88 protein-coding genes (1 of these 88 only partly in view) are annotated in these 115,343 nt (G+C 33.5%); 76 read left to right on the top strand and 12 right to left on the bottom strand.

Annotated elements, in window-relative coordinates:
• Positions 1-169 precede the first annotated feature (169 nt).
• The 6 genes from EKH84_RS00845 to EKH84_RS00820 all read left to right on the top strand — a co-directional run bounded on the left by EKH84_RS00845 (position 170) and on the right by EKH84_RS00820 (position 9,692).
• On the top strand, positions 170-1,657 hold the full coding sequence (locus tag EKH84_RS00845; protein WP_127064731.1) for a L,D-transpeptidase family protein: 1,488 nt from the start codon (positions 170-172) through the stop codon (positions 1,655-1,657).
• 171 nt (positions 1,658-1,828) lie between these two features.
• Positions 1,829-5,008, top strand: coding sequence for a hypothetical protein (locus EKH84_RS21780; RefSeq protein WP_190283443.1), 3,180 nt, complete (start codon positions 1,829-1,831; stop codon positions 5,006-5,008).
• Between the two features lie 729 nt (positions 5,009-5,737).
• On the top strand, positions 5,738-7,918 hold the full coding sequence (locus EKH84_RS00835; protein ID WP_127064730.1) for an endonuclease MutS2: 2,181 nt from the start codon (positions 5,738-5,740) through the stop codon (positions 7,916-7,918).
• Positions 7,919-8,015: 97 nt separating this feature from the next.
• Entirely contained in the window at positions 8,016-8,162 is a 147-nt protein-coding gene (locus tag EKH84_RS22415; protein WP_270049179.1) for an ATP-binding cassette domain-containing protein, read from the top strand.
• 260 nt (positions 8,163-8,422) lie between these two features.
• A complete protein-coding gene (locus tag EKH84_RS00825) occupies positions 8,423-8,752 on the top strand; it encodes a PadR family transcriptional regulator (protein WP_013658852.1) in 330 nt (109 codons plus the stop codon).
• A 1-nt stretch (position 8,753) separates the two neighbouring features.
• Entirely contained in the window at positions 8,754-9,692 is a 939-nt protein-coding gene (locus EKH84_RS00820; protein WP_127064729.1) for a DUF2812 domain-containing protein, read from the top strand.
• A 245-nt stretch (positions 9,693-9,937) separates the two neighbouring features.
• Here the strand turns inward: EKH84_RS00820 and EKH84_RS00815 are convergent, their stop codons facing one another.
• Positions 9,938-10,498: a GNAT family N-acetyltransferase gene (locus EKH84_RS00815; protein WP_127064728.1), complete on the bottom strand. Its 561-nt coding sequence runs from the start codon at positions 10,496-10,498 to the stop codon at positions 9,938-9,940.
• Positions 10,499-10,702: 204 nt separating this feature from the next.
• Between EKH84_RS00815 and EKH84_RS00810 the strand changes: the two genes are divergently transcribed.
• The 11 genes from EKH84_RS00810 to EKH84_RS00760 all read left to right on the top strand — a co-directional run bounded on the left by EKH84_RS00810 (position 10,703) and on the right by EKH84_RS00760 (position 19,531).
• The gene (locus EKH84_RS00810; protein ID WP_127064727.1) at positions 10,703-11,542 is read left to right on the top strand and encodes a hypothetical protein; all 840 of its coding nucleotides are present in this window, start codon (positions 10,703-10,705) and stop codon (positions 11,540-11,542) included.
• Positions 11,539-12,495 carry a peptidase U32 family protein gene (locus tag EKH84_RS00805; RefSeq protein WP_127064726.1) on the top strand — a complete coding sequence of 319 codons (957 nt, stop codon included), beginning with the start codon at positions 11,539-11,541 and terminating at the stop codon, positions 12,493-12,495. The genes EKH84_RS00810 and EKH84_RS00805 overlap by 4 nt, the downstream gene beginning before the upstream one ends.
• Positions 12,496-12,929: 434 nt before the next feature.
• On the top strand, positions 12,930-14,342 hold the full coding sequence (locus tag EKH84_RS00800; RefSeq protein ID WP_127064725.1) for an MATE family efflux transporter: 1,413 nt from the start codon (positions 12,930-12,932) through the stop codon (positions 14,340-14,342).
• Positions 14,343-14,605: 263 nt separating this feature from the next.
• Positions 14,606-15,187 (top strand): sigma-70 family RNA polymerase sigma factor, encoded by a 582-nt coding sequence (locus EKH84_RS00795; RefSeq protein ID WP_127064724.1) that lies wholly within the window; start codon positions 14,606-14,608, stop codon positions 15,185-15,187.
• Positions 15,156-16,061 carry a DUF4367 domain-containing protein gene (locus tag EKH84_RS00790; protein WP_190283442.1) on the top strand — a complete coding sequence of 302 codons (906 nt, stop codon included), beginning with the start codon at positions 15,156-15,158 and terminating at the stop codon, positions 16,059-16,061. The genes EKH84_RS00795 and EKH84_RS00790 overlap by 32 nt, the downstream gene beginning before the upstream one ends.
• Before the next feature lie 331 nt (positions 16,062-16,392).
• Complete coding sequence (locus EKH84_RS00785) at positions 16,393-16,674, top strand: hypothetical protein (RefSeq protein ID WP_127064722.1); 282 nt, start codon at positions 16,393-16,395, stop codon at positions 16,672-16,674.
• A 317-nt stretch (positions 16,675-16,991) separates the two neighbouring features.
• The gene (locus EKH84_RS00780; RefSeq protein WP_127064721.1) at positions 16,992-17,822 is read left to right on the top strand and encodes a helix-turn-helix transcriptional regulator; all 831 of its coding nucleotides are present in this window, start codon (positions 16,992-16,994) and stop codon (positions 17,820-17,822) included.
• Positions 17,823-17,943: 121 nt separating this feature from the next.
• Positions 17,944-18,201 (top strand): DUF3795 domain-containing protein, encoded by a 258-nt coding sequence (locus tag EKH84_RS00775; RefSeq protein ID WP_127064720.1) that lies wholly within the window; start codon positions 17,944-17,946, stop codon positions 18,199-18,201.
• A 40-nt stretch (positions 18,202-18,241) separates the two neighbouring features.
• On the top strand, positions 18,242-18,697 hold the full coding sequence (locus EKH84_RS00770) for a pyridoxamine 5'-phosphate oxidase family protein (RefSeq protein ID WP_190283441.1): 456 nt from the start codon (positions 18,242-18,244) through the stop codon (positions 18,695-18,697).
• A 39-nt stretch (positions 18,698-18,736) separates the two neighbouring features.
• On the top strand, positions 18,737-19,096 hold the full coding sequence (locus EKH84_RS00765; RefSeq protein WP_127064718.1) for a VOC family protein: 360 nt from the start codon (positions 18,737-18,739) through the stop codon (positions 19,094-19,096).
• Positions 19,097-19,111: 15 nt separating this feature from the next.
• Positions 19,112-19,531, top strand: coding sequence for a pyridoxamine 5'-phosphate oxidase family protein (locus EKH84_RS00760; protein WP_127064717.1), 420 nt, complete (start codon positions 19,112-19,114; stop codon positions 19,529-19,531).
• 805 nt (positions 19,532-20,336) lie between these two features.
• Here EKH84_RS00760 and EKH84_RS00755 read toward each other — a convergent pair.
• On the bottom strand, positions 20,337-21,689 hold the full coding sequence (locus tag EKH84_RS00755; protein ID WP_127064716.1) for an MATE family efflux transporter: 1,353 nt from the start codon (positions 21,687-21,689) through the stop codon (positions 20,337-20,339).
• Positions 21,690-21,958: 269 nt separating this feature from the next.
• Between EKH84_RS00755 and EKH84_RS00750 the strand changes: the two genes are divergently transcribed.
• Positions 21,959-22,363, top strand: coding sequence for a DUF2871 domain-containing protein (locus tag EKH84_RS00750; RefSeq protein ID WP_127064715.1), 405 nt, complete (start codon positions 21,959-21,961; stop codon positions 22,361-22,363).
• A 158-nt stretch (positions 22,364-22,521) separates the two neighbouring features.
• Here the strand turns inward: EKH84_RS00750 and EKH84_RS00745 are convergent, their stop codons facing one another.
• Positions 22,522-23,799, bottom strand: a complete 1,278-nt coding sequence (locus EKH84_RS00745; protein WP_190283440.1) for a bifunctional folylpolyglutamate synthase/dihydrofolate synthase — start codon at positions 23,797-23,799, stop codon at positions 22,522-22,524.
• Positions 23,800-23,966: 167 nt separating this feature from the next.
• Here EKH84_RS00745 and EKH84_RS00740 point away from each other — a divergent pair, with 167 nt between their 5' ends.
• The 4 genes from EKH84_RS00740 to EKH84_RS00725 all read left to right on the top strand — a co-directional run bounded on the left by EKH84_RS00740 (position 23,967) and on the right by EKH84_RS00725 (position 29,830).
• The gene (locus EKH84_RS00740) at positions 23,967-24,893 is read left to right on the top strand and encodes an AAA family ATPase (RefSeq protein WP_127064713.1); all 927 of its coding nucleotides are present in this window, start codon (positions 23,967-23,969) and stop codon (positions 24,891-24,893) included.
• Between the two features lie 2 nt (positions 24,894-24,895).
• Complete coding sequence (locus EKH84_RS00735) at positions 24,896-26,080, top strand: DUF58 domain-containing protein (RefSeq protein ID WP_127064712.1); 1,185 nt, start codon at positions 24,896-24,898, stop codon at positions 26,078-26,080.
• Positions 26,073-28,205, top strand: a complete 2,133-nt coding sequence (locus EKH84_RS00730; protein ID WP_127064711.1) for a transglutaminase family protein — start codon at positions 26,073-26,075, stop codon at positions 28,203-28,205. The genes EKH84_RS00735 and EKH84_RS00730 overlap by 8 nt, the downstream gene beginning before the upstream one ends.
• 146 nt (positions 28,206-28,351) lie before the next feature.
• Positions 28,352-29,830, top strand: a complete 1,479-nt coding sequence (locus EKH84_RS00725) for a methyl-accepting chemotaxis protein (RefSeq protein WP_127064710.1) — start codon at positions 28,352-28,354, stop codon at positions 29,828-29,830.
• Positions 29,831-29,909: 79 nt separating this feature from the next.
• Here EKH84_RS00725 and adhE read toward each other — a convergent pair whose 3' ends face one another.
• Positions 29,910-32,525, bottom strand: coding sequence for a bifunctional acetaldehyde-CoA/alcohol dehydrogenase (adhE, locus tag EKH84_RS00720; protein ID WP_127064709.1), 2,616 nt, complete (start codon positions 32,523-32,525; stop codon positions 29,910-29,912).
• A 409-nt stretch (positions 32,526-32,934) separates the two neighbouring features.
• Here adhE and EKH84_RS00715 point away from each other — a divergent pair, with 409 nt between their 5' ends.
• The 8 genes from EKH84_RS00715 to EKH84_RS00680 all read left to right on the top strand — a co-directional run bounded on the left by EKH84_RS00715 (position 32,935) and on the right by EKH84_RS00680 (position 43,600).
• Positions 32,935-34,059: a GGDEF domain-containing protein gene (locus EKH84_RS00715; RefSeq protein WP_127064708.1), complete on the top strand. Its 1,125-nt coding sequence runs from the start codon at positions 32,935-32,937 to the stop codon at positions 34,057-34,059.
• A gap of 101 nt (positions 34,060-34,160) precedes the next feature.
• The gene (locus EKH84_RS00710) at positions 34,161-35,684 is read left to right on the top strand and encodes an alkaline phosphatase (protein WP_127064707.1); all 1,524 of its coding nucleotides are present in this window, start codon (positions 34,161-34,163) and stop codon (positions 35,682-35,684) included.
• 108 nt (positions 35,685-35,792) lie between these two features.
• Complete coding sequence (locus EKH84_RS00705; RefSeq protein WP_127064706.1) at positions 35,793-36,917, top strand: YibE/F family protein; 1,125 nt, start codon at positions 35,793-35,795, stop codon at positions 36,915-36,917.
• A 316-nt stretch (positions 36,918-37,233) separates the two neighbouring features.
• A complete protein-coding gene (locus EKH84_RS00700) occupies positions 37,234-37,593 on the top strand; it encodes a hypothetical protein (RefSeq protein ID WP_127064705.1) in 360 nt (119 codons plus the stop codon).
• A 204-nt stretch (positions 37,594-37,797) separates the two neighbouring features.
• Entirely contained in the window at positions 37,798-39,372 is a 1,575-nt protein-coding gene (gene pelA / locus EKH84_RS00695; RefSeq protein ID WP_127064704.1) for a pectate lyase, read from the top strand.
• A gap of 513 nt (positions 39,373-39,885) precedes the next feature.
• The gene (locus tag EKH84_RS00690) at positions 39,886-40,584 is read left to right on the top strand and encodes a response regulator transcription factor (protein ID WP_013658815.1); all 699 of its coding nucleotides are present in this window, start codon (positions 39,886-39,888) and stop codon (positions 40,582-40,584) included.
• Entirely contained in the window at positions 40,553-42,730 is a 2,178-nt protein-coding gene (locus tag EKH84_RS00685; protein ID WP_127064703.1) for a HAMP domain-containing sensor histidine kinase, read from the top strand. The genes EKH84_RS00690 and EKH84_RS00685 overlap by 32 nt, the downstream gene beginning before the upstream one ends.
• 342 nt (positions 42,731-43,072) lie before the next feature.
• The gene (locus EKH84_RS00680; RefSeq protein ID WP_127064702.1) at positions 43,073-43,600 is read left to right on the top strand and encodes an NUDIX domain-containing protein; all 528 of its coding nucleotides are present in this window, start codon (positions 43,073-43,075) and stop codon (positions 43,598-43,600) included.
• Between the two features lie 74 nt (positions 43,601-43,674).
• Here the strand turns inward: EKH84_RS00680 and EKH84_RS00675 are convergent, their stop codons facing one another.
• A complete protein-coding gene (locus tag EKH84_RS00675) occupies positions 43,675-44,328 on the bottom strand; it encodes a helix-turn-helix transcriptional regulator (protein WP_127064701.1) in 654 nt (217 codons plus the stop codon).
• A gap of 365 nt (positions 44,329-44,693) precedes the next feature.
• On the opposite strand from EKH84_RS00675, the gene EKH84_RS00670 reads away from it, so the two are divergent.
• From EKH84_RS00670 to EKH84_RS00650, 5 genes are all read left to right on the top strand, one after another.
• A complete protein-coding gene (locus tag EKH84_RS00670; protein WP_127064700.1) occupies positions 44,694-45,656 on the top strand; it encodes a bifunctional 4-hydroxy-2-oxoglutarate aldolase/2-dehydro-3-deoxy-phosphogluconate aldolase in 963 nt (320 codons plus the stop codon).
• 269 nt (positions 45,657-45,925) lie between these two features.
• Positions 45,926-46,951: a sugar kinase gene (locus EKH84_RS00665; protein ID WP_127064699.1), complete on the top strand. Its 1,026-nt coding sequence runs from the start codon at positions 45,926-45,928 to the stop codon at positions 46,949-46,951.
• A gap of 354 nt (positions 46,952-47,305) precedes the next feature.
• A complete protein-coding gene (locus EKH84_RS00660; protein ID WP_127064698.1) occupies positions 47,306-48,250 on the top strand; it encodes a sugar kinase in 945 nt (314 codons plus the stop codon).
• A gap of 259 nt (positions 48,251-48,509) precedes the next feature.
• Positions 48,510-48,791, top strand: coding sequence for a DUF1294 domain-containing protein (locus EKH84_RS00655; RefSeq protein ID WP_127064697.1), 282 nt, complete (start codon positions 48,510-48,512; stop codon positions 48,789-48,791).
• Between the two features lie 115 nt (positions 48,792-48,906).
• Positions 48,907-49,170, top strand: a complete 264-nt coding sequence (locus EKH84_RS00650) for a hypothetical protein (protein ID WP_127064696.1) — start codon at positions 48,907-48,909, stop codon at positions 49,168-49,170.
• A 185-nt stretch (positions 49,171-49,355) separates the two neighbouring features.
• Here EKH84_RS00650 and EKH84_RS00645 read toward each other — a convergent pair whose 3' ends face one another.
• Entirely contained in the window at positions 49,356-50,027 is a 672-nt protein-coding gene (locus EKH84_RS00645) for an AraC family transcriptional regulator (RefSeq protein ID WP_127064695.1), read from the bottom strand.
• 198 nt (positions 50,028-50,225) lie between these two features.
• Between EKH84_RS00645 and EKH84_RS00640 the strand changes: the two genes are divergently transcribed.
• On the top strand, positions 50,226-51,950 hold the full coding sequence (locus EKH84_RS00640; protein ID WP_127064694.1) for a glycoside hydrolase family 13 protein: 1,725 nt from the start codon (positions 50,226-50,228) through the stop codon (positions 51,948-51,950).
• Positions 51,951-52,087: 137 nt separating this feature from the next.
• Here the strand turns inward: EKH84_RS00640 and argC are convergent, their stop codons facing one another.
• Positions 52,088-53,059, bottom strand: coding sequence for an N-acetyl-gamma-glutamyl-phosphate reductase (gene argC, locus EKH84_RS00635; RefSeq protein ID WP_013658804.1), 972 nt, complete (start codon positions 53,057-53,059; stop codon positions 52,088-52,090).
• 182 nt (positions 53,060-53,241) lie between these two features.
• Between argC and EKH84_RS00630 the strand changes: the two genes are divergently transcribed.
• From EKH84_RS00630 to EKH84_RS00615, 4 genes are all read left to right on the top strand, one after another.
• Complete coding sequence (locus tag EKH84_RS00630) at positions 53,242-54,231, top strand: S8 family peptidase (protein ID WP_013658803.1); 990 nt, start codon at positions 53,242-53,244, stop codon at positions 54,229-54,231.
• An 86-nt stretch (positions 54,232-54,317) separates the two neighbouring features.
• Positions 54,318-55,139, top strand: coding sequence for an alpha/beta hydrolase (locus EKH84_RS00625; protein ID WP_013658802.1), 822 nt, complete (start codon positions 54,318-54,320; stop codon positions 55,137-55,139).
• Positions 55,140-55,158: 19 nt separating this feature from the next.
• Entirely contained in the window at positions 55,159-56,694 is a 1,536-nt protein-coding gene (cls, locus tag EKH84_RS00620) for a cardiolipin synthase (protein ID WP_127064693.1), read from the top strand.
• Positions 56,695-57,224: 530 nt separating this feature from the next.
• Positions 57,225-58,175, top strand: a complete 951-nt coding sequence (locus EKH84_RS00615; protein ID WP_127064692.1) for an alpha/beta hydrolase — start codon at positions 57,225-57,227, stop codon at positions 58,173-58,175.
• 549 nt (positions 58,176-58,724) lie between these two features.
• Here the strand turns inward: EKH84_RS00615 and EKH84_RS00610 are convergent.
• The 3 genes from EKH84_RS00610 to pfkB form a co-directional block, all read right to left on the bottom strand.
• The gene (locus EKH84_RS00610) at positions 58,725-60,782 is read right to left on the bottom strand and encodes a methyl-accepting chemotaxis protein (RefSeq protein WP_190283439.1); all 2,058 of its coding nucleotides are present in this window, start codon (positions 60,780-60,782) and stop codon (positions 58,725-58,727) included.
• A gap of 295 nt (positions 60,783-61,077) precedes the next feature.
• On the bottom strand, positions 61,078-62,985 hold the full coding sequence (locus EKH84_RS00605; protein ID WP_127064690.1) for a PTS fructose transporter subunit IIABC: 1,908 nt from the start codon (positions 62,983-62,985) through the stop codon (positions 61,078-61,080).
• Positions 62,986-63,006: 21 nt separating this feature from the next.
• A complete protein-coding gene (pfkB, locus tag EKH84_RS00600) occupies positions 63,007-63,909 on the bottom strand; it encodes a 1-phosphofructokinase (protein ID WP_127064689.1) in 903 nt (300 codons plus the stop codon).
• Between the two features lie 489 nt (positions 63,910-64,398).
• Between pfkB and EKH84_RS00595 the strand changes: the two genes are divergently transcribed.
• The 18 genes from EKH84_RS00595 to EKH84_RS00510 all read left to right on the top strand — a co-directional run bounded on the left by EKH84_RS00595 (position 64,399) and on the right by EKH84_RS00510 (position 86,443).
• Positions 64,399-65,403 carry a LacI family DNA-binding transcriptional regulator gene (locus EKH84_RS00595; RefSeq protein WP_127064688.1) on the top strand — a complete coding sequence of 335 codons (1,005 nt, stop codon included), beginning with the start codon at positions 64,399-64,401 and terminating at the stop codon, positions 65,401-65,403.
• 44 nt (positions 65,404-65,447) lie between these two features.
• Positions 65,448-66,845, top strand: coding sequence for an ABC transporter substrate-binding protein (locus EKH84_RS00590; RefSeq protein WP_190283438.1), 1,398 nt, complete (start codon positions 65,448-65,450; stop codon positions 66,843-66,845).
• Positions 66,846-67,113: 268 nt separating this feature from the next.
• A complete protein-coding gene (locus EKH84_RS00585) occupies positions 67,114-67,968 on the top strand; it encodes a carbohydrate ABC transporter permease (protein ID WP_127064686.1) in 855 nt (284 codons plus the stop codon).
• A 28-nt stretch (positions 67,969-67,996) separates the two neighbouring features.
• Positions 67,997-68,827 carry a carbohydrate ABC transporter permease gene (locus EKH84_RS00580; protein ID WP_127064685.1) on the top strand — a complete coding sequence of 277 codons (831 nt, stop codon included), beginning with the start codon at positions 67,997-67,999 and terminating at the stop codon, positions 68,825-68,827.
• A 247-nt stretch (positions 68,828-69,074) separates the two neighbouring features.
• On the top strand, positions 69,075-70,571 hold the full coding sequence (malQ, locus tag EKH84_RS00575; RefSeq protein ID WP_127064684.1) for a 4-alpha-glucanotransferase: 1,497 nt from the start codon (positions 69,075-69,077) through the stop codon (positions 70,569-70,571).
• A complete protein-coding gene (locus EKH84_RS00570; protein WP_127064683.1) occupies positions 70,564-72,924 on the top strand; it encodes a glycogen/starch/alpha-glucan phosphorylase in 2,361 nt (786 codons plus the stop codon). The genes malQ and EKH84_RS00570 overlap by 8 nt, the downstream gene beginning before the upstream one ends.
• Before the next feature lie 211 nt (positions 72,925-73,135).
• Entirely contained in the window at positions 73,136-74,152 is a 1,017-nt protein-coding gene (locus tag EKH84_RS00565) for a LacI family DNA-binding transcriptional regulator (RefSeq protein ID WP_330547580.1), read from the top strand.
• A gap of 136 nt (positions 74,153-74,288) precedes the next feature.
• Positions 74,289-74,483, top strand: a complete 195-nt coding sequence (locus tag EKH84_RS00560) for a CLC_0170 family protein (RefSeq protein ID WP_013658789.1) — start codon at positions 74,289-74,291, stop codon at positions 74,481-74,483.
• Positions 74,484-74,503: 20 nt separating this feature from the next.
• Positions 74,504-76,162: a spore germination protein gene (locus EKH84_RS00555; RefSeq protein WP_127064682.1), complete on the top strand. Its 1,659-nt coding sequence runs from the start codon at positions 74,504-74,506 to the stop codon at positions 76,160-76,162.
• Positions 76,163-77,260 carry a GerAB/ArcD/ProY family transporter gene (locus tag EKH84_RS00550; RefSeq protein ID WP_127064681.1) on the top strand — a complete coding sequence of 366 codons (1,098 nt, stop codon included), beginning with the start codon at positions 76,163-76,165 and terminating at the stop codon, positions 77,258-77,260.
• Positions 77,250-78,404, top strand: a complete 1,155-nt coding sequence (locus EKH84_RS00545; protein ID WP_127064680.1) for a Ger(x)C family spore germination protein — start codon at positions 77,250-77,252, stop codon at positions 78,402-78,404. The genes EKH84_RS00550 and EKH84_RS00545 overlap by 11 nt, the downstream gene beginning before the upstream one ends.
• A gap of 88 nt (positions 78,405-78,492) precedes the next feature.
• A complete protein-coding gene (locus tag EKH84_RS00540; protein ID WP_190283437.1) occupies positions 78,493-79,380 on the top strand; it encodes a transposase in 888 nt (295 codons plus the stop codon).
• Between the two features lie 97 nt (positions 79,381-79,477).
• Positions 79,478-80,191 (top strand): stage II sporulation protein R, encoded by a 714-nt coding sequence (spoIIR, locus tag EKH84_RS00535; protein WP_127064678.1) that lies wholly within the window; start codon positions 79,478-79,480, stop codon positions 80,189-80,191.
• A gap of 206 nt (positions 80,192-80,397) precedes the next feature.
• Positions 80,398-81,450, top strand: coding sequence for a D-alanine--D-alanine ligase family protein (locus EKH84_RS00530; RefSeq protein WP_127064677.1), 1,053 nt, complete (start codon positions 80,398-80,400; stop codon positions 81,448-81,450).
• Positions 81,451-81,598: 148 nt separating this feature from the next.
• A complete protein-coding gene (locus EKH84_RS00525) occupies positions 81,599-81,997 on the top strand; it encodes a DUF1934 domain-containing protein (protein WP_127064676.1) in 399 nt (132 codons plus the stop codon).
• 67 nt (positions 81,998-82,064) lie between these two features.
• A complete protein-coding gene (galU, locus tag EKH84_RS00520; protein WP_013658781.1) occupies positions 82,065-82,937 on the top strand; it encodes a UTP--glucose-1-phosphate uridylyltransferase GalU in 873 nt (290 codons plus the stop codon).
• A gap of 227 nt (positions 82,938-83,164) precedes the next feature.
• A complete protein-coding gene (locus tag EKH84_RS00515) occupies positions 83,165-84,910 on the top strand; it encodes a hypothetical protein (protein WP_127064675.1) in 1,746 nt (581 codons plus the stop codon).
• A 9-nt stretch (positions 84,911-84,919) separates the two neighbouring features.
• Entirely contained in the window at positions 84,920-86,443 is a 1,524-nt protein-coding gene (locus EKH84_RS00510; RefSeq protein ID WP_127064674.1) for an S-layer homology domain-containing protein, read from the top strand.
• Between the two features lie 92 nt (positions 86,444-86,535).
• Here the strand turns inward: EKH84_RS00510 and EKH84_RS00505 are convergent, their stop codons facing one another.
• On the bottom strand, positions 86,536-88,458 hold the full coding sequence (locus EKH84_RS00505) for a polysaccharide deacetylase family protein (protein ID WP_190283436.1): 1,923 nt from the start codon (positions 88,456-88,458) through the stop codon (positions 86,536-86,538).
• A 464-nt stretch (positions 88,459-88,922) separates the two neighbouring features.
• On the opposite strand from EKH84_RS00505, the gene EKH84_RS00500 reads away from it, so the two are divergent.
• The 3 genes from EKH84_RS00500 (at position 88,923) to EKH84_RS00490 (ending at position 95,665) form a co-directional block, all read left to right on the top strand.
• On the top strand, positions 88,923-91,025 hold the full coding sequence (locus EKH84_RS00500) for a stalk domain-containing protein (protein WP_127064672.1): 2,103 nt from the start codon (positions 88,923-88,925) through the stop codon (positions 91,023-91,025).
• 392 nt (positions 91,026-91,417) lie between these two features.
• On the top strand, positions 91,418-93,547 hold the full coding sequence (locus EKH84_RS00495) for a stalk domain-containing protein (RefSeq protein ID WP_127064671.1): 2,130 nt from the start codon (positions 91,418-91,420) through the stop codon (positions 93,545-93,547).
• Between the two features lie 210 nt (positions 93,548-93,757).
• Positions 93,758-95,665: an O-antigen ligase family protein gene (locus tag EKH84_RS00490; protein WP_127064670.1), complete on the top strand. Its 1,908-nt coding sequence runs from the start codon at positions 93,758-93,760 to the stop codon at positions 95,663-95,665.
• A gap of 119 nt (positions 95,666-95,784) precedes the next feature.
• On the opposite strand, the gene EKH84_RS00485 is transcribed toward EKH84_RS00490, so the two are convergent.
• Positions 95,785-97,182, bottom strand: a complete 1,398-nt coding sequence (locus EKH84_RS00485) for an undecaprenyl-phosphate glucose phosphotransferase (protein ID WP_127064669.1) — start codon at positions 97,180-97,182, stop codon at positions 95,785-95,787.
• Between the two features lie 236 nt (positions 97,183-97,418).
• Here EKH84_RS00485 and EKH84_RS00480 point away from each other — a divergent pair, with 236 nt between their 5' ends.
• The 15 genes from EKH84_RS00480 to EKH84_RS00410 all read left to right on the top strand — a co-directional run.
• Entirely contained in the window at positions 97,419-98,492 is a 1,074-nt protein-coding gene (locus EKH84_RS00480; RefSeq protein WP_127064668.1) for a mannose-1-phosphate guanylyltransferase, read from the top strand.
• A 72-nt stretch (positions 98,493-98,564) separates the two neighbouring features.
• Positions 98,565-99,596, top strand: a complete 1,032-nt coding sequence (gene gmd, locus EKH84_RS00475) for a GDP-mannose 4,6-dehydratase (protein ID WP_127064667.1) — start codon at positions 98,565-98,567, stop codon at positions 99,594-99,596.
• Between the two features lie 16 nt (positions 99,597-99,612).
• Positions 99,613-100,545 (top strand): GDP-mannose 4,6-dehydratase, encoded by a 933-nt coding sequence (locus EKH84_RS00470; protein WP_127064666.1) that lies wholly within the window; start codon positions 99,613-99,615, stop codon positions 100,543-100,545.
• A 5-nt stretch (positions 100,546-100,550) separates the two neighbouring features.
• Entirely contained in the window at positions 100,551-101,327 is a 777-nt protein-coding gene (locus tag EKH84_RS00465; RefSeq protein ID WP_127064665.1) for an ABC transporter permease, read from the top strand.
• Between the two features lie 17 nt (positions 101,328-101,344).
• Positions 101,345-102,649 carry an ABC transporter ATP-binding protein gene (locus tag EKH84_RS00460; protein ID WP_127064664.1) on the top strand — a complete coding sequence of 435 codons (1,305 nt, stop codon included), beginning with the start codon at positions 101,345-101,347 and terminating at the stop codon, positions 102,647-102,649.
• 10 nt (positions 102,650-102,659) lie between these two features.
• Entirely contained in the window at positions 102,660-103,538 is an 879-nt protein-coding gene (rfbA, locus tag EKH84_RS00455) for a glucose-1-phosphate thymidylyltransferase RfbA (protein WP_127064663.1), read from the top strand.
• A gap of 15 nt (positions 103,539-103,553) precedes the next feature.
• Positions 103,554-104,459 (top strand): dTDP-4-dehydrorhamnose reductase, encoded by a 906-nt coding sequence (rfbD, locus tag EKH84_RS00450; RefSeq protein WP_127064662.1) that lies wholly within the window; start codon positions 103,554-103,556, stop codon positions 104,457-104,459.
• Positions 104,446-105,015 carry a dTDP-4-dehydrorhamnose 3,5-epimerase gene (gene rfbC, locus EKH84_RS00445; RefSeq protein WP_127064661.1) on the top strand — a complete coding sequence of 190 codons (570 nt, stop codon included), beginning with the start codon at positions 104,446-104,448 and terminating at the stop codon, positions 105,013-105,015. The genes rfbD and rfbC overlap by 14 nt, the downstream gene beginning before the upstream one ends.
• 12 nt (positions 105,016-105,027) lie before the next feature.
• Positions 105,028-107,499: a glycosyltransferase gene (locus EKH84_RS00440; protein WP_190283435.1), complete on the top strand. Its 2,472-nt coding sequence runs from the start codon at positions 105,028-105,030 to the stop codon at positions 107,497-107,499.
• Positions 107,500-107,575: 76 nt separating this feature from the next.
• Positions 107,576-108,976: an FkbM family methyltransferase gene (locus tag EKH84_RS00435; RefSeq protein ID WP_127064659.1), complete on the top strand. Its 1,401-nt coding sequence runs from the start codon at positions 107,576-107,578 to the stop codon at positions 108,974-108,976.
• A gap of 41 nt (positions 108,977-109,017) precedes the next feature.
• On the top strand, positions 109,018-110,952 hold the full coding sequence (locus EKH84_RS00430) for a glycosyltransferase family 4 protein (RefSeq protein WP_127064658.1): 1,935 nt from the start codon (positions 109,018-109,020) through the stop codon (positions 110,950-110,952).
• An 80-nt stretch (positions 110,953-111,032) separates the two neighbouring features.
• Positions 111,033-112,106 carry a dTDP-glucose 4,6-dehydratase gene (gene rfbB, locus EKH84_RS00425; protein WP_127064657.1) on the top strand — a complete coding sequence of 358 codons (1,074 nt, stop codon included), beginning with the start codon at positions 111,033-111,035 and terminating at the stop codon, positions 112,104-112,106.
• 88 nt (positions 112,107-112,194) lie between these two features.
• The gene (locus EKH84_RS00420) at positions 112,195-113,295 is read left to right on the top strand and encodes a glycosyltransferase family 4 protein (RefSeq protein ID WP_127064656.1); all 1,101 of its coding nucleotides are present in this window, start codon (positions 112,195-112,197) and stop codon (positions 113,293-113,295) included.
• 15 nt (positions 113,296-113,310) lie between these two features.
• Positions 113,311-114,447 carry a glycosyltransferase family 4 protein gene (locus tag EKH84_RS00415; RefSeq protein WP_127064655.1) on the top strand — a complete coding sequence of 379 codons (1,137 nt, stop codon included), beginning with the start codon at positions 113,311-113,313 and terminating at the stop codon, positions 114,445-114,447.
• 78 nt (positions 114,448-114,525) lie between these two features.
• Positions 114,526-115,343: the 5' portion of a glycosyltransferase gene (locus EKH84_RS00410; RefSeq protein ID WP_127064654.1), read on the top strand. Its footprint extends 328 nt past the window's final position; 818 of the gene's 1,146 nt are visible here — the first part of the coding sequence; it begins with the start codon at positions 114,526-114,528; its stop codon lies off the right edge, out of view.

Genomic DNA, 115,343 nt, shown 5'->3' with positions numbered 1-115,343 from the left:
AAAGTAGTGAGAGATAAAAGAGAGTTGTTTAAGCAATAAAGGCTATGATGGTAGCTGAGCTGAAACAACTCTTTTTCTATGTCATCTGTATAGCCACTTTATTTGTACTAAATAAAAAGCCATTTACATATGATAGGATATTGAAATTGGAGTAAATGGGGAATATAAAATGAAATGGAATGATAAGCTAAGTAGTATTAAAGGAAAAGTGCGAGGTACTAAGATATTACAGACAGTAGGCACTATAAGTAGAAAGATAAAGGGTAGTCTTAAAAGGCTGATCAAAAATAAGAAGCTTTTCATAGGAATCAAGATTGCCATAGGAGGTTTAAGCATCCTTTATATAGTAGGAGTTGTTTATTTTACTAGCCATTTTTATTGGGGAACTCAAATTAATGGCATAAAAGTAGGTGGAAGCAGTCTAGAGAAAGCAATAATCAAGGTGGAAGCCATGAGTAATCATTATATATTAGAGTTGAGGGAAAGACATGGTCAGTTAGAGTTAATTAAAGGCAGTGATATAGACCTGTTTTATCAGATGTCAAATGGTATTACAGAAGTTAAGGAAAATCAAAGTTCATGGAGTTGGCCCTGGCACATATTTGAAGCTACAAATTTAAAAGTGACTAAGGAGATAAGTTATAATCCACAATTACTTCAAGATAAAGTAAATACATTAACATGTTTAACAAATCAATATATTAGGAAACCAGTAGATGCAAGTATCAAGTACATAGACGGTTCCTACCAGATTATAGAAGGTGATAAGGGCAATACAGTAGATTCAATTGCGCTCAATATGGCTATAAGTAAGGCGATTAAAGCAGAAGATAAAATCCTAGATTTAGATAAGGAATCATGCTATAAAAAGGCGCTATATAATAAGGAGTCTAAAAAGTTAATAGATCTGAAAGATGAACTTAATTATTATTTAAAGGCACAGATTACTTATGATTTTGGAGATAAACAAGAAGTGATAGATCAAACACAAATCAGTTCATGGTTAAGTGTTAATGAACAAATGCAGGTTGTAGTAGATGAAGAAGCCATTGCAGATTATATAATAGGTCTTGCATATAGTTATGATACTTTAGGGCAAGAAAGATATTTTACTACTAGCACAGGTAAAAGAGTAAAGGTAACAGGGGGAGATTATGGCTGGAAACTCAATGTACAGGATGAAATAGGTGAAGTCATTGAGCTGATAAAGCAAGGAAATCCAGTGAAAAGGGTGCCAATCTATACTCAAAGTGCGCTTAAACCAGGAAAGAACGATATTGGTTCAACTTATGTAGAGATTAATTTATCTAGGCAATATATTTGGTTTTATAAAGAAGGTAAGCTTGTTGTAAAGAGTGATGTAGTAACAGGCAATCTAAAAAAGCATTATGATACACCAGAAGGAACCTATACACTAGATTACAAGAGTGCCAATGTGGTATTAAGAGGCCCAGGCTATGCAGTGCCTGTTAAGTATTGGATGCCTTTTAATGGGGGAATAGGTCTTCACGATGCAAGTTGGAGAAACACTTTTGGTAGTGAGATATATCGTACCAATGGTTCTCATGGTTGCGTTAATCTACCAACTAAAGTAGCAGAAGATATTTTTGCTAATATAGAATCGGGTATACCTGTAATATGTTATTTTGAAGATTAGGGTAAAATGGGCAAAATATTCTAAAAATATAGCAATATTTATCAAATATATTGCAAAAAGAGTAAAAATAGTTCATTTTAAATTTTTAGAAAATATAATATAATAAAAATATACAACAAAATAATACAGGGAGATACTGTGTTATTTAAGATTATTTATAGGAGGGGTAAAATGAAAAAGATAAAAAGAAGAGTAGTAGGCATCTTATTATCTATCATGATGGCATTACAGTTATGCAACGTATTTGCAGTAGAGTTAGTAGACGGAATTCCTAGTGAGGTTAAAAAAGCGGATGGGGGTTACAAACAGGTTCCAGTATATTTTAATGGAGCAGAGGTGACAGAGTTTAATGTATTCTTGCGCAAATATAATGATACAGCTCAAAATGCTAATGAACGTTTCGATATTAGTGGAACAGCAACTTTTAGAGTAAGAAGTTACGCTTATAAAACAGGTAGCGATGTAAAAGTTGGTACTTATATTGAGTGCTTAGGTACAGACGGAGAATGGTTTGAGATGAACTGGCGTGATAGAGAAGATCAAATTAGCAGTGGAGATGCAGATGCTTATTTAAAAGGTGAGAGAGATTTAAGTGTAACGATTAAAGATATTCAATTTACCATGCCAAATCAAAATGATGCAGACTTAAGAGTTACATTTTACATGAAAACTTCAACAGGTGGGGAATTTTCTAGGCCAACAGAAAAGAATATACAATTTAGTACAATAGGTAAAGTAGGTATTACTAGAACAGTAACAGAAGTAAAAGATGAGAAAAATGTTTGGGAAGTAGCAGTTAAGCTAGAAGGACAAGTAAAACCACAAGTACCATCTACAGATGTTGTACTTGTACTAGATAGATCAGGAAGTATGAATGATAAAGCAAAACAGTTAAAGTGCACGAAACAAGAACACACTCATGCAGATACATGTTACACAACCAACAGTACACCTTTTTGCGGATATAGTAGTAGTAGGTGGCACAAACACACAGATAGTTGTTATCAAAAACTTGTTTGTTCTGTAAGTGCACATACACATGGTGATACATGCTATACAACTACAAATATGACAAGAGCGAGTTTAGTTAATGATGCAAGTCAAAGCTTGGTGACTTCTTTAGTTGAGCAGCCTAATGTAAGAGTCTCTGTTGTATCTTTTGGTGGTACAGAAACTAAACCAAATGGTAATGGTTATGAACATTTTGATAATAATTGGAATTCAATTTATCAAAAATTAGCTAATGGTGGTTGGTATTCAAACTTTAAAGTTGAGTCGAATTTCACTAATGATGCGTCTACACTTGAGTCAGCTGTTTCAGCTGCAATGAATAATATCAATGGTGGCACACCAATGTCTATTGGTATTATTAAAGCTGGTTTAATGTTAAAAGAGAGCGAGGCAGATAATCAGGTTATTATTCTATTATCTGATGGAGACCCAACCTATATGAGGAATGGTGATGGGTCAGGTAATCGTAGTGATAGCAGCTGGAACACTAAAATCGATAAGGATACAGTCAGTGCTGCTAATGAAGTAAAATCAAAAGTTGAGAATTTAACAGTATTTACAATTGCAGCAGGTAGTGGCATTAGTCAAGATGGAAAGAATGTTTTAGAACAATGTGCAACGAATGCAGCTGAATATGCTTATCAAGCAGATGATTCAGAAGTTGCACTAAAAGGTGTAATGGATAAAATTGCAGCAGCAGTAAAGAAGGATGTAGCGAGTAGTACTACGTTATCAGAGACTTTAGCTGATAATATTGAATTACAATTACCAACAACAGATATTAGCAAGGCGGTGACAAAAGTTGGTTTTAAAGATGCATCAAAAGGCATTACTAATGATGTCGATTGGAGTAAGACAGGAATTGCTATTACTCAAGGCGATATGAAAAAATTAGAAGATGGTAGTATGGTATGGGACATTGGTGAATTAACAACAGATGCACCAGCTATTATTAAATATCGCATTTATTTAGCGTCAGGCTTGCTTGGAGAAAAATACAATATTAGTAAAGAAGCCTCTTTTAACTATGTAGATACAAATGGTAAAACAATTACAAATGCTATTCCAAATACAAGCATTAAGTTTTCGTGGGCTAAAATTAACGTAAGCACATATGATTATAGCGTCATGAAAGTCGTTCCAGGCAGTCAATTTACTATTTGGAGTGAAGTCCCAGATGACTTTAAAGTGGGAGATATTGTTTTCAACTATAATATGAGATTTAATACAAGTAACTCAGAAGTGAGTGAGATAGGAAATAAGACGGTAGAAGAAAATATTTTAGTACCAACTGGATCAGATGGTCTACCAGCAACGATTGTGGGGGTTTTAGTTGATGGCAAAATGTATAGCGTTGAAGAAATGAGAGGTATTATTGATACACCAGATACAGCATCAACACCAGATACAGCATCAACACCAGATACAGCATCAACACCAGATACAGCATCAACACCAGATACAGCATCAACACCAGATACAGCATCAACACCAGATACAGCATCAACACCAGATACAGCATCAACACCAGATACAGCATCAACACCAGATACAGCATCAACACCAGATACAGCATCAACACCAGATACAGCATCAACACCAGATACAGCATCAACACCAGATACAGTATCAACGCCAGATACAGCATCAACGTCAGATACAACACCAACACTAGATATAACACGAACACTAGGTACGAGTACAGCATTAGGTGCAGCATTAAAACAAAGTCCAACAGATTCTAAGAATTTAACTAACCAACCTAATGTAAGTTCAGTTACTAATGTAAACAATAACTTCATCCAACCACAAGGTGTAAGTAATATTTCAGCTAATGTTAAATTTAATGTGAAGTCAAAGGATGTATCTTATACGGTTGATATCAGTAAATTGTTAGATGCACAACTTGGCGGTGCTACATTAATGAACTACGACTTGAGTAAGCTAAGTGTACAAGTAAATAAGGTAAATGAATCAAATAAAGTATTAGTAAAAGGAACCGACTATACAGTAGAGAGACCTAGTGGTAGTGAAATCAAAGTCAATTTTAAAGATGTTATTAATGAGAATGATGAATACAAGATAGCATTCTATATACCAAGTACTATGAATACTGCCGTTGTATATGGGGGGGCCGGTGAACAAACTTATTTAAATCTATATAATAAGAAAACAGTACAAATAGACAATGTTATTGTTGCAACGCCTAAAGTTGAGGATATTCTACTTGAAAGTGGTGTAATTAACGAAGTATATGGAGCACCAATACCTACAAGTTCAGTGATTAAACCAGAGAATAAAATCACATTAACTTATATAGAAATCGCCAAAATTAACTAAGGCTAATAAATGAAGCAAAAAGATTGAGCAAAATCTATGAGATTAAGCTCAATCTTTTTTTGTAGTATAGGAAGATAGATATCTTTCTATAAAATAGGGAATGTTAATTCACTCTTTTTGGAAGTAACGTGAAATTGACATATAGTACAAAAAGGTTTATGATAAAATTAAATATAAGAAAGAAAGGTGATGTTTTTGTTAAGTGTGTTTAAAAAAGGAGATCAAGCATTAATCTAATAGTGAATCACTAACTAAGTTGGCGTTTTAGACCGTATATAGGTATGGTCTGTTTGCGTATGCCACTTAAGTGGAGTGATAATATCTTCTGCCTTTTTAGAACGCTTAATAAAGCATAATCTTTTACGGAAATCATGTAAACTTTAAGGAGATAGGCTATCTATTCCCTTTTGTATTAATAACTATAAATAACAGCTCCATCTATAGATAACATTTCTAGGTTAAAGAGGTGTTAAAACATCATCTATAATTTAGAAACCTGTTTATACTTGCTAATTTTTTGGAGAACTATGGCAATAGTGTATAAATAGTAATTTGCTTATAGATGAGTAATTTTATAGTGTATAGCCGAGAAGTTTATTAAGCCCCTAAGTACTTGTCCTTTATAAAAGGCAGAAGTAATTAGGGGCTATTTTAATTTTAGTAATTTGATCTCCTATGTCCAATATGAGTAATGATGAAAATCAATCATTAAAAACAAGGAGAAAGAAAATGAAACAAACCATAGAAATATTAGAATTTAACAAGATTTTAAAACTGCTCAGCGAAATGGCTGTATCTGATAAAGCAAAACAAAAGTTATTAGGCTTAGAGATGATTTTGGATGAGAAAATTTGTCAGCTTAAGATGAGGGAGACTACCGAGGCCAGAAGAATCTTAGATAGTTTAGGAACACCACCCATTAGTTCTATGCAGTACATGGAAAGCATGCTAGAGAGGGTAAGCATAGGTACCTTACTAATGCCAGAAGAATTGATGTTAGTGGCTTCCTTTATTAAAGGATGCAACAATATGAGACGTTATCTATCACGAGCAGAATTCCTAGATTGCAATCTGGCTACCTATGGCAGAGGCTTTTGTGACTTAGATGTCCTTAAGGAACTTATTGAATTAAGTATTCGTAATAACCAAGTAGATAGTGAAGCGTCTACAGCACTCAAAGGAATTAGGCGTGATATAGAAATCAAAAGAGAGCAAGTCAAACAACGTCTTGAAAAAATCATGCGTGGAAAGAAAGATTATCTGGCTGATTTTTATATTATCGAGCGTGGAGGCCGTTATGCCTTGGCTGTTAAAAGAGAGTACAAAAGTCAGGTGGAGGGAGCAGTACTAGATACCTCTAGGACAGGAAGCACTGTCTTTATTGAACCATCAGCAGTAGGTAAGCTTCAAGAGGAGCTAAGAGTTCTAGAAATTGAAGAAGATAACGAAGTGAGAAAGGTACTTTATAGTCTGACAAATGAGGTGGAAAATTATATTTCAGATATGCGTCTTAATATGGAGATGATGGAGGTTCTAGATGTAGCCTTTGCCAAAGCTAAGCTTTCACAACAGCTCCAAGCAAGAGCGGTAAAGGTGAGTGTAACAGGAAAGTTAGAGATCAAAGAGGGTAGACATCCACTATTAAATAAAGAAAAGTGTGTGCCACTAGACTTTTACATGAAGGATGGTATTAGAGGCATTATTGTGACAGGGCCTAATACAGGAGGGAAAACAGTAGCTCTTAAAACAGTAGGACTTTTATCTATGATGGCTCAGTGCGGTCTGCATGTGCCTGTGGCAGAGGGAAGCACTTTTAAAATGTTTAATCAGATTTTATGTGATATAGGTGATGGCCAAAGTATAGAAGAAAGCTTATCTACTTTTTCTTCTCATATTGTGAACATTATTGACATCTTAAAACAAACCACTAAAGACAGCTTAGTTTTATTAGATGAATTAGGTTCAGGAACAGACCCAGCAGAAGGAATGGGGATTGCCATCGCTATTTTAGAAGCACTTCGCCAAAAGGAATGCCTATTAGTAGCAACAACTCACTATCCAGAAGTGAAGGACTATGCCACTGAGGCGGAAGGTTATCAAAATGCCAGAATGTGCTTTGATAAAGAAAGCCTTAAGCCGCTTTATAAATTAGAAATTGGAGAAGCTGGAGAGAGCTGTGCCTTTTATATTGCAGAAAAGCTAGGCTTTCCAAAATCACTGATTCAGCTTGCAAGTAGCTACACCTATAAAGAGCAAGTGATGTCACAAGATGATTATATGAATAAAGTAATTGATAAAAGGACAAAAGCTCAAGCTTTAGAAAACGGTGATAGCAATACAATAGGTAATGAAAAACCACAGACTCAGGCATCAGGAAACCATGATTCAAGTAGAGTAGAAGGTACAAGAGGGAAGGAAGAAGTTAATACAAACAAGGAGATTCCTACTAATCATATAGTCAATAAGAAGACCAATAATAGTGAGGCTATAGAGAAAGCGCAAGGACTAATCAAAGCACTAGATAGTGAATTGGGAAAAGTAGCAGCTACTCCTCAGCTTAAAGGTCAATCCGAACGTAAAGAGAAGGCATCAGCAAAAGCAAAAAGCTTTCATGTAGGAGATAGTGTTCTTGTTTTCCCTAATAAAGAAAAAGGCCTTGTTTTTCATACGGTCAATGAAGAAGGCAAGATAGGGGTGCAAATCAAAGGCTCAAAAAGATGGGTGGCAGTTAAAAGGCTTAAGCTTCTAGTAGCTGCTAGTGAGCTTTATCCAGCTGATTATGATTTCTCTATTGTTTTTGATAGTGTTGCTAATCGCAAAGCAAAGAAGAAAATGACTAAGGGTTATCAAGAGGGGATGAGTGCTACTTACGAAAGTGAAGAAGAAGCAAGTTGGCAATCGTACCAATAAAAAAGATGCGAAGATGAATTGGGGAGGAATTAAGGTGGCTATTATTTCAGTAAAGCATTGAACTAAACAGTATAAAAGATATAAGAAAGAAGAGGGGATGAAAGGCAGTATTAGAAGTTTATTTAAAAGTGAATATATCTATAAAACTGCTGTTTCAGATTTAACTTTAGAAATAGAGCAGGGAGAAATGGTAGGGCTTATAGGTCCAAATGGTGCGGGTAAAACCACTCTTATTAAAATGTGAACCGGAACAACGGAAGGCACCCATACCCACTCATTTTCTCTCAGACGTATTTCTCATAAACGCCAAGACAAATTTTTATTTGTAGTAATAGCCGTGTGATTATAAAGAATTTATTAAAAACAAAAGTATGTTGACGCTCGATATATGTCGTGATACGATACAAATATAATATATATCGTATCACGACATATTGCTTGACGACATATATTGGGTCAGATACAAAATATATGAATGAGATAAAGAAGAGAGGAGTTATGCACATGCTTAAAGCTAAGAATGAACCTTTAACAGAAAGCTACTATTACATTCTCCTTTGCCTTTACAATAAACCTAATCATGGTTATGGCATTATGCAAGATACCATAATCCTATCAGAAGGTAATGTGAAAATAGGCTCAGGAACTATGTATGGTGCTACAAGTAATATGATGAAAAAAGGTTGGATTAGAGAAACAGAAAGTGAAAACCCAGAAGATAAAAGGAAAAGATTATACGAACTAACACCGCTAGGGAAAGAAATATTAGAGCAAGAGGTTACAAGGTTAAAACGATTAGTTAAAGGATCTGAAATGATATTGGGGGGAAAATAAAATGAAGGATAAGGTTAAGAGTTATAAATGGTATGCAGCTTGGGAATATGAAAAAGAGGAGAAGGCCTTAAATGAAGCTTCAAAGAAGGGGTTACAACTCACTAAGGGAGGATGTTTTCATAGTGAATTTAAAAGGGATAATAGTGTAAGATATATCTATCAATTAGATTATAACACAGATATAAAAGACTTTATAAGATACAAAGACATTTTTGAAGAACAGGGATGGGAGTATATTAATTCTACTTTTAACGGTTGGCATTATTTTAGAAAGCTATACCAAGAGGGAATGGAAGAAGATGAAGCTAAAATATACACAGATAGAGAGTCTTTGTATGAAATGCAAAATAGGTGGCTTAGATTACTTACAATATTTACAGGGATTTATGCAGTAATGGCAATTGCTTATTTTGCAATGGGTATAGTAAACCATCAAAGTCTAATAGTTGTAGAAGGACTTGTCTTTGCTATACTAGGCCTAACTATGGGGTTAGGACTTATATCTACAAAACTAAGAAGATCGGGTAAGAAAGAAATATTCTATATCCCATTTCAATGGACCTTTCCAGCAGCAATTATTTTATTAGTTGCAAGCATGTTTTTTTACTCTAGTAGTTCTGATACAGTTTTTAATGAAAATTTTAATTATATTGAGATGCCCCAAGAAAAGCTACCTCGAAGTAGTAGTGATATTGAAATTAAAAAGAGTGGCACCTATTATCTTGATTTAGATTTTAGGGCAGAAAAAGGGACAATGATGGTTTCTATGCAAGATCAGAACGGCAAAGAGGTCTATAAAAATGTAGCTAATGAGTGTACAGTGAATGATTGGATGTTAGATTTAACAGCAGGTACTTATAAGGCATACTATAGTTATCAGTTTGATTCTACTCAAGCGGCAAGCACGAGTGTGCGAGTAGATCTTAAAATTGTTAAATGATTTTAAAGTAAAGATGATAAAAATAAGAGACCGTAGCGAAATAATACTTCAATATAAGATGTAGCTCAGCAATTGATTTGCTTACATACAATCTTGTGTTTGAGGTGAGTTCGTAGCAGTCTCTTCATTTTTCATGAAAGGAAATGCTTTATATCAGCTACCTTGTAGAAGTTTGTAAGGAAATAGTTTTACGTAGCCTATAGCCATAGTGTTTTCTAGGCTATGAAAAGTAATGAGATACGTAACTAAATGGTAGGCGTATAGTCTCTGGCAATAAGTCCATAGAGGGCTACGTCACAAATACCGGAATTATTTCTATCAGCCATAAGCCTTGTCCCTTCATATTTTAGGCCACAGCGCATCATTACTTTTCCGGAGTTAGGGTTATTGCTATCGTGTTTAGCTTCAATGCGATTAACACCTACTTGATTAAATAAGAAAGCTATAATTGCTGTTAAGGCCTCAGAGGTAATACCTTGGTGCCAGTAAGCCTTACCAATGCAGTATCCAATATCGGCAGAAGAAATTTCTTCTGACAGGTGAACAACGCTAATGGCACCAATAGCTTCGTGAGTTTGCCTTAGTTCAATGCACCACTGATAGCATTTTTCACTAGTATATTCATTAATCCACATAGAGATAATTTCACGGGTAGTTTGCACGCTGGTATGAGTAGGCCAAGTTAAAAATCTTGTAACCTCATCATCACTGGCCCAATTGTTAAACATGGTTTCTGAGTCCTCTAAAGTAAACCTTCTTAAAATAAGACGTGGTGTTTCTAGGGTAACTGTTCCTAAATGTTTCATAAAATTACCTCCTTAAAAATGATTAATTTGAATAGTTTAACATAATAGATGATATTTTTTAAATATTATTTTATTTTCTACTCTTATATGATTATTTTTTTGTAGCGTAGTCATATCAAGATGGTGCGAATAGTTTTTTCGCTAGTAGGACATTATAGAAGAGATAATATGATAATAATAGCAAACGTGTTAGGAGTAAAGGTAATGAGTCAGTTAAACTGTTTAAATCTGTGTGAGATTATGCATCACTTGTATGAGCTGATACCAGATTTTCAGGAGATAATATCAAAGGCTAATGAAATAGCAGGATTTGATAAATGTGAGCGTATTTATATAGGCTCTTATTTTTGTGGTCAATATTTTCTTCATCAATCAAAAGAGATGCTAGATGAGTTAAGAGGGTTTTGTGAAAAAGAAGGTGTAGCACTTACTTTAGTAGTTCCTACCTTTTCGGAAAAGGATTTAGAAAGAGGAAAGGAAAAACTAGCTACTATCAAAGAGTGGTTAGGCAAAATAATAGATGAAGTTGTGGTTAATGATTATGGTATGCTGGCGTATGTTAGTGATAGATATCATGTTTCTCTTCATTTAGGAAGATTGTTTACTAAAGATTATAGAGATCCAAGATATGAGGAATACTTTAATCAGGTTTTAAGCCCTAAAATTTTTAACAAGTATATGTTAGAGCTAGTCAAGGCTTTTAAAGTAAAAGGGGTTGAGTTTGACCCAACCCATGTGGGGATCAATTTTAGAGAAGCACCAGAAGAACTTATAGTAGGAATTCATGGACCGTATTGTTATATGACGACAGGACATATTTGTGAATACGCTTCGCTTAATAAAGAAATTGATAAAAAGTTTAGACCCAATAATCCTTGTACTCATGAATGTAGTTCTCATATCATTAGCTATGACTTGGAAGATGATAGGGAGTGGCTCAGAATAGGGAAAACGATTTACTTTGAGAACAGAGAATGCAGCATTTATGAGCTAGAGCATATGAGAATGATTTACTTTCCTATTGATTTGGAGGTGGGGAAATGAAAGTATTAGCGCCACTTAATAATCTAGAGCATATAGATGATTACATGGAAGCAGGAGCTGGGGAGTTTTATATAGGTTTTTTTGATAAGGAGTGGAGTGATACCTTTGGAGACTTTGCAGATATTAACCGTATGTCTGGTTTCAAGGAAATCTCCAATCCGTATGACCTAGACACAGTTTTGCAAATCGTTAAGGCTATAAAAGCAAAGGGGAAAGAGGTTTATATCACTTTTAATTCAAGCATTTATTCGGATGAACAATTAGTATTTATGAAGCGTTATTTTGAACGCGTGAAAGAGGCAGGCGTTGATGGTGTAATCGTTTCCTGTATAGAACAAGTGATTTTAGCCAGAGAAATAGGAGTTCCTTCTGTTATCAGCACCATTAGTGGTGTATATAATAAAGATATTGCTACTTTTTATCAAGAAAAGGGCACTAAGCGTATTATTTTACCAAGAGATTTAGCTATTGCAGAAATAGAAGCTATTAAAAAAGCAGCACCGGAAGCTGAATATGAAATCTTTATGATGCGCAATGGTTGTACTTTTTCTGATTCGAATTGTTTGGGACTTCATCGAAAGGAACGCTGCTCTATTTGTAGCAGTATTAAACATGCCGGTAAAGAGCTACGGCTAAAAAATAATGATTTTCATAGCAAGAATACAGCCGAACTTAATGATATGATTTATAACAACTCCTTTCATAATTATGCCTGTGGTTTATGTGGCATTTATGATTTTGTAGAAATGGGTATTGCTGCGTGTAAAATTGTAGGCCGTTCAGATGAATGGCAATATATTTGCAAGGATATTAAAATTATTAAGGATAATATAGACCTCGCTAAAAGGTGCGGGTCTAAAGAAGAGTATTTAGATCAGATGCACTTTCCAGAAGACAGAGTCATGATGTGTAAATTAGGATTATCTTGCTATTATCCAGAGATAAGATTTTAAGTCCTTCCTAAAAGAAAGAGCTTTATAGAACTATAAAAAGATAAGGTAGTTATAGGTAGATAGAGGAGTACTTATAACTACCTTATCTTTTATACAGTAATAGATAATATCCATAGGACTATGACCTTTGGTAGATGCATTAATTAGTAAAGACAAACGAGAGATGAGATTAGGACTAGGATTAATCAGATGTTCCAGATTTATCATAAATAGAGTTAACATAATCAAGGAATAAGATAAAGCGATTAAACGGTAAACATAAGAGTAGTTCATATGTAGATTACAGATTGGAAAATTAAAAAAGAGTATACGAAAACACATGAAAAATAAAGGTTATGGCAATTGACTATGATTAGGGCAGTGCTTATAATATGTTAATTGATAGGGAAAAAACAAAGCAAAACTTTGAATTTAAGGTTGAAGGAGAGAGGATTATGGCGAGAGGTTATACACAGGATATGACTAAAGGTAGCCCAACCAGGCTATTACTAATGTTTTCTATTCCTATGTTAGTAGGAAACTTATTTCAGCAGCTGTATAATATGGCAGATACAGTCATTGTAGGAAAGTTTGTAGGAGAAAATGCCTTAGGTGCAGTAGGAGCTACAGGATCGATTGGCTTTTTATTTTTCTCCCTAAGCTTTGGTCTAGCAGCGGGGATAGGGATAGTAATCTCCCAGTTTTTTGGCGCGGGAGAAATAGATAAAGTAAAGAAAGCTATAGCTACATCTTTGTATGTTATGGCTATTAGCGCTTTGGTTATGGGGGTTATAGGTATTGTTACTGCAAGGCCAATCATGATCATGCTAAACACGCCTGATGTCATGTTAGATGATGCTGTTTTATATTTACAAGTAACTTGTGGTGGGCTTATAGCAGTAGCTATTTATAATGGGGTAGCAGCAGTACTTAGAGCGTTAGGAGATTCAAAAACACCGTTAATATTTTTAGCTGTGGCATGTGTAGTCAATGTAGGCTTAGATTTATTGTTTGTTGTTGTATTTAAGATGGCTGTCTTAGGTGTAGCTACAGCGACTGTTATTGCACAGATTATAGCTGCTATTGGTTGCCTAGTATATGCTTGGATAAAGGTACCTATTTTTAAAATACCACTTAAAGAATGTGTACCAGATTTACATATTTTTAGACAATGTACTTTCTTAGGCTTACCAGTAGCTCTGCAGAATGCTATGATTGCTGTTTCATGTATTGTACTTCAAAGAGTAGTAAATGGGTTTGGACCAACAATTGTAGCTGCCTTTACTGCAGAGACACGTTTTGAACAATTAGTACAGCAGCCATTTGCTTCATTAGGTGCTGCAATTGCTACTTATACAGGACAAAATATTGGAGCAGGTAAAATAGATAGAGTAAAGAGAGGTTTCTGGGCAGGAACTTTAATTAGCACCGTATTTAGTATTGTCATGCTACCTGTGGCATGGCTTGGTGGGGAAGCGATTATGAGACTCTTTACAGATAATCAAGAGGTTATTATAGAGGGGGCTAGAGGTATTCGTATCACTAGTGTATTTTACTCAGCTTTAGGTATGATTTATGTAACAAGAAATGTACTCAATGGTTCTGGGGATGTTAAGTTTGCTATGTTATCAGGCTTTGTGGAAGTAGGAGGAAGAGTAGGTTTTGCAAAACCACTCACCTTTGTGCCTTTTATCGGTATGTTAAGTATTTGGTTTACATCAAGTTTTACATGGACCTTAACAGCAGTCATTAGCTGCATACGTTATGCTCAAGGAAAATGGAAGGAGAAGAGTATTGTAGCTAAGGAGCAACCTATGAAAGAAACGCCAATAGAATTTAGTAAAGTGGCAACTAACCAAGAGGCTTAGGGTGAATATATCACATTTGTGGGTATAATATGTGAATAATTAAAGCTTTAAATAGAAAAGTTGTGTATAAATAAGAAGTACTCATGCAAAAGGATTGTTATAATGGTGATTAAATGTCACTTTGTAACAATCCTTTTTGTTTATGTATTAAGAATGTTTTGTTAAAATTTATTTTTTATGTAGTAAACCAACAAGTAATGCGTATTAACTTATGAAGTGAAACTTAGCTAAGGGATAACTTCATTAATGGGGAGGAAGAGTAAATGCAACAGGCAATACAAAATACTAGAGCTTTAGAGGCTACACAGAACGTAGAGTCCTTAGATTTTACATATATCTTCGAAGCATATTATAAACGAGTCTATAACTACAATTATTATAGAACGCATAATCAAGATGTATCAGAGGATTTAACAAGCCAAACCTTTGAAAAAGTATTTACTAGACTACAGACTTATACAGCTGATAAAGGAAAGTTTGAAGTATGGTTATTTACAATCGTGCGAAACACTATGAATGATTATTATAGGAGCAGAAAGAAGTATCCATGGGAGCCTTTAGAGCATGTCTTTGAAACAATCTCTAAGGAGAAAGGTCCTGAACATATCATTTTAGAAATGGAGCAACAGACGGAGATACTGAAAGCTATAAAAAAGCTTAATGAACGTGAAAGAAATATAATTGCTTATAAGTATGGAGGAAATCTCTCTAATAAGGAAATTGGAATTTTAATGAATCTTAATGAAAAGCATGTAAGTGTTATTTTATGTCGTACCCTTAAAAAATTAAAAACAAGGCTAGAGGAGGAAAATGATGAGAGCCACAAACAGAAAGAATGTAGATGATTTAGATAGAGAGCTTCAAATATTAGAATCTCAATTATATAGTCAAGATTTTAGCCTTGTAAGTAATAAAGAAAAGGTGAGGAAGAATGTCTTAACCAAAGTAAATAGAAAAGAGGCTATAGCAATGAAGAAAACAATCAGTATGAAGAAGATATCAGGTATAGTAGCGGCAGCATTAATAGGTACAGCGTTGCTATCTCAGACTGCATTTGCTAAAGAAATAATGGAGAACATTGTAAAAATGATTTCTTTAGGCAACATAGAAGTCGTTCAATATGAAACGCCAGATATAGAAAGCTATCCATTTCCACAAGTATTAGAAGGTAAATTATTTGACCAAGAAGGAAAGCCTGTTACTACATTTGACAAAGAGATTGAAGCCGTTTATACAAAAGATGGAGAAAAGATTGTTGATATTGATATGAATACAGGAAAGCTCACTACAGAGAAAGAGGAAGCTCTATATGAGGCAAATAATACTTTAATTGTAAAGGATAAGAATTTATTAAATCAGTATACTTGTTTTGAAGTAAAGTTGCCTTCTTATTTACCAGAAGGATATGTATTTGACCGCGCAGAGTTTTATAAGGAAGCTGATAAAGAAGTAAAGGATAGTAAGTATATTAGTTTATATTTTCTTAATCAAGCTACGGGAGAATCTATCTACATGCAGCAAAGACATGCAGACGAAGAAACAGCTTATTCTATAGGAACAGATGAAATAGTAGAAGAGGTTCAAGTGAGTGGCATAAAGGCTATTATGACAGGAGAAAATAGTATTGACTGGGAAGCTAATGGTGTATTATATGGCATGAGTACCCAAGGGAAAATAGACAAAGAACAGCTTATTAAAATAGCTGAGTCTATTCAATAATATAAGGCAGAACAAAAGGCCAAAGTTAGGAGATTCCTAGCTTTGGCCTTTTAGTGTGCCAGACTCATGAAATGAACTTTCTTAGCTACCTAAATAAACCTTACTTAGGGCACAAGATGGCTTCTCAGCATACCTATGACATAGAATAGGATATACCTGAAATACTTTTACAATAGCATCCAAATAGTTATAAATTTTCAAAATATATTGAGAGTAATAGGGTGAAAAATAAAAAAGATAGTTTATAATAAAGGGTATAGCGACAGATAATGAAATAGCAACTTCGTTCTTCACAGCCAGTGTCTCCTATATTATGAGAACACAGATACCAATGGAATTACAAGGAAGGGTGTTCTCAGCAAGAGATACGCTGCAGTATATGAGTATTCCTATCGGCTATTTTCTAGGAGGAGCCTTAGCCGATCAAGTATTTGAACCACTGATGTTTTCAGATAGTAAGTTAGCAGGCTATTTAAGTTATTTTGTAGGACGTGGTCCAGGTTCCGGAATGGCTGTGATTCTTGTATTACTTGGCATCATTGGATTTATAGGATGTCTTTTGTTTAGAAGAAGCAAAGATATAAGAAGCCTTAACGAATCAAGTGACTTTTAATGTCAAATGTAACAAGGAGCATAATGGTGAATAAGAGAAATGCAGTAGAAGAATTAGAGCTTGTTAAATAGATAAGTTTAGCTGTCCTACTCATAGCAGTAGCCTTTATAGTAGGTGGAGCTAATATATTAGGAGTTATCATTATAGGGATAAGTGGCTCTATAAGCTGGAGATTTTATAGATGTCCACATTGTGATGGTAGATTGAATACTGAAATGCATTTGGATGAAAGAACATATTGTCCCCGTTGTGGAGAAATGATTTCAAAGGAAAAAGAATAATTAGTACTAAAACTATATAGGAAGGAGCAAGAAGAGATGAAACAAACGAGAGTTATTTATCAAAACAAAAATTGTTATTATATAAAGCCGCCCCTCTTACTTGCCCCCTATATTGCACATTATACTTTTCAGTTTGGCAGTAAAGGTAACGTTGAATCTACAAATCAAGGAAGTAAGCTGCTTACTGTATTACCAGATGCCAGTGGCTGTATTGTAATGACTTACGATGGTAATGAATTAAGCGGCTATTTTTGGGGGCCTACTACAAAAGCAGTAATTGTAGGGGATGATCGCAAACAGGTGCCGCTTAGAATGTTTATTGAGTTTATGCCGGGAGGTGTATCTCAATTTATTCGTTTAAATCAAGACAGTGTAACTGATTTGCAAATGCCACTAGAGGAGCTCAGCAAGACTCTAGAGAAAGACTTAAAGATATTAATAGAAGCTGGTGGGTCGTTGGATGAAGTAATCAAGGCATTAGATACAGTTCTATTTAAGTATTTTACCTTTATTAATCAAACTCAATCCAATAAGGTAACGCCTTTATTGCCCTATCTTAGGCAAAATAAAGGGATTTTAACAGTGAAAGATTTATCAGAGTATACTTTTTATAGTCCCAGACATCTGAATAGATTATTTAATGAAAGTCTAGGGATTAATGTGAAAACCTATTTAAGGCTATTAAGAATCAATAATGCTGTTAAACAAATAAATAGTAGTCCTAAAGAACTTACTGAGATTGCTCAGTTTCTGGGGTATTATGACCAAGCTCATTTTATTCATGATTTCAGGGCAGTAGTAGGGGTAAGTCCGAAAGCTTATCGTGAAAATATGTCCGTTTTTTACAATGAAAATTATAAATTTTAAATTAGTATATAGAATATATCGTAACTGTCAAAGTACTGCAATTATAGTGAAAGATAAATAGTTAGGATATATTATTTTATAAGTTAATAGTAGCTAAAACAGAACGAGGGGGAAGATACCAATGATACAATCAAGATGTGGTATATTATGTGATGAGTGCAGTTATAAGGAACAGGTAGGATGTAAGGGCTGTGTGAATATCGACAAGCCTTTCTGGGGAGAAAGCTGCTCAGTGCAGTCGTGTTGTGTGGATAAAAAACATGAGCATTGCGGCCAGTGTGGACAATTTCCTTGTGATACACTTCATGGTTTTGCTTATGACAAAGAGCAAGGCGATAATGGTAGACGTATTGAACAATGTAAAAAGTGGGCGGAGTAATGTAATAAAGCAGCTTTGATTAGAAATGAGGTTATACATAGTGGAGAAAAAGGCTAGTGATATACAAAAAGAGAGAATTAAAGAGCTAGAAGATAAGGCGAATTTATTACTTGGAAAATGTGATGTATTAACTTTGGCTTCTATAAATGAAAAAGGATATCCAAGAATTTGTGCACTTTCCAAATTGAAGGCGGAGGATTTCAAAGATATCTATTTTGTAACATCGAAGCGTTCTCATTTAAATGGAAAAGCCACGCATTTTGAAAATAACCCTAGAGCTAGCGTGTGTTATACCTTAGAAGGAGACAGTGTGACGCTTATAGGTGATGTGGAATTTATTGAAGATAAAGCATTTCAACTGAAGATTTGGAATGAAGCTGATAGAAAATTTTTCCCAAAAGGCATTGATGATCCTAAATTTCGATTGCTTAAGTTTCATACAATTGAGGCGACATTTTGGATTGAAGGTAAATTTAGAACATGTAAATATAAATAATAGGGATTTAATAAGTTTTAGCTTAAAGGGGAGAAAATCATGGAATTTATGATACAGCTATATGTGAGTAATGCAGAAGAAGCCATAGCGCTTTATAAAGAAGCCTTTGATGCAGAACTAAAGTGTATTGATTATACACGTGAAAGAACAGTACTTCATTCAGAAATAGAAGCTTATGGTCAAAAAATAGCAATAGCTACTGCCGAAGATATACCAATAACAGGAACAGTCTTTCAAATAGATGTTAAAATGAAAAAAGAAGAAGATGTAAGAAGAGCTTATGAAATTTTGAAAGAAGGTAGTGTGGTAAATGTTCCACTAGGTCCTTGTTTCTTTAGCCCCTGTATGGTGGATTTTGTTGATAAGTTCAAAGTTCGCTGGTGCCTTTTTGCAATATAGATAGGGGGATAAAAAATGCATGAAGAGATTATAAAACGAGCAGGTGAAATAGTTCAGAAAAACACAGGTGAAAATTCTTATTGTGTATTAGCGCTAATGGATCTAGATGGCTATCCAACGGCTTCTACTATAACAGCCTCTAAAGCAAATGGTATCAAATGGCTTACTTTTTGTACAGGACTAGGCAGTACAAGAACTAATCGCATTGATAAGTGTAATAGGGCTAGTGTTTGCTTTAATGCCGAGGATTATAATATTACACTAGTTGGGACAATGGAAATCGTGACAGATTTAGATATTAAAAAGGAAATGTGGTATGGGGGCCTCACTAATCATTTTAGTGGCCCTGAAGATCCCAATTATTGTGTGTTACGTTTTAACACCCAACGTTACAATCTCCTAGTTGATTGGAAAGAGGCAAGGGGAGTATTATAAATACAAATTTGTCGGGGGCATTTATGAGAATCACGTCTGGAGGAAAATGAGGGGGAGGGCTATCTTCCAGAGTTCCGGTTCATATTTTTAGAGGCACTAGGCTCGCTTATTTGGATGAACGCACGAAAACTCCTTTCAGTCAAACACTCGTGCTAAAACCCATCCAAAACGTTCGCCAAGTGCCTCTAAAAAATTCTCCCAAGTCACTCTTCCAGATAGCCCTCCCCCTCATTTTCACAAACGTTATTGACCGCATAAACACCTCCGACATTGAAGCAGCCTGGAAGGAAGGCGTAACGATAGTAAAAACACTCAGAATAAGGGCAGATGCCCAGAGAAATAAATATATCAAGCTTCCCATAAGCCTGTTTTGCCAGGAAGTAGCTATGTGGGGAAGTTAGGGAGCCTTACAAGCATTATTAACTTCATAAACGTTCAAGTCCCTAAACGAGAAGTGCAGAAAAGACATAATAGCAATTGTTCTTTTTCTTTTTTATTTTTTCTTTAAAACACTTAAGGAAGGTTCTTTACGCGTTATTGTTGGTAGAACAGAGAGAGGGTGGCTGCCTGACGAGGTGACTTCGGAGTATTTTCAGTAGGCACTTAGCGAACGTTTTGGATGGTACTTAGCCCACGTGTTTGAGGGAACCGAGTTTGTGGGCATTCATCCAAAAAAGTGAGCTTAGTGCCTACTGAAAATACGGAGCGGAACCACGACAGGTAGCCACCCTCTCTCAGTTCCGCCCAAATAGCCTAGTAAAGTCACCGACAAATTTCTATTTGTATACCTGCATCCTAAATGCTTTTAAGACGATTGCAATGATAGCTTACGTGTGTTTTTAAAGCAAAAGACAAAGGATACGAGAGTTCCTATAGTCCATCCAAGAGGGATAGAGTACCAAATGGCGCTATAGCCAAACCAATGTGCTAGTATGTAAGCTGCACCTACACGAACAAATAAGTCTGTAAGAGTAGCAGTTGTAAAACCAAGCATATAAGCTGAGCCGCGAAGTATACCGTTGTTAACTAGAAGTACGGCGCAGGCAAAGTAACCGGCAGATACAATGATCATATAAGAAGTACCAATACTGATAACATCCTTAATAAGTGTGGGATCGGTTTTGCTATCAAGGAAAATGCCGATGAGAGTAGGACTAAATACGAGACAGATGATGAAAGCTACAATGCAGTAAGTGAGCATAACGAGCAAGGAAGAAGTATATCCTTTTTTAATACGTTCAGGCTTTTGACCACCTAGGTTTTGAGCCGTGAAGTTTGAAACTGCATTTCCCATACTAATAATAACAATCTTAAAGAACGAATCAATTTTGATAGCTGCTGAGTAACCGTAAAGTACAGTTGTACCATAAGAGTTGACTAAAGCTTGGACTAGTAGCTGCCCGATGGAAACAATGGATTGTTGAAGAATACTAGGGATGGCAATATGACTAATATGTCCTAATATAGACCAACTGAAATACTCATAGTGTTTAGTAGTCTTAAGCTTTTTGATGCGTCCTATCAAGCAACTAATAGATAAGATAGAAGAAATACCTTGAGCGATAAAAGTAGCCCAAGCTACGCCAGCCACACCTAAGCCGAAATGAGCCACAAATACATAGTCTAAAACTACATTAAACAAAGAAGAAAAAATAAGAAAATAGAGAGGTGTTTTCGAATCACCTAAGCCATTAAAAATAGAGGTAGTAATATTATAAACAAAGAGAAAAATAAGCCCCCATATGTAAATGCGAAGATAGAGAGCACTATCTCCAAAAATATCTGAAGGAGTGTTCATTAAATGCATCAAGGGATTACAAATGATGGTACCTAATAGGGTAAGCCCTAAGCTTAAAAGAATAATAGTAATAATGGAAGTAGTAATAGTCGTTTTGAGTTTGGCATAGTCCTTGGCACCAAAAAAATTAGAAACAATAACGCTGCAACCAACACCACTTCCTGTAGCAATAGCAATGAATAACATTGTAATAGGATAAGATGCTCCTACGGCAGCAACAGCATTAGAACCAGCAAATTGTCCAGCGATGACACTATCTGCGATATTATAAAATTGTTGAAACATACCACTAAGCATCATAGGTACAGCAAAACCTAGTAATACCTTTGAAGGCGTTCCTTCTGTCATATCCTTAATCATAATCAAACTCCTTATGTCAGTATTAATATGTGAAAACACTTTCCTATTATATTCCTTTCTACTAAAAAATTCACTCTATTTTAAGTGAAATTCACTAATCTCAATCCTTTTTGTCTTAATATTAAATATTATAAAGTTTCTTTCATATGCCACTAGAAATAGAAAGTGACATCTGATATACTAATAATGTTTAAAGGATAATTATTATTAAAAATATAATTAGCTAAAAACAAATATAACTGATGTATTTTTCATTAAGGGGGCTTAAAATGAAAAAATATTTTTATGCGTCATTTACCTATTTGATTTTGGGTCTTATAGCAGGTGTATTTTATAGAGAACTAACTAGAATGTCGGACTTTACAGGAGAAACAGTACTAAGGGGTGTACATACACATCTGCTAGTACTAGGTTTTATTTTCTTCTTAGTTATTTTACTCCTAGACAAGAGCTTCCAGTTATCGCAGCTTAAAAGTGCGAAAGCATGGTTTGTTACTTATCAAGTTGGTTTAGTAACAGTTATAGCAACTATGGTAGCAAGAGGAGTAGCACAGGTAAAAGGATTTGATATAGCAGGCTTAAGTCACATGGCTGGAGTAAGTCATACTTTATTAGGTATTGCTTTAATTTGGTTTATGGTGCTTTTAGGCAAGGCTATTAAAACGGAAAAATAATGCGAAAAACACGTCTTCAAAGGGCTTATTAAAGTAAGCTGAAGACGTGTTTTTATTAATTTAGAAAACAATGAATCAATATGATAACGACAGATTTCTTATTTTAAATGAAGTTTTAAGGCCAATTGAAATTTAGAAATCAGTATCTAGGAATGGTTTTAAAGACAAGTTTCAAGAATCTTAGGGATCTCACCTATAAAATAAAGAGAGCCAAAAGCAATAATAACACTTTCTTCATCAGCTAGAGAAAGGGCTAGCTGAGTACCTTCTTTAAGTGTAGCTGCAGCAAAGACTTGGGGGCAGTAATTCTGAATTTGCTTTTGCAGTAAATCTGCCCTTATAGCTCTAGTGCTAGGTGGTGTAACTAAAATAGCAATCTGACCTAGGGGCATAGTAAGTTCTAGGACTTGATGATAGTCCTTATCTTTTAAACTTCCAAATAAATAAATGATTTTCTTACCTTTAAAGTAGTAAGTAATAGCATCTCTCAGTGCCAGAGCACCCTGAACGTTATGAGCGCCATCTATAAGAAAAAGAGGTTTATGATGGATAATATCCAAACGACCAGGCCATTTGGCTTTGGCTAAACCTTTATAAATAGCTTCAGATTTTATAGTAAAGCCTAAATATAGAAGGACCTCTATCACTTCTATGGCAAGAGCAGCATTGTAGCATTGATGCTTACCTAATAATTGAATAGAGAGTTTTTGATAGTTCTTATAATTAAAGACCTGTCCCTCTAAGGTATTATTAATGAAAGTAAGTTCTTTTAAATCGCAGAAGTAAAGAGGGGCATTTTGCATTTGGCAGGTAGAGGTGATGACGTCTAAAACCTCTGGTTCTTGAGGATAACTAATAGTAGGAATAGAAGGTTTGATAATACCAGCTTTTTCGTAAGCTATTTCTTTTAAGGTACTTCCTAACCTTTGAACATGATCATAAGAGATAGTAGTGAGGACGGCGCAGAGAGGAGCTGTAATAATATTAGTTGCATCATGTCTCCCGCCTAAACCTGTTTCAAGAACCACCACATCACAGTTGTTTTCTTTATAATAAAGAAAGGCGATGGCTGTAAGAACTTCAAAATAAGTAAATAAAGACTTATTTTGAAACTTTGAAGCAGCTTCACGTACCTGAAAAAGGAGTCTTTCAAAGTCTTTTTCTGAGATAAGAGTGTCTCCGATACGTATACGTTCAGTGACGCTAACTAAGTCGGGAGAAGTATAAAGGCCTATTTTGTAGCCTGCTTCTTGCAAGATAGCAGAGATCAAGCTAGCTACAGAGCCTTTACCATTAGTGCCTGCTAGATGAACACATTTTAATTTTTCTTGAGGGTTACCTAATATTTCTAGGAGCTCTTTAAATCTATGTAGATTTGAATGAGTACCAGAAGTACTCAATAATTCAAGATAAGTGCTAGTTTCTTTTGTGAACACAGTTATCACCTCGTTAAAGTATGTAGCTATTATAAGAAAATAATCTTCTTCTTTCAATAGATAGTAAAATATAAAAAGCATAGGAAAATATTTATTTAAAAATTTTAATATGTTAGAATATTATTTACGATATAATTTCAAACAGGATAGCGTATAGGGGGAGAACAATGAACACAGCCTTACAAAAAGTGTTAGAGAATATGGAATCAGTGATTATAGGGGAAAAAGAGAACTTAGAATATTTATTAGTAGCTTTGTTAAGTGAAGGCCATGTCTTATTGGAGGGTCTTCCAGGTGTGGGAAAAACGAAATTAGCTCTAGCGCTGAGCAAAAGCATAGATGGAGAATTTAAAAGGGTGCAATTCACCCCAGATGTACTTCCTTCTGATATAACGGGCTATTATTTATATAATCGTATGACAGGTGAGATGGATTACAAAGAAGGAGCTGCACTATGCAATTTCTTACTAGCAGATGAGATTAATAGAGCTTCTCCGAGAGTACAATCAAGCCTTTTAGAAGCCATGGAAGAAAGGCAAGTAACCATTGAAGGAGAAACTAGAAGATTACCATCACCTTTTATGGTTATTGCTACGCAAAATACTGTAGAAAATGAAGGAACTTATCCTTTGCCAGAAGCGCAGTTAGATAGGTTTTTTATGAAACTTTATATTACCTATCCTGTAAGAAGGGATTGGAGAGAGATTCTAAATCGCTATGAGTATGAAGATCCTATGGGTAAGCTAGAGGCGGTAATGTCGAATCAGACTTTATTAAATCTTAGAGAACAAGCAAAAGAAGTGTTGATAAATGAAAAGTTAAAGGATTACTTATTGGATGTGATAGAAGCTATTGCAAATCATGAAGCTATAAAAATAGGGATAAATCCTAGAGGAAGTCTAGCACTAATAAAAGGAGCAAAGGCTTGGGCTCTATTAAACGGCAGGGACTATGTCATTCCAGATGATGTTCAGAAAGTGATTGTGCCTATTATAGGTCATCGTATACGTCTTAAATCTGGTTATGAAGCATCATTAGAGCATGTAGAGCGTATTATTAAAGAAGCTCTTAGAAAGGTTCAAGTTGTGGTGTAAGCATGAAGAAAAAGAAAAATAAGGTAGCACCTAATTATCTATTTATACTTGTTATTTTGTATTTGGTGGTTACCCTTTATTTGAAGACCGATGCTACTTATATGAAGTTTTTAACGATTTGTATCATAGGGGTAGTAGTATCTGGGCTTCATGTTATTTTAGTTAAACCTCATTTAAGTTTTTCTATAAAGGATGACACTAGGGTTCGGATTAATAAAAAAGAAGGGGTAGAATTAATCTTAAGTATTCAAAATAAATCATGGTTACAAAGCCCCTATATTTATATTTTCTTAAAGCCTACGTATCATGTTATTTCGAAGCAATATAAAAGTATATGTATGACGTTGCCGCCACTTACAACAAAGGAAATAGTCATAGATTACATAGGTGAATATAGTGGAAAAGATTTTATGGGAATAGAAGAGATTGTAGTTCAAGATTATTTCGGACTTATAAAATGGCGAATAATTTGCTGTTTGCAAAAAGAAGTTAATGTATTACCACAAGCTATGCCTTTAGGAAAAATGGAATATCTTTTGAATAGGATAAAGGTAAAAGCTCAGGCTGAAGATCAGATACCGGTTATAAGTAGTGATGGAGAGGTTTGCCATGAGTTAGCGCCTTATGTAGAAGGGGATTCTTTAAAATTAATGCATTGGAAGCTGCTAGCTAGGCGTGACATCTATATGGTACGTCAAAGAGAAGAACATGCAGTAATAAAAAGGGAATATCTTTTTATACTTGATCCTATTTGTGAGGAAACAGAAGAAGAAAACAGGGCTAAATTAGTTGATAAAGTCTTAGTAGCATGTATTTCTTGTGCCTATGCTTTTTTAAAGCAAGAAGAAAAGGTTACCCTTATTTACAAAGAAGAAAACGCATGGAAACAGTTTACTTTATCTGAGATTACGGCGGTAGAGCAATTAGCCACTCTATTAAGTAGCTATACAGGAAGAGGGGGCCGAGTAGGAGAAGAAAGATGGCCTTATGCCTATTTGAAGCAGAATTATCCTTTCGAAATAAGTAAGTTGTTTTTAACACTTACCTTGAGTAGAAACTTGGGAGAGCAACTAGAAGATGAGAAATATTTAAATATACTAGAAATGAAAAGAAGCCCTTGGTCTGGAGAAGGTCTGTTAAATACTTGGTATTTAGCAGAGGAGTTTGAGGTGAAAAGGTATGTTTAAAGAAGATACTAAGGAAATACAGCTTCAAGTTTTTAAGATGATTATGATAAGTCTTGTTTTGGCTATAAGTCTAATCATGTTCTTTGACTATGAACCTATTTCTACTACCTTGGGTATGCTCTTTGTCAATTTATCACTTTTGGCAGCTTACTTCTATACCACCAGAATGCAAAGGCCTATTTTGTTTACTACAGTATTTATTTTCTACTTGTGCCTAGCTCTATATAGTTGGAGGTACTTAGAGAATAAAGTAGTTATGAAGGGCTTATTAGGGCTTTTTATTCAAGCAGGAACAAGCACACTATTATTTCTTGGTTGCATTTCTATTGTATTTCTGGAGATAAAGGATCTAGTACAGGTAGTAAAACGAAGAATAGATAGATGGTTTCCGCCACTTTATATTTTAGTCTTTGGTATATTTATATTTTTAGAAGTTAATGAGCAGGTAAGCGTAGATTTAAAAAGAGCTAGCTTATTTATTTTGAGTCTAGGACTTATTTTTGTGAGCTTTTATAAAAATGATAAGAAGCCTTCTGACACGGTATATTATGATGTAACGCTAAAAGGTTATTTGAGACATCTAGCAATCATGTTATTTGTTATTCTCATAGGGATAAAAGTAGTACCACAGCTAGAATATTTACCGGGAGCTAAGTGGCTACAACAATATAATAAAAGTTTAATCGGTGATTTACCCAGTAGTGTTAAATTAGATAGAAGACCTAGTCTTTCAGAAAATATCCTTTTTGAAGTACAAAGTGAAGAACCTTTATATTTAAGAGAAATAGCCTATAGCCACTATGATAGAGGAGTATGGAGCATTGATAAGTCGGATACAAGACTGACAAAAATAAGCTCCAATAGCTTTTTAGGGGAATATGACTTGTTTTTGAAAATTACAGAGCCTTATTTGGAGAAAGAAAATATTCCTATTGAAGGAGATAAAAGTGCTTATATATATGAGCTAAATAACTATAGACATTATTTAACTGTTAATGGATTAACAGGTATTTATACGAATGATGATAGCGTGTTAGTGGCGGGAGATATCAATAATATTTGTTTTCAGGAGGGAGAAGATAGAAAACAAGTAGGATATACCATTAATTATGTTGCTAAAAATCCTGAGATAGTGGAAATATTTAGATATCCAGATGGTGTTGGAAATAGGGAGGATTGGCTAGACTGGTTAGAAGTACTTAGGGGAGATATACGTAATAATACAGAACCTTTATTTATGTCAGAGGAAACATATAATAGGTTAAGGACAAAGTATACACAGGTACCGGAGCAAATGGCTTACAACCTAAATAGTTTTGCTAAGCAACTTACTAGCGAAGCAATGAGCGATGTACAGAAGGCTAATACTATTGAAGCATACTTAAGAAACAGTGGCGAATATACCTATGTGTATGGTGCACCACAAAAGGATATAATGGCTGATCCTGTTTATGATTTTATATTTAATCAAAAGCAAGGTATCTGCCAAGACTTTGCCAGTGGGATGGTACTTTTATGTAGGAGCATTGGATTACCAACTAGATACGTATGTGGTTACTATTCCGAAGAAAAAGATGAGAAGGGCAAGTACATAATAAGAGAAAAGAATGCTCATGCCTTTGTAGAAGTTTATATATCAGGTTATGGATGGATGCTTTTTGACCCTACGCCAAGTAGTAGCCAAAGGGAGGAAGTAGGGAACAACGTAGCAGGTGTAGGAAACGCGGGATTTGATGGCATAGGTGTGGAAAATGAACTTCTCAGCCTAGGGCGTAAACTTCTATTACCGATGTTGTTACTTATTCCTTTTGTTGTACTAGTTAGAGTGTTAAGTTATGCTTACTGGAAAAAGAAGCTTCTAGAGGGCTTGCCTGAAATAGCTATAAAGAGGTTGATAGAGGCAACACTTAAACTTCTAAGCCAATATGATTATGATATACTTCCGGGTGAAACCTATGAGCAGTTAAGTAGAAGATTATTAAAAGATCAAATAGATATAACGGCTATTACTAAGCCTTATGAAGCGTGTTTTTATGGTAGAAAGAGCTTGACAAAATTAGAAATTGAAGAAGCTTTGAGGGTTTATGAGTATTTAAGAAAGCGTAAAGCGTGGAAGAAGAGATAGAAAAAGGCTAATAACTAAGAGGAGGTTATTAGCTTTTTTGGGATTTTATTGCATTATAATATAAAAATATTGTTAAGAAAGAAAGGATTATGTCGAAATATATTGTAAGAATATTTAATATTAGGTAGTTGATTGGGAGTGGTAAAATGGAAAATAGTGTTGTTGATTTAAAAAGGGTAAATGGTTTTGTATTGGCACTTACTTTTATATTAAACCTCTGTTTAATAGTAGGCCAAATTGGTGAGATCGCTAAGGGGCAAAAGACGGTAACAACAGTAGCTATATTTGTTAGTGTTATTTTGGTTTATACAGGTATTATTTCTTTCGTTTATAAGAAAGATAAAGAAGGGCTTAAGTTTAAATATGCTGCTAGTATAGGTTTTTTTCTTATTTATGTATACAGTATGTTTACAACAACACGGGTATTAGTTTATGTTTATATCATTCCTTTTATGATGTTATACTTCCTATACTTTGACTTGACTTTCATAAAAGTACTTGGGAGTGCGGTAGTATTAGCTAATACTGCTAGAGTTGGGTGGCTCATATTTATAGTACAAGCTAATAGTTCTAACTTAACTACGGATTATACAATTCAAATGGCTTCTATTGTTATGATTGTAGTTAGTTCAATTATAGGTACAAAATTATCTAATAGCATTAATGAGGAAAAAACGAGGGCGCTAGAAGAAGCTAAGGAGAAGCAAGAAGGTATCCTGAAGAATGTTTTAAAAATAGCAAGTGAATTGGATCAACATTCAAATGCAGTAGGACAAACAATTACTGAATTAGAACAGTCAGGAAGTACTATTAATGATGCAGTAGGAGATATTTCCGCAGGAGCAGAGAAGGCAGTACTTAGTGCGCAAGAGCAAAGTAATTTAACTGAGCATATTCAAAACATAGTTGTGGATACTTCAGAAGCTTCAAAGAATATGGAAGAGATCTCTCATACTACTATAAAACAAATGGATGAAGGGGTTAAGATTGTTAAAGCTCTAAATGTGAAAACAGAAGTAATGAATGAGAACTGTGAAAGTGTTTATAAATCTATGATAGAACTACGAGATAAATCAAAAGAGATTAATGAAATCACTGAAGCTATTACGGCTATCTCTGCACAAACGAATATCCTTTCTTTAAATGCAGCGATTGAAAGTGCAAGGGCAGGAGAAGCAGGAAGAGGATTTGCAGTAGTAGCAGAAGAGGTTAGAAATCTAGCTAACCAGAGTGGTGAATTTGCTAGTCATATTACAGCTATTGTTGATGAACTTCAACAAGTAGCTGCTGCATCTGTTGAGGCAATGACTAGGCTAAAAGGAGCCAATGATGAGCAGAATGAGCTAATTGTAAATACAGGAGAAATCTTTAATGAAACGACTGAGTATATGAAAGAAGTTAATGACCAAGTAAGTATTGTTACAGATAAGGTTAATGAGATGGTAGGGGTTAATGAGCGGCTTATTAAAAATACCCAAGAGATTGCAGCTATAAGTGAGCAAACTCTAGCAGGTATAGAAATGACGACAGAAGCTACGATGCAGAATAATAACTGCGTGCAAAGATCAAAAGAAATTGCTAGTGGATTATTAGAGAGTGCAAAGGCTATGAAACAATATATTTAATTTGAATAAAAAGAAGAGGACACTAGCCGTTTGACTAGTGTCCTCTTCTTTTATTTTTAGGTGGAGTAAAATAAAATGACTATTTACCGTAGTAAGCTTTTTTGTAAAGCTCTTCAAGTTCTGTTACTTTTGGAAGTCTAGGATTAGCTGTTGTACATTGATCTTCGAAAGCTTTGTAAGAAAGATCTGAAATTTTAGCTAAGAATTCTTTTTCATCTACATTCATTTCTTTAAGTGTGAATGGGATGTTAACTTCTTTCATTAAGTCTTTAACTGCTTTAACAAGTGATGCAACACCTTCTTCTGGAGTAGAAGCTTTAAGACCTAACATTTTAGCAATGTCTTGATATCTTTGTGGAGCGATGAACTTACCGTATTTAGGGAATGCCATAAATTTAGATGGGTTAGTTTCACCATTGTAAGCAATAACGTGTGGAAGAAGAATTGCATTTGCACGACCATGAGCGATATGGAATTCACCACCAAGTTTATGAGCAAGTGAGTGGTTAATACCAAGGAATGCATTTGTAAATGCCATACCTGCGATACATGATGCATTGTGCATTTTTTCTCTTGCTTCTGGGTCTTTAGCACCGTTTTTGTATGAACGTGGTAAGTATTCAAATACAAGTTTAATAGCGTGAAGTGCAAGAGCGTCTGTATAGTCAGAAGCTAAAACGGATACGTAAGCTTCGATAGCGTGTGTAAGAACGTCAAGACCTGTGTCTGCTGTTGGGCTTGCTGGAACTGACATAACAAATTCTGGGTCAATGATAGCTACATCTGGTGTTAATTCATAGTCAGCAAGTGGGTATTTCATATTCTTAGATTTATCAGAGATTACAGCGAAAGATGTTACTTCTGAACCTGTACCTGATGTTGTTGGAATAGAAACCATTTTTGCTTTTTTACCAAGTTTAGGGAATTTGTAAACACGTTTTCTAATATCCATGAATTTTTGAGCCATACCGATGAAGTCAGCTTCTGGGTGTTCATAGAATAACCACATAGCTTTAGCAGCATCCATTGCAGAACCACCACCAAGAGCGATAATAACGTCTGGTTGGAATGAATTCATAACAGCTGTACCTTTTTTAACTGTTACTAAGTCTGGATCTGGTTCAACTTCGCTAAAGATTTCAATAGCTACTTTATTTAAATTTTTATTTAATTGGTAAGTTAATTTATCAACATAACCAAGTTTAACCATCATTGGGTCAGCTACGATCATTGCACGAGAGATGTCTGGCATTTTTGCTAAATATTGTACTGAACCTGCTTCGAAGTAGATTTTTTCTGGAATTTTAAACCATTGCATATTCACGCGTCTCTTAGCCACCCTTTTCTTATTGATTAAGTTTTGAGCTGTAACGTTTGATGATGTAGAGTTATGTCCGTAAGAACCACAGCCAAGTGTAAGTGAAGGCATAAGTGAGTTGTAAACATCACCGATACCACCGAATGCTGATGGAGAGTTTACAATGATACGGCAAGCTTTAAGACGTTTACCATATTCATCAATAAGGTCATTATTTGTTGTATGGATAACTGCTGTATGTCCAAGACCACCGAGTTCAACCATTGTTTCAGCTTTTACGATACCATCTTCAACGTCTTTTGCTTTAACAACAGCAAGTACTGGAGAAAGTTTTTCTCTTGAAAGTGGGTAAGCTTCACCAACACCATCAATTTCACAGCAGATTACTTTAGTTTCTTTTGGAATAGTAATACCAGCAAGAGCTGCAATTTCATATGGATATTTACCAACGATAGCTGGACCTGCCATCATACGAACTGGGTCGATAACAACTGGTTCAAGTTTTTTAATTTCTTCTTTAGTAGCAAAGTAGCAGCCTTGTTTTTTCATGAAAGCAACAGCTTGATCATAAACTGGAGCTTCAATGATAGCAGCTTGTTCAGATGCACAAATCATACCATTATCAAATGATTTAGAAAGGATAAGGTCTGTAAGTGATTGTTCAAGATTAGCTGTTTTTTCAATGAAAGCAGGTACGTTACCAGGACCAACACCAAGAGCTGGTTTACCAGTAGAATAAGCAGCTTTAACCATTGCAGAACCACCAGTTGCAAGTACAGTTGCTACATCAGGATGATTCATAAGAGCATTTGTAGCTTCGATAGATGGTACATCAATCCATTGAACACAGTTTTCAGGTGCTCCAGCTTTGATAGCAGCATCTCTTACGATGATAGCAGCTTCACGAGAACAGTTTTGAGCAGCTGGGTGGAAACCAAAGATAATTGGATTACGTGTTTTAGCACATGTGATAGCTTTGAACATTGTTGTAGAAGTTGGGTTTGTGGTTGGTGTAACACCAGCTACGATACCTACTGGTTCAGCAATTTCGATGTAACCTTCATCTTCGTTATCTTCAATAACACCTACAGTTTTTTCATGTTTAATACTGTGATAAATATACTCTGTTGCAAAGATATTCTTTGTAACTTTATCTTCAAAAATACCACGGCCTGTTTCTTCAACTGCCATCTTAGCAAGTTTCATTTGAGCGGATAAACCAGCAAGAGCCATAGCTTTAGTAATTTCGTCAACTTGTGCTTGATCGAGTTTCATGTACTCATCAAGAGCAACCTTCGCTTTTTGAACTAATTCGTCTACCATTTTTACAGCATCAACTACAGGTGCTTCTTCTTTAACTTTCTTGTTTTCAGACATTTTAATAGCCTCCTTTAATGTGATTGTATAATAGTGAGTGAAGATATATTGTTATATTTTTAACAATATAAAACACAAAAAATAATAAAACTTGTTAATGTATTGTGAATATATTGTGATGTTAACATGACATTGTAGCTTTGTCAATTTATTGATTGTTGTAAAATTATAAACTATTGATAAATATAAACAGGTAAAACGTTGGGATTTAGCACATAATTTTTTAAAGAAACAAAAAGTAATTGTTAAATATCAAACAAAAAAATAAACAAAGATAATTGGGCATCAAAAAAGTATTGTCAATATGAATAATAAATAGATAATAAAAGTGAAAAAAATTTACATAATCTTTAAGAATTCAGATAATTGTGTGTTAATATAGACTATAAGAGGGAGGGGTTATAACGATATGTTTTGGCAAGTACAAACTAATATTGTAGTATCACTTATTTTAGGCATTATTATTGCACATGCTTTTTTTAGACTAGATAAATCGGAGCTGATTAATAGATTGTTTATGTATTTAATAGGGCTTGATATACTTATAATGTTATTAGAGATAGGGAGTGTTATTTTTAATACAAAGAATTTATCTACTTTTAGGATACTTCATCTAATAGTTAATATATTAGGATTTATTATAGTGCCAGTATTTTTACTTTTGGGGGTGTTATATTTTGAATGTTGGTTACAAAAGGCCCTGCGAGCGAAAATAAAATGTAATAGATGGATTTACGTACCGGCTATTATCCTTTTTGTTTTAACCCTCATTAATATAAGGACAGGCTGGATTGCAACTGTAAGTTTGGAAAATGATTATATAAGAGGTCAGTTATTTTGGATAGTTCCTACAATTACCCTATTTTATTTAGGTTATGGCATTTTACTTATCTGGCGCTATCACAAAAGATTGACGGCTTATAAGTACATCATGGGGTTAATGTATTTTACTATCATCACTTTGGTTGTGGTAGTTCAAGTTGTTTGTGAAGATTATTTAACGATATGGAGTACAGTAGGTGGTTTATTAGTTTGTGCATATGTTTTTAACATTATAGATGGGCTTCAATATGATGCACTTACAATGATGGAAAATAAACAAAGTTATTTAAGCTACACTTCCAAATTAGCAAAGAAACAAAAATTAACTTTAACAGCTATTAATATAGATCTGGACGATTTTAAGATAATTAATGATCGATATGGGCATCAAGAAGGTGATGAGGCTCTGAAAAGTTTCTCTCAAATTCTAAGAGGTAGTTTTCCTTATAAGCACCGTATTTTTAGAATGGGTGGGGATGAATTCCTTATTTTAAGTGAGCAGCAAAATAAGAAACAGATGATAAAATACATGGAAAGATTTAAAGAACGGGTAAAAGCTTATAATGTTAGTAGCGGTAAAGTCTATGACTTGAAGTTTAGTTATGGCATGGATAGTTACAATAGTGATTATAAATGTGTAGAAGAATTTTTAAAGTATGTAGACAGTATGATGTATACTCAAAAGGAAAAAAAGAAAAGAAGAAGGATTTAACAAGGAGTTAACTTAAATCTAATAAAGAACAAACTCCGATTTAATATCCCCCTTTTATACTAAACGCATGAAATAAAGCAAATAGTAAAGGGGAAATAAGAATGAAACTTTCAAAGAAGATTTTTGCAGCTATTTTATGTACAGCCCTTGTAGGTATCACAGCAGTGGGGACGATTGCAGTGCCAGCTAGAGCTAATACGACTAATATTGTACAAAGTGCTAAAGAGCAAACTTACAAAAAACCCAAATACATATTTAACTTTATTGGGGATGGTATGTCTTATGTACAAGTTAATTCTGCGCAAATCTATAAAGGTGTAACTGAAAAAGGTGGTATTAACTTAGGCAAGCTAGCAGTATCCCAGTTTCCAGTATGTGGATCAGCTACAACCCAAGACTCTACATCTTTCGCACCAGATTCAGCTTCTACAGCAACAGCTATTTCTAGCGGTGTTAAAACACATAGTGGTGTAATTGGTTACAATGCAGATAAGCAAACCAAACCAGAAAGTATTACAGAAAAGCTTAAAAAAGAAGGATATAAAATAGGGATAGTAAGTAGTGTATCTATAGATCATGCAACACCAGCAGCTTTTTATGCACATGCAGTATCTAGAAAGGATATGTATGATATCGCACTTCAGTTAGCAGATAGTAATTTTGACTATTTTGCGGGTGGTTCATTAGTACAGCCAAATGGTAAAAATGGTGATCAAAAAAGCGCATTTGAAATTATTAAAGAGAAAGGATACAACATTGTAGATACAAAGGAAGAAATTCTTTCACTTAATAGTGAGTCAGGCAAAGTATATGCTATTAATCCAGAGCTTCAAGACTCACAGGCTATGAGCTATGACTTAGATGCTAGTAAGGATAGTATTAGATTAAAGGATTTTGTTGAAAAAGGAATTGATGTTTTAGATAATGAAGATGGTTTCTTCATGATGGTAGAAGGAGGTAAGATTGACTGGGCGGGTCATGCTAATGATGCCAGATCTAATATTCAAGATGTCATTGCATTAGATGAAGCTATTGGGGTAGCAGTTGATTTTGCTAAAAAGCATCCAGAGGAAACACTTATTATTGTAACAGGGGATCATGAAACAGGTGGTATGACCATTGGATATTCTACAACAGGCTATAATACGGCATTTAACCTCTTAGCTAATCAGGATATGAGTTATGTAGCTTTTGATGAATTACTTGCAGAATACAAAAAAGGAACTACAGCAGATAAGGCCAAAATCGAAGACGTACTTCCTCTTATTAAAAAGCACTTTGGTTTGGTGAGCCCAAGTAATGCTGCATCAGCTAAGGATTCAGCATTAGTGTTAACTGAGTATGAATATAACAAATTAAAAGATGCCTTTGCTCAAACTATGAAAGATAGCAGTGAGCGTACTAATAATCAAGAAACAGGCATTTTATATGGTGGCTATGAGCCACTTACTGTGACACTCACACATATCTTAAATAATAAAGCAGGTATTGGTTGGACCTCTTACGCACATACAGGTGTACCTGTTCCAGTTTATGCAATGGGTGAAGGTGCTGAACTCTTTAGTGGTGCTTATGATAATACAGACATTTTCAATAAGTTAGTTGCTCTTTGTGAATTAAAATAGAGATTCACAAGTGTAGCAAACCTTTCATATGATAAGTGCCTTGCTGAAATGAGGTGAACACCGATTTTAGTAAGGCACTCTATTTTTAGCTAGAAAGAGGAAATTAGAATGCTGTTACAGAAAATGAGAGATAAAGAAGTCATTTTTTCCTTAGTGTGCATAGTGGTAATTATTATTTTATTAATGTTACCAACCGGTTTTGAAAAGCAAATTTATACCAATGCAGAGCATGTAAAGGTAAAGATTTTAGAGACCAATGAAAGTGGTATTTATAATAGTGGGATTTTAAAATTAGGAAGTCAAGTATGTCTTGTAGAGGTATTAGAGGGAACCTTTAAAGGAAGTCAGATCGAAGCAGCCAACTTATTATCAGGTAGATTAGAGGTTGATAAACTATTTGTAAAAGGGGATAAAGCACTAGCACTTATAGAAAAAACAGAAGATGGTCAGGTGTTAGATGCTAATGTATTAGATTATTACCGTTTGAATTTAGAGTGGTTATTAGTTTTCTTATTTATGGGGGCCCTTATTTTATTTTCAGGCAAAACTGGGGTAAGAACGATTATTTCTTTTGTTGTTAGCCTTTTATGTATGTGGAAGGTATTAGTGCCTGGTTTATTAAATGGTTATAATCCTATGGTTCTAGGGCTCATTATAGGAGTGACTATGGCTGTTATTACATTATTATTAGTAGCTGGTTTTACAGAGAAAGCCTACTGCGCTATATTAGGCATGAGTATTGCCTCTATAATGACCTGTTTAATGGCGATTGCTTTTGGTAACTTATTTAGAATCCATGGCGGTGTAATGCCGTGGTCAGAATCCTTATTATATTCAGGATATCAACACTTAGACCTAACTAAGATTTATCAAGCTGCTATTTATTTATCTTGCTCGGGGGCCCTAGTGGATTTATCTGTAGATATTTCGGCAGCTATAGAAGAAGTAGTGGATAAAAAACCTACTATTTCGAGAAAAGAGATTTTATTGTCAGGTTTAAACATTGGACGCTCTGTAGTGGGTTCACAAACAACCACGCTGTTATTAGCTTATATGGGAAGTTTTATAACAATAATGATGGTTTATATGGCACAAGGTACCCCTATGGTAAGTATTCTTAATGGACAATCAATGGCTTCAGAGATATTGCATACTTTAGTAGGGTGTTTAGGCCTTGTCATTGTATCTCCTATTACGGCTTTCATTTGTAGTTTGAGATATAAAAAGCATTAAAATGGAGAATAAAATCTATTAATAGGAGTACTATAACAATTAGGTTATAGTACTCCTATTAAAATTTAATAAAAAATAATTATAATCCCCAATAACAAAAAAGTTATTCACAAAATGTTGATAGATTACATAAAAGTGTGGATAAGTATAAATAAAATTAATAAATAGCCGTAAAAAAGTTGTTGAAAAATGTGGATAATTTGTTGATGAAGAAAATGTGAATAATCGGGATAAGTATGTTAATATAAATTACATATAGAAGTTTTATAATTATTTTTTAGAATAAATAAATGTAGGATAGAAATAGGAGAAGCAAATGAAAGAAGCAGAAAATAGATTTCCCATAGAGATAATAATGCTGACATATATCATTATTTATGTGATGTATATAGTAACCTTTGGTAGAGGAAGTGAATTATTTTTTGTATTTTTTATTCTGGAAAGATTGATATCTTTTCAATATGATGAAGAGCTAGATGAGTATGTGGGGAATGTAGATCCAGAAAAGGTTTCGGGAAAAATGGTATTTGTTATTTTTGTGTTAACGTTTTCTCAGATCGGAATATTCATTTATGCATTCTTTAAATACCCTGGTTTGTTTATGTTTTTAATGATTGGAGAATTATTAGATCTTGTTAATAGAAAACTTAAGAAGTATATAAAAAATAAAAGATAAGACTATTATAGCGTCATTACACTATTAAGTGTAATGACGCTATTTTACTAAGATTAGGAGAGTATAAAAAAGGCAGTTCAAGAAAGATAAGTAGACAATATCAAAAAATGTAGAAAATGCACTAAAATAATCAAAAAATGTACAGATGCTTAGATAATATTAATATATAATCAATGTATCACGAGTAAATGGGAGGAACAACTTATGAAATTAGGACTTAAAAGAAAAGCTTGTATGCTTATGCTAGCAATGACAATGACAGCAGGAGCGGTAACAACACCTTTATATGCAGATAACATTAGTTTTAAAGAATTATTAGTAAAAACAGTAGCTATTATTGAGACAGAACCAAACTTTTCCGTTAATGGTGCATTCCATGAATTAGATTATGGGTATCTTTTAAAACCTATCATGAAAGATGGCAAATCAAGTGCTGATACAATGATGGCACCTTTAAGAGATATATTTGAAAAACTTGCTGCTACTTATAGTTATAATGAAAAAACAGGCGAAATCAAAATGAAGCTTAATGATACAACACTTACCATGAAGGTAGGAGAGACAGAAGCTAAACTTGATAATAAAACATTAAAAGCACCTTACGCACCAGAGCTTGTAACAAATGAAGATGGAGGTAAGACACTTTACTTACCAGTTAAATTCGTTTTTGAAAGCTTAGATGCTAATGTAAGTTGGGATAGCAAAAGATGTCGTTTAGTGGCTACTTGTATTATGACACCAAGACAAGGTGGAGAGGATCTTAAAACAGGTGGAGACTGGACATTCGGCGCTTTACTTAATAAAAAGGACAGCGAATATGGCAGCACAACAGCTAAAAAAGTAGCAGATAATATTGTTGCTTTCCAAAACAGCAATGGTGGTTGGATGAAGGTAGTAGATGCTGTAGATATGACACAGTCAATTAAAGACCAATCAGCTACACTTCTTAAATCTACAATTGATAATGATGCAACGATTACTCAAATGAGATACTTAGCTAAAGTATATACAGCTACAGGCAATAAAAAATATGCAGAAAGCTTTATGAAAGGCCTTAATTACTTAGTAGATGGTCAATATGATAATGGTGGTTGGGCACAATACTTCCCAGTAGCTACAGGTTACTTTAAGAATATCACTATTAATGATAATGCTATGGCAAATGTACTTGAACTCTTACTTGATGTAGTACAAGCAGATCCAGGATATGAATTTGTAACAAAAGAATACGCTGATAAAATTCCAGAAGTTCAAAAATGTATTGATAAAGGTATTCAATGTATTTTAGATTTACAAATTGAAGTAGATGGTGTAAAAACAGCATGGGCTTCTCAATACGATGAAGTAACACTTGAGCCTACTTTCGGTAGAGCTTATGAAATTCCATCTATTGCTACACAAGAAAGTGTAAGAGTAATGCAATTCTTAATGAGACTTGAAGATCCAAGCAAAGAAGTAGTTGAAGCAGTTAAAGCAGGTATGGCATGGCTTGATAAAGTTAAAATCGAAGGCAAGAAAATGACAACTATCACAGACTATAGCCTTGAATTTGGTTCAAATCGTGTACTTGTAGATGATCCAAAATCAACTATCTGGGCACGTTTCTATGAAATTGATAGTGCCTTTAAACCAGTATTCTCTGGTAGAGATAGTGTTGTAAAATACAGCATGGAAGACATTTCTTATGAAAGAAGAAATAAATACAGCTGGTATGGCTCTTACTTAAAAGATGAAGTAAAAACACAATACAATGAATGGCTTAAAGCCGTAGAAAAATAATACTTAAACAAGATAGAGAAGAAAATAGGATGCATACATAATAAATTGGTCCCCCCAATTATATTATTTAATCATGCATAAAAAAGTACAATTACTTTAACGGACCATATTCCATTAAAATAATTGTACTTTTATTTTTCTAGACAATAATTTACATAGCATTTGCCCATATGACTAAGCAAAGTGAAATTGTAGCGTTCACTTAAGTAATTGAGCTTAAGATGTGTATAGATACTATGATATAGAATTTCGCAAGAAAGGGACTATTAGATGAAGCATATTGATGCCATATAGTTGATAGAAATGAGAGGAGCGACGGAAGGTAGTCATCTCCTCTCATTTCCTCAATAACGCATCTTTAATAATGAATCTTTTACCCTATAAGCACATTCTTAAGAAATTGTAAGAAACCTATTTAGCCCTTTGTAATATCACTTTATTATAATCTATTTATAAAGGAGGCTAATCTCAGTTATAATAAACATAAGAATATATAGAAGGTGGGAAAAGCGTATGACGTATACCGTATTAGTTTGTGATGATGATAAGCTTATTGTTAACTCGATAGTCCTTCATTTACAGAAGGAAGGCTATCGCACATTAAAAGCTTACAACGGCGTAGAGGCTCTAGAGGCTATAGAAAAACAAGAGGTTCATCTTATATTAATGGATATTATGATGCCTCAGCTAGATGGTTTATCAGCTACGCTAAAAATAAGGCAGGAAAAAAATATTCCTATTATCATCTTATCGGCTAAAAGTGAAGATACGGATAAAATAGCAGGACTTAATTTAGGGGCAGATGATTATATTACAAAACCCTTTAATACCTTTGAGCTTCTAGCGAGGGTAAGGTCTCAGCTAAGGCGTTATACTAAACTTGGAGCCATGCAGCAAACACCACAGCTTTTAATGACAGGTGGCTTGTGCATGGATACAGGTGCCAATACGGTTTATGTAGATGGGGAGCTAGTACGCCTAACCCCTACAGAATACAAAATTTTGCAATATCTCATGATTAATATGGGGCAGGTCTTATCGATGCACCAAATCTATGAAAACGTATGGCACGATACCCCTTTTGCACCAGAGAATACGGTGGCGGTTCATATCCGTAGACTAAGAGAAAAAATTGAGATTAATCCCAAAGAACCAAAGTATATAAAGGTGGTGTGGGGTAGTGGATACCTGGTGGAAAAAATTAATTTATAGTAGCTGGCTTAAGACTATTGCTGTTCTAGGATTTTTCTTAGTAGGGTTTTTGGCACTGTTTAGTTTTTTTAACAGTCAAGTAATACCGAGTCAAGATAGTATTTATAATACGTATTATTTTAATGAAGCCTTTATTCAAAAGGCAGGTTATGTAAGAGACTATATTGTACGTTACAGAAAGCCAGAGATTATAAGCAATATAACGGTAGAAGATATTCAGAAGTACAAAGAAGCTCATGGTGGTACACTAACTGATGAAGAAGCTCAGCAAAAAATTATGAAAGACCGAAAAGATTATCTAATGAGTATAGAGAGTGCTACCGGTAAAAGTAATATTAATGTGGACTTTTATGCTAAAAGCCTAAAAGATAATGTGGTGATTACTAATATGGATACTTCTATTGGTGAAGAGAAAATACTCCAGGATTTAACTCATAGAGAAGTATACTTAGTGGGTGATGGTCATTATATTAATAATGGAAGTAACGCTTTGATGAGTTATGGAAAATATGGAGATTATGACTATGATACGAATATATATGGGGTATACGGCGATCATTCAGTAACTCACTATGATTATTATAGAGGTGAAGGATTTGAGGATGAAGGCCAATATGAGGTTTATGTAGCCCTTAAACAACCACTTGAACCAGGAGATGTATTTTATACCTACGAACAAAATTTTGAAAAAGCTCAGCAGCTTAAGTCAGTTACCTATCAAATGATTGCTTTTACTGCATTAATAGGTGTTTTGTTAATTATCTATTGGTTTGTAGCAGTAGGAAGAAGCGCTAGAAAAGAAGGTATTAGAATTAATGGCTTTGACAAGATACCATTTGAGTTCCAGCTTATAGGACTAGGAATAAGTACACTTATTTTTTGTATATTAATAGATGGCATTAATAGGTCGTTTGATCTATTTAGTTGCCTTCCTTATGTAGGAACAAGAACCGTCCCTCAAAGTTTAGTAGTAGCTGGATTGGTATTTATTTTAAGTAGTACTTACGTGGGAGTGGGGTTAGCTGTAGTAAGTAGTTTAATTAAGCATATTAAGAACAAGAGTATAAAGGAATATATAGGGATTATCAGGGTAACGAAGCTTTTAAAGGAATACTTAATGACTAAGCGTATGTTAATGGTAGCTGTATTTGTACTTGTTGGTATTAACGCAGGTGTATTCCTCTTGATCTTCATTGCTTCTTTAGCTTTAGACTCAGCTGCTATTCTCATTATTTTGATGATTGCTTGGAGTCTCGTTTTGTTATTAGGATTAGCTAAGATCGTTTTTGATTATAGACGCATTCTTGAAGGAACCAAGGCTATTGCAGATGGTGATTTAGATTATAAGATTCAATTAGAAAAGTCTCTTCCTGTATTAGTAGAGTTAGCAGATACAGTTAATACCATGGGGACAGGTCTTGAAAAAGCAGTAGCTCAGTCAGTGAAAAGTGAACGCTTAAAAGCAGAGCTTATTACTAATGTCTCACATGACTTAAAAACACCTTTAACCTCTATTATTAGCTACATCGATTTATTAAAGGGAGAAGATATTAATAACGAAACGGCTAAGGAGTATATAGGTGTTTTAGATGAAAGAAGTAATAGATTAAAACAGCTGGTAGAGGATTTGGTAGATGCCTCTAAGGCAGTGACTGGAAATGTAGAAGCTAAATTAGAACCTTTTATGCTAGATGAACTTGTACTTCAAGCTTTGGGAGAATATACAGATAGATTAGAGGCACAAGGCTTGCAACTGATTACAAGAGGGGTTCAGCCAGCTAAGGTGTTAGGTGATAGCAGGCATATGTGGCGAGTAGTAGAAAATCTGCTTTCTAATGTAAGTAAATATGCAATGCCACATACAAGAGCTTATATTGAAGTATTAAACGAAGGGGAGTATGGGACATTTATTATTAAAAATATTTCAAAAGAAGCACTTAATATTGATCCTCAGGAATTAACAGAACGTTTTGTAAGAGGGGATGCTTCTAGAACCACAGAAGGATCAGGTTTGGGATTAGCTATAGCTCAAAGCCTTATGCACCTGCAAGGAGGACAAATGGCTATTAGTATAGATGGGGACTTGTTTAAAGTAGAAGTAAAAATACCTGCTATCAAAGATACTGTTTCGTTAAATAAAAAATAGCAGAGGGATTTGTAAGAGACATAGATTAGAGACAGAGTAAATAATAAGAAAGCCCGGTACAGAAAAAAATGTTACAGGGCTTTCTTTTCTTGTATTCTTTGATGCTCTAGGAAATAAAATATCATGATTTTATGATAAAAATTATTTTTGAGTATAATAATATGAACAATAAACTATTAATCCTTTGTGAAATGTGATAATATAAAATAAAATATTCGGGAATATAAACAAAGCTAGTCGTACATAGCAAAATAAGGAATATATATTTATTGATAAAACATTGAACAGTTAGGCATATTAAATATAAAGAAATAGACGACAAAAAGAGATAAGGAGGAGTCTATGATCATTGATGAGATATTAGGTATACAAAAAATTAAAAATAGAAATATAAAAATAACAACAAGGCAGGCTGTCAGAGCCATTGTTTTAAAAGATAATAAGATACTCATGGTACACACGAATAAAGGCGATTATAAATTTCCTGGTGGGGGCATCAAAAGGCAAGAAAGCCACGAAGAAGCCCTGCGCAGAGAAGTAATCGAGGAAACTGGATATATTATAGAAGGAATGGGAGAACGTGCGGGCATTATCGTTCAAAGAAATCCTAATCAATTTGATACTTCTGGGATATTCGAGATGACTTCTTATTATTATTTTTGTGATGTAAAAACTAATAAAACAAAACAACATTTAGACAAATACGAAGAAGAACAAGAATTTGAACCAAGATGGATAGAATTAGATGAGGTTATTGCAAAAAATGAGGCAATCCTCACACAAAAGGGTACACAGATTAATCCTTGGGTTTATAGAGAAACCTTAGCCTTAAGAAGACTCAAAGAATCAGGTGTTGTACCTGAATGCTAACATTATATGTATTTGCTTATACAAAAAAGGAATAGACTAATAATATTATTAGGGCTATTCCTTTTTTTGTTTTTTTACTCATTTTCCGTACCTTGTCTTGTGATCTCTAAGTAGTTATATAGGGTAAATTTAGAGATGTTTAAGAATTCACAAACACGATCCCCAGATTTAGTAATAAGGAAGGCTCCCTTACTATCTAAGAAGCGAATAATTTGCATTTTCTCATCTTTATTAAGATGATTCATTGACTTTTCAAACATGTTTTCACATTGGGTAAGAAGATTGTCCATGAGCTGATTAACATCTGTGGTGAAAAGCTCATTGGAAGAAGGTGATGGTGTAGAATATCTATTGAACTGTTTAAGGTATTCTTCACATTTAAGTGTATCTGTAATATCCATGTTGATACAAATGGCACCAATATTTGTTCCAGCATCATCTTGTATAAACATAGAGGAGCCACGAATAATTTTACCATTTCTCATATGTACTATTTTATTATAGATGTGTGTATCAGAGGTCATCTTGCTCAGTACCTCTAAGCCCCAGTTACCACCACAATCACCAATCTTGCGGCCTGTGATATAGCCATTACGAATATCTACTATGCTATGTTCATATTCTTTAGTATTGTCATGAAGTACGATCTCACAGCTAGTACCAAGATGATTTTCTAATAAATCTAAGATACTTGTAAACATCTCAATATTATCATAAATGGTTTGCATAGTTACCCCCTATAGTATGATTTATAACCATAAGTATAGCATAATTGGTGCACAAATAAATAAAAAAGTATGATTTTGTCTAAAAATAATAATACATTAAATAAAGAATAATAAGCAAATTATTAAGGATGATTTTTAAAATAAATAAAAATAAGTAAGAAATATAAAATAAAATATTAGAATCGTGACGAATACGTAGCAATTTATATCAAAGTTTATATAAATCGCCAACATACGTCTTAAAAAAAGTGTTAAAATAACTATACATATAAAAAATAATAATATATAATTTGATTATAATCAAAATAGTTAGATTTAACTTAATTGAACAAAATAATTTAGGAGTCTACAAGGAGGCAGGGGTAATGAGTAACGTTCTTGAACAAATTGGTGCATATGGTATTGTGCCAGTAGTAGTAATTAATAAAATTGAAGAAGCAAAACCACTTGCGAAAGCATTATGTGATGGAGGTCTTCCAGTTGCTGAAGTAACATTCAGAACAGCATGTGCAAAAGAAGCTATTAGCATTATGGCAAAAGATTTCCCAGAAATGTTAATTGGAGCAGGTACAGTTCTTACAACTGAGCAAGTTGATGAAGCAGTAGAAGCTGGTGCTAAATTTATCGTAAGTCCAGGACTTAATCCAAAAGTAGTGAAATACTGTGTAGATAAAGGTATCCCTGTTACACCAGGTTGTGCTAATCCTTCAGATATCGAGCAAGCTATCGAGCTTGGTCTTAATGTTGTAAAAATCTTCCCAGCTGAAGCAGTTGGTGGTATTAAACTTATTAAATCAATGGCTGGTCCATACACAAACATGAAATTCATGCCTACTGGTGGAATCAATGCTAAAAATCTTAATGATTACTTATCATTTGATAGAATCATCGCTTGTGGTGGTAGCTGGATGGTAGATCCAAGCTTAGTAGCAGCAGGTGAATTTGATAAAATCACAGAAATGACAAGAGAAGCTGTAACACAAATGTTAGGCTTTGAGCTTGCACACGTTGGTATCAATGCAGAATCAGAAGCAGCAGCTTCAGAAATCGCAGCTGGTTTCGATGGTTTATTCAATACATCAATCAAAGAAGGTAATAGCTCAATCTTTGCTGGTAAAGGTATTGAAGTTATGAAATCACCATACCTTGGCGCAAAAGGTCATATTGCATATAAAACAAACTACATTGAAAGAGCAGTAGCTTACCTTAAAGCAAAAGGTGTTAAAATCAATGAAGAGTCAGCTAAATATAACGCAAAAGATAAACTTGCAGCTATTTACTTAGAAGAAGAAATCGGTGGATTTGCTATTCATTTATTACAAAAATAATAGCTTTCTAAAACATAAACAAGCAATTTAAAATGCTTAATTAAAACACTTAATTAAAACACAAATTATAAAAGACGTGACTAACAACAAAGAGTCTTTTAACTTATCTAAACACTGTTAATTAACTCACTAACAATGACAACTAAGACTAGATAAAGTACTAGTACTATAAAAAGTGATTCTTAGCTATTGGACTCTAAGGAGAAGCGGCTATAGTATGAGTAAACTTAATCAATAAATTTTAATTCAATAAAATAGGAGAATGAACCATGAACAATAAAGTAGTAACTTTCGGCGAAATTATGTTAAGACTTGCACCAAACGGATATTTAAGATTTAATCAAGTAGATCAATTCCAAGCTACATACGGCGGTGGAGAAGCTAACGTAGCAGTTTCTCTTGCTAACTATGGTGTAGATGCAGAATTCGTTACAAAATTACCAGCACACGAAATCGGTCAAGCAGCTATCAATGACCTTCGTAGATACGGTGTAGAAACAAAATATATCGCTCGTGGTGGAGAAAGAATCGGTATTTACTTCTTAGAAAAAGGTGCTTCTCAAAGACCTTCAAAAGTAATTTATGACAGAAATCACTCTGCAATTATGGAAGCAACAACAGCTGATTTCAACTGGGATGAAATCTTTGAAGGTGCGACATGGTTCCACTTTACAGGTATCACACCAGCATTAGGTGACAATGCAGCAGCTATCTGTTTAGAAGCATGTAAAGCAGCTAAAGCTAAAGGCATCAAAGTAAGCTGTGACCTTAACTACAGAAAAAAACTATGGACTAGAGAAAAAGCTGGTCAAGTAATGGCTGGACTTATGGAATATGTAGATGTATGTATTGCTAACGAAGAAGATGCAGCAGACGTATTCGGTATTCACGCAGCAAACACTGACGTAACAAAAGGTGAAGTTAACCATGATGGTTATAAAGATGTAGCTAAACAACTTAAAGATAGATTTGGATTTGAATATGTAGCAATTACTCTTAGAGAGTCAATCTCAGCTAGTGATAACAATTGGGCAGCAATGTTATACAATGGCGAAGATTACTTCTTCTCTAAAAAATATGCTGTACGTATTGTTGACCGTGTAGGTGGAGGAGATTCATTTGGCGGTGGTCTCATCTACTCATTAGTTAACAACTATGAACCACAAGCAGCAATCGAATTTGCAGTTGCAGCTTCATGTTTAAAACACACAATCGAAGGCGACTTCAATCGCGTATCAGTAGCAGAAGTTCAATCTCTTGCTGGTGGAGACGGTTCTGGACGTGTTCAAAGATAAGTTATTAGCGAAACATATTACCCCTTATCTTAGTGCAATGCACTAAGGTCTCTATACTAACAGTACCATATAGAGACACTCCTAAAGAATTAGGGTGCATACCCTTATTATGCACCCTAATTATGAAAGACGATTAAAACACACAGAAAAATGAAATGTGGCTTTAGTCGTATTTTTTTTGACAATTAATAGACAATGTTACATTAAATGAAACAAAATCGTGGGCGAATGGAATAATTTTTATAGTAACAAACATGTTTGGAAGATATTTAAGGAGTAGACATCATCGTACCTAAATATAAAAGCTAGTGGACTATAAACTATTACCAATATAAAAAAATAGGAGGACGTAAAATGTCAAAAGTAATTTTAGTAGGGGAACCTATGGCATTATTTATTGCAGAAACAGAAGGCACTTTAGATACAGTAACAAGTTTTACAAGATCAGCAGCAGGAGCTGAAATGAATGTAGCCATAGGTCTAAAAAGACTTGAACATGAAGTATGTTACATTACTAAATTAGGGAGGGACCCATTCGGCAAATACTTAATTGATTTCTTAAAAGGTGAAGGCATTGATACAAGTTTTATCTGTTTTGACGATCATTACCCAACAGCATTCCAACTTAAAGGGAAAACTTCAGTTGGAGATCCAGATGTAGCTTACTATCGTAATGGTTCTGCGGCTTCTAATTTAAAAGTGGATGATGTAGATGAAATTGATATGTGTGGTTTCAATCACTTCCATTTAACAGGTATTTTCCCAGCTATTTCAGATATTTCAAGAGCCACACTACTTTACCTTATAGAGAAAGCAAAAAATAATGGTTTAACAACTTCATTTGATCCAAACTTAAGACCAAGCTTATGGAAAGATTCAACTGACATGGTAGCTACTATTAATAAAATTGCATTTAGATGTGATACAGTACTTCCTGGTATTTCAGAAGGGAAAATCTTAACTGGCTTTGATCATGAAAAAGATATTGCAGATTTCTATTTAAGCCATGGTGTAAAAAATGTAGTTATTAAGATGGGACCAAAAGGTGCATACGTAAAGACTCAAACAGAGGAAGCATACATAGATGGTTACCACGTTGAAAAAGTAATCGATACAGTAGGCGCAGGAGATGGTTTTGCTGTTGGTTTCATCAGTGGGCTTTTAGAAAATAAAGATGTACGCGAATGTGCAGACAGAGCTAATGCTATTGGTGCACTTCAAGTTATGCATAAGGGAGACAATGAAGGTCTACCAACAAGAGAACAGCTATTTGGGTTTATGGAGAAAAAATCTTTATAATACTTTTACTTTTCGACAGGGTAAATCATAAAGAGTCTCTTAAACATATAGGAGTAGTAACATTTAAATTAGTAATCTATGTGAAGTCTCTTTATTTTAGAAGATCTTATTCTAAAATAAAGAGACTTTTGCCGTGCAAAAATAGCTTAGTTGACAAAAGGGGATAATTCTAACTAAACTTATATTAGTAGAAAGAAGAGTTATTTAAATTACAAATCAAGATAAAGCAGTACAACTAAAAGACAAGAGAGGAAAAGTCATGAATAACATATTAATTTTACTAGGATATCTCCTATTAGTGAATATTTTAGGCTATGTAACGATGTGGTCAGATAAACAAAAAGCAAAAAAAGGAGAATATCGCATTTCAGAAAAAGCTTTATTTACAGTAGCTATTCTAGGAGGAAGTATCGGCAGTATAGCTGGCATGAAGAAATTCAGACATAAAACAAAGCATTGGTATTTTAAATACGGCATGCCAGCCATTCTTCTTTTACAACTTATAGCAGCATTTTATTTGGGGACGGTTCTTAATGGGTAGCAAGTAGGGACGGTTCTTAAAATAAAGGCGTTTAAAAAGCGAATGATTAGTTTTATTAAAATTATATGTATACAAAATCATAAGTAGCAAATAATACCTACAAGAGGTGATTTTGATGCAAGATAAAAAAGATACATTCGAAAAATACAAACAAGATGTACAAAACATGGCTCATCATGTAATGGATGATGCTGAGGATCTAGGTCACAAAGCGTTAGGTAGCATTGAAGACTTAGGACACAAAGCCATTGCAGGAAGTGAATATCTTAGCCAAAAAGCAACTGCAGGCGTAAAAGCTATGAAAAAAGGTGCTGAAAAAGCTATTGATAAAACAATGCAAGGCATAGGAAATCTTGAGAATAAAATGAAACACAAATAGTGTATTATTGGAGTATGCTTAATTGGCGAAGTCAAGATGATATGAGAATAAACTAAATAAGGTAGTCTATAAAACACTAAAATAAATAAAAATTAGCAAACAAATAATAGGCATAGCCATTAATGTATAAACATTTAAAGGCTATGCCTATTATTTTTACGAAACGTCTAAAATAAGCCTATAGGTTATTTGCAGTCTAAGGAGCGATACTTAGAAGGGGACATTCCAGTAATTTGTTTGAAAGCCTTGCAGAAGTTACTTTGGTCACAAAAACCTAATAAAGTAGCAATTTCTAAAATACTATAGTCTGTACCTGTTAGTAAAACCTGTGCGCGTTCTATTTTAATCTTTTTATTATAATTCATGATAGACATGCCCAAAGCCTCTTTAAAACACTGGCACATATAGCCTATAGAAAGATTAACGGCAGCAGCCATATCGGATAAGATAATTTTGTCTTCAATATGTAGATAGAGATAACTAATCATTTTATTAACCATGGTATGTCCAGCAGCTTCTAAAGAGTGAGTGAGAATATCAAAGTAGGAATGAATCATTTTACACTCGATATCTTGAAGCTCAGCTAGAGAGGAAAGTAGTTGAATAGACTTATAGTACTTATTATAAACAGGATGAAGATATTGTTTGGATACACCATTTTTAATGATTTCCTGAGTGTACAAGACATTCCATATGAGTAGGTCGTTACGTTTAGTCGAAGCAGATAAGTTGTCTTGGATTTCCCAGCTATGCTTTTGTTTGACTAGCTTTAACAATTTCTCTTTATCTCTTGTCTCCATAATAAGAGAAACCTCTAGATTAAAAAAATAGTCGTCAGAAACAAATATTTCTCGCATAATTCTCGTCCTTTACTTGGTATGTTCTTTTTCATAAAGTTAATTTTATTAAACCAATCGCTATTTCAATATAAGTTATTTTTAGTATACATCTTTTAAGTTAAATGAAAAAGAAACAAATTATATAAATTATAAACAAAAATACAAAGGTTACTTTGTTATAATCAAATCAAATTCAAACCAATCGGGGGAAAAGAAATGAATAAATATGCTATTTACCATACAACAGATATACCTTATGCCTATGGCAAAAATAAAGATACTTTAGCACTTCGTTTAAGAGCAGCTAGAGGCGACTTAAAAGCGTGTAATGTATACTTTAGAGACCGTTACGATGATAATGGTGAATTTAAAAAGAAACCTCTAGAACTTTATACAAGTACAGAACTCTTTGATTTTTGGAATGTAGACATCTCTTGCTTTAGAAATAGATATAAATATTTCTTTGAGCTTATAGATACACAAGAGAAAATAGTCTTCTTAGATGAGCGTGGTCAAGAAGAGGTCAGCTCTTTTGAATACTTAACACCATTTCAGTATGCCTATATTTGTGAAGGGGACTTATATAAGGAGGAAGAATGGTTGCAACAAGCTGTTGTGTATCAAATCTTTGTAGATCGCTTTGATAACGGAGATGAAACAATTAATCCGGAAAATACCTTACCTTGGGGCAGCAAGGTTGGACTTAGAACTATGTTTGGTGGAGATTTAAGAGGCATTATCAATCATTTGGATTATCTAGAGGATTTAGGGGTTAATCTCTTATATTTAACGCCTATCTTTGAATCTAATTCAAATCATAAGTACAATACTAAAGATTATTATAAGATTGATCCTCAGTTTGGGGATGTAGAAATTGCTAAAGAGCTTGTGAGAAAGTGCCATGAGCGTGGTATGAAAATTGTTTTTGATGCAGTGTTTAATCATTCTGGAGATGACTTCTTTGCATTTAAAGACGTTATAGAAAAGGGAGAGGATTCACCTTACAAAGACTGGTACCATATAGATAACTTACCTATTGATCAAGAAAAAGTTAATTATTACACCTTTGGAGCTTGCCATAAAAAAATGCCTAAGTTTCAAATACATAATCCTGAAGTAGAAGCTTACCTATTGAAAGTAGCTAAATACTGGATAGAAGAAGTGGATATAGATGGTTGGAGATTAGATGTTTGTGATGAAGTAGATCATGAGTTTTGGAAAGCATTTAGAAAGGTAGTTAAATCCGTTAAAAAGGATGCCATTGTCATAGGCGAAATTATGCATGAAGCAGCTTCTTTTCTAAAGGGAGATCAGCTAGACGGTATCATGAATTATCCTTTCAAATGGGCAGTAACAGATTTCTTTGCTAGAAGAAGTATTAGTGTAGAACGCTTTGATCATGTTCTGGCAGAAAATAGAGCGATTTATATGGAGAGTATTACAAGGCAACTCTGGAACCTTTGTGATAGTCACGATACAAAACGATTTTTAACAGAAGCAAGTGATAATAAAAAACGTATGCTTCTTATGCTTGCCTTTCAATTTACTTACATTGGCGTACCCTATATTTACTACGGAGATGAAATTGGTTTAAATGGCGGAGATGATCCAGAATGTAGAAAGTGTATGGAGTGGGATCCTAAGAAGCAAGATCAAGAGCTTCTAAGCTTTTACAAACAAATGATTAGACTTAGAAAAACACATGCAGCACTTCAGACAGGAGATTATAAAACTATCCTTTGTGAAAATAACTGTCTAGGTTTTACAAGAAATACAGGCTCAGAGAGCATTCTAGTTCTTTTAAATAATAGTGATGACCATGAGCAAGTAAGATTGCCAAAATCATTAAAAGGAATAGACCTTTTCACAGATAAGGAAGTTAAACTAGCTTCAACCATTACTTTAACTCCAATGACAGCCCAGATAATCAAACTTATATGATTTTACTATGGGGACGGTTCTTAAGAATAAAAAGGGACAAACAAATGGGGACGGTTCTTCAAATAACTAAATATGACGAGATAATTAACTATGGGGACAGGTCTTAAAAATTGCTTTTAAGACCTGTCCCCATAGTATTAGATGAGTGATATCGTTTCATCTAAACCAAGCATAATATTCATGTTTTGAACAGCAGCGCCAGAAGCACCTTTACCGAGGTTGTCTAAACGCGTAAGGAGCAAGATTTGCTCATCATTACCGAAAACAAAGATTTCCGCATTATTTGTGCCGTTACATGCAACTGGATTATAGAAATTTTCATCTAAACATTGTGAAGGGTTAAAAGGCATTACCTTTACAAAATTTTGGCCTTCATAGTGCTTAGCCAAGTAAGTATGTACATCAAGTGGAGTCACTTTTTTACCTAGTAGTCTTGTATGAATTTGAGTAGCTACAGCTAACCCTTGATAGTAATCAGCAATAATAGGTGAGAAAATAGGTGGATAGGTTAATCCTACTTTTTGCTGCATTTCTGGTACATGTTTATGATGAAGTCCTAAAGCATAATGTCTAGGTGTACCATAGGTAGGGTAAAGCTCATCTCTGTGAGGGTCAGTATATTCTAATATAGCTGACTTGCCAGCACCACTATAGCCAGATATACCATGAGAAGAGATGGGATAATCTGCAGGAATGATGCCAGATTGCACTAGTGGATATAGAGGTAAGATAAAAGCACTCGCATAGCAGCCAGCCACAGTAGTACGTGTAGAATGACTAATTGCTTCTCTTGCCTGGGCGCTTAATTCAGGAATACCGTAGGTCCATTCTGGATGAGTACGGTGAGCTGTACTAGCATCAATGACTTTAGTGCGTGTGTTAGCAGGGTCAATCATTGAGACTGCTTCTATAGAAGCAGCATCAGGAAGGCATAGAAAAACGATATCAGCAGCGTTAATCATTTCTTTACGAGCAGCTGGGTCTTTTCTTTTATCTTCATCAATCTTAAGAATATTAATATAGGGGTGAAGTTTTAAACGTTCATTTATCTTAAGGCCAGTTGTACCAGCTTGCCCATCCACATAAACATTAAACTTTTGAGTATCCATAGCATCCTCCTTATGAATAAAAATTTAAAATATATAATATTTATTCATTATATATTAAAAACTAAACTATTTCAATGAAAAATATTCGAAAAAGTAAAACTACTATTTCTAAACTCTTTTTAAGGTACAAACCATAAATAAGCTTCATAATATAATATAGATAGGGAAGGAGGTACATTTAAATGTCAGATTCTACAATGAAACTCGCTAATTATCAGTTGATAGAAGTTCAAAAAGAAGTATATAAATTACCTAAAGGAGTAGATTTGATAGGGGCCTCAAAGCTATGGGAACAGGGAGAAAAAGGACGAGGAGTTACTATTGCTGTTATAGACACGGGGTGTGATACAGAACATATAGAGTTAAAGGATAGGATTATTGGTGGAAGAAATTTTACAGAGGAGGATGAAGGAAATGCAAATATATATAAGGATTATAATGGTCATGGTACCCACGTATGTGGCACAATTGCTGCTAGTATGAATGGGACAGGTGTGGTCGGAGTGGCGCCAGAAGCTAGTTTAATTATTTTAAAAGCCAGTAATAAAAAAGGGATAGCTCGATACAGCTCAATTATTAATGCAATTTATTATTCTATAAAGATTAAGGTGGATATTATTTCTTTATCGCTAGGAGGAGAAGCAGATAATGAAATGCTTCATGAAGCTATTAGAGAAGCAATTAGACATAATATTTTAGTTGTATGTGCGGCAGCAAACGAAAATGCGGATGGTCTACCTATGATATCTTATCCTGCAGATTATGATGAGTGTATTTCTGTGGGTTCTGTAGATTATGGAAACCTTAATAAACAAATGAAGAGAGAGCGCCATTTGGATCTGGTGGCACCAGGAGTAGGCATTTTGTCTACTTATCTAGATGGAACTTATGCCAAGATGTCTGGTACTTCCATGGCTGTACCTCATGTAACAGGGGCGCTAGCGCTTTTAATGAACTATTGTAAGAAAGAATTTGGTAGGAAACTAACTGAAAGTGAAATGTATGCCCAACTTATTAAAAGAACAATTAATTTTGGTTATACACCGGCGGAAGTAGGTAATGGTTGCATTTTCCTAACAGCAATAGACTTAGTACGTGATTGTTATAATCAGACACTGAATGATATAGAAAAGTGTAAAAAAGATTCCTCCAAATCAGATAAGAGCACATAAGATTTTTATGTAAAAATGATAATATAAAATAAAGACAAAATATTTTATAATGAAACGATAAATACTATATGAGTAGAGGTGGATAAATGAAACACTTTGAGAAAAATATTACTATAAAAACTGAAGGGGCTTCAGAAAATACGGCAAGACTATTAGCATATATTCCAGATACGCATGAAGCACAAGGAATATATCGTATTCGCCCAGCGGTCTTGATACTGCCTGGAGGTGGCTATGAATATACCTCTGAAAGGGAGGGCGAACCTATAGCACTTAAATTTTTAACAGAAGGCGTATGTGCTTTTGTTTTACACTATAGCCCAGCACCAGCACGTTTTCCACAAGCTTTATGTGAAGCTTTAACGGCTATTGGTTATATTAGAGAGCATGCAGAAGAATGGAAAATCGATAAAGATCAAATTGCTGTATGTGGTTTTTCAGCTGGAGGACATCTATGTGCAAGCGTAGGTACATTTTGGAATAAGTCTTTTCTAGAATCCTATATTGGAACTGATCGTGAAAAAGTAAAGCCTAATAAACTTATCTTATCTTATCCAGTAATTACAAGTGGAGAATTTACTCACCAAGGTTCTATGGACAACTTATTAGGGAATAATAAAGAAGCAGAGCTGCTAGAGCTTGCATCATTAGAAAATCAAGTTACAAAAGATGTGCCTCCAAGTTTTATATGGCATACTTATGAAGATGAGACAGTACCTGTTCAAAACGCTTTACTCTTTGCTAGTGCATTAGTTAAGGAACAGGTTCCAGTGGAATTACATGTGTATAGAAGAGGTGGCCACGGTCTATCTTTAGGCAACCACTTAGTACAAGGAGAAATGCAATACGGAGAAACTCATATATCTAGTGATTGGATTGATAAGGCCATAAGATTTATTTTTGATTAAAGAGTGGGAGAAAGGCTTGATGAGAAGAGTATTAAATTTTATTTTTAGTCGAATGGTTATTGTAGGGCTGTTAATTCTTTTTCAGCTTGCTTTAATCATAGGGGTTATTTGGAAATTAAGTAACTATTTTATTTACTTCTATGCTATTTCGATATTGATTAGTACAGTTGCAGTAGTTCATTTAGTAAGTAAACAGGATAATCCATCTTATAAATTAGCTTGGGCCATTCCTATTATGTTATTTCCTATGTTTGGTGGGTTCTTTTATATTTTAGCTGGCAATAATAGATTGGGTAAAAAGCTAACGAAACGTTTAGAAGTGATTTACTATCGTACTGCGCCTCAGCTTAAGCAAGATCCTAAGATTATTGAGGAATTAGAGAGAAAAGATAAGCAAATTGCTAATCAAACAAAGTATATTAAAGACTATGCACTTTTCCCGGTGCATCAAAATACAACTACTAAATACTTAAGTCCCGGAGAACGTTTTTTTGATAGCCTTATAGAGGAACTAGAGAAGGCAGAACATTTTATTTTTATGGAGTACTTTATCATTCATGAAGGGAAGATGTGGGATACCGTTCTAGAAATCCTAGAAAGAAAGGCAAAAGCAGGTGTTGATGTTAGAATACTTTATGATGACATAGGTTCCTTACAAACCTTACCTTATAAGTATGAGGAAAAAATAAGGAAGAAAGGCATTCAGTGTGTTGTCTTTAATCCTCTTGCGCCTGTACTTAATGTTATTCTTAATAATCGAGACCATAGAAAAATAACGGTTATTGATGGATACATTGGATATATGGGAGGTATTAATCTAGCAGATGAATATATCAATGCCATTGATAGATTTGGTCACTGGAAAGATGCAGCCATTATGCTCAAGGGAGATGCAGTATGGAATCTTACAATGATGTTTTTGCAGACATGGAATTTCAGTACCAATAAATATGATGATTATGAAATGTTCAAGCCTCATACCTACCACCCAGAGCCATTTGAATCTGATGGTTATGTGCAACCCTATGGTGATAGTCCATTAGACCGTGAAACAGTAGGTGAAAATGTGTACCTGAATTTACTACATAAGTCAAAGGATTACGTGTATATCAGTACACCGTATTTAATTGTAGATAATGAAATGGTCACAGCCTTAAGTTTGGCTGCTAAAAGTGGAGTGGATATAAGAATTGTAACACCGCATAAAGAAGATAAGTGGTATGTGCACATTGTAACAAGAGCTTATTATAAACAACTTATTGAAGCTGGTATTAAAATCTACGAATATACACCTGGTTTTATTCATTCTAAAACAGTGGTTTCAGATGATGAAGTGGCTATAGTGGGTAGTATTAATTTTGATTATAGAAGCTTATATTTACACTTTGAGTGTGCTACTATGGTTTATCAAAATAAAACTGTTTTTGAAGTTAAAGATGATTATTTAAAGATGTTAGAGATTTGTACACCTATTACACTTGAGGATTGTAAAAACGTTAGCATATGGACTAGATTAATGCGTTCCATTTTACGTTTGTTTGCACCACTAATGTAATAAAAAATAGGTAATAAGAGAGGTTGCTTAAAAGTAAAAGCAATCTCTTTTTATTTAATAGGTGAAATCATATTCGTGCCAACCCAAGTCAAGGTTTTGATATTTAAGTGATGTATAAAGATGATCCAAAACATGCATGGGTAAAAGCAGTAGAGAGCAGGGTTAAATACAACTAAGAAATATAATTCACACAAAGCTTGAACTACAAGGCCTTTCATCAGTAGATCTCTAATCTAAAAAGAGCCTTGTGGATTTTTAAAAAAGGTTTTTAACAAGCTTTTTAAAAAGCTATATATGAAAAAACATGAATAAAAACTTGAAATTTTAGAGTAGTAGTTTACCTTTGTGAGGAAGTATGATAAAAATAATAAGTTTAAACGAATTTTATATTTCATCTGTGACTACATCAAATAGGTATACTTGTATCTTGTAATGGGGTAGAGATATGCTGTATAAGTACCTCAAAAGGTCCTGAGTAGTCACATCTACTTGAGGGCTGTTTTTTATGCCCGAAATAAAATGGAGGGAAAATGACTTATACACAATTATTAAATGAAACGATTACCTTATATTGTGAGGGAAAATATCTGGAAGCTTATAGCTTCCTTACGGAAAACTATAAAGAAGTGCAAGGTAATATGGCTCAAATTTATAATTTTAGATATGCCATAGCTAGTAAAGCAGGTTTATATGAAGAAGCAATCAAACTTATGAAAGAAGCTATATTAGAGAAAGGTCATTGGTATAGTTATAGCTACTTGCAAGGGGACGAAGACCTAGATGCCCTAAGAAGTTATGAACTATTCGATCAGCTTTGTGACATATGCAAGAAGAGAGAAGAACTAGCAGTAAAGCAAAGCTTACCTCAGCTGAAGCTGGTTGAACCAAGCCATCAGCGAAAGGCGTATCCCCTTGTAATAGGGTTGCATGGTAATGAAGAAAACATGGCTATAGCGGAGTACTATTGGAAGAATTTCAAAGAGAAAGGCTATCTTTTAGCCTTGCCACAGTCTTCAGAAATCAAATTTGATGGAGGCTATTATTGGAATGATATAGAGAAAGGTTATAAAGAACTGGGGAGCCATTATACTACCATAGTAGAAAATTTTAAAGTGCAACAAGAGAATGTCATTTTAGGAGGCTTCTCTTCAGGAGCAAGAGTAAGCTTGTATTTTGCTTTACATAGCAAAGTAAAAATTAAAGGACTGATACTAATAGCACCATGGCTGCCTGAAATAAAACAATGGTTACCTCTCTTAGGCAGATTAAAAGAAACAAAAGTCTATATTGTTTGCGGAGAAGACGACGTAGATTGCTTAAGTGAGACTGAGGCACTTGTTAAAGCACTGGAGCAAACTCAAATAGATTATATATATGAGAAGGTAGCACATTTGGGACATGATTTTCCTATAGATTTTATTACATATATAGAAAAAATATTAACTTTTACTAGGGAGTCTACTTGCAGCCCACATATATAGAAGTGTAAAAATAAATCAAACAACTTCCACGGCATAATCACCGCAGCATTAACTTGAGGAACTGACCGGGTTGACCACGTCTCAATCTGTCGTTACAGGTACCTCTGGCTCTAAGGAAAATATTCACTGGTGCGCTGACAGGGAGCGCCATTTATAAGTTGTCAAAACGTTTTTACATTTAGTATTACCAAATAAAGTTTTAAGCCAGAGTCTTAAGGTCTGAGCTTCCTAGTATAGGGTGCACCGGCCAAGACTTTAAGGAGCTCCTCACTCATTGGCTTGGCTTTCATAGTTGCTCTTAGTAGGCACTATTCTAAATCATAGAAGTGCTGAGGAGCCATTTTATGCCTCGAATAAGGTTTACTTAAGCAGCCATGAAAGTTCATTTCAGGAGTCTGGAGCGAAAAAGCACTCACCAAGTATGTATAACATCAACTTGGTGAGTGCTTTTTTGTTGCTCAAATATTAAATCCAATCCATCCTCATCATAGAGCAGCTAGCTGCTACATTAAGTGCATAATGAGCATAGATAATATTTAGTGAGTTTACCTATACAGTATACTGACCAATTTGCTCTTCCAAATACTGCGAGCTTTGAGTTAAGCTTTCAGAGGTTGAAAGAAGTTCTTGCAGGGTAGCAAATTCAATATTACCATAGTCTTCACTAGAATGAGTGAGGTTAATGATTTTTTCAGCAATATGAAAGATAGTTTGCATGTCTACATGGATAACGTCTTTGGTGAGGCTAACGGAAGTTAAGATATCATTAACAGCTTTAATGGATTGCTCAACTAAGGTGGTAGCACCTTCAATGGAATCAAATTGTTTTTGAACTTCACCTAAAACATTTTCGGTAGCTTGCTCAGCAAGGATAACTTGCTTCATATTATTAGAAACATAAGAAACGGATGCAATATTATCCTCTACGATGGTTTGAATATTTTGTGTGAAGCTAAGGGCAGTATCAGCTAATTGTTGCATCTCTTGTGCAATAACGGAGAACCCATTGCCTTGTTGACCAGCTCTGGTAGCTTCTATAGAGGCATTAAAGGCTAGAAGGTTGATTTTTCTGGAGATAGCTTGAAGAGTGATAAGTATAGAAGCAATCTGAGAAGATTTTTCTCCTAAATCTTTAACCTTAATACGAAGCTCATAAAGCTTGTCACGTTGTGTATTAATGGCAAGTGTAAGGTCCTTAGAAGTTTGAAGACCTTGTTGCACATAGGAAATGACGTAAGTAGAGTGCTCATTAAGTTGTTCTTTGATCGTATCCCCATTTTCGCATTGGCTATGAAGTGTAGAGATGGAAGCAATAGCATCTGTAACTTGGGTAATCTGTTCTTTAGCACCCGCCTTAATTTCGTTTATAGCATTTAAAGTAGCGGTGGCATAATGATTACATTGTGTACTTACTTGATCGACAGCAGAAGCATCCTTTAGCAGCGAACCGGAAGTTTTCTTTAAATCATGGATAGAGGTACTTAGATGATGAGTAAGTTCGTTAGTAGCAAGGGCAATTTCTAATAAATCTTTTGTTTTGATTTTACTAGTATCAATATGAATGTTAAGGTCGTTGGCTTTTAATTTAGTTAGTGTGTGTACAATATATTGAAGTGGTTTTAGGAATCTTGTAGTATAAATGAGTCCTATAATGAGTGAAATCATGAAGATAATCGTAATAGATAAAACAAGAGGCTGAAGCATATCTACAACTAGACTATTTATTTTATCTTCAGCAATATAGGTGATAAAATTCAATTGATTAATGGTTTGACCACGATAAAAATAATAAGGAATATCTTTAAAGCTTGCTGAAAACTCCTCATCATGAGTATTGACGATGTGATATCCCCCGGGAAGTAAAACAAGCTTTGTATTGATAGCTTCACCAGCTGTAGAGGCAAGAATATTACCATTAGAAAGATAAATCATGGATTCTAAGGGAAAATGACCTTTATACTTTTCCAAAGCAGAATTAAGATACTCAGAAAAAGTACCCATACTGATATCAAGATTAATTGCTCCTAGAAATTCATTAGAATTGTTTAAAATAGGAGAGGTTATAGTAATGACAAGTTCTTTGGATAAACTATCAAAATAAGGGGCTGATACAGCAGTCTTCTTATTTTTTTTGGCTAATTTATAAAAATAGGTACCATCTAGATCCTTACTGGTAAGCTTACCTTGTGTATTATCAGGGTAAGAAAAAGATTCTTCTTGATCTTCCGCTTTAAGAGAAATACCAGAAATAAAAGGACTCTCATCTACAATATATTTAAGCTTATTAGTAGTGAACTTTTTAGCCTTGGGTGAATCCTCATAGTTAAGTAGTGAGGTATCATTACTTAATACAGTAAGGACAGAGGATTCATGTTCTAAAAGTGTTGCTAAAGTAGAAGAGGTTATATCGTTAATTTGTATGGCAGTATTAGTTATGTCACGTTTTAAATTTGAAGAGGTATTTTGAATAATGGTAGAAATCAATAGAAGAATAGGGAAAATGGAAATCATAAAGATGAGTATGATAATACGACTCATTAAATTGAAACGCACTTTTTTTGAAGAATGACATTTCCATAAAGATATATGTTTGATGAACTTTTTCATAAAATCTCCTTGAATATTTTTAATTGGGTAAGTAAGAGTATTGTAAAGAAACAGCATCAAACTAGTATTAAATTAAGGTTAAATCTATCTAAAATTAGTAAAATTAGGGACAAAATTAGGGACGGTTCTTAAAATAAAAAGAATAAAGAGGAATAAAGAGGGACAATAAAGAGGGACAGGTCTTGTGAATAAGAGGATAAATGTGATTGAAATTGGGGACAGTTCCTAAAATTAGTCGGCTATCTGTGGATAAAATAAAAAGAGGAGATAGTAATCTCCTCTTTTTATGGTTAAACTATTTGTTTAATGGTTTCTTTAAGAATCCAAGAATGACAGCACCTACTACTGAGCCAACTACTAATGATACAAAGTACCAAAGTGGCTGACCGATTACTGGAAGTACGAAGATACCACCATGAGGTGCATTAAGTGTACATCCAAAGAATGATGAAAGTGCACCGGCAATACCTGAACCAATAACACAAGCAGGAATAACCTTTAATGGATCAGAAGCCGCAAAAGGAATTGCACCTTCAGTGATGAAGGAAAGTCCCATAATGTAGTTAACAATACCTGATTGACGTTCTCTTTCTGTAAATCTATTCTTGAAGAAAGTAGTACAAAGTGCAATAGCTAATGGAGGTACCATACCACCGATCATTACAGCAGCCATAAGAGAAAGATTACCAGCCTCTAAAGCAGCAATACCTACCACATAAGCAGCTTTATTAAATGGACCACCCATATCAATAGCCATCATAGCAGCAAGAATAGTACCAACTAATACAGCACTTGTTGTACCCATATTTAAAAGAGTATCTGTAAGCCAAGTGTTAACAAAAGCAACTGGTGGGTTAATGATGAATGTAATAGCAACACCAATTAGACCAACACCAAGGACAGGGTATAGTAAAGTTGGTTTAAGTCCTTCTAGTGATTGTGGTAAAACAGATAGTACTTTTTTGAGGCCAACCATTAAATAACCACCAGCAAAACCAGCAATAAGTGCACCTAAAAAGCCTGAGCCTCCTGAGTTAGCTAACATACCACCGACAAAACCAACTACAAGGGCAGGACGCTCACCAATACTCATAGCAATATACCCTGCAAGGACAGGTAGCATGAATCCAAAGGCAGCGTCACCAATAGATTTAAACCACACAGCCGCAGCGGCATTAGAACCAAGGGCATCTGTATAACCAAGTAAAGAATCAATTAAGAAAGCAAGTGCAATGAGGATACCGCCCCCAATAACGAATGGCAGCATATGAGAAACACCATTCATTAAGTGTTTGTAAAGTTGACGGCCAAGACCTTCGCTTGTTTGTGTTTCACTATCACCAGCAACTCCAGCATTTTTAGCATGATAAATAGGTGCATCACCTTGAGAAGCTTTGGTGATAAGTTCTTCAGCTTTATGGATACCATTAGCTACTTTAGTGATGATTACCTTTTTACCATCAAAACGGTTCATCTCTACGTTTTTATCTGCAGCTACGATAATACATGTTGCATTTTTGATGTCTTCATCAGTAAGTGCATTTTTAATACCGCCAGATCCATTTGTTTCTACTTTACATGAAATACCCATTTCATCTGCTTTGTTTTGAAGTGCTTCAGCAGCCATATAAGTATGCGCGATACCAGTAGGACAAGCTGTAACGGCAAGGATAGTATAACCCTTAGTTTCTTTGGCATCATTACTAGAAGTAGAGGTCTTGGCTGTATCTACTACATCACCAAATTTTTCAGTTTCTTTTACGTTAATAAGTTTTAAAAATTCTTGTGGACTATTAGCATGAATAAGTTTTTCTCTAAACTTAGCATCCATAAGAATTGTAGATAATCTAGAAAGTACATCTAGATGTGTATTATTAGCTCCATCTGGAGCAGCAATCATAAAGAATAAGTGTGAAGGAGCTCCGTCTAAAGCTTCATAATCAACACCATCTTTACTTACAGCAGCTACAAGTGTAGCTTTTTTAACAGCACTTGTTTTGGCATGAGGAATAGCAATGCCCTCTCCTATACCAGTTGTGCTTAAATCTTCACGTGCTAAAATAGCTGATTTGTAAACTTCTTTATCACTGATATTACCAGTAGAATACATTAAGTCTAATAAATAATTAATTGCTTCTGATTTAGAATTTACTTTAAAATTCAAGTCGATACTTTCGGTCGTAAGTAAATCTGTAATTCTCATTATAGCCTCCGAGTTTTATTATTATAGCTTAGAAAGTAAGTCATCAATTTTATCGCTAGTAGCAAGCCATGTAGAAAAGGCAGTTGCACTACCAGTTGCTGTAGCGAATTTAAGAGCTTGTTTTAAATCTTTAGTTTTAAGGTAGCCAGCAATAAATCCTGCTACCATAGAATCTCCAGAACCTACGGTATTAATTACGGTACCTTCAGGAACAGAGATTTTAACTACTTCACCTTCATTGGTGATTAAGATAGAACCGTCCCCACCCATAGAGATAAGTACATTTTGAGCACCCATTTCTTGTAGTTTTCGAGCATAGGTAACAATATCATCATCTGAATTTAATGTGACATTGAACATCTCAGCTAGCTCAATATGATTTGGTTTAATAAGGAATGGTTTGTATTGAAGTACATTAAGAAGCAAATCTTTAGTAGCATCTACTACCACATTAATATTTTTATTAGCTAGCATTTTCATGATGTCTTTGTAAATACTATCAGGGACACTTTTTGGAATGCTTCCAGCTAAGACTAAGAAGTCGCCTTCTTCGATTTGTTCTAATTTGACATAAAGGTCCTTTAAATCACTAGGTGTAATTTGAGGTCCCATACCATTAATTTCAGTTTCTTTATCTGCTTCAAGTTTTACATTAATTCTAGAAATACCACGATCGAGCAAGATGAAATCAGTGTCTCCACCTAATTGCTTCATGACATTCTCAATTTCTTTCCCTGTAAAGCCAGCAATAAAACCTAGTGCTTTATTAGGAATACGTAAATTATTAAGTACAATTGAGACATTAATACCCTTACCACCAGGATAAATCTCTTCTTTATTACTTCTATTAACACAGTGAGCATTCATTTGGTCTAAATGCATGACGTAATCTAAAGATGGGTTTAAGGTTACGGTATATATCATTTAACTATCCTCCTTGTATAAAAAACTAAAAATGTAAATAACTTCAAAATAGGGCCGTAGCTACAATTATAATAATTGTGTTTGTATAAGTAAAGAAAAAAATAAGGCTAATTATTAAATTTATTTTAACATTTATCTTATATAACTCTATAGTTCCCATTAGAAAAAAATTATATGAAAACAAATAGAGGCATTAATAGAAGAATATAGAAAATTAATAAGCAGAAAGATTTTATGAAAAGTAAAGTTTTACAAGGTTGGAAACGATGCAACATAAAAACAATGTACAAAATGAACAATAAATTGGAATGATATTTTCTGTAAAAATATAATAAATTAATGAAAAGTAGTTGATTTTTAGATTAAAGTAGTTTATTATGATATTGAAAACGGTACCGATAAGGGTACCGGACAGCAAAGTATACTAAACTTCAGGCAATAATTAAATTGAAAGAAAGATAAGTTAATAAAAGATTGGGAGAAATGCCTATGAACATTAAAGACATAGCGCAAATTGCCAATGTTGGTGTGAGCACTGTATCTAGAGTGTTAAACGGGCATCCAGATGTAAAGGATGAAACAAGGGCGAAAGTGCTAGAGGTTATTAAAAAGAACAACTATATTCCCAATAATAGTGCTAGAGTATTAAAACAAACCAACACAAGAAATATTGGCATTTTAGTAAAAGGTGTTTTTAACCCTTTCTTCTCTGAAATCTTAAAAACAGTAAGTACAGGAGTAGAAAATGCGGGATACACAATGATTTTACAACATCACAATAATGAAAATGATATTGATACATTACTAGGCTTTATTAAAGAAAAGAAACTTCAAGGTGTTATTTGCCTAGGTGGAAACTTCTTAGATTTAACAGATGAAGTATTAGCAGAAATAAGTGCAGCCATTGTACTGGTGTCAGTAGATTCAGTTACTAGAAAAAACTTGAAAAGATGTTCCTCCATTAGTATCGATAATCAACAAGCATCCTATATGGCAGTTAACTATTTAATTAATAATGGACATCATGAAATAGGACTTATGTTAGGTGAGGTAGTTGACTTTGGAATTGGCAAAGAACGTTATGAAGGATATAAAAAGGCCTTAGCAGATCATCAGATTCCTTTTAACGAGAAATATGTTCTTTATGGAGGTTTTGAGTGTAAAGGGGCATATGACAAAACAATAGAATTTCTAAAAAAGGAAAAACAAATCACAGCCATTTTTGCTATATCAGATATTATGGCTGTTGGAGTAGCTAAAGCAACAGCTAATCTTGGATATACAATAGGAAAAGATATTTCCATTATGGGATTTGATGGAATGGATTTTGCTACATATTATGAACCATCAATTGCAACAATAAAGCAGCCTAAACAAGATATGGGATTACGCAGTGTAGATTTACTTCTCAAGCTGCTGTCTGGTAAGGCTGAGAATGCACACATTTTCTTAGATGTTAAGTTGGTTGAGGGAGGATCTTGTCAATCAATTTAATATATATAATTTTATTATTTCTCAAATGAGAGAGGGGAATGAATATGAAAAAGAAATTTATTAGTGTATTATTAGGAACAGCAATGTTATCAACAATGCTAGCAGGATGTGGCAATAGCAATAATGCAGGTAATAATGCAGCAACTAGTTCACCTTCAGCTAGCGCAAGCACAGAAGCTTCAGAGGCGCCAGCTACAGAAGAATTAGCAGGTGGAGAAAAAGTTGATCTTTACATTTTACAATATAAAGTAGAGATTCATGATGCATTACAAGCAGCAGTAAATAAATATATGGAGCTTCATCCAAATGTAAACATCACTTTAGAAACTGTTGGTGGTGGAGATGATATCGGTGTTGTTTATAAATCAAAAGCAGCAGCAGGGCAAATGCCAGATATCTTTAATGCTATTGGGCCAGAAGAATGTGGCACATACATGGAATACTTAGAAGATTTATCAGATCAACCTTGGGTATCTCACGCTAACGCAGGTATGTTAGACCTTAATACTATTGATGGTAAAGTATATGGTCTTCCAGTATCAGCAGAAGCATTTGGTCTTATCTATAATAAAGCTATTTTTGAAGCAGCTGGAATCGATGCCAGCACACTTACATCATATGATGCAATCGATTCAGCTTTCGCTACATTACAAGCAAAAATTGATGCTGGTGAATTAAAAGATAAATTCCCAGATCTTAAAAATGTAACAGCAGTTCAAGGTGCTGAAAAATGGGTACTTGGTGACCATGCTGTAAATGTTGCCTTAGCTCCAGAATTTAATGAAGATGTATTTGCTGTAGCAAACGCAAAAGAACTTCAATTTAATTTTAAAGATGCTTACAAAGCATATATGGAATTACAACTTAAATATTCTGCAAACAAAGATGATTACAAAGGTGCTGTAGCAGTTGATTATAGTACAGCTGTAAAAGAATTATTAGGTCTTGGTCAAGTTGCAGTTATCCAACAAGGAAACTGGATCTATGGCGACGTATCTAGTATTGATCAAGAAGTTGCTGATAACTTAGCATTCTTACCAGCTCCAATTAAAGGTTACAAAGAAGATAGTATCATCACATTAGTTGCGAACTACTGGTGTGTAAATTCACAATCAGATGCTAATAAGAAATTAGTTGCTAAAGACTTCTTAAATTGGTTATATCAATCAGATGAAGGTAAACAAATCGTTGTTAATGAATTTGGTTTCTTACCAGTATTCGATAACTATGGTGATTTAGCTCCAGCAGATGGTTTATCAAGATCAATCCTTGATTTTGCAGCTCAAGGTAAAGCTGTAAGTGCTGTATTCAAAGGAACACCAGGTGCATCTTGGTTACAAGACGTATTCGGTGCAAAAGTACAAGGTTTCTTAACAGGAGACTTAACTTGGGATCAAGTATTTGATGAATCAGCAGCTGAATGGGCTAAAATGAGACAATAATAGTCTAAATGGTGATAATGTAGCATTACTAGAGTAACAATTAGTGGGTGTGATAACAAATAAGAATCGCACCCACTAATATTACCTAGTAAATATAAAAGACATAATAATTTAGTCTGAAGTGTATAAAGAAATATATAGGTAATACCAAGTAAATATGGCCCCAGGTGATACAGCTTATGTAGTGTCTAAAGAAAATTTAAGTTACATAAAGGGGTTAAGAAGTAAGACAGAAAGAAGAAGCAAATAAGAGAGGGGATGTGCTTATATGAAACGCTCAAAAGTAGGGTTTTGGCTGTTTTTAGCACCATGTTTATTAGCATTTTTAACAGTAGTATTTATACCTATGCTTGGTGGATTTTACTATTCATTCACAGACTGGGATGGTATGGCTTCAAGTGTTAATTTTGTAGGTCTTGATAACTTTGTTAGGCTATTCACTGAGGAAAAACAGTTTTGGATATCCTTTAAATTTACAGCATTATTTACTTTAGCTTCAGTTATCCTAATTAACATTGTAGGTTTTGCATTAGCATTACTTGTTACAAAGAGATTTAAAGGTGCAAACTTATTAAGAAGTATATTCTTTATGCCAAACTTAATCGGAGGATTACTCTTAGGTTTTGCATGGCAGTTTATTTTCACAAAAGTATTTCCAGCTACAGGAATTCCTTTCTTACAAAACTGGCTTACTAATAAAGAAACAGGTTTTATGGCTCTTTTAATCGTAATGGTATGGCAAATGGGTGGATACATGATGATTATCTATGTGGCAGCTCTCCAAGGTATTCCAGATACAGTATTAGAAGCAGCTGAATTAGATGGAGCAAAAGGTCTCACTAAATTAAGAACCATTATTATGCCAATGGTATCACAAGCATTTACAGTAGGTTTATTCCTAATGCTTTCTAACTCATTTAAGTTATTTGACCAAAACTTAGCTCTTACTGGTGGTGGTCCTAACCGTTCAACAGAAATGCTAGCTCTTAATATTTATCAGACAGCATTTAGTGGTAATGAGATGGGATATGCACAAGCTAAAGCTTTAGTGTTCCTAGTTACTATAGCAATTATTTCAATTATTCAACTTACAATTTCAAAGAGAGCAGAAATAGAAGCCTAATAGTAGGTAGTGGAGGGAGGTAATTTTTATGGAAGAAAGAGAAAATGTGGTATCAAGAACAATCAAGATTGTTATAGGCTGTATTTTAGCTGTATTATACCTTGTACCAATTATAATGCTATTATCCGCAGCATTTAAAACACAAAAAAATATTTTCAAAGATATATTTGGTTTTCCAGATCCTATCGTATGGACTAATTTTGGCGAAGCCATGGCACGTATGGATTACTTAAGAGCATTATTTAACTCTGTATTTTTCACCGTTATATCAACAATTTTAATCATTTTCTTTGCCTCTATGGCAGCATGGGTACTTGTACGTTATAAAACAAAGATGTCAAACTTCATCTTTACATTATTTGCAATCTCCATGCTTATTCCTTTCCAATGCGTTATGTTACCAATGATGAGCATTATGGGAAAATTGAATATGTTAAATCCAGTAGGTTTAATATTTGCTTATGTTGGGTTTGGATCTGCATTATCTATTATGCTTTTCCATGGATTTATAAAAGGAATACCAGTAGAGTTAGAAGAATCAGCGATGCTAGATGGATGTAGTATGTTTGGTGTTTATAGACAAATTGTACTTCCATTATTAGGACCTATCGTAACAACAGTAGGTATCTTAAATATCATGTGGATTTGGAATGACTACTTATTACCAAGTCTTGTAATTGGTTCGAACATAGAGTGGCGTACTTTACCACTTAAGACTTTCTACTTCTTTGGTCAATTCTCAAGTCGTTGGGATTATGCATCAGCAGCACTTATCTTATCTATGTTACCAATCGTAATCTTCTACGCATTTGCACAAAAGAAAATTATTAAAGGTGTTGTAGATGGCGCAGTAAAATAAGAGCTAGTAGGGGCGGTTCTTAAAGTAGTAGGGACGGTTCTTATGCTTAAAACTCAAAAATAAATAGTTTCAAAATAAAATTTTCGAAAAATACGATTAAGTAATTGTGTTTTTCGAAAATTTAATATATAATAACTGAAAACGGTACCAATAGCATAAATCAAGGATTTAGCAAGAGGTATAAACTAGAAGTTAAACATATAAGCATCAAGATTAATCATACATTAAATTGGGAGCGTGATTAGCAGTGAGCAGAAAAAGCGGTATTATAATGCATATATCTTCCCTTTCAGAAAAATATGGTATTGGTAGCTTTGGTAAAAAGGCATATGAATTTGCTGACTTCTTAAAAGAAGCAGGACAAAGTTATTGGCAGATACTACCATTAGGACCTACAAGCTATGGAGATTCTCCTTACCAATCATTTTCAGCTTTTGCAGGAAATCCTTACTTTGTAGACTTAGAGACCTTAGAAAAAGAAGGGTTATTAAAACCGGAAGATTATGTAGATGTTGATTTTGGAAGTGACGAATATGTAGATTATGAAAAATTATTTACAGAAAGAAATAAGGTATTACATATAGCTTATAAAAATTCAAAAGGTAAGCTAACAAAACAAATCGAAGCGTTCAAGAAGGAAAATGCATCTTGGCTTAAAGACTATGCAATGTATATGGCCATTAAATTTAAAATGGAACTTCGTAGTTGGCAAGAATGGGATGAGGATATTAAACTCAGAAAGCCAGAAGTTATGAAGGCATATGAAAAAGAGCTTAAAGATGAAATTGAATATTGGATTTTTGTTCAATATGAATTTTATAAACAATGGGAAGCTCTTAAAAGCTATGTAAATAGTTTAGGTATTAAAATTATTGGGGATATTCCTATCTATGTTTCAGCAGATAGCTCAGATGCTTGGGCCAATGATAAACTTTTCAAATTAGATGAGAATAAAAATCCAATTTTTGTTGCAGGTTGTCCACCAGATGCTTTCTCTGATGATGGGCAATTATGGGGAAATCCAATTTATGATTGGGACTACCTTGAAGAAACAGGTTATGAGTGGTGGATTGAAAGACTTAAAGCTAGTTTAAAACTTTATGATGTAATCCGTATTGATCACTTCAGAGGTTTTGAGTCTTACTGGCAAATTCCATTTGGTCATAAAACAGCTAAAAAGGGTAAATGGGTTAAAGGACCTGGCATCAAGCTCTTTAAAGCAGTTAAAGAAAAATTAGGAGACATCGATGTTATAGCAGAAGATCTAGGTTATATGACAGATAAAGTGATTAACTTTAGAGACAAAACAGGTTATCCAGGTATGAAAGTGCTTCAATTTGCTTTTGATACCAGAGAAGAAAGTGATTATTTACCACATAACTATACTAGAAACTGTGTTGTATATACAGGAACTCATGATAATGACACAGTTATGGGATGGATTGATACAACTGGTAACCCTGAAGATGTTAAGAATGCAAAACATTACTTGAAGTTAGATATTTGTGAAGGCTATCATTGGGGCTTCATTAGAGGTGCTTGGAGTAGTGTAGCAGATACAGCAATAGCTCAAATGCAAGATTTCCTTGGGTTAGGTAATGAGGCACGTATGAATTTACCTTCAACATTAGGTGGAAACTGGCAGTGGCGTATAAAAGACGGCGCACTTACAAAAGAACTTGCAAAGAGAATTTATGACTTAACCAAAATGTATGGAAGATTAGAGGAGGATTTAAATGAATAAGGAAGCACTTAAAAATAGCATAAACAAATATTGTAAAGTTAAATATGGAAAATCTTTGGCAGAAGCAAAAGATTATGAAATTTTTAATGCGCTATCTTTAGCGTTACTTGAAGAAGTAGTTGATGACTGGAGTGAAACAAAAGCATTATACAACCAAGGAAAAAAAGCATACTACTTATCAGCTGAATATTTAATGGGTCGTGCACTTGGTAACAACTTAATCAGCATGGGTGTATATGATGAAGTTAAGGAAGTACTTAACGAACTTAACATTGATCTTAATGCTATTGAAGAAATTGAAGAAGATGCTGGACTTGGTAATGGTGGTCTTGGTAGACTTGCTGCTTGTTTTATGGATTCAGGAGCAACAACAAACATCCCACTTCAAGGATACGGAATCCGTTACTCTAACGGTTTATTCAATCAAAAAATGGTTGATGGAGCTCAAATGGAAGAGGTTGATACATGGCTTAAATATGGTGATCCATGGAGTATCCGTAAAGATGACGAAGCTGTTATTGTAGAATTTAGTGATTACAGTGTAAAAGCTGTACCTTATGATATGCCAATTATTGCTTATGGTTCTAAAAATGTAAACACACTTAGATTATGGCAATCAGAGTCTCTTGAAAGCTTTGACTTTGACCTATTTAACAAACAAGAATATACAGAAGCTTTAAAATGTAAAAATGATGCAGAAAACATTTCAAGAGTACTTTATCCAAATGACTCAAAAGAAGCTGGTAAACTTTTAAGACTACGTCAACAATACTTCATGGTAAGTGCAAGCTTAAAAGATATTATCCGTACACATAAAGCTAAATTTGGTAGAGACTTTAGCAGCTTTGGCAAAGAGCATGCAGTTCAGCTTAATGATACTCACCCAGTTCTTGCTATCCCAGAATTAATTAGAATCTTAGTTGACGAAGAAAATGTAAAATTTAAAGATGCTTTAAGTATTGCCAAAACAGTATTTGCTTATACAAATCATACAATCTTAGCTGAAGCTTTAGAAAAATGGGATGTCAAACTTATTGAAAAACTTTTTCCACGTATTCTTGAAATCATCCGTCACATTGACTTTGTTTTCGTACAAGAATTAGAAGATAAAGGTTATGATAAAGAAGCAATCAATGAATTTAAAATCGTAAATTACAACCAAGTAAGAATGGCTAACTTAGCGATCTATGTTGGTTTCGCTGTAAATGGTGTTGCTGCACTTCATACAGATATCTTAAAAGATACAGAATTACACAACTGGTATGAATTATATCCAGAGAAATTCCAAAACAAAACAAATGGTATCACCCCAAGAAGATGGATGAGACTTTGTAACCAAGAATTATCAGCATACATCACTGAGCTCTTAGGAACAGAAAGCTGGGTAAATAATTTATCAGAGCTTAAACAATTAGAAAAATACATCGATGATGAAGCTGTACTTAATAAACTTATGGCTATTAAGAAAACTAAGAAAGAACAGCTTGCAGCTTACATTAAAGAAGTAGAAGGCGTAGAGCTTGATCCAAACTCATTGTTTGATATCCAAATCAAACGTTTACATGAGTACAAACGTCAATTACTTAACGCATTTTATATCTTAGATTTATATAATAGACTTAAAGCTAATCCATCAATGGATATTCCAAATGTTACATTTATCTTCGGTGCAAAAGCATTCCCAGGTTATGTAAGAGCAAAAGCTATCGTTAAATTTATTGGAGAAATTGCTAAGAAAGTTAACAATGATCCAGTAATCGGTGGCAAAATGAAAGTTATCTTTGTAGAAAACTACCGTGTATCTTATGGTGAGAAACTCTTCCCAGCTGCAGATATTTCAAAACAAATTTCAACAGCAGGTAAAGAAGCATCAGGTACAGGTAACATGAAATTCATGATGAATGGTGCTTTAACATTTGGAACATACGATGGAGCAAACGTAGAAATCGTTCAAGAAGCAAAAGAAGAAAATAACTTCATCTTTGGTCTTCGTGTAGAAGATATCGAACAAATTGGTGGTAAATACAATTCAAAAGAATACTACGAAGCAGACCTGTCCCTTAAAACAGTAGTAGATGCATTAGTAGATGGTACATTCTGCGATGGTGGTACAGGTGAATTCCAAGATTTATATAATTCATTAGTAAACGAAGGAGATACTTACTTCTTATTAGCTGACTTTGTAGCATTTAAAGAAGCTGAAGATAAAGTATTTGCAGCATATAAAGATCAAAAACATTGGGCACAAATGAGCTTAATGAACATTGCAAACTCAGGTATCTTCTCAAGTGATAGAACCATTATGCAATATGCTAACGAGATTTGGGGTATTACACCAAAAACAGTTAAGTAATAATTTCCAAAAGTAACAAAAGAGGAACTAAGTTAAAGAACCGTCCCTATGTAAAATATGGGGACGGTTCTTTAACTTAGTTAGAAAGAGAAATAGTTAACAATCTGAAAAAAGTATGCTAGAATAACTTAACAGTATATGTACCAATAGGCAAAAGGGTATTAATTAAACAGGAAGAGTAAAATTCCAGAAAGGAAAGAGGATACATCAGATGGGGATGACAATAGTTGATATTGCTAGGATAGCAGGGGTAGGGGTAAGTACGGTTTCTAGAGTAATAAACAATCATCCAGACGTAAAATATGAGACCAGAGAAAGAATACTAGATATAATACGTGAGAATAATTATATTCCAAATAACAGTGCTCGGGTACTAAAGCAGACAAACACAAATAATATAGGAATACTCATTCGAGGGGTTTTCAATCCTTTTTTTGCTGCGCTATTAAAAAATATCAGTATGAGTATAGAAAAAGCAGGATATTCAATTATTGTACATTATCATAATAATGTGGATGATGTCTCTACATTGGTTGGTTTTGCAAAAGAAAAGAGACTTCAAGGGGTTATTTGTTTAGGAGGAAACTTTATAGGGGTAAATGAAGAAAGTTTTCAGGGGTTAGACATAGCAATTGTTATGATAAGTGTAGATTTTAAGCAGCCGAAGACCTGGAAGAACTTTTCTACGGTAAGTATTAGTAATGAGAAAGCAGGTTATAAAGCCACTTCTTATTTAATTGAGAAAGGGCATAAAGAAGTAGCTATTATTTTAGGTAATAAACAGGACTATAGTATTGGAAAACTAAGATATGAAGGCTATAAAAATGCTTGTAAGGATTATAAGATTAAACATAACTTAAATTATGTTATTTATGGTAACTATGATACGGCTTTGTCCTATGAAAGAACAAAAAAGTTTTTAGCAGTTAATCCTCAAATAACAGCTATTTTTGCAACTGCAGATACAATGGCTATAGGAGCAGCAAAGGCTATAGTAGATTTAGGATATAAAGTAGGAGATGATATATCCGTAATGGGATTTGATGGTATTGATATTGCAAGCTACTATAATCCTAGTATCACAACTATTGAACAGCCACAAGATGAACTATCAGCAGTGAGTGTAAAGTTATTAATTGGACTTTTAGAAAATAAGGTAGAAAACCAACATATTGTTCTAGAAACAAAATTAGTAGAGGGCGATAGTGTTAAAGAAAAGAAAAATTAGAAATTAAAAGAGAGGGACGGTTCTTAAAATGCATAAGCATTTTAAGAACCGTCCCTCTCTTTTTGCATAAAAATTACTTAATTACAGATAATGGTTATGTATATAGAATTGATTTTGATAAAAAGGGGTGTAGGGTATGACACAGCTGAGTGGCTTATTTTCTGTTTATATAGATAGTATTATGCTAGTTATTGGATTATATATGGCGTTTGTTCAGAGTAATAACTTAATACGAGTAGATCACATGGATAGAGAGGGAAGGTTCTCAAAAGTGGTGGGTTGGATCTACATCATTGTAGGGATACTGGGATTCATAATCACCAGTATTTAACTAGATTAAGGAGGTGTAGCATGATTGAAGAAAAAAAAGAGGTTAAAGCAAGTAACGAGGATAAATTTCATGACCGGGATAATAAAATATCCTTAGAGATATTCACAGATTTAGATGAAAATATAAAGTGTATTGAATACTTATTTCATGACTGTATGGATGTTGTTAAAAGAGAAGTAAATATTTGCAAAGATGCTAAATTTAGAATATATGGTGTTTATGTAGATGGTCTTGTAAATCGTGATATTCTAGAAAACTATTTGCTTAGTAAGGTGTTTGAGTACAAAAATCTAAATGGAGAGGTATTTGATGCAAAAATTACACCTACGAAGTTGGTAATGCAACACTTTTCAGCAACCTTTGATGTAAAAGAAGTTGAAGGCATGGATGCTATGGCAAATGCAGTACTATCAGGAGATAGTGCTATTTTTGTAGAAGGTTCAAAAACAGGACTTGTAATTGCTACTAGAGGATGGCCCGCTAGAGGTGTAAGTGAACCTGCTACGGAAAGCGTAGTAAGAGGTCCAAGAGATGGGTTCACAGAAACCATACGATTTAATACAGTTTTAGTTAGAAGACGTATTCGTGATACTAAACTAAAAATAAAAATGGTCAGTGTAGGCACTAGGAGTCGAACTGATGTAGCTATTGTTTATGTAGATGACATTGTTAGGCCTGAACTAGTTGAAACAGTGGAAAAAAGAATTGATAAATATGTTATAGACGCCATTTTCGATAGTGGCTATATAGAACAACTTATTGAAGATAGTTGGAAAAGTCCATTTCCACAGACGCAAGCGACAGAAAGACCAGATAAGTTTGCAGCGAGTTTGTTGGAGGGAAAGGTAGGAATTTTAGTAGATAATTCTCCTTTTGGAATTATAGTACCAGCTACACTTAATGCATACTATCAAGCCTCCGAAGATTATTATCAACGCTGGCAAATCATGACTTTTACTAGAATATTAAGATATATAGTTTCTTTTCTTTCTTTTGCACTTCCGGGACTTTATATTGCTACACTTAATTTTCAACCCCAAATGTTACCAACATCTTTTGCGATATCCATCGCTGCATCTAGGGAAGGTATAACCTTTTCTACAGTTATGGAGATTATAGTCATGGAGCTTATTTTTGAATTGTTTCGGGAAGCTGGTATACGAGCGCCTGGGGCAATAGGACATGTTATTGGTTTGGTGGGTGGTATTGTTATAGGGCAAGCTGCTGTTGATGCCAACATTATTAGTCCAATGATTATTATCATCATTGCATTTACTGCTATATGTACTTTTGCAATACCTGATTATAGTTTAACTTCAGCATTTAGGTTGATTAGGTATTTATTTATTGCCTTCTCTGCAGTATTTGGTTTATATGGATTTTTAATTGCTGCATTATTAGTATTAACACATCTCTCATCTTTAGAGAGCTTTGGAATTCCGTATTTAGCGCCATATAATATATCTGATCAAAATGATTCTAGAGATTTAAAGGATACAATTTTAAGATTTCCTACATTTATGCAGACTACAAGGCCTATTTTTGCAAGACATACACAACGAACAAGGTTAAGAGTAAAATCGGGAATTAATGCGCAAGATGTGGCACCAGGACCTAATAGTGGAGTAACTAATGGTCAAGTTAAGGATAAAAATAATAAGAATGGTGGAGGTGAGTAGATGTTTACCCATAATGGAAAGATATCGGTTAGACAGGTTACTATGCTACTTGTCTTGCAGATGTTTAATATGACTATTCTTATATTACCGAAGATGGCAGCTGATTTTGTAGGAAGAAATGGATATATATTGCCTATAGTAGCCTTAATCTTTGGTGTGATTTATGTGTGGTGTATTACAGGATTGACTAAAAATTTCCCAGGTGATACTTTGGTAGAATTTACGCCTAAGGTTGTGCCTAGATTTGTAGCATATATTATCGTCATTGCATTTGCTATAAAACTTATTGTAACAACAGGATTAGAATTACGTATGTTCGGAGAAATGATTACTCAAGTGATGTTACCTAAAACACCTTTAGTAGTGATTATGTTGGTTATGCTTTTATCAACAGCTTACCTTGTGAAATCAGGAATGGAAGCAACAGCCAGAATGGGAGAAGTTTTAGTTTATTTTGTATTTATTCCTTTAGGAATCGTTTTTTTTAAAATTCTTATAAGTGCAGATTATAAGCAAGTTATGCCTTTTTTTCAGACTAACCTCACGCAGGTGGGTTGGGGAAGCTACTATATTAGCTTAAGTTTTATGCCTATTGAATTTATGTTGATGATGACTGGATTAATGGAAAAACCAAAGAAGGCAAGCCGAGCAGCATTTAGGGCTATTCTTATTATTGCAATATTAGAGGTGCTTATTATTCTGCTAACCATATGTAGTATTGGAATTGGTGAAGTTGATAGGCAGATATGGCCAGTATTAACGCTTATGCAAAGTATTGAAAATGCCGGAAGAATCATAGAAAATCAAGAGATTTTTATGATGACAGGCTGGATACTCAGCATATTTATGTATATTAGTTCAGGTCTTTATTTTACTTCACTTATAGGAAGCAGAAGCTTCAGATTTAAAAGAGAAAATGTATTTGTATTACCTCTTGTGCCAATAGTTTATTTCATAGCAGTATGGCCTACAAGTTTAGTTCAAACATACGATTACTATATTAAGTTCCAGCGCTGTTTTGGAGCATGGTTTTTAATACCTGTCCCTCTTTTATTATGGTTAATTGCTAAAGTGAGGAGAGTTGGTTATGATCATTAATAAATTAAAATATATCATAATTATCTTTTTACCTTTTATTTTAACAGGGTGCTGGGATAGTGTAGAGATTAATGAGAGACATGTGGTTTTAGAGGTTGCAATAGATAAAAATGGCGCTTTAAAACAAAGTAGTACAGAAGCACAAGATAAACGATATGAAGTCACCTATACAATACCAGATATAGCAAAGTTATCAGGCCAAGATAGTTTATCAGAAGATGTAAAAACAGCGATAATAACAAAAAGCTCAACGATAGCCACAAGTGTTGATGAAGTAGAACGTAAAACACAAAATACAGTTACCTTCAGCCATACTAAAGCTTTAGTATTGGGAGAGGAATTGCTAAAAGATAAGGAACTGTTTAAAGCAACTATTGATGGGCTTATTAGAAATATGCAGATAGGGAGAGGAACAAGCATTTTAGCTGTGAAGGGAAAGGCTGGAAAGTTAACACAAGCTAAAAATCCTCAGAATCCTATCATAGGACTTTATGTTATGAAATTCTTTAATAATTCAGAACGGCCAACTAGCTATGCAAAGCAACAAACGTTAGGCAATCTGATAAAAGAGTTGCAAAATACAGGCGTAACCACCATTCCTGTAATAAGTGATCAAGAAGGGACGGTTCTTATTCAAGGTGCTGCAGTAATTAAAGATTATGAGTTAGCAGACTGGATAAACAAGGAGCAAGTAAGAGGAGAATTGTTCGTTGAGGGAAAGATTAAAGAAGTGCCTATTGTTGTGAAATATAAAGGGGAGAACTTGACCTACAATATAGAGGAAGAAGAATCTAAAATTTCCTTTAATGCAAATAATGGTGAATGGTGTGCAGAGATAGAAATAAAAGTAAAAGGAAATATAACAGAGTTTGTATCATCAGAGCAGAACGAATTGTTTAATGAATCAAGCATAAGAGAAATAGGCAGTTTAATTAAAGCAGAAATTAATAGGCAAACACAAGAGAGTATTGTCTATTCAAAAGAAATAAACGTGGATTTTCTAAATATAGGATTAGAAATGTATCGTAAGCATCCTAAAGTATGGGAGTCTTATAAAAATCAATGGCTGATAACAGGATATAAAAATATACCAATTAAAGTAGTAACAATAGTCACTATTCATAATACGGGAATGCTTGAATAAAAGTTGAGTAGGGACAGGTCTAAAAGATTAAAAATTACTTTCTTAGTCAATACTTCTTCTAAACAATAGAATGGAAGGAGTATTATACATGCCTAGAAAAGCTAGAGAAAAAGCTGAGTGTAGTATCTATCATATTAGTGTTCGTGGGAATAATAAGCAAAGTATTTTTCTAGATGATGATGATCGAATAGAATATCTAGCAAGATTAAGAAGATATAAAGAAAGCTATAAGGTATGTATATATGCTTATTGTTTGATGACAAACCATGTTCATTTGCTAATATTTGATAATGGTCAAGATATATCTAGATTTATGCAAGGTTTGAATCTAAGTTATGCCATTTATTTTAATAAGAAATATAAATGTTCAGGACACTTATTTCAAGATAGATACACTAGTAGTATAGTTAAGAATGAAGCATACTTTGTAAATGTATCTAAATATATACATCTAAATCCAGTAAAAGCACAACTTGTACAAAAGCCAGAGGAATATGAGTGGAGTAGTTATTCTGTATATATAGCAGATAAGAAAGATGATATTGTTGATGTTGAGTTGCTACTGAGCTATTTTGCACCTCAATATACACAGGGTAAAATTTTATATAAACATTATGTAGAAGAAAAAGAATTGGTAGATGAAGAAGTAGCAAGTACAGAAGAAGATAAAATAAATGATATTTGTTTAAAGGGAATGATTAAGTTAGAGCATGAGGAACTCATGAATAGATTATCTGGTCATTGGAAAACAAGTGTTGGAGAAATAATGTTCAATAGGATTCAAGGATTTAGGAAGGAAATGTTAATTTATTTCATAACATTGATTGAAAGACTTTCTTACAAAAAGATTGGACAATTGTTAAATATGAGCGATGTATATATATCCATGAGTATTAAGAAAATAGTAGAAGCAATGATTAATGACAAAATGATAATGAACGAAAGGGATGCTATAATAGCATCTCTACAAAAATAAATTAATATAAAATAATAAACATTTGTATAATAAATAATAAGCTGGCAATAATTTAGTTACACAAAACTTATAAAATAAATTATTGGCGGTGAATATAATGAAAAAAGTAAGTAGAACGAATACGATAAAACAAAAATACAGAGAATTTATTAAAGATGATGAAAGAATGATTCGAATTAGTTTTATTATGCTTATGAGTTTGATACTGGTAACTATATGCTTGACGGTGGCTGTGAGCTATTCTAGTACTACCACGAGTTCTTTAGCTGATAAAGTTATTAGGTTTCATGTCGTAGCTAATAGTGATTCGACGCAAGATCAACTTTTAAAACAACAAGTAAAGGATGAGGTTATAGCTTACATGGAACCTTTGCTTAAGGAGTCAACAAATATAGAAGATAGCAGGTATATTATAAAAGAATCCATTCCACTTATCAAAGAAGTGGCGGAGGAAGTGGTTGCTAACTGGGGAAAAGATTATTCGATATATGTTGCACTTGACCAAGCTAATTTTCCAACCAAGTCTTATGGTGATGTAGTGCTACCGGCAGGAAAATATGAAGCATGTAGAGTAGTTATTGGTGAAGGAAAGGGAGAAAATTGGTGGTGTGTTATGTTCCCACCTTTATGTTATCTAGATGCTTCAACAGGAGTAGTGCCGTTAGAAGGGAAAGAACAATTAGAACAGCAGTTAAATACAGAACAATACAAATTAATTACTAGTAAAAGCAGACCTTATCAAATACGTTTTAAGCTAATAGATGAAATAAACTCCTTCTTTAATCCATCTGATTATAAGGAGATTAAATAGGACACATGTAAAGGTTGTTGCTGTTACACATAATTAGGCAATAACCTTTTTATTTGCAGTTAAAAATAAGACCTGTCCCTAACATATACTAAGACCTGTCCCTAAAACAATTATTGAATATTGAAGGATTAAGTAATAAAATATAGTAAGCAATGAAGTTATTAAGGAATATGATATGGTTAGAGGATATAACTAGGAGGATAATAATGAAGAAAAGTGTTTTACTACTATTTGGAGGTTGTTCATCTGAACATGAGGTATCTCTGAAGTCAGCAACTACTATCTTAAATAATATTGATAGAAGCATATATGAAGTACATCCAGTAGGTATTACTAAAGAAGGTAAGTGGTTATTATATACAGGAACTAATAATGATTTATCAAATAATGAGTGGCAAAAAAGCGGTATTTCTGCTTTTTTAAGTCCAGATGCAACTCAAAAAGCATTATGGATTTTCAAAGGTGAAGGTCAAGAATCTATCAAGATTAATATAGACATTGTATTTCCTGTATTACATGGTAAGAATGGAGAAGACGGAACTATACAGGGCTTATGTCAGCTTGCACAAATTCCTTTTGTGGGTTGTGGCGTTTTAGCCTCAGCAGTATCTATGGATAAGGCGTTTACAAAAATAGCAGTGGCAACTAAAAATGTTCCTCAAGCACGTTTTGTTTTAGTTAAAGAGCCAGAGTTAAAACATATGGAGGAAACCATTAAGAAAATAGAATCAGCCTTTTCTTATCCTTATTTTATCAAGCCAGCTAATGCAGGGTCTTCTGTTGGTATTTCAAAGGCAAATAATAAAGAAGAACTCATTAGTGGACTATATGAAGCAGTTAAACATGACCGTAAAGTATTAATTGAGGAAACTATAATAGGACGTGAAGTAGAAACGGCAGTTATAGGAAATGATGAGATTGTAGTCTCAGGTGTTGGAGAAATTTTAGCAGCGGCAGAATTTTATGATTTTGATGCTAAGTATAATAATGCGGAATCCAAAACAGTAGTAGATGCAGATTTGCCAAATGAGATAAAGCAAAAAATTCGAGGTTATGCCAAAGATGTATTTGATGCAGTAGAAGGAAAAGGACTATCCAGAGTAGATTTCTTTGTTAAAGAAAACGGTGAGATTATTTTTAATGAAATTAATACACTTCCTGGATTTACGTCTATCAGTATGTATCCAATGCTATTTGCGGCAACAGGACTCAGTGTAAAAGAAATCATTACAAAATTATTAGAGCTAGCAAGTCTATAATATATTTTCAACTATTGTGATAGTTTGTTGGTAGAATATATATACTATAAGAAAATAATAAGATGTATAAGTAAGGTTATTTGTGGGCAGGAAAGTCGCAAGTAACCTTATTTATAACTAGGCTTATACTCAATAAAAGGAGGGTGAAATGAAAGAAACACAAATTACAGTATATGACAAACAAGTATATCCAACTCATAGTGATGAAGCTGAAAATAAGTTTTCAGGAAATCTTACTTTTAAGAATGAGAGCATTTATATTACCTATAAAGATCAAGAACAAGGTATAACTACAGTCATAAAAACTAGGGATAACATGGTTTCGATTAAAAGGCTAGGTGCCATGAAAGGAAACTTAGAGTTTGATAGTAATAAGCCACATAAAACACTTTATAGTACTCCCTATGGAGATATGGAGATAGAAATTGTTACAAATAAATGTGATATATATTTCTTAACAAAAGGGGTAAAGATATACATCGAATACAAGATTATGATGCAAGGTGAAAAGGTTAGTGATAATATATATTTAATAGTGGCTAACTAATATAAAAATATACTAGTTAGATAAAAATAGAAGTATAAACTAAATGGAGAGAAATAAGGGGGATATAATGAGTAAAATAAGAAAAGCAATCATACCTGCAGCAGGATTAGGGACAAGGTTTTTACCTGCTACTAAAGCACAGCCAAAAGAAATGTTACCAATAGTAGACAAACCAACAATTCAATATATAGTAGAGGAAGCTGTTGCATCAGGAATAGAAGATATTATTATCGTAACAGGAAGAACTAAAAAAGCAATAGAAGACCATTTTGATAAATCGGTAGAATTGGAAATGGAACTAGAGAAGAAACAAAGTAAAAAGCTTTTAGAAATTGCAAGGTCAGTGTCTCAAATAGCTAACATTTATTATATACGACAAAAAGAACCAAAGGGCTTAGGTCATGCAGTCCTAACAGCTAAAACTTTTGTGGGAAATGAGCCATTTGCAGTACTACTTGGTGATGATGTCATTGATTCGGAGAAGCCAGCGCTTAAGCAAATGATAGAAGTATATGAAAAATATAATGCCTCTGTTTTGGGTGTCCAAACAGTAGAAAGAAAAGACGTCAATAAATATGGAATAGTAGATGGAGTTCAATTAGATAGTCGTATTTATGAAGTAAAAAATATGGTGGAAAAACCACCTATAGATGAAGCACCAACCAATGTAGCAGTACTAGGAAGATACATTATTACTCCTAGAATATTTGACTACCTTGAAAAACAGGAAATAGGAGCAGGTGGAGAAATCCAACTTACAGATGCACTTAATAAATTGGCTAAAGAAGAGCCGATGTATGCATATGATTTTATTGGACATCGCTATGATGTAGGTAATAAAATGGGATTCCTACAAGCAACTGTTGAATTTGCGTTAAAAAGACCAGAACTAAATGAAGAATTTAAAGCATATCTAAAAGAAATTGTAAAAACATTTTAAAGGATAAGGATAGTCTCCTTATCTTTTTTATTATCCAGCCATAATGAAGCCACATAATTAGATCCATAATTAAGACCTGTCCCCATAAGCTATGTCCCCATAAGTTAGGCATGAGTAAAGACCTGTCCCTATAAAACAACATAATAAATTGAGACCTGTCCCTAAAGAAAGTAAAGAAGCAAGTCGATATAAATGTTAAGGTTAGTTTTACTTAGGAGGAATCAAAAATGGGAAAACGTTGGTGTTACATACTGGGGACAGTTATTTTAAGCGTTGGTATGGGTATGACAACATTTGCAGAGATACCTGCATATCTTACAGAATCAGAATACAATGATATGTTATATGATAATTATACAGAAGATAAAGGAATCGTCGTAGAAAATTATCCAGAGCTAGGATATTTAGTATATAAGAATAGCCAAGGTAGAGAGATAACTTGTAATTACTATAAAGATGAATTAGTAGTTGAAAAGCAACCCTACTATGAGATGGAGGATAGGATAGGATATATTGATGAGATGTTTCCTAATTTTGAATATGACCCTAGAGATTCATCTATAACAAGTATTCAAGCAGGTGACAGCATTTATATTAGATTAAATAAAGATGGAATTGCAACTTATATCAGCGCATACAATGACTATTTAGTGCGTTATGGTAAGGTTGTTTCTTTCCAATATAATACAGGAGAAACAGCTAGTTTACAGCTTCAAGATGACCAAGGAAACGTCTATGTTTATGATGTAGGACTTAATACACCCATAACTAAAGGTAGTACATCAACTGCTTTAAGTGCTATTAAAACTGGAAGTTGGGTGAAAGTATTAGTTTGTCAAAAGATTTTAGGGGAAGGCATTATAGATGAGACTGTTCAAGAAATTGTAATTGATAATGATACAAGATATATTTCTAATATTTATAGGGGCCAGGTTACCTCTGTAGATACATTTAAGAAGATGCTTAACTTAAAAAATGCTCAGGCATTAGGGAAAACTAATTGGGGAGCATATAATAGTTTACTACGTATAGGAATAGATACTACTAATGTAGCAGCTTACCTTATTGGAAATCGTGTATCTCTGGATTATGTAAGTAGAAACTTAAAAAATGCGGATGGATATGTGTATGTAGCAGCAGAAAACTATAAAGGAAAAGAAAATGCAATCAAGCTAAATTTCCAAAGTAAGCTTCAAACTACATTAGAACCGTCCCTAGTAACCTATGCTTCTGCAAATACGGTGAAATTATTATCAGGAGAAACCATTTATATTGCAGAAGATGCTATTGTAGTAAGAGATAAACGTTTAGTTGATGGTAACAGCATTATGGTAGGAGATACCTTGCAGGCTGTTGTTACTGGTGAGAACAAGCTGGCTATTGGAAATATAATGAGTGAGAAAACAACAGGTTCTTTAGAGGTATTTAGAGGAAGAATTAAACAAATTAAAGAAAGAGAGTCTTTCCAATTTGAAACTTTCTCATTACTACAAGATAATACATGGTACTATCATCCAACACCACATACTTTCTCAATAGATGCTAATACCAAGTTCTATACAGCAGAGGGTATTGTAGAAGATGGAATTGAGGCATTCCTAGATTATGGAGATAAATCAGAAGTAAGTAATGTGTATACAGTAGTGGCTATAGGTGATAAAGCTTATATGATTATTGATATGCCATATATAACGGAGTCTGTTAAGGGACAGGTCTATAAGGCTGCTGATGGTAGTATTCAAATTAAAGATGCATATTATTACCATAAACAGCAAAAGAAATGGGTTCAATATAGCAAGAATAATACAGGGGCTACTATTAATCTTCAGTCTAATACTGTTATTTTAAAGGATGGTAAAGCAGTTCCAGCCCGTAGCCTAGAAGAAGGCGATATCATCAGTGCCATGGTTGAAACTAACTTAAAAGATTCTGCAGGCACGGTAAATGGTTATATCATCATTGTAGAGAACTAGGAGGTCAAAATGAAAAAAATACTAACACTGGGAATAAGTTTTATGTTATTTGCAACCTCTACCTTTGCAGCAGAAGGTGAGATGGGAAGCTTTGGTGGGATTACACCAGGAGTTAAATTAGAAACATTAACTTCTATGGCTCAAACAAGTAAGAAATCCACTACGTCAAAATATACTTTACCTTATAAAGAGAATATTTATTTGACTGGCAAGGCAGAATTAGTAGAAGGAACAGTAACTATTTCGCCAGGCAAGGGTGTAGATAAAGAAAAAGCTGAAGGAACATATACTGAGAGATATGTTATGGAAGCTACTAATACAGATGGTACAGTAAAGCTGACTAGAGATATTACTTTTGAAACACAATACATATACGAAGCCAATAGAAAGCAGACTACTAAAGTTACCAAAGCTAAAAAGTGGAAAGAAATTATTACAGTAAAAGGACAAAGCTATACCTTAGATAATACAAAATCTCAATATTCTAAGAGTGTATTAGAAGATGAAACACCGGGTGTACTTTACTATAGAGGGGATGTACATTATGAAGCTGTTTATGAAGGTGTAGGAAATCCAGGAGAAGAAAAAAATATTGTGATAGCAGTGAATGCACCTATTTATGGTTACGAACAAGCATTTGCAAAAACAGAAACACAAAAGAGAGAGATAACCATAGATTTAGCTAGTGGTAAAGGCTATGCGGTAGAGGAAACACCAACAGTTACTGTATATAGAGATATACAATATGGGGCTAATGAACCAACTGCTATAAGCATGGCAGGAAACTACAAAGAAATTATCAGAAGCGAAGGTGCACTAAGTTATAATGTTTTACAAGGTAATATTGGGTTATATGATGATGAACTATCTGGCATGATGAATATAGAAAGTAGCCCTACAGTGGAACAACTTTCTATACCGACATCACTCAACCTTAAAGGACATCCAGCAGAAACTCAAATTAAGAAAATGTATAGCATGAAGATCTTTGATGAAAATCCACTTACTTTTTCACCAAATCAAATTGTGACAAAGAAAGAATATATAAAGATGCTTGTAAAAGCTCTTCAAATCCCATTGCCAGAAGAAAACAGCAAAAGTACACGTAGTTCCTCTAAAAAACAAGTAGAACCGTCCCCATTTAAAGACATTAGTGAAGGGGATAGTTATTATCCATATGCTATTGCAGCTTATAAGGCAGGTCTTATTGATGGAGGATATTTTAATGGCAATACGAGTATGACCAGAGAACTTATGTATTTACTTAATGTAAAAGCAATAGGTTTAGAAAGACTAGGACTAGGAACTATGGATAGCTACACACCATTTGTAGACGATGGACAGATTTCTAGTTGGGCTAAATCTTCTATTTATGCAGCAAGTAATTTAGGTATTATTACACCTAGTAACGGCTATATACTTCCTAAAAAGTTAGTAACTAAAGCAGAGTGCGCTACTTTCTTAGATCAGTTAATTAACTATTTAAGATATGAATTGCAAAAAGACTATAATGATAAAATGCTAATAGGTTAATGAAATAATATAGTAATAAAATAGAAAAAGAGGGACGGTTCTTAAATTTTACATTTAAGAACCGTCCCTCTTTTTGTCCCTCTTTTTCTATTTTAATTAGTTAGTTTTTCAAGCGTATTAATGAGTTCTTCAGGAGACATAGTATTAGGAACATTAATTCGCTTTAAATTAGAAGCATCAAGAACCGTCCCTCTTTTTGCAAGTTTGGTAATTTGAAGATCAATGCCGAGTTCGGATAAAAGCTTTCTTGTGTATCTGGTGTTACGAAATTGTGGGTAGGCTACCACAAATACATCGCGTGGGCCTAGATTCTTTTCTATAATCCCTTTAGAACGTGAGATATGATATTGTACATCTTTTAAAGAAAGATAAGGAAGAGGGGTGTGATTATAACCGTGTGATTGAATATCGATTAAACCACTGTCTTCCATTTCTTTAGCAGCCTTCCAACCAAAGTGCCTTTCTGTATTTTCTTCTTCCATGAAATAGGGAGAAACAAAGAGTGTAGCTGGAATATTATATTTCTTATAAATAGGATAAGCGTTTGTATAGTTGTTTAAGTAGCCATCATCCATAGTGATTAAAATAGGCTTTTCGGGTAAACCGCTTACGCCATTTATATAGTCGTAAAGTACTTTGAAATTAATAGGTGTATATCCGTTATCTATCAATGTTTTCATTTGAGCATCAAATAATTTAGTTTCAACACAACTATTATTCTCTTCCTTAGCCACTATATCTGTAACTGTATGATACATCAAAATAGGAATATAATTTGCGCCGTACTCAGGTTGGTCACTAAGTGGAAAATCTACTAAAGTACGTTTGGCGCGTGAAATTGAATTTTCATTTTGAAATGTTAAGTCTACACTTTGTACTTCTATGACTTCACCAGCATCATTATAACCAAGAGCTTTAAGTCTCGTTATGCCGTTGGGCTCCATAGTTGTATCTATTTTAACTACATAAGGATAATAATTTTGCATAGTTATTTCTTGTTCTTCTAATCTGTAGTTTATATAGCTAAGTGTAGAAGAAGTATCGACTTGCCCGGAAGAGAAGGGAGAAAAGGTTGATTCAGGGGAAAGAAGAATTTCTTCTGTACCAGTAAGCGTATCATAACTATTTAACAAGGTATAAGGCGAAACAGAGGCTAAAGGAACATCTTTGATAGTAAGCCAAGGTTCAGCTAATAAACGGCCATAGATACTTTGATAGATAGTGTAATTAGGATTCGAAGGTTTAAGAGAAAAGTCATTTTCTAACCCTAGAGGATTCTTCATAAAAGAAGAAAAAATTTCAGTGCATTGAGGATAGCGAATAGCCAATAGATAGTAAAATGCATTAATTCCTTTTGAAGCTTCTAGCGTGTTATCTTTATAAGCACCTATAAAATCTTCTCTTACATATAGTTTCTTTAATCCTTTGAAATGTTCATAAACACTAGTTAATCTATTTAAATCTTCCAAAGAATTAATATTGATCCCGATGCTATATGTTAGCTCTAACGCATTGTACTGTTGAAGCTGAGACAAATTCTGAGGATATAAAATGAACTCTATTTTAGAAAGTGCTTGTTGATCTAGAAGTGTATATAATTTTTCATATAAATTAATATAAGCTTGTTCATCTAAAGATGAGCTTGCCAATAAAGAAACGGTTAACTTAGAAACATAAGGAGATAGAGTGGATAAATGATTAGCAACGGCCTCTAAAGCAGTTTCTTTTATATCAACAGCGATATTTATATTTTGTACAGTTACCTCCTTCTCATTATCAAAAGCTACAGATTCTAAAGTATCTATAAGTTGATTCTCTAAATTTGTTGTATAAAGTAATTGTGGCTGGAGGCTAAATACGGGAGTAACATTCTGATTGAGTCTCATAACTTCTAAAGTATCTTCATTATTACGAGGAGGTAGAGAGATGGTGTAACGTATAATTAATCCAATTATTCCTAATGAGAAGAATAAGAGAATGATGTATTTATATTTGAGTAATCTGTTAATTAACATAGCGCCTCCTTTGATATTAAGCATTTATCTTCTATTATAAATCATTTCTAGTCAAAAAATATAAAGAGAGAGTGAATATAGACAAAGAGAATGTAGCATGGTAGGTCAATATATTAAATAAATATTAAAATTATTAAATGAAACGTAATAAATAACGGGTGGTAAAATATTTTCAATTTACATAATTAATTACTTTAGTTACAAATAAATATTAATAAAATAAAATATAAAGAATAATTAGAAGTATTAAAAGGAAGTAAAAACCAATAAATTCCTGTTGAAAAAACTTGATATAATGTATATAATAACATTATCGACTTAAACAAACGAGGTTTTGGTTGAAGATAAATTAGTTCATATAAAGAGTTTTGAAATGCTAATTTATTAACATAACTATTTTACAAAGTTATATTACATATTTATTAAATGACAATAATATATTACATAATCAGGAGGATTTGACAATGAAATTACGTCAAAAATTAGCAGTTGTTTTAGCATCTGCAATGGTAATCACTTCAGTTCCAGTAGTAACTATGGCTGCATCTAACACATCAGTGTCTAAAGTTATTACAGTATCAAACGAAAATGTATTAGGAAGCACAGCTCCAACATTAAAAATCGAATTAAAAGATGCTGTAACATCAGGAACACAATTTTACCTTACATTAGAAAATGCTAAATGGGATGGAATTGGTACAGCAACAGATGTAAAAGCTGATGGTACTAAAGTAGCAGAATTAACACCAACTAGTGAAACAGAAGCTACAGTTAAATTAACAGCAGACGTTGCTGCAGATAAAGATTTAGCTATCTTATTATCAAATGTAAAAGTTACAGGAGAAGCTAAAATCTCTGTAGATGGTAACGATACAGAAATCTCTAGCACATCATCTCCAATCGTATTCGCTAACAAAAGCGATTCAAAAGCTACAGTAACAGCTAAAGATGATACAAAATTCTACACAACTTCATCTGCAGGTGAAAAAGTTGGTACTGTTGTAATCACAGAACAAGTTGCTGGTTCTTTAGTAACTACAGATGCAGCTAAAAGAACAGTTGAAATCGACGTAGAACACAATGACTTTGAATTTGGTTCATTAGCAGATATTAAAGTTAAAGGTTCAAAAGGTTTCTCTTCTTTAGGAGAAGTATCAGTTGACGCTAGCTTAGATAACGGAACTCTTGTAGTTGTTCTTCCAGAAGTAACTACAGCAGCTGGTAAAGGTGCATTCGAAATCACAGGAATTAGAGTTAAATCTACAGATAAAGCTCCAGAAACAGGTGACTTAAACGTAACAGTAACTGGTAAAGGTGATACTAAAGTAGAATCTAAAGAAGTTAAAGTAGCTACAGTAACAGAATACGGTACAGAGCTTACAGTAGATGCAAAAGATGAAGTAGTAGCTGGTAAATCTACAAAAGTTAAATTAACATACAAAGAATTAACAGCAGATAGCACAGCAACAGGTGATGTTGAGTTCTTATTAAGCCAAGGTTTCATTAAAGAATCAACAGTTCCAGCTGGCGCAACAAAAATCTACAAAGATTCTAAAAAACCAAAAGCTGAAGAAATCATTGGTTTCGTAATCAATTGTAATGGAACATCAGCTGTTGATAAATTCTTAGATAAAGCAGAAATCGAAATCGTAACAGAAATCGGTATGACAGGTGAAATTAAAGTTTCTACAAGTGGTCGTTTCGTAGAAGATCAAGAAGTAGTAGTAGCAGAAGTTGCTCCAAACTTCACAGTTGATACAGAAGCTATGACACTTAAAGTTGGTCAATCTAAACAAGTTGGTGGTAAATTAGTTCTTACAGAAGAAAAAGCAGGAGCTTTCGCTAGAGGAACTAAATTTGAAATCGAAATCCCAGCTGAAGAAGGTATCACATTAACAGAACTTCCAGAAGTATCTGCTACAAATGGTATGACAGTTAAAGCTAGCTGGAAAACAAAAGGTACAGCTACTACAGCAGCAGTTATCGAAGTAGAAGTAACTAAAGCTTCTAAAGAAGCAGCAGAAATTACTATTGAAGATCTTGAAGTTAAAGTAGATAGAACTGTTCCAGAAGGTACATATGATGTTAAATTAACAGTATCTAACTTAAACGGTACATTAGAAGTAGAAGACTTCCTTGTAATCGGAACTCCAAATACAGAAGATTTAGCATCTAACGGTCTTGCTAGAGGTACATCTTCATTTGTAATTGGTGAATCTAAATACACAGTGAACGGTGTAGAAAAAACTATGGATGCTGCATCTTACATCCAAGATCCAGGTTACACAATGGTGCCAATGAGATATGTTGCAGAAGCATTCGGTGTTAAAGCTAGCGATATCTTATTCTCAAAAGGTGTAACAACAATCTTCGCTGGAAACAGAACTATCCAACTTACAAACGGTAGTGACGTAGCAGTAGTAAATGGTGCTCAAATTAAAATGTCTACAAAAGTAGCAATCAAAGAAGGTAGAACATACGCTCCTATCGGAGAAGTAGCTCAACTTCTTGGTATCCAAAAAGCTTGGGATGCTACATCTAAAACAGCTACATTTACAAATAAATAATAAATAGCCTTTAGTGAGAGCTATTTCATAAAATAAAGGACTTATTAATATTGATTCCTTCAATATTAATAAGTCCTTTTTATCTATATGTAGATTTACAGCTTTAACTATAATAATAAATAACTAATAAAAATAAGATTTAACTTAAGTATATAAAAATAAAATATTTCATTTATGTAACAAAATAAATGTTTATATTGCCTTTTAAAAATAATATGATATATTTTATTTAGATTATATATTTTAGTAATTTCATAATCTATGGAATATATTACAATGAAGTTACAAAAAAAGTTATTTTATTGACTTAATATATTTCTGTATATATAATCAATTATGAAATTAATTTAAAATATTAACTTTAGTATATTATTATAAAGGGGGACGTTTAAATGAAATTACGTCAAAAATTAGCTGTTGTATTAGCATCAGCAATGGTAGTAACAGCTGTTCCAGTTGTAACTATGGCTGCTTCTACAACATCAGTAACAAAAACTATTACAGTTGCAAATGAAGATCCACTTGGAGCTGTGGCACCTGCATTAAACATCAAATTAACAGATGCAGTTACAACAAGAACTCAATTCTATATTACATTAGAAAATGCTAAATTTAATAAAACTAATGATGTATTAGATGCTATAGCAATTGGTTCTGCGAATACAGCAAACGGAGTTAGCGTAGTAGCAACAAGTGAAACAGAAGCTACAGTAGTTGTTGATCCATCAGACAAAGATAAAATTATTTCAATTTCTTTATCAACAGTAAAAGTTACAGGAGAAGCTAAAATCTCTGTAGATGGTAACGACACAGAAATCTCTAGCACATCATCTCCAATTGTATTCGCTAACAAAAGCGATTCAAAAGCAGTAGTAACAGTTAAAGATGATACAAAATTCTTTACAACTTCATCTGCTGGAGAAAAAGTTGGTACAATTGTTATCACAGAACAAGTTGCTGGTTCATTATTAAAAGATGCTGATGCAGATAGAACTATTGAAATCGAAATGGAACATAGTGATTTTGAATTTGTTGCAGGTACAGTAACACTTAAAGGTTCAAAAGGTTTCTCATCTTATGGATCAACTACTCTTACAGGAACACTTGATAAAGATAAACAAACTCTTACTCTTGTACTTCCAAAAGTAACAGATCCAGCTGGTAAAGGTGTATGGGAAATCTCTAACCTTAGAGTTAAATCTTTAGATAAATCACCAGAAACAGGTGACTTAAATGTATCGGTAGAAGGTAAAAACGATACAAAAGTAGAATACAAAGAAGTTAAAGTAGCTACAGTAGCAGAATATGGTACAGAGCTTACAGTAGCTGAAAAGAAAACTATCAAATCTGGTAAAGATGAGAAAGTTAAAATCACATACAAAGAAGTAACAGCTGATAGTACAGCTAAAGGTGAAGTAGAATTCACTCTTGACAAAGGATACTTTGAAAAAGCTAATCTTAAAAAAGAATTAGGAATTAGTGATGATGACCTTATCTATAAAGATATGAAAGACAAAAAAGACGATGAACTTATTGGTTTCGTAATCAAAACAGCTGGAAAAGATTCTGATGTAGAAAAATTCATCGATGGTAAAGAACTTAAAGTAATTACTAAACTTGATACAGAAGGTGACATCACACTTTCTACATATGGTCGTTATGTAGAAGAGCAAACAGTAGTAGTAGCAGAAGCTAAACCAAACTTTACAATTAAAGCAGAAGCTATGACACTTAAAGTTGGTCAATCTAAACAAGTTGGTGGTAAATTAGTTATCACAGAAAATGAAAAAGGTGCATTTGCTAAGAATTCTGTAATTACACTTAACCTTGCAGATGAAGATGGTATCTCTTTCACAGAGTTACCAAAAGTAACAGTTGATGGTTCATCTAAAGTTAAAGTAGATTGGAAAAATGGTAAATCTACTACAAGTGCAATTGAAATTACATTAACAAAAGCATCTAAAGATGAACCAGCTACAATCACTGTTGAAGGTGTAGAAGTTAAAGTTGATAGAACAGTTCCACAAGGTACTTATGAATTAAAACTTGGCGTAAGTGATTACAACGGAGAACTTAAATCTAAAGATTTCTTCGTAGTAGGAACACCTAACGTTGAAGAACTTGCTGCTAATGGTTTACCAAAAGGTACAGCTGCATTCACTATTGGTAGCAAAGAATATACAATCAATGGTAAAGTAGCTACTATGGATGCTGCTGCATACATTCAAGATCCAGGTTACACAATGGTTCCTGTAAGATATGTTGCAACTGCATTCGGTGTATCTGAAAAAGATATCTTATTCTCAGCTGGTACAGCTACAATCTTTGCTGGTTCTAGAACAGTTCAACTTACAGCTGGTAGTGATGTTGCAATCGTAAATGGTGCATCTATCAAATTAGCTACAAAAGTAGTTGTTAAAGATGGTAGAACATATGCTCCAGTAGGTGAAGTTGCTAAAATTCTTGGTATCACACCTAACTGGGATGCAACAACTAAAGTTGCTACATTTGAAAACAAATAATTCTAGGATTATCTAGAATTCTATAAAGATAAGAGCTAAGCAATGGCTTGGCTCTTATTTTTATGTTCCATAATAAAATAGTATAAAATGTTAATTGCTAGGTTTTTCCGGAAAAATATGATAAAATAGGAGGAGGTTATTATAGGAATAAGTGCTATTTGTAAGCAAATATAAAATACAATAGACAATATATAAAAAGGAGTGTAAAGAATGTCGCAATTAGATAAAGAGCAAAAGCTGGCAAAGCAGGAGAAAATAACTTTTCAGATACTATGGATACCCGTTATTATTTTACTAAGTATTGTTCCTTTAATTGTAAGACTAACAGGAGTGACAGTTAGTAAGACAGTAGAAAATTTTATACAAACACCAATATATGGTGATTTCTTTTCTCAGTATAAATCTGTAGGAATTATCTTACTATGTATAGCTATGGTCATACTGCTTTTTTTACTTTATCAAAAGGGTACAATGAAGAAAGATAAGCAGCTTATCCTATATGCAGGTGCTGCAGGAGTATTTTTAGTACTTTCCTTCATATCTGCTATTTGTTCTAGTTATAAAGATGTAGCCTTTTGGGGGCTACCTGACAGAGCAGAGGGTTTTGTGATGTTAGCGTGCTACATAATGATGTTTCTATATACAATTTATGTGTTTAGAAATACAAAAGATTATACATATATATTAGTTTCAATAAGCGTGTTAGTTATTATTCTCACAATACTAGGAGCCTTTCAATATTTTGGTCATGATTTACTTATGCAAAAGGGGATCATCAATAAGTGGGTTATGCCTGAAAAATATGCTGATTTAGTAGGAAATGTACAAGCGCAATATGAATCAGGTAAAATCTACGGAACACTGTATCATTACAACTATATGGGTAGTTTTGCTGCTATTATGGTTCCATTATTCATGACACTTACGTTATTTGTAAGAGGTTATAAAAGAAAAATAGCATTAGGAGTTATTGCTATTTGTTCCTTATTTCTTCTGTTAGGGAGTACTTCAAGAGCGGGGTTAGTTGGTGTAGCTATAAGCGTATTAGTTGCAATCATTGTATTTGCCAAGGTCATTATAAGGAAGTGGAAATTGACAGTGCCAGTAGTGGTGGGTTTAGGTGTTGTGCTTATAGGGTTTAATATACTTACTAATGGCACTATGTTCCAAAGAATTCCTACTCTTGTTCAGGATGCCTTTGGTATCTTTATGCCTGCAGATAAGAGTTTTAACTATAAAGAACATATTCCTGTGAAATCAATCACTTCACAAGATGGAACAACAATTATTGAGATGCAAAAAGGAACACTTATACTTACATATGTTGAAGATCGTTTGTTTATAGTTGATAATCAAGGCGAGCCAGTGAAATTTGATATACAGGATAATATAGGAAGCACAACAGATTCTAGGTTTAGCGAGTTACAATTCCAACTTATTAGTTTACAAGAAGAAAGCCAAGTTGCAGATGGTGCTATATTAATGTTTAATGGGCAAGAATGCTTCGTAGTTAGAATTAGTGAAGAACAAGGTGTTTACTTAGCGGATAACTATACCAATGAACCTTTAGTATTAGAAGAAGCACCTTATTGGGGCTTTGAAGGAAAAGAAAAATTAGGTTCAGCTCGTGGTTATATATGGTCACGTAGTTTGCCAATGCTAAAAGATACCATACTAATAGGAAATGGACCAGATACCTTTGCATTAGAATTTCCACAAAATGACCGCTTAGCAAAATGGTGGGCATATGATACACCTAACATGTTAGTAGATAAACCTCATAATCTATACTTACAAATTGCTTTAAATGAGGGGATATTAGCTTTACTAGCATTCCTCGTGCTGGTAGGTGCATATATAATAGATAGCTTTAGGCTTTATGCGCTTAAAAGTTACTATGAAGGTAAACAAATTGTAGGAATGGCAACTAGTTTGGGTATTATAGGTTATTTAGGAGCAGGGGTATTTAATGACTCTATTGTATCAGTAGCGCCTATCTTTTGGATCTTATTAGGAACAGGCGTAGCAATCAATTATATTAATAATAAAGAGCAAGTAGAAGTTAAAAAGAGAGTTGCCCATGCTACAGTAGATATAAAAACAAGAGAACATATTTAGCAGAAAAACAAGAGGTGCATTTTAGAACAAATCAATTTTAATAAAAGGGGATGAGTACAATCTGTTAAAGTAGATTGTACTCATCCCCTTTATTGTCATTTATAGCAAGTGATCTCTGCTTAATAAGCATTTTTATTAATAAACCCTTTAAAAATAGTCATTAAAATAATTTTGAGGTCTAACATAAAGTCCCAATTTTCAATGTAATATAAATCATGTTCAATACGTTCTTCGATAGAGGTATCTCCTCTAAGCCCATTTACTTGTGCCCATCCTGTGATACCGGGACGTACCTGATGCTTAATCATATAACGAGGTATTTCTTCTTTAAATTTCTCAACAAAATAAGGTCTTTCCGGTCTGGGGCCTACTACAGACATATCACCCTTTAGGACATTATAGAATTGAGGAAGCTCATCTATACTTGTTTTTCTCATAATATTGCCCCACCAGGTTTTTCGAGGGTCATCCTTAGTAGTCCATTTGTCTTGTTCGTCATCATCGGTTTGAACACGCATAGAACGGAATTTATACATATAAAAACTTTGACGATTGATACCAACCCGCTCTTGCTTAAAGAAAATAGGCCCCTTAGAAGAAAACTTAATCATAAGTGCACTAAATAAAAAAAGAGGGCTAGTAATAGTGAGAGCTACGATGGAAAAGAGGATGTCGAAGCTGCGTTTTAAAAAGGCTTTGAATAAATTATCTAGAGGAATATGTCTTGTATCAATGATGGGAAGACCATCTAAATCATCTATGTAAGGTTTTGCCGGAATATATCTGTAATAGTAAGGAATAATGTGTGTTTTTATTCCAGCTTTCTCGCAGCATCGTAAAATATAACCTAATTGAGGCGTTTTACTTTCTTCCAGAGCAATCATAGCAATATCAATGTAAAATTGCTGAAAAATATCCGGTAATTCTTCTATATTACCAAGTATGCGATAGCCACAGAAAGCATTGCTTTTTCTTCCATCAGAACGAATACATCCTACAATATTATACCCCCAAGCGGGGTGAGTTTGTACCTTTTCAATAAGATGATTACTCATTGAAGAGGTTCCAATAATTAAACAATGCTTCAAATTATAGCCCTTTTTACGATATTTTCTAAGGATAAAACGTATAAAACCACGATATGAGATGGTTAAAGTACAGTTAATAATGACAAAAAATAAAAGTGTTTTTCTAGAAAAATGCATTTCTTTAAAAAGGTACAGAGCAACTATAAATAATAGGTTAGCAACAATATTAGTGCAAATAATAACTAAGGCCTCACTAGAAAAAGATTTTGTGCGCTTGGAACTATAAAGGTCGAACCAACTATACAAAATCAAATAAATAGGGATGCTTAAACAAATGGTGCCTAGAGATTGTAATAGTGTAAAAGTAGGAATACCGTCCTTTAATAGTTCGAATCTTATTTCATAAGCTATAATATAAGAAAGTATTAAAACAACTAAATCCAAAAAGATTTGTAGACCGTTAAAATACTTTTGATTTTCTCGAATCATGATTTCCTCCTATAAACAATAATATATGATAGAAACTCAAAAAATATCACTATATTATAGCATAAAATATAAAGGAAATGTCTAAAAACCTTATATTATAAAGGAATTGTAACTAGAATGTTATAGAATAATGCAGATTTAGATGGTATACTATATTATGAGAATATGTACATAATGTTAATAAAAGTGGAAAATAGTATTATTAATAATAAGTACGACTTACTAGGAGGTAGAAGATGAAAGTTGTAGCAGTAATTATGGCTGGAGGGAAGGGTGAACGCTTTTGGCCTAAAAGCAGACGTACAATGCCAAAACAATTTTTAAGTTTAACTGATGATGGTAAGACTATGATTCAACATACCATAGAACGCATCAAACCGTTAGTAGCTATTGAGGATGTCTTTGTAGTGACCAATAAGGATTATGCAAGTTTAGTGAAAGAACAACTTACAGGGCTACCACAAGAAAATATACTGCTAGAGCCTGCTGCTAGAAATACAGCACCCTGTGTAGGTTTAGCAGCTACATATATTAGAAAAAAATATAAAGATGCCATTATGCTAGTACTTCCTTCAGATCATTTAATTAAATTTAATGGTATTTTTATTAATACTTTAAGAGATGCCATTCAAGTAGCAACCGAAGGTCAGAATATGGTAACTATAGGAATTACACCTAACTATCCAGAAACAGGATATGGTTATATTAATTTTGGTGAAGAAAAAGAGGGAGCCAGTAACGTTTATAAGGTAGAACGTTTTGTGGAAAAACCAAACTTACAGTTAGCTAAGGAGTACTTAGATTCAGGCAAATATCTATGGAATAGTGGAATGTTTGTATGGAAAGCGTCTACTATTTTGATGCAATTTGAGAAATGTTTGCCTGATATGTATAAAGGTTTAATTAAAATAGAAGAAACCATTGGGACTAATCAAGAAGAAGAGATATTAACACAAGAATTCATTAATTTTAAGTCAGAATCAATAGATTACGGTATTATGGAAAAAGCGAAGGATATTTATACAATACCAGGAGGCTTTGGTTGGGATGATGTAGGCAGTTGGTTAGCTTTAGAACGTTTTAATAGAAGCAATGAGGATGGCAATGTAGTAAGTGGTAATGTTATTAGCATTAATACTAAAAATGCCATCGTACAAGGTTCAGACAAGCTAATTGCAACTATTGGGGTAGAAAATCTCATTATTGTAGATACAGAGGATGCTATGCTTATTTGTGCTAAAGATAGCACTCAAGATGTGAAGAAGGTCATTGAAAACTTAAAAATTTGTAATCGCAACGAATACCTATAGGGTTAGTACATACATAAACAAAAGGATAAGATGTTTCCTAGGAAATAAATAAAGGTGAAAGAGGTATCAAAAATGAAAAAAGCATTAATTACAGGAATCAATGGACAAGATGGATCATATTTAGCAGAGTTATTATTAGAAAAAGGCTATGAAGTATATGGCATCATGAGAAGAAAGAGTGTTGTGGACTATGGCAATGTGGAACATATTAAAGATAAAATTAAATTTATTTATGCAGATATGACAGATGCTATCTCTCTTATTAATGCAATGAGAATTTCACAAGCTGATGAAGTATATAACTTAGCAGCACAATCTTTTGTTGCAACTTCATGGGAACAACCAATTGCAACAGCAGAAATCGATGGTGTAGGTGTAACAAACATGCTTGAGGCAATTAGAACTGTAAAACCAGAAGCAAGATTCTATCAAGCTTCTACAAGTGAAATGTTTGGCCTTGTTCAAGAAACCCCTCAAAAAGAAACAACACCATTTTATCCAAGAAGTCCATATGGTGTTGCTAAACTATATGGTCACTGGATTACTAAAAACTATAGAGAAAGCTATGACTTATATGCTTGTTCAGGTATATTATTTAATCATGAATCAGAAAGACGTGGGAAAGAATTCGTTACACGTAAGATTACTGATGCAGTAGCACGTATCAAACATGGTATTCAAGATCACTTAGAGCTTGGAAACATGGATGCAAAGCGTGACTGGGGCCACTCAAAAGACTATGTAGAAGCTATGTGGCTCATGCTTCAACAAGATAAGGCCGATGATTATGTTATTGCGACCAATGAAACACGAACAGTACGTGAATTCGTAGAAATTGCTTTTAAAACTGTAGACATCGATGTAGAATGGCAAGGAGAAGGTGTAGAAGAGATTGGTATTGATAAAGCAACTGGTAAAACAATCGTTAAGATTAATCCAATATTCTTTAGACCAGCTGAAGTGGAAATCCTACTTGGTGATGCAACTAAAGCAGAAAAGGCATTAGGCTGGGAAAGAAAAATATCATTTGCCGAGCTTGTAGAAAGAATGGTTAAAAATGATGTGGAACTTGTAGCTAAAGAAATTAAATATAATAACCTATAAGAGCTAGGAGAAAAAGATGAGAGCACTTATAACTGGAGTAGATGGTTTCGTAGGGTACTACCTTACAAACCATCTTTTAGAACAAGGTGATGAGGTTTTTGGAACCACTATTTTACCTAAATATAAAAACGAGGCCATACAGGTTTATAAGATGAATCTATTGGATGAACAAAACGTAATAAATGTTATACAAGAAATTAGACCTGATGTGATTTATCACTTAGCAGGACAAAGTGCAGTAGGGCTATCTTGGGATAAGCCCGTATTAACTATGAATATTAATGTTAATGGGACGATACATTTATTAGAAGCTATAAGAAAACATTGCATAGATACTAAAGTATTGGTGATTGGTTCTAGTGATCAATATGGGTTTATTAAAGCAGAAGAATGTCCTATTAAAGAAGAAAAGACTTTAAAGCCTGTTAGCCCTTATGGTATTAGTAAGATGACACAAGAGCAAATTGCTAGCCTGTATGTTAAGTCATATGGAATGAAGATTGTTATGGTAAGGGCCTTTAATCATATAGGGCCAAGGCAAGGAAAAAATTTCGTGGTTGCAGATTTTGCAAGTAAAGTCGCAGAGATTGAAAGAGGTGCCGATCCTATTATTAGAGTAGGTAACTTAGAAGCTTATAGAGATTTTACAGATGTACGAGATATTGTACGTGGATACCATTTGCTTATAAACCAAGGGCATATAGGTGAAGTTTATAATATTGGTTCTGGCAAACCGATTAAAATAAAGTATATACTAGATGAGTTAATAAAAAAATCAACATCTCCTATAAGGGTAGAGATTGATGAAAATAAATTACGCCCTATAGATATACCGATAATACAGTGTGATAATTCCAAGATTAGGGAACATGTAGGTTGGAAACCAATAAATTCTATAGATGATACATTAGAATCTATATTGGAATACTGGAGAACAAAGGGAGAGTAATACGTATGTTAAAAAGGTTAAAAGAAATTATTGCTTACAAAGAAATGATAAAAAGCTTTGTAAAAAAAGATTTAAATACAAGATATAAAGGTTCTTTTTTAGGATTTTTATGGACATTTGTCAATCCATTATTGCAATTAATAGTATATTCGATAATTTTTCCACAGATAATGAAATTTTCTCAAGATAACTACTCAATGTTTCTATTTGTAGCTTTAATTCCATGGAGTTATTTTACATCGTGTCTTCAGGGTAGTGCTAGCATAATAATAGGCAATAGCAATCTTGTAACAAAAATATACTTTCCTAGAGAGGTTATCCCTATTTCATTTACAATAAGTGGGTTGATTAATATGTTCTATAGTTATTTAATAGTATTTCCAATGTTAATTTTATTTAAAATACCTATTACATGGAACATATTATGGTTACCCTTTTTATTTATATTTCAAATGATAATGTGTTTAGGATTTAGTATGCTGATTTCAAGCCTAAATGTGTATTTTAGAGATGTGGAGCACATTATAGGAATATTAGTTTTAGCAATATATTTTATGACTCCAGTTATATATGATATTAATATGATGCCAGAGTCTTTTGGAACAATATTGAAATTAAATCCAATGACAGGTTTTATTACTGCATATAGAGAAGTTTTATATTATGGAAATGGGCTTGACATTCAACAAATTTCTTATTCTTTAATAATGTCATTTGTTATTTTTGGATTAGGTTATACTGTGTTTTCTAAATTGCAGAAAGGATTTGCTGAGATTTTGTAGGTGGGTGATAAAGAGATATGGATAATATTATAAGTATAAAAAATGTTTCTAAAATGTTTAGAATATATTCAGATAGGCCAGAGACAATGAAAGAAAAAATTGTAAAAAAGAAAAAAAGGAATTATAAAGAGTTTTATGCCTTAAGGAATGTATCGTTTGATGTAAAGAAAGGAAGTACAGTAGGTTTTATAGGACAAAATGGATGTGGTAAGAGTACGATGCTAAAGATTATTAATCGTACAATGTTTCCTAATGAAGGTGAAGTTACTATAAAAGGAAAGGTATCTAGTTTAATTGAGCTAGGTGCAGGTTTTCATCCTGAGTTAACTGGTAGGGAAAACATATATACAAATGCCACTATATTTGGTTTAAATAAAGAAGAGGTAGAAAAAAGGTTACCACAAATAATAGAATTTTCTGAGCTTGGAGAGTTTATAGACAATCCTGTGCGAACATACTCATCGGGAATGTATGCTAGACTAGCATTCTCAGTAGCGATACATGTTGATGCGGAGATATTATTAGTAGATGAGATACTAGGTGTAGGGGACATGAATTTTCAAGCAAAATGTGCGGCCAAGATTTATGACTTAAAAATGTCAGGAGTTACTATAATACTGGTTACACATGATATGGCTACAATAGATAAGCTATGCGATTATGCCATTTGGTTTGACCATGGCTCTATTGTAACGCAGGGAGAATCAAGAAAAGTTGAAAGAAATTATTTAGAATTTATGGCAGAAACACGTTTTGCTAATGAAATAAATAAAGATGCCTATGAGAATAAAGAGGATGATGAGAAAAATGAGAGCCTTTTAGCGGAAGAGCAGATAAAGCATCTAGGGGTACACCATGGAACTGGAGAACTTGTCTTTACAAGCATAAAATTATTAAACAAAGATGGAGAAGACAAAAGAACGTTTTGCACAGGAGAAAAGATGACATTAGTAGCTACATATAAGTGCAGAGACGGATATGATAAATTATTTCCGAATATAGGATTTGAAATTAGTAAGTTAGGAGAAGCACATATTTACGGGACTAATACAGCAAGGGAGGGGTTTAAAAAAATCCCTTTAAAACAACAAGGAGTAATAGAAATTGAGATTGAAAAGTTACAATTACTTTCAGGTGAATATGCAATTGGTATTGCTGTAGACTCTATAGATGAAAAAACAAGTTATGATCATTATTTTGATATAGCCCATTTTAAAATGTATTCCGAGATACCTGATATAGGTATATATAGGATGCCACATAAATTTAAAATCGATAATCAAGAGGTTAGCCTGGATTTAGGAAATAAAAATAAATTATAAGGAGAAAAAAATGAAAGGAATTATTTTAGCAGGAGGAGCAGGCACAAGATTATATCCATGTACACTTGCAGTATCAAAGCAAATATTACCTATTTATGATAAGCCTATGATTTATTATCCAGTATCTACTCTAATGCTTGCAGGCATTAAGGAAATACTTATTATTTCTACACCTAGGGATATTGAGGTTTTTAAGGCGTTATTTAATGATGGTCAAGAATTGGGTTTAAACATAGAATATGCTGTACAAGAAGAGCCAAGAGGACTAGCAGAGGCTTTTATAATAGGTGAACAATTTATAGGTGATGATAGTGTTTGTTTAGTATTAGGAGATAATTTATTTTTTGGATATGGCTTTACTAAGATTCTATTAAAAGCAAAATCTGATATTATAAATGAAGGTGGCGCAAAAATATTTGGGTGTTATGTTAATAACCCACAAGAATTTGGTGTAGTGGAGTTTGATGAATATAATAGAGTTATTTCATTAGAAGAAAAGCCTAATAAACCTAAATCACACTACGCAGTTCCGGGTCTTTATTTTTATGATAATGAAGTAATTAAAATAGCAAAAAATATTACTCCATCTTTAAGAGGAGAAATAGAAATAACTGATATTAATAAGACGTATCTAAAAGCTGAAAAGCTAAATGTTGAATTACTGGGAAGAGGATTAGCATGGCTTGATACAGGAACTCATAGATCAATGTTGGCAGCTTCGAACTTCGTTGAGGCAATACAAAGTAGGCAAGGCCTATATGTGGCGTGTCTGGAAGAGATAGCATATAGACAAGGATTTATTGATAAGAACCAATTAATAAAGCTCGCTAGTAGGCTAAAGAGCACAGAATATGGTCAATATCTTCAAAGTGTAGCTGATAATTTTTAAGCGTGGAGGTTATAAATGAAGGTTCTAATAACAGGAGCGGATGGACAATTAGGAAAAGAGATTGTCACTGCAATACAAAAAGGTGAATGTGAATTAGGAACAATACCAGAAGAATATAAAAACTGTGAAGTGATTAGTGCTAATAAGCAAGAGTTAGATATATCAAATTACGAGAAAGTAAAATTATTTTTTCAAAAGCATACTCCCAATATAGTGATTAATTGTGCGGCTATTGCAACAGCTGATATATGTGAAGAGAAGGTAGAGGATACCTTTAGAGTAAATTCACTGGGAGCAAAAAATCTAGCGGTTTTGTCCGAAACATTTAATGCCAAGTTAGTCCATATTTCTACAGATTATGTTTTTGGAAATGATGGATTTTATAGCCCGATTTGCGAACTAGAAAAGTGTAATCCAGTAAATACATATGGAAAGTCTAAATTATTAGCAGAAGAGTATATAAAAATATTTTGTTCTAAGTTTTTTATAGTAAGAACAGCTTGGCTATATGGAAAGTATGGAAAGAATTTCGTTAAAACTATTAGGAAGTTAGGTAGTGAGCGAGAACAATTGAAGGTAATTAATGACCAAATAGGAAGTCCGACAAGTGCGAATGATTTGGTATTTCATATTCTGAAATTAGCCCTAACAGAATACTATGGAGTATTTCATTGTACTAATAATGGAAGCTGTTCATGGTATGAATTTGCTTGTCAGATTATTGAGAGTTCAAAAATGAAATGCAGAGTGTACGGATGTACTACAACTGAATATGGTGGGAAAGCTCCTAGGCCATATTATTCAGTACTTGATAATATGATGTTACGTAATACTATTGGTGATGATATGAGAGATTGGCAGAGTGCATTAAGTTCATATATTAAGCTTATCATAGAGGAGGGTGAAAATGCAGATAATTAATACAGGCATAGATGGAATGTTGATAATTGAACCGGAGGTATTTCAAGATGCAAGAGGGTGGTTTGTTGAGAGTTATTCAGAAACTAAATTATATAATTTAGGGATTAAAGACAAGTTTATACAAGATAATCATTCTTTTAGTTATAAAAAGAATACATTAAGAGGAATACATTTCCAGGCATATCCTAAGGCGCAGACTAAATTATTGAGATGCACATATGGTAAAGTATTGGATGTGGTAGTTGATATAAGAATAGATTCTCCAACTTATCTCAAAGTAGAAAAAGTAGAATTATCTAGAGATAATTTTAGACAATTATATATGCCCAAAGGTCTAGCACATGCTATATTATCTTTAACAGACCAAAGTGAAATTCAGTATAAGGTGGATGAAGAGTTTTTACCGGAATATGAATTGGGGATACGGTACAATGATCCGCAATTAAACATTGATTGGGAAACAGAGGAATTAATATTATCAGATAAAGATAAAAATCTTCCCTATTTATGTAGTATCGAAAAAAAATATTTATATAGATATCAAGAAAAAGAGTAAGGAGGGATGGAATTGACATATTACTATACTAGTGTAAACTGTGCATATATTCCGAGGGCTAGAATCTTAGCTAAAACAATAAAAGCACATAATCCAAATGCTAAAGTATGCCTTGTATTATGTGATAAGTTACCTGAGCAATGGAAGACTGGTATAACGCCATTTGATTTAATTTTGACTATACAAGATTTAAAATTACCGGTTGAAAATTTAGATTTGTGGATTTTTAAACATACAATTAGGGAAATTTGTACAGCAGTAAAAGGACAGGCTATACTAGATTTATTTGAGATACAAGGAGCAGAAAAGGTAATTTATCTTGATCCTGATATTGCAGTATTTGACAAGTTAGACGAAATAGAAGAGATTTTAGATGAATATGATGCAGCTCTAACTCCGCATATAACTCAGCCGGCAACATCAAGTGAAGATATTATGAACCTAGAGCATCCATTATTAACTGCGGGATTGTATAATTTAGGGTTTATTGCTGTTAAAAATAGCAGAAATGGGCTAGAAATAGCTCGCTACTGGAGAGATAGATTAGTTGAATATTGCTATGATGATTACAGTACTCACAATTTTATGAGGGGGTTATATGCTGATCAAAAATGGTGCAGTTTACTTCCAGTGTTATTTGAGAATATAAAGATATTGAAATCTCCTGGATATAATGTGGCTAGGTGGAACTATCCTACAAGAAGTATCACACAAGATGAGCAGGGAGATTATTTTGTTAATGGAGAAAAACTTAAGTTTTTCCATTTTTCTTACTGGGAGACGGCAAAACATGAAGGATTTAAAAATGAAATGAATGACTGGTATTCGGTTCAGGGGAGAAAAGATAAATGTTTAAAAAATTTAGCGCAATGGTATCATGAACAGAATATTTTATCAGAAGAAGAATATACAAACGATAAAGATTATAAGTTCATTTATAATTATTTTTCTAATGGAGAAGTTATTACAGATCAGCACAGACTGGTTTTAAGAAATAATATAGAAATATGGGATAAGTTCAAGTATACAAACCCGTTTCTGGTAAATGACGACATAAACTGCTATTATAGTTGGTATAAAAAAGAAGCAGAAAAGAATGAGATAGAAACTAATAAAATTCAAGAAGGCAAAAATAATCAGCAGGTATCCGATAAATCTAAAGCTAAAAAAATAATTAAAAGGGTTGTTAGGGGAACTTATCATATATTACCAATTTCAGACACTTTTAAGGTTAGAATTAAAAATAGTATATATACTATGCTTGCACCTTGTATTAGGAATACTTTTATGTATAAACAATGGGAAGAAGCAAGAGTATTACCCCAAGTTAGTATTGGTAATAAAGTGACAAACCTGAAAGCAAAAGATGAAATACTTTTACCAGGATTAAATATTACAGGATTTATAAAAGGTGAATTCGGGACGGCTCATTCGGCTAGAATTTTCATAAATGCTGCGCAAAGTGTTGGTATCCCTTTAAATATAATCAATTCTAATATACCTATTCCACATAAATGTAATGATATAACATATGATAATATATTATCTGATAAGTTTTCACGTTGTGCAACATTATGGTGTTATAATGCAGACATGGTTCCTGTTACTAAGCAGTATGTAGGAAATGAAAATTGGAAAAACAGATATAACATAGGGTTATGGTATTGGGAGTTACCAGATTTTCCTGATGAATGGGTAGGCTCATTTGAAGAGTTAGATGAGATTTGGGTAACATCTAAATTTACATTTAATGCTGTATCAAAGAAGTCAACAAAGCCAGTATATTATGTACCATTGTCTATTAATATGAATTTAGAAGAGATAAAAAATGATAGAAGTATATTTGATTTACCTGAATCTCCATTTTTATTTATTACAATGTATGATGTATTTAGTATAAATGAAAGAAAGAACCCTAAAGCAACAGTGAAAGCCTTTTTGGAAGCGTTTGATGTAAATGATATGAATGTGGGACTAGTATTAAAAGTAAATAATGTAGAGGCTAATCAAAAAGAAGTTGAAGAACTAAGGGAATGGATAAAACCATATAAAAATATTTATATTGTGGCAAAAACATTATCTCAGAATGAAGTATATTCATTGATTAATTCATGTGATGCACTTATATCATTGCATAGATCTGAAGGTTTCGGCTTATCTATGGCAGAAGCAATGTATTTAGGTAAACCTGCTATTGCAACGAATTGGTCGGGAAATGTTGATTTTATGAATGCAGAGAATTCTTGTGTAGTAGATTATAAATTAATTCAATTAGATAAAGATTATGGTCCATATAAAGCTTATCAGAAATGGGCTGATCCAGACACTAAGCATGCAGCACAATACATGAAAAAGTTATATGAAGATAAGGAATATTATGAAAACATATCTATTAGAGGGAAAGATACAATAAGAAGTCAGTTTTCGCCTGAAGTAGTAGGAGAAAGAATAAAACAAAGGCTTATAGACTTAAAGGTATTATAGCGAGTATTACTTGAATTTAGTTTTTAACAATAGAAATATTAAAGTCACTATATACGAAAGATTGGAAAGGAGTATTATGAACAGTAATTTTGAAAGCGTAGAACAAGAAGTGCTTTTTGAAATGTTTTCTGAGCAAGTATCAGTTCCTAAAAAGTATGATAAAAATTCAATAGAGTATCATTTAGACACAATGTGGAATCTTAGAGAGCAACCGTTACAAGTAGAGCAGTTAAATAATGATGGAATTAAAAACAAAATTACGAAGTATATAAAAAAAATAATTAGAAAATTGATTAGATGGTATGTAAGGCCAATTCCGGAGCAACAAACTCATTTTAATAATGCTACATTTAATACTGTAAAGGCGTTAAAGGAGCAACAAGAAACATTAAATCTTAGAGAAGAACAAATTACTATTCAAGAAAAAAATATAAGAGAAAAGCAACGCTGTGTGCAGATGGATTTAGATATTTTAAAGTATGAAAATAATGAACTGGATAAAAAATATAGTATGCTACAAACTAGTGTAGAAGAAATAAAAGCTATTCTAGATAATACGATGTATATGTCAAACTCTAACTTGGAAAGTATAAAAGTACTGGTAAAAGATAAGTGCCAAGAAGGTTTAGAAATACAAACAAACAAATTTAGTGGATATGATGAAAAAATAAGTATGAATACATCTAAGATAGATGAGTTATTCCAACATATTAATAATTTAGTATCTATGTATCAACAACATCAAACTATTATTGATATGTTACCACAATCGAGAAATAGTTTTAATTTAGCTAGAAAGATGACATATTCTCAATCAGGAGAAGATGCTATTTTAGCTTATGTAGTAATTATGCTGGGACTAAATTTTAAAGATATAACATATGTAGATTTAGGAGCTAATGACCCAATTGAAATAAATAACACCTATATGTTTTATGAACAGGGTAGCAGAGGAATTCTTGTAGAAGCCAATCCAGGATTAATTGACAATTTAAAGAAGAAAAGACAGGGTGATACGGTACTAAACTTTGCCATTGATACGAGGGATGGAGAAGAAATACCATTTTATATTATGAATGTGAGTTCCATGAGTACTATGAGTCATCAAGGTGCTTTAGATGCTATTAAAGTTAACCCAGACCTTTCTATTGAAAAAATAGAAAAAGTACAGACTATTACTATAAATACGCTGTTTGAAAAGTATAATAAAGGAAAAGCACCAGAAATATTAAATATTGATATTGAAGGTGAGGATATGGATATCATAAAAAGTATAGATTTCTCTAAGTATAGGCCAATATTAATTGTTGTAGAAATGATAGAATTTGGAAATGAGTTGATGTATTCTACTAAGAATCAGCAAATAGTACAGTATATCAAAGAACAAGGGTATAATGAATATGCATTTACAGGAATTAATTCGATTTTTATAGATGCGGCCTTCTCAAATAATGTCGATAGAACACAATTTAATTAATCTATGTTTAAATAAAACAAAACGGAGAGGAAGTTAGTAAAGTGAACATAGCTATTGATTTAGGTGGGCTATTAGCTCCACCAATAAGAAATAGAGGAATAGGAAATTATGTATTTGATCAATTAAAAGAGTTATTTCAACAAGATGTACATAATAATTATTACCTGTTAAATTTATTTGAAGACATAGATTTAAAACAACTATTAGAATATGGTGATAATGTAAAGAGTTTTTATTTTTATACTGGTGAAAATAATGAACTGTATTATAATAAATCATATAAAGATGTTATGAATAATATTTATTTCAACTTTATTAGAGAAAATAACATAGATTTATTCTGGCTTACATATACATTTAATCCTTTATTTGAATATGATAGTAAGGTGTTTAAAGAAACAAAAGTTATTGTTACAGTATATGACATTATACCTTATATTTTTCAAAAAGAATATTTAATGGATAAAAATGTACGTAAATGGTTTATAAAATGTATAGAGTTTATTGAGCAAAGTGATTATTTATTTGCAATATCAGAGAGTGTAAAAAGGGATCTAATAGAGTATTTGCAAATTGAAGAGTGTGTAATTAGCAACATTTCCACGGGTGTAAGTGATAAGTTTAAAAAAATACCAATTTTAGAAAATGATAAAATGAAATTATACACACAATATGGAATTAAAGATGAGTATATTATGTGTACTGGTGGAGAAGATTTTAGAAAAAATATTGATGGACTAATTATTGCCTACTCTAAATTACCTAAAGAATTAATTAATAAGTTTCAATTAGTTATTGTATGTAAAATGAGCCCCCATATTATGGAAGCACATCAAACTTTAGCCATCAGTAAGAATGTAGGTCATAGAGTTATATTTACTAATTTTGTAACAGAAGAAGAATTGATATTATTATATAATGGAGCTAAAATAATGGCATTTCCTTCAAAATATGAAGGTTTTGGATTACCTGTTATTGAAGCAATGAAATGTGGAACACCCGTATTGACATCGCAAAATTCGAGTTTAGGAGAGATTGCTGAAGGAGCGGCATTTTTAGTAGATCCTTTTGACATAACGGTAATAGAATCAAAATTAGAAGAAGCTTTAAATTCTGATGATCTTGCAAAATATGTAGATTTGGGTTTTGCTAGAGCTAGCCAATATACTTGGAAAAGAACAGCTGAGCTGACTAAACAAGTATTCTGTAAAATAGAGTCAGAGGAAAAACAGACAATTAAATTAACTAGAGATTCAATTGCGATATTTTTACCCGGGACAACTAAAAATGTATTATTTGATGAGTATGTAAGTTATATAATAAAAGAAAGTAATAAAAAAAATAATATACAAATATTTACTGATAATTTAGGGTGCACAGAATATATAGATGAAAAAAGAATAAAAAATTGTAGTGAATTTTACCCTGCAAATTTTGATAAGATTATTTATATAATAGCTAATCATAAAGAATGCGCTTTTATGTTACCTTATATTTACTATTATAGAGGCTTCATCGATACACATGATTTATATCTACCTATTCCATATTTGCAAATAATAAAAGAAGCAAAAGATGAACTAGAATTAGATGAGTTAAAAAACAGATTTTTTAAAGAGTATATAAGTAGTTCATATAATAAAATCCCGCCATATTTATTTGGTAAAAACTTTGTGACTGAATATTCAGATGTAATAATTGTGCATAATAATCTAAATAAAAAAGAAATACTTCAACAAAGTATTCATAAAACGATAGTGAATATTTTGGAGGGTATAAGCGATAGTTCATGTATAATTGAAGATTCAAGTATAAGATTAGTTAATTTAGTTAATGAAGAGTTTAACATAGTAGGGAATGATGTAATAGAAAAAATAATAAACTTTCTAGGCAATAATACCAGTGTAAGATATGAGGAGTTATTGAATTTATCTAAAACGGTTGCTTATGCAAAGAGATATTGTTTTAAAAATTAGCAGGATATGAATCATACGTTATCTTTGGTACAAGAATAATATATTAGTTTTTATAAGTAGAATGAAAGGAATAACCATATATGAAAAATATACTCGTAACAGGAGGGGCAGGCTTTATTGGATCCAATTTTATAAAGCATATGCTTAATACATATAAATATCACATTATTAACATGGATGCGTTAACCTACGCTGGTAATCTAGAGAACCTAACGGATGTAGAACAACATTCTTGTTATACTTTTATTAAAGGAGATATAAGAGATAGAGTGTTGTTAGAAGAAATCTTTAAAAAGTATAACATTGATGCTGTCGTAAATTTTGCTGCTGAATCTCATGTAGATAGAAGTATAGAAAATCCAGAAATATTTTTAACTACCAATATATTAGGTACACAGGCTTTACTGGATGTAGCTAAGAGATACTGGAAGGTTAATCCTGATGATAAGTATTGTAGAGCATTTAAAGAAGGAGTTAAGTTCTTACAAGTCTCTACAGATGAGGTTTATGGAACACTTGGTAAAGAAGGAATGTTTACGGAGACCACTCCTTTAGCGCCAAATAGTCCCTATTCTGCATCTAAAACTAGTGCAGATTTAATTGTTAGAGCTTATTATGAGACATTTGGAATGCCAATTAATATTACAAGATGCTCTAATAACTATGGTCCTTATCAGTTTCCAGAAAAACTTATTCCATTAATGATTAACAATTGCCTAAATGATAAGTGTCTTCCTGTCTATGGGGACGGCATGCAAATTCGTGATTGGTTGCATGTGAAAGATCATTGTACAGGAATTGATACGGTTTTACATAAGGGTGTCTTAGGAGAAGTTTATAATATAGGTGGAAATAATGAAAAGGCTAACATTGATATTGTAAAATTAATTATCAAAGAATTGAGCAAATCAGAAGAACTTATTGAGTATGTTCAAGATAGGCCAGGACATGATAGACGTTATGCTATTGATAATAGCAAAATTACGAGTGAGCTAGGTTGGAGCCCATCTTATACTTTTGAGCAAGGAATTAAAGAAACTATTCAGTGGTACTTGAATAATAAAGAATGGATTAATCACATAGTATCAGGGGATTATGAAAAGTATTATGATTCGATGTATAATAGTATCGAAATAGTTAGGACAGATGCATAAATATAAAGATTAGATATGAAAAAGAAGAGTTAATCTCTTCTTTTTTTGTGCTATACTATAGATATTATTATTTAAGGGAGTTTATAAAGTGAATAAAATATTACTCAATGGACTCCATTATGAAAAAAATGGAGCTGGAATTTCTAACTATACAAAAAATCTAATACATACTTTTATAAAAGACGAGTACCCAGTAGATATCCTCATGCGTGGAGAATTTGGGGATAAATATAAGGGGGAAAATATAATTCATGTGGATAAAGTACTTCCATCTAGTGCTAAGCGTATTATACAGGAACAATGGACGAGTAAACATTTATATAAAGCCTATGATTTGGTACATTTTCCTGACTATGCGACACCAGTGTTTTATCAAGGGCATAAAGTAGCTACTATTCATGATATGGCCATGCACACCATGAGGGATAAGTATACAAGAATGCAGAATATGACTAAGTATACCTTGTTACAGGCTACTATAAGAAATGCCAGTCATCTTATTTGTGATTCTGAGTTTACTAAGAAAGAATTATACTCTTATTATCCTAATGTAGCGGCAGATATCAGTGTAATTCATCTCGGAATAGAGCCACCTAAGGTAATGGTTGATGACAGAAAAGCTAAAGATATTTTAACCCATTTAGGTATAACACATAGATACCTATTGTATGTAGGTACTATAGCTCCTCATAAAAATATTGTTCAACTGATTAAAGCTTTTTATGAGATTAAGAAAATCCATAAAGAGTATAAGTTAGTCATTGCGGGGAAAAAGGGTTGGATGTACGAAGAGGTATTTAATCAGGTGAATGTTTTAGGCTTAGAAGAAGAGGTTGTATTCACAGGTTTTGTAGATGAATTAGAGCTAGAGGCTTTATATAAGGAGGCAGAGTTTTACGTTAGCCTTTCTTTATACGAAGGCTTTGGCTTACCCCCTCTAGAAGCGATGATAAGAGGTTGTCCAGTGCTAGTTTCTAATCTTGAAATCTTCAAAGAAACTTGCAGTGATAGTGCTTTGTTTTGTAGCCCTGCTGATTTAGAAGAGATTGTAAGAGGAATGAGGTCTTTAATAGAGCATCAGGATCTTAGAAATCAACTAAGAGAAAAGGGGCAAGTAAGAGTTAAACAATTTACCTGGGAAAAAACAGCTAGGAGAACTTATGAGGTATATCAAAGTGTATTGAAGTAAAAAGGGAGCGAAGGTATGAAGATTGCAATAGAATTACAACCTTGTTTAAAGAATAGGTCAGGGGTAGGTGTTTATACCTATGAACTTAGTAAAAGGCTACAAGCTTATGAACAAATAGAGTTACAAGGAGATGTATTTAACTTTTTAGAAAGAAATGATTTAAAGCAAGACTTAATGGGTATAGACTTTAATAAAGAGACCTGTAAACTATTTCCCTATGGGGTTTATCGTAGGATATGGCACTACCTACCTATTAAGTATAATCAACTTTTTAAAAGAGAGGCACAGTTAACCCACTTCTTTAACTTTATCGTACCACCTCGTATACAGGGGAAAGTGATGAATACTATTTATGACCTCACCTTTGAGTTTTATCCAGAGACCATGGATAAGCGTAATCTAAGACGTATTAAAAGGGATTTGGCGTACAGCTTAGAAAGGCCAGATAAGATTATTACTATTTCGGAAGCCACTAAACAAGACATGATACAGCATTTAAGAGTAGATCCAAGTAAAATAGAAGTGATTTATTGTGGCGTAGACTTTAAACACTTTAATGAGGCGAGAAATAATAGTCAAAGTGTAAGGGAAAAATATCAACTTCCAGATCAATATATACTCTATATAGGAACCCTAGAACCTAGAAAAAATATTGAAACGTTAATTGAAGCTTTTAAAAGGTTTAAGATTGAAGGGGACAAGTCTAATGCTGAAATTAAATTAGTGTTAGCAGGTAAGAAGGGTTGGCTTTATGAAGGAATATTTAAGAAGATACAGGAGCTAGGCTTAGAGGATGATGTAGTAGATTTAGGGTATATTGATGAGATTGATAAACCAGCACTTTATCAAATGGCACAGTGCTTTGTATTTCCCTCTATTTATGAAGGTTTTGGTATCCCTGTTATCGAGGCAATGGCAGCAGGTACGCCAGTAATTACCACCAATGTATCATCACTACCAGAGGTGGCAGGAGAGGCAGGGTTATTGGTAGATCCAAAGGATACTATAGCAATAGCAGAAAGCATGTATCAGCTAACGACAAACGAAGCAAAAAAGCAAGAGCTAATTCAAAAAGGTTATACTCAAGCTCAAAAGTTTAGTTGGGAGACATCTGCTGAAAAACTTTATAGGGTATATAAAGAATTACTTTAACAATGATTAATGATTGATTTATACAGGTTGTTGTTAGAGAAAATAAAACGATGAAATAGTTAATAAAGGAGTAAGATAATGAAAGTAGCAATTGTACATGAGTGGTTAAGTGTATATGGAGGGTCTGAAAGGGTAGTTGAAGTGTTACATGAGCTTTTTCCAGAGGCGCCTATCTATACTTTAGTATACGATAAAGATAATATGCCAGAGAGATTTAAAAATTATGATATACGGACGACCTTTGTGCAGAAGCTTCCATTTGCTAAAAAAAAGTATCCTCATTATCTGCCCTTCATGCCTAAGGCTTTTGAAGAATTGGATTTAACAGAATATGACTTGGTTCTTACATCCTCCTCATCTTGCTGTAAAGGTGTCATTACGCGCTCGGATGCTTTAAATATATGTTATTGCTATACGCCTATTAGATATGTTTGGGAATTTTATTATGAGTATACCAAGGAGATGAGGGGTCTTAAAAAATGGTTTATTTCTCATGTGATTCATAAGATTAGAATGTGGGATAGATTAGCAGCAGACAGGGTAGATTATTTTATTGCCATTTCTCATTACATACAAGATCGCATTAGTAAGTATTATCGTAGGGAATCGAAGGTGATTTTTCCACCTGTAAATACACACTTATATGAGATAGCACCTAAAAAGCAAGATTATTATTTGATAGTATCTAGATTGGTGACTTATAAACGAATAGATTTAGCAATAGCAGCCTTTAATAAATTAGGTCTGCCTTTGGTTATTATTGGAGGGGGTCCTGAGGAGAAGAAGCTAAAGGCTATGGCTAAGGAGAATATTATCTTCCTTGGTAGATTGAGTGATGAAGAGATTGCCAGATATTATGCCGAGAGTAAGGCGTTTATTTTCCCTGGTGAAGAGGA

It is taken from the genome of Cellulosilyticum sp. WCF-2 (assembly GCF_003990395.1).
In the GTDB taxonomy this organism is placed as follows: Bacteria; Bacillota; Clostridia; order Lachnospirales; family Cellulosilyticaceae; genus Cellulosilyticum; species Cellulosilyticum lentocellum.
Note: the sequence above shows the minus strand (reverse complement) of the source record. Positions and strands in the feature narration are given on the sequence as shown.

What these genes read in the sequence shown, in the direction of transcription:
- EKH84_RS00715 (WP_127064708.1), top strand. Translation starts at nt 32,935, where the DNA reads ATGTTTTGGCAAGTACAAACTAATATTGTAGTATCACTTATTTTAGGC.
- EKH84_RS00540 (WP_190283437.1), top strand. Translation starts at nt 78,493, where the DNA reads ATGCCTAGAAAAGCTAGAGAAAAAGCTGAGTGTAGTATCTATCATATT.
- EKH84_RS00845 (WP_127064731.1), top strand. Translation starts at nt 170, where the DNA reads ATGAAATGGAATGATAAGCTAAGTAGTATTAAAGGAAAAGTGCGAGGT.
- EKH84_RS00735 (WP_127064712.1), top strand. Translation starts at nt 24,896, where the DNA reads ATGAAGAAAAAGAAAAATAAGGTAGCACCTAATTATCTATTTATACTT.
- EKH84_RS00730 (WP_127064711.1), top strand. Translation starts at nt 26,073, where the DNA reads ATGTTTAAAGAAGATACTAAGGAAATACAGCTTCAAGTTTTTAAGATG.
- rfbB (WP_127064657.1), top strand. Translation starts at nt 111,033, where the DNA reads ATGAAAAATATACTCGTAACAGGAGGGGCAGGCTTTATTGGATCCAAT.
- EKH84_RS00510 (WP_127064674.1), top strand. Translation starts at nt 84,920, where the DNA reads ATGAAAAAAATACTAACACTGGGAATAAGTTTTATGTTATTTGCAACC.
- spoIIR (WP_127064678.1), top strand. Translation starts at nt 79,478, where the DNA reads ATGAAAAAAGTAAGTAGAACGAATACGATAAAACAAAAATACAGAGAA.
- pfkB (WP_127064689.1), bottom strand. Translation starts at nt 63,909, where the DNA reads ATGATATATACCGTAACCTTAAACCCATCTTTAGATTACGTCATGCAT.
- galU (WP_013658781.1), top strand. Translation starts at nt 82,065, where the DNA reads ATGAGTAAAATAAGAAAAGCAATCATACCTGCAGCAGGATTAGGGACA.
- EKH84_RS00595 (WP_127064688.1), top strand. Translation starts at nt 64,399, where the DNA reads ATGAACATTAAAGACATAGCGCAAATTGCCAATGTTGGTGTGAGCACT.
- EKH84_RS00690 (WP_013658815.1), top strand. Translation starts at nt 39,886, where the DNA reads ATGACGTATACCGTATTAGTTTGTGATGATGATAAGCTTATTGTTAAC.
- EKH84_RS00605 (WP_127064690.1), bottom strand. Translation starts at nt 62,985, where the DNA reads ATGAGAATTACAGATTTACTTACGACCGAAAGTATCGACTTGAATTTT.
- EKH84_RS00570 (WP_127064683.1), top strand. Translation starts at nt 70,564, where the DNA reads ATGAATAAGGAAGCACTTAAAAATAGCATAAACAAATATTGTAAAGTT.
- EKH84_RS00765 (WP_127064718.1), top strand. Translation starts at nt 18,737, where the DNA reads ATGGAATTTATGATACAGCTATATGTGAGTAATGCAGAAGAAGCCATA.
- EKH84_RS00755 (WP_127064716.1), bottom strand. Translation starts at nt 21,689, where the DNA reads ATGATTAAGGATATGACAGAAGGAACGCCTTCAAAGGTATTACTAGGT.
- EKH84_RS00500 (WP_127064672.1), top strand. Translation starts at nt 88,923, where the DNA reads ATGAAATTACGTCAAAAATTAGCAGTTGTTTTAGCATCTGCAATGGTA.
- EKH84_RS00805 (WP_127064726.1), top strand. Translation starts at nt 11,539, where the DNA reads ATGAAAGTATTAGCGCCACTTAATAATCTAGAGCATATAGATGATTAC.
- EKH84_RS00780 (WP_127064721.1), top strand. Translation starts at nt 16,992, where the DNA reads ATGAAACAAACGAGAGTTATTTATCAAAACAAAAATTGTTATTATATA.
- EKH84_RS00625 (WP_013658802.1), top strand. Translation starts at nt 54,318, where the DNA reads ATGAAACACTTTGAGAAAAATATTACTATAAAAACTGAAGGGGCTTCA.
- EKH84_RS00640 (WP_127064694.1), top strand. Translation starts at nt 50,226, where the DNA reads ATGAATAAATATGCTATTTACCATACAACAGATATACCTTATGCCTAT.
- EKH84_RS00750 (WP_127064715.1), top strand. Translation starts at nt 21,959, where the DNA reads ATGAAAAAATATTTTTATGCGTCATTTACCTATTTGATTTTGGGTCTT.
- EKH84_RS00800 (WP_127064725.1), top strand. Translation starts at nt 12,930, where the DNA reads ATGGCGAGAGGTTATACACAGGATATGACTAAAGGTAGCCCAACCAGG.
- rfbC (WP_127064661.1), top strand. Translation starts at nt 104,446, where the DNA reads ATGCAGATAATTAATACAGGCATAGATGGAATGTTGATAATTGAACCG.
- EKH84_RS00675 (WP_127064701.1), bottom strand. Translation starts at nt 44,328, where the DNA reads ATGCAAACCATTTATGATAATATTGAGATGTTTACAAGTATCTTAGAT.
- EKH84_RS00655 (WP_127064697.1), top strand. Translation starts at nt 48,510, where the DNA reads ATGAATAACATATTAATTTTACTAGGATATCTCCTATTAGTGAATATT.
- EKH84_RS00610 (WP_190283439.1), bottom strand. Translation starts at nt 60,782, where the DNA reads ATGAAAAAGTTCATCAAACATATATCTTTATGGAAATGTCATTCTTCA.
- EKH84_RS00505 (WP_190283436.1), bottom strand. Translation starts at nt 88,458, where the DNA reads ATGTTAATTAACAGATTACTCAAATATAAATACATCATTCTCTTATTC.
- EKH84_RS00740 (WP_127064713.1), top strand. Translation starts at nt 23,967, where the DNA reads ATGAACACAGCCTTACAAAAAGTGTTAGAGAATATGGAATCAGTGATT.
- EKH84_RS00815 (WP_127064728.1), bottom strand. Translation starts at nt 10,498, where the DNA reads ATGAAACATTTAGGAACAGTTACCCTAGAAACACCACGTCTTATTTTA.
- EKH84_RS00725 (WP_127064710.1), top strand. Translation starts at nt 28,352, where the DNA reads ATGGAAAATAGTGTTGTTGATTTAAAAAGGGTAAATGGTTTTGTATTG.
- EKH84_RS21780 (WP_190283443.1), top strand. Translation starts at nt 1,829, where the DNA reads ATGAAAAAGATAAAAAGAAGAGTAGTAGGCATCTTATTATCTATCATG.
- EKH84_RS00530 (WP_127064677.1), top strand. Translation starts at nt 80,398, where the DNA reads ATGAAGAAAAGTGTTTTACTACTATTTGGAGGTTGTTCATCTGAACAT.
- EKH84_RS00835 (WP_127064730.1), top strand. Translation starts at nt 5,738, where the DNA reads ATGAAACAAACCATAGAAATATTAGAATTTAACAAGATTTTAAAACTG.
- EKH84_RS00435 (WP_127064659.1), top strand. Translation starts at nt 107,576, where the DNA reads ATGAACAGTAATTTTGAAAGCGTAGAACAAGAAGTGCTTTTTGAAATG.
- cls (WP_127064693.1), top strand. Translation starts at nt 55,159, where the DNA reads ATGAGAAGAGTATTAAATTTTATTTTTAGTCGAATGGTTATTGTAGGG.
- EKH84_RS00710 (WP_127064707.1), top strand. Translation starts at nt 34,161, where the DNA reads ATGAAACTTTCAAAGAAGATTTTTGCAGCTATTTTATGTACAGCCCTT.
- EKH84_RS00630 (WP_013658803.1), top strand. Translation starts at nt 53,242, where the DNA reads ATGTCAGATTCTACAATGAAACTCGCTAATTATCAGTTGATAGAAGTT.
- rfbA (WP_127064663.1), top strand. Translation starts at nt 102,660, where the DNA reads ATGAAAGGAATTATTTTAGCAGGAGGAGCAGGCACAAGATTATATCCA.
- EKH84_RS00615 (WP_127064692.1), top strand. Translation starts at nt 57,225, where the DNA reads ATGACTTATACACAATTATTAAATGAAACGATTACCTTATATTGTGAG.
- EKH84_RS00490 (WP_127064670.1), top strand. Translation starts at nt 93,758, where the DNA reads ATGTCGCAATTAGATAAAGAGCAAAAGCTGGCAAAGCAGGAGAAAATA.
- EKH84_RS00565 (WP_330547580.1), top strand. Translation starts at nt 73,136, where the DNA reads ATGGGGATGACAATAGTTGATATTGCTAGGATAGCAGGGGTAGGGGTA.
- rfbD (WP_127064662.1), top strand. Translation starts at nt 103,554, where the DNA reads ATGAAGGTTCTAATAACAGGAGCGGATGGACAATTAGGAAAAGAGATT.
- EKH84_RS00465 (WP_127064665.1), top strand. Translation starts at nt 100,551, where the DNA reads ATGTTAAAAAGGTTAAAAGAAATTATTGCTTACAAAGAAATGATAAAA.
- EKH84_RS00680 (WP_127064702.1), top strand. Translation starts at nt 43,073, where the DNA reads ATGATCATTGATGAGATATTAGGTATACAAAAAATTAAAAATAGAAAT.
- EKH84_RS00790 (WP_190283442.1), top strand. Translation starts at nt 15,156, where the DNA reads ATGAGAGCCACAAACAGAAAGAATGTAGATGATTTAGATAGAGAGCTT.
- EKH84_RS00550 (WP_127064681.1), top strand. Translation starts at nt 76,163, where the DNA reads ATGTTTACCCATAATGGAAAGATATCGGTTAGACAGGTTACTATGCTA.
- EKH84_RS00785 (WP_127064722.1), top strand. Translation starts at nt 16,393, where the DNA reads ATGGAATTACAAGGAAGGGTGTTCTCAGCAAGAGATACGCTGCAGTAT.
- EKH84_RS00825 (WP_013658852.1), top strand. Translation starts at nt 8,423, where the DNA reads ATGCTTAAAGCTAAGAATGAACCTTTAACAGAAAGCTACTATTACATT.
- EKH84_RS22415 (WP_270049179.1), top strand. Translation starts at nt 8,016, where the DNA reads ATGAAAGGCAGTATTAGAAGTTTATTTAAAAGTGAATATATCTATAAA.
- EKH84_RS00460 (WP_127064664.1), top strand. Translation starts at nt 101,345, where the DNA reads ATGGATAATATTATAAGTATAAAAAATGTTTCTAAAATGTTTAGAATA.
- EKH84_RS00485 (WP_127064669.1), bottom strand. Translation starts at nt 97,182, where the DNA reads ATGATTCGAGAAAATCAAAAGTATTTTAACGGTCTACAAATCTTTTTG.
- adhE (WP_127064709.1), bottom strand. Translation starts at nt 32,525, where the DNA reads ATGTCTGAAAACAAGAAAGTTAAAGAAGAAGCACCTGTAGTTGATGCT.
- EKH84_RS00470 (WP_127064666.1), top strand. Translation starts at nt 99,613, where the DNA reads ATGAGAGCACTTATAACTGGAGTAGATGGTTTCGTAGGGTACTACCTT.
- EKH84_RS00760 (WP_127064717.1), top strand. Translation starts at nt 19,112, where the DNA reads ATGCATGAAGAGATTATAAAACGAGCAGGTGAAATAGTTCAGAAAAAC.
- EKH84_RS00415 (WP_127064655.1), top strand. Translation starts at nt 113,311, where the DNA reads ATGAAGATTGCAATAGAATTACAACCTTGTTTAAAGAATAGGTCAGGG.
- EKH84_RS00480 (WP_127064668.1), top strand. Translation starts at nt 97,419, where the DNA reads ATGAAAGTTGTAGCAGTAATTATGGCTGGAGGGAAGGGTGAACGCTTT.
- EKH84_RS00700 (WP_127064705.1), top strand. Translation starts at nt 37,234, where the DNA reads ATGAAAGAAGCAGAAAATAGATTTCCCATAGAGATAATAATGCTGACA.
- gmd (WP_127064667.1), top strand. Translation starts at nt 98,565, where the DNA reads ATGAAAAAAGCATTAATTACAGGAATCAATGGACAAGATGGATCATAT.
- EKH84_RS00775 (WP_127064720.1), top strand. Translation starts at nt 17,944, where the DNA reads ATGATACAATCAAGATGTGGTATATTATGTGATGAGTGCAGTTATAAG.
- EKH84_RS00820 (WP_127064729.1), top strand. Translation starts at nt 8,754, where the DNA reads ATGAAGGATAAGGTTAAGAGTTATAAATGGTATGCAGCTTGGGAATAT.
- argC (WP_013658804.1), bottom strand. Translation starts at nt 53,059, where the DNA reads ATGGATACTCAAAAGTTTAATGTTTATGTGGATGGGCAAGCTGGTACA.
- EKH84_RS00705 (WP_127064706.1), top strand. Translation starts at nt 35,793, where the DNA reads ATGCTGTTACAGAAAATGAGAGATAAAGAAGTCATTTTTTCCTTAGTG.
- EKH84_RS00795 (WP_127064724.1), top strand. Translation starts at nt 14,606, where the DNA reads ATGCAACAGGCAATACAAAATACTAGAGCTTTAGAGGCTACACAGAAC.
- EKH84_RS00660 (WP_127064698.1), top strand. Translation starts at nt 47,306, where the DNA reads ATGTCAAAAGTAATTTTAGTAGGGGAACCTATGGCATTATTTATTGCA.
- EKH84_RS00590 (WP_190283438.1), top strand. Translation starts at nt 65,448, where the DNA reads ATGAAAAAGAAATTTATTAGTGTATTATTAGGAACAGCAATGTTATCA.
- EKH84_RS00585 (WP_127064686.1), top strand. Translation starts at nt 67,114, where the DNA reads ATGAAACGCTCAAAAGTAGGGTTTTGGCTGTTTTTAGCACCATGTTTA.
- EKH84_RS00645 (WP_127064695.1), bottom strand. Translation starts at nt 50,027, where the DNA reads ATGCGAGAAATATTTGTTTCTGACGACTATTTTTTTAATCTAGAGGTT.
- EKH84_RS00580 (WP_127064685.1), top strand. Translation starts at nt 67,997, where the DNA reads ATGGAAGAAAGAGAAAATGTGGTATCAAGAACAATCAAGATTGTTATA.
- EKH84_RS00515 (WP_127064675.1), top strand. Translation starts at nt 83,165, where the DNA reads ATGGGAAAACGTTGGTGTTACATACTGGGGACAGTTATTTTAAGCGTT.
- EKH84_RS00555 (WP_127064682.1), top strand. Translation starts at nt 74,504, where the DNA reads ATGATTGAAGAAAAAAAAGAGGTTAAAGCAAGTAACGAGGATAAATTT.
- EKH84_RS00545 (WP_127064680.1), top strand. Translation starts at nt 77,250, where the DNA reads ATGATCATTAATAAATTAAAATATATCATAATTATCTTTTTACCTTTT.
- EKH84_RS00650 (WP_127064696.1), top strand. Translation starts at nt 48,907, where the DNA reads ATGCAAGATAAAAAAGATACATTCGAAAAATACAAACAAGATGTACAA.
- EKH84_RS00665 (WP_127064699.1), top strand. Translation starts at nt 45,926, where the DNA reads ATGAACAATAAAGTAGTAACTTTCGGCGAAATTATGTTAAGACTTGCA.
- EKH84_RS00525 (WP_127064676.1), top strand. Translation starts at nt 81,599, where the DNA reads ATGAAAGAAACACAAATTACAGTATATGACAAACAAGTATATCCAACT.
- EKH84_RS00810 (WP_127064727.1), top strand. Translation starts at nt 10,703, where the DNA reads ATGAGTCAGTTAAACTGTTTAAATCTGTGTGAGATTATGCATCACTTG.
- pelA (WP_127064704.1), top strand. Translation starts at nt 37,798, where the DNA reads ATGAAATTAGGACTTAAAAGAAAAGCTTGTATGCTTATGCTAGCAATG.
- EKH84_RS00670 (WP_127064700.1), top strand. Translation starts at nt 44,694, where the DNA reads ATGAGTAACGTTCTTGAACAAATTGGTGCATATGGTATTGTGCCAGTA.
- EKH84_RS00495 (WP_127064671.1), top strand. Translation starts at nt 91,418, where the DNA reads ATGAAATTACGTCAAAAATTAGCTGTTGTATTAGCATCAGCAATGGTA.
- EKH84_RS00560 (WP_013658789.1), top strand. Translation starts at nt 74,289, where the DNA reads ATGACACAGCTGAGTGGCTTATTTTCTGTTTATATAGATAGTATTATG.